The sequence below is a fragment of the Pseudomonas khavaziana genome (assembly GCF_036704165.1).
Taxonomy (GTDB): domain Bacteria; phylum Pseudomonadota; class Gammaproteobacteria; order Pseudomonadales; family Pseudomonadaceae; genus Aquipseudomonas; species Aquipseudomonas khavaziana.
This window is the reverse complement of record NZ_CP129946.1, coordinates 2,710,983-2,826,325: the sequence shown is the minus strand read 5'-3', so window position 1 is coordinate 2,826,325 and position 115,343 is coordinate 2,710,983. Positions and strand designations below refer to the sequence as shown.

Sequence of the window (115,343 nt, the reverse complement as noted above, 5' to 3'; positions counted from 1 at the left end):
GCCGCGCCGCCGAACGCCTGGTTGCGCTGGGCTACACCCAGGTCAGCCTGCTTGAAGGCGGGCTGGACGGTTGGCGCCGGGCCGGTGGTGAGCTGTTTATCGACGTCAACGTACCCAGCAAGGCCTTTGGCGAACTGGTCGAGAGCCAACGCCACACACCGTCCCTGGCCGCCGAAGACGTGCAGGCCCTGCTCGACAGCCAGGCCGACGTGGTGGTGCTCGACGCCCGCCGCTTCGACGAATACCAGACCATGAGCATCCCCACCGGCATCAGCGTGCCAGGCGCCGAACTGGTGCTGCGCGCACGTGAGCTGGCACCGGACCCGGCCACGCGCATTATCGTCAACTGCGCCGGGCGCACCCGCAGCATTATCGGCACCCAGTCGCTGATCAATGCCGGCGTCCCCAACCCGGTTTCGGCCCTGCGCAACGGCACTATCGGCTGGACCCTGGCCGGGCAGCCCCTCGCCCACGGCCAGGCCCGACGCTTCGCGCCAACCTCAGAGGAACACCGCCAGCTCGCCGCCGAGGCTGCGCGTCGTGTTGCCGACAAGGCCCGCGTTGGCCGCGCCTCCCTCGACGACCTGCACCGCTGGCAGCAGGAGGCGACGCGCACCACCTACCTGTTCGATGTGCGCACCCCGGAAGAATTCGAAATCGGCCATTTGCCCGGCGCACGCTCCACGCCCGGCGGGCAATTGGTGCAGGAAACCGATCACGTTGCCAGCGTGCGCGGGGCGCGCCTGGTGTTGGTGGACGACGACGGCGTACGCGCCAATATGTCCGCCTCCTGGCTGGCCCAGTTGGGTTGGCAGGTGCATGTACTGGATGACCTGCAAGCGGCGCATTTCAGCGAACGTGGCGCGTGGGTCGCACCGGTGCCTGCGCCGCCCCAGGCCGAACTGATCAGCGCGCCTACCCTCGCCGACTGGCTGGGCCATGGCGACACCCTGGTGCTGGACTTCACTGCCAGCGCCAACTATGTCAAACGCCATATTCCCGGGGCCTGGTGGGTCCTTCGCGGGCAACTGCCCCAGGCCCTGGCCAAGCTGCCGCCTGCGCAGCGCTACGTATTGACCTGCGGCAGCAGCCAGCTGGCGCGCCTGGCGGTGGCCGAAGTCGAGGCCCTGACCGGCAAGCAGGTGTTCCTGTTGCAGGATGGCACCGCCGGCTGGATCGCCGCACAACTGCCCCTGGAAGAAGGCGAAACCCACCTGACCTCGCCGCGTATCGACCGCTACCGCCGACCCTATGAAGGCACCGACAACCCACGGGAAGCCATGCAGGCTTACCTGGACTGGGAGTTCGGCCTGGTCGCGCAACTGGCCCGCGACGGCACCCATGGTTTCTATGTGATCTGAGCCACCGCTGCACTGTTTTTGCGGACATCCGACCCCTTCTCCAGGCGGAGGTATTTCCTTTTATCCAACGCCTGGAGTTTGCCCCATGCTGTACGCCACCCTATTCAAACGCCTGCTGCTGGGCGCCGCATTGACCCTCGGCCTGTTCTCCAGCGTCCAGGCCGCCGACCTGCAACCGCTGCGCGTGGCCAACCAGAAGTCCACGATCAAGGCACTGCTGGACGCTTCTGGCGAAAGCCAAAACGTTCCCTATGAAATCAAGTGGTCGGAATTCCCCTCGGCCTCGCCCCTGGGCGAAGCGCTGAATGCCGGCGCCGTGGATGTCGGCGCCCTGGGCGATGCTCCCTATGTGTTCGCCCTGGGCGCGGGCGCCTCGATCAAAGTGATCAGCATCATCCATGCCCAAGGGCGTAACACCACCGCACTGCTGGTGCCCAAGGACTCGCCGATCAAGACTGCGGCAGATCTCAAGGGCAAGAAAATCGTCACCGGCCGCGGCTCCATCGGGCACTACCTGGCAATCAGGGCCCTGAACGATGCCGGCCTGAGCACCCAGGATGTGCACTTCATCTTCCTGCTGCCCGCCGAATCGCGGCTGGTGCTGGACAACGGCACTGCAGATGCCTGGGCAACATGGGACCCCTACACCACCGTGGTCACCTCACAGAGCAACGCCCGCGTGCTGGTCAGCGGCAAGAATCTGTTGAGCAATCACCTCTATTTCGCCGCCACCAGCCAGGCAATCGCCGACAAACGCGTGCAACTGGACGACTTTGTCGCACGGGTTGACCGCGCCTACGCCTGGGCCAACACCCACCCCGATGAATATGCCGCCGCCCAGGCCAGGATCACCGGCTTGCCATTGGCCGTGCACATCGAAGTGGCCAAGGACACCCACCTGTCACCCGTCGCGATTGACGACAGCGTGGTCCGCGGCCTGCAAGCCACCGCCGACACCTATGTCAAAGAAGGCCTGCTGCCCAAGCACATCGACGTCTCCCAGGGCTTCGATCCAAGTTTCAACACCAAGCGTGCGTCCCAGTTATAGTGCCAGCTCCGCTCAAGACGCTGGCCTGGACACTCCCCCTCCCACATTGGTCCTGTGTTGGCCGCGAGAAGTCATTTGATGCGGTAGTGGAAGGTGTTGCGTACTGCCGGTACGGCTACAGCCTTGCCGTCAACGATCCTCGGCTGGTAGCGAAAGGTATTCGCCGCCGCCAGTGAAGGCCGGATAAACAGTGGGTGGCAGCCGTCCAGTACCTTGGGATTCTCCACGCGGCCCTGAATGTTGACGCTGTACTCCAAGGTGCAATCGCCTTCAATGTGCTTGTCCAGGGCGCGCTCGGGATAGTCCGGCGCTGCCTTGCTCAGGGGTTGATATTGGCGGCTGTCGAAGGCTGGCGCAGGAATGGCAGCCCGGGCTTTTTCAACGGCCATGCGTTGCTGATCGAGGCGTTGTTGTTCGAGCTCACGGTTGCGTTGTTCGGTGGCGAGGCGCTCCTGCTGTTGCTCGGCTTTCTTTTCCTCGACGCGTTTACGCGCCAGGGCGGCTTTCTCGAGTTTTTGCACCTGGACCTGCGGGTCAACCCTGGGCTTTGCTGGCACCGGCTCAGGCTCAGGCTCAGGGGGTGCGGAGGTAGCCGCCAGCGGTTCAGGCGCGGGCGCAGCGGGCAGCATGACCAACTGGGTGTGCATCACCCGCGGCGCATCCACCACAGGCGTTTGCGTCGACCAGGCCATCATCAACGCGGCCAGCACGCCCACATGCAGCGCCACCGCCAGGCCGGCGGCGAGGCTATTTCTCCAAACCCCCGAAGCATCCCTGGGCGCCATCGCCGGCGTGGGGTTGTGCATGATCATCGCCGTCATTGCGGGGCCTCGGTCACCAGTCCCAGGTTGCTGACACCGCCCTTCTGCAACACCGCCATGGCCGCGACCACCCGGCCATAACCGGCGTTGTCGTCAGCGCGGATATACACCTGGGTGTCGCTGCGCGCCGCCACTACCTGCATGACCTTGGCGCCCATTTCGTCCAGGCTTACGGCGCTGTCGGTCTGGTGCTGGGTATCGAGTTCGCCGCCGAGGTTCCAGTAGTAGCCACCGTCGGCCTTGACCGACAGCGTGAGGATCTGCTGGCGGGTGTCGGTGGCCAGTGCCTCGGCGGCGACCTTGGGCAGTTCGATCTTCACGCCCTGGGTCAGCATCGGCGCGGTGACCATGAAGATCACCAGCAGCACCAACATCACGTCGATATACGGCACTACGTTCATTTCGGCCTTGGGCCCGTGCTTGCGTTGCGGCCTGACTAACATGGGAATTGCTCCTTTCAGGCGGCCACGGCCAGGTTGCTCGACGTGCCGCGCAGGGAACGGTGCAGGCGCACTTGCAGTTCATTGCCAAACGCGTAGTAGCGGGTCAGCAGTGTCTGGCCGCGGGCCGCGAAGCGGTTATAGGCGATCACCGCGGGGATCGCCGCAAACAGGCCGATGGCCGTGGCGATCAAAGCTTCGGCGATGCCCGGCGCGACGGTGGACAACGTGGCCTGTTGCACCTGGGACAGGCCGATAAAGGAATTCATGATGCCCCATACCGTGCCGAACAAGCCGATGTACGGGCTGACCGATCCCACGGTGGCGAGAAATTGCAGGCCCTTTTCCAGCTCGATTTCCTGCTCGGTGATCGCTACCTGCAAGGCGCGCTCAACGCCTTCGAGCACAGCCGGGTCATGACTGTGCAAGTGCTGGTATTCCTGGACCCCGGCGATAAAGATCGGCGCAATGCCGCCCTCGCCCGCCTGTTGGATCTCACGGGACAGCGCCGGCAAATCCGGTGCGGCACGAAAACGCTGCACGAAACCGTTCAACTGTCGTTCCAGGCGGCGCAGCACACTGCCGCGCTGGATTATCAGGTACCAACTGAGCAAGGACGCCAACAGCAAGGTCAGCATGACCGCCTTGACCAACAGGCTGGCGTCGCTGATCAACCCCCAGATCGTCATATGTTCCATTGTCGCGTGCATGGTGAAGCTCCTATTCGATTGAAAATGGATGACTGCCTGATGACAGGCTCAAGGCAACTTCAAGGCGCGGGCTACCTCAGCCCAGGGTACGAACTTGAAGTTCTGGGTTTGCTCGGGCATGCGCTTGCGCCCGTCCTGCACTACCAGCATGCCCTGGCTCCATGGCCCGCCCAGGTTGACGGCCGTGACCTCGAGGCCGTCGGTTTCGGAGGCACCATCGATGCCGGCGGCGGCATTCAAGCCAACGCGCAGGGCACCGTGCACGGCAAACGGCGGTTCGGCGTCCACCACCAGGTAGCTGTCATTGCCCTGGCTGGAGATCACCAGGTAGTCACGTTGATCGCTCTGGTACAGCGCCAGTCCCTCGACATCCGCATGCAACTGCGGGCCGACCTTGATCACGCTGGTCAACGTTGCCGGCTGGTCGGCGCGTGCATCCACCGCCCATACACCGACGTCTTCCTCACCGATAAACAGGCGCTGGCGCTGATCGTCGGCCACGCAGCCTTCGGGTTGGCTGTCGACCTTGAACTGGCGCACCAGCTCGCCTTGCGCACGCCCGTGCGGCGCGCTGAGACGGTATTGCAGGAACGTGCCGTCCTTGCCGTTGGCGATCGCGTAGATCTCGCCGCTGGCGGGCTGGAACAGGCAAATGCCATAGATATCCTTGAGCGGCGTGGGCACTTCACCGGCTTCACGCAGCTCGCCGCTCTGACGGTCGATGCTGAACAGGCTCAGGCTGTTGCGGTCGCGGTTGCTCGCCACGGCCAGGTCGACCGTTTGCGCGCCCAGCTTGAAGTTGGGGCGTATATCGACGTTATTCAGACGGCCCACCGCCAGCTCCTGCAACAGCTTGCCGTCAAGGTCGTAGGCGAGCAGGCCCTGTTTTTTGTTGGTACCGAGCACGCGGCTGCTGGCCGGTGTCTGGGGGTGAATCCAGATCGCCGGGTCGTCCGCCGCATCGCCCTGGCGGCCAACCGGATCGCTCTGGCGCAAGGCCGCGACCTCCGGCAACACCGGGGCGGCTACAACGGGCTTGGCCTGCCAGTCGAGCCTGGCCTGGTAGAGCTTGCCGCTGTCGTCATCGCGCACCAGCAACTGGCGGCCATTGATCGCCAGTTGCTGCGGTTCTTTGAGCCCCGGCAGGCTCAGGCTCACTTCCTCCACCCAGCGCTCGCCGGCGTGCTGGAACAGGTGCAACTGGGCGCTCTTCGGGTCCAGCGCAACCATGCCACCCGGCACCAGCGCCATGGCCCCGGCTTGGCGCTTGGAGTCATCGAACAGCGCCACCGGTGTGCGTTGCACATCCGCTTCCGGGTGCGCAGGGTAGGCCCACCAGCCGACATTCTCTTCATTGACCACCAACTGCTGGGTGGCGTCGTCCACCTGGCAGAATTGCGCCGATGGCGGCAGCGGCAAACCGCGTACACGCTGGGGTTCGGCGAGCAGCGTCGCGCCGTTGCCCACCAGCCATTGCTCGCCCTTGCCTTCTTCGCCCACCAGGAATACGAACAGGTTGGCCACCGAGTCGCGATAAAGGCACAGGCCATTGACCGAGTAGTCACGGGTTGGCAGGTACAGGGGCTTGCCCCAATTTTTGCTGGCGGTGTCCAGGCTGATCAGCAACGCCTGTTGGCGGTCGTTGTCGAGGCTGGCGACCAGTACCTGGGCGCCTGTGACGCGGGTATCGAGGCTGGTGAAATTGCCTTTGAAGCGCGCCAGTTCGGCGCCCTGGCTGTCGAGCAGTTGTAGCCCGTCGCGGGTACCGGCGGCCAGGCGCTCGGTGGCGTTGGGCAAGAAGGCCACGACTTCGGCATTCAGGCTCGGCGCCCAAGGCGACAGGGCCAGGTCGGTGGCGAAGGCATTGGCGCTGGTGACCAGCGCGATCAACAGGTACAGCTTGGAAATTCTCATGAACAGGCAAATCCTTCGAATACGATAAAGATCCAATGTGGGAGGGGGCTTGCTCCCGATGGCAGTGGTTCAGTGAATACAATGGAGGCTGACACACCGCTATCGGGAGCAAGCCCCCTCCCACATTGGAATTCAGGTGTGGTTTTAGAAATGGGTGAAGGTCAGGCCCACTTTGTAGGTCGGGCCGTACTCTTCGTACTGGCCGTTGTAGCTGCGGTGGCCGGTGTAGACGAAGTACGACTCATCAGTGAGGTTCTGGGCCTCGAAGCTGACTTGCAGGTTCTTGGTCACCGAGTAGCGCGCACTGAAGTCGACGAAGGTCTGCGCGTCGACGTGCAGGTCATGGGCCTTGTCGTTGATCGAGGCCAGTTCATACAGGTAGGCCGATTTGTAGTTGGCCGACAAGCGCAAGCTGAGCTTGTCGTCTTCCCAGCCCAGCATCAGGTTGCCGACCGTGTCCGACTGGTTGGGCAGGCTGATACTGCGCTTGCGGTTGCGCCCGCTGGCGCCGTCGAAACCTTCGATATCTGCGCTGGAGCGGCTGAAGGTGCTGTTGGCGCCGACCAGCAAGCCGTTCCACGGCGCGGGCAGCCAGTCGAACTTCTGTGAGTAGGCCAGCTCCAGGCCGTAGAGTTTGGCGCTGTCGCCATTGGCATAGGTGTGGGCCTCGGAGAAATTGGTCCAGGCACCTGTGCCGGCCACGTCGGTGTTGTAGACGAAGTTCTGAATGTCCTTGTAGAACACGAATGCCGACACGGTGCCGGCGCGGCCCATGAAGTGCTCGATGCCCAGGTCCAGGTTGCTCGATTCCAGGGGTTTGAGGTCCGGGTTGCCGAAGGTGGCTTCGTCATCGTCGATCACAAAACCCGGCGCCAGCTGGCCGAATGTCGGGCGTACCACCGACTTGGTCCAGGCAGCGCGCACTTGGGTGTTCTTGTCGATCTGGTAGCGTGCGTGCAGGCCCGGCAACCAGTGGTGATAACGCCGCTTGGTCTCGGTGGCGCTGAACTGGCCGTCGGTGGCGCCGGTGCCCTTGGCTTCGAATTCGGTGCCCTCGTAGCGCATCCCAGCGATGAACCGCCAGTCGTCGATATCGACGGTGTTCATCAGGTAGCCGGCGTTGATATCTTCGCGGATGGTGAAGTCGTTGACCCTGGATTCGGTGGGGTCGTAGAAATCATCCCGATTGAGGCCGCCAATCAGCTGGCGGATATTGCCCGCGCTGATACCTGGGCCATATCGGCCGAGACGGTAGTCGACACTGCCCTTCTGGAACTGCGTGAGGTTGAGCTGTTCATCACTGAGACCTTGCTGATCCAGGTCCTTATAGACCCAGGCCTCCAAGTCGTTGTCCTTGTTGCGGCGGCTGGCCTTGCCACCGAACTTGAACTGGGAGGCATAGCCACTCAGGTCATAGTCACGGGCCAGGTCCAGGCGCAGGTTTTTCTCGGTGTCCTTTGTGTACTGTTTCTCCCAATCGACCTTGTCGAGGCTGAAATTGCTGGCGTCGTAGAAGCCGCTGCCGATGATCGGGCGAGGTTTGTCCTTGTCGTAGAAACCGCTGTTGGCGAAGTCGCCGCCATCGAAGGTGGCGCCCGCAATGTGCGCCGGGCTGTCTTCGCTGGACTGGCTGTAGCCGGCCTGGCCGCTGAGGGTCCACAGGCCCAGCATGCGTTCGCCGCCAAACACATAGGATTGGATCTGCTGGGTTTCCTCACGGTTTTTCAGCTTGCGCTTGCCCTCGGCATCGCCCAGTTCACCAGGCGCTTGCGGGTCGGCAAATTCGAGGCTGGCGGCGTTGCGGGTTTCGGTGTCCTTGTAGCGGCTGTAGAGGGTACGCAGGTAATAGCTGCTGAGGTCGTCGGGCTTGTAGTCGAAGTTCAAGCCGCCACCTGCGCGTTCGCGGCTGATATCGTAGTCGCGCTGTTCGAACTCGTTGAGCCTGGCGCCGTCGGTGAAATCCCAGGCGCCACCGGTCTCGACGTTATCCGAACCGAAGTCGCGCTTCTGCCAGCTCAGCGCTGCGGCCACGCCGAAATTATCGATGCCATCGCCGAGGCTGAAGCGGTTACTGGCGGCACCGGAGAATTTCGGGCTGGTCTGGCCGGTGTTCTTGTCGTAGCTGGCTTCGGTGCTACCGGTATAGAACAGGCCCTTGTGATCGAACGCCGACAGGCTCTTCACATCCACGGTGCCGCCGAGTGAGTTGGCGTCCATGTCCGGGGTCAGGGTCTTGATCACCGACAGCGATTGCACCAGCTCCGAGGGCAGTACATCGAGGGCCACGGCGCGGCGTTCGCTCTCCGGCGCGGGCACCAGGGTGCCGTTGATGGTGACGCTGTTGAGGTCCGGGCCCAGGCCGCGCACGCTGACAAAACGCCCTTCGCCCTGGTCGCGTTCCACACTGATGCCCGGTAGGCGCTGCACCGCTTCGGCGACGTTTTCATCCGGTAATTGGGCTACCCCGTCGGCATGTACCACGCTCCTGATGCTGTCGGAAGAACGTTGTTCCTTGAGGGCGCTGTCCATGGCAGCGGCCTGGCCGACCACTTCGACATGCTCGGTGGTGGCCGCCTCGGCCGCCTCGGCCGCCGTGAGCCGCTCGCTGGCCATCGCCAGGGCCAAGGCGGTAAGCGTGAAGCTGACGAGCCCGGTGCGCTTGTACATGCAATCCTCCCCAAGAATCCATTGGTGCCAGGCAAGAGGGCCCGGCAACTGGGAGGGCACGCTAGGGGTGGGGGATGACGGTTCTGTGACAGCATTGAGTGGTCATGTCCGTAAACCGCAGGTTTACACGGATTATTGGCTTGGAATGAGCTGATATGACCTCAGCAGTTCTCATGTGGGAGGGGGCTTGCCCCCGATAGCGGTGTGTCAGCTACAAATAAGCTGACTGATACACCGTCGTCGGGAGCAAGCCCCCTCCCACATGTTTAATCTTTGTTGCCTGTGAGATGAGCTGATTCGACCCTCGCCCACCGTCATCCAACGGTCACATCCATCTGCTGTGCTGGCGCCCATTGCTCATTTGCCCAAGGACTCGCGGCCATGTTTTGCGTGCTCAAGCCCCACCGCTGGAAACTTTCGTTGCTGCTGGTCGCCGCCAATCTCGGGCTGATCCTGCACCTGGCCTGTGGCGAATTGAAAAGCGTCAGTGAATGGGTGTGGCTGGATATTGTCGGCGAAGGCGGTTCCGCCCTGCTCGCCCTGGTATGGCTGGGACTGGTGCTCAAAAGCCGCCCCGCAGGGCGCGTCACCAACTACCTGGCGCTGGGCCTGTCGTGCATCTTTTTCTCCTGGTGGATCGACAGCCTCGACGAGTTTATCCGCCTGCCCGACAGCATCACCTGGGACCATTGGCTGGAGTCCGGGCCGATGCCGGTGGGCATGGTCCTGCTGACCATCGGCATCTACCACTGGCACCGCGAACAACTGGCGATCAGCGCGCAGATGGAAAAACGCGAGCGGCTGTTCCGTGAGCATCGGCTGTTCGACAAACTCACGCCGCTGGCCGGCGCTGACTATCTCAAGCGCCAGTTGGCCGGCAGCCTGCAAGACAGTCGCGACCAGCAACAACCGCTGTCGCTGCTCGCCCTGGATCTGGACAACTTTGCCGCCATCAACCAGGCCTACGGGCATGCCGAGGGTGACGCGGTGCTGCAGGCCCTCAGCCATTTGCTGCTGCTCAACCTGCGCCGCCAGGACCTGCTGTGCCGCCTGGCCGGTGACCGCTTTGTGGTACTGCTGCCCAATACCGGTGAACGCCAGGCCAGGGAGCTGGCGCTGGAGTTGCAGCAGGCAGTGCTCGGCCTGGCCCACAAGACCCGGCAACAAGGCGAACGTCTGCAACTGGCCGCGACCACCGCCGTGGTCATGGCCCTAGAAGAACCGCCCCAGGACTTGCTCAAGCGCCTGAACCTGGCGTTGGCCAGGGCCAAGCAACCGCTTGCGAAAAGTGCCTGAGATGACCGTGAAAACCAGCTGGTATGAAGCCGATAGCCGCTTCATCCCAGGGCATTACCAACCCGCCACGCTGATCGACCTGGCCTTGTCCCGCGACATCGACAGCCATCGCCTGCTACGCGGCACCGGGCTGTTTCACGAGGACATCCTGGCTGGCAATGCGCACCTGAGCCCACAACAGTTCTTCGGTCTGATCGGCAACAGCCGCAGATTATTGGACGCCGACGACAGCAGCTTCTTGTTTGGCCAGCGTCTGCTGCCGGGCTATTACGGCGCCGCCAGCCACGCCCTTGGCCATGCGCAAAACCTGCACCAGGCCCTGGAGATCCTGATCCAGCAACAGGTGTTGCTCAGCCCGTTGGCCACCCTGCAACTGGAGCTGGATGAGCATCACGCCTACCTGTACTGGCTGGACAGTTGCGGCGCCGGCGAGCACTGGCGTTTCCTGCTGGAAGCCAGCATGACCTCGCTGGTTGCCATGAGCCAATGGCTCAGCGGCGAGCGCCTGCCATGGGCATGCAGTTTCAGCCATGCCGAGCCGCGTTATATCGAGCAGTACTGGGTGCACCTGGGCGAAGACACGCGCTTCGAACGCCCGCTGGACATGATGAGCATCCCGCGTGAATACCTCACCCGCCCCTGGCCTGGCGCCTCGGTCACGGCCGGCCAGGTTGCGCGTCGACAGGCCCGCGAGCAGATCGAACAGCTGGGTTTTGCTGGCAGTTTTCTCGACTGTCTCTACGACTACCTGCGCGACCAGGTACGCCAGCCACCCAGCCTGGAACAGGCGGCCCAGGCCTTCGCCATGAGCCCGGCGACCCTCAAGCGCAAGTTGAGCAAGCATGACACCGGTTTTCAACAGCAAGTGGACCGGGTACGCAAACAGGTGGCGTTGCACCTATACCAGCTCAAGGGCTACAGCAATGATGAGGTGGCGACGTACCTGAACTTCAACGATGCGGCGAACTTCCGGCGTTCGTTCAAGCGCTGGACCGGCAGCACACCGAACCTGATCCGCCAGATGTTCAACAGCCGCTAGCCAGGCGTTCGCGCAAAAACTCCACCAGCGCCTGCACCGGCCGTGAACTTTGCCGGTGCTGGGGATATACCGCCGACAGGGTCAGTGCTTCGGGGGCGAAGTCGTCCAGCAGTGTCACCAGGCGCCCATCTTTCAACGCATCCGCGACGATAAAGGTCGGCAGATAGGTCACCCCCAGCCCGGCGATGGCGGTATCACGCAACAACTCGCCGTTATTCACGCGCATACGCCCACTGACATTCAACCCCTGCAACTTGCCTTTGAAGCGCCATTGCACCTGGCGACCATGGCCATAGGGCAGGCAGTCGTGCGCGGTCAGGTCCTCGGGTTTCAACGGCGTACCCCGCAGCGCCAGGTAATCGGGGCTGGCGCAGTACACCCGCTGCACGCTGGCGATCCGGCGGGCAATCAGGGTGGAATCTTCCAGGGTGCCGATGCGCAGCACCAGGTCGTAGCCCTCGCCGATCAAGTCTACCGGGCGGTCGCTCAGGTCGACTTCCACCGACACCTGCGGATGACGTTGCAGGAACAACGGCAGCAGGCAGCCCAGGTGAGCCATGGCGAATGACAACGGCGCGCTGAGGCGGATGGTGCCGCGCGGCTCGCTGTTCTGGCCGGCGATGCCCTGCTCCACTTGCTCGACTTCACCGAGCAGGCGCAGGGCGGATTCGTAGTAGCTCTGGCCCAGGGGCGTGACATCCAGGCGCCGGGTAGAGCGATTGAGCAGACGCACGCCAAGACGCTCTTCCAGCTGGATCAGGCGACGACTGACGAATTGCTTGGACAGGCCCAGTTGCTCGGCGGCAGCGGTGAAACTGCCGGACTCCATGACCTGGCAGAACAGGCGCATGTCTTCGAAAGGGTTCATTGTCGCTTCTCGGTGGACGATGGGCTGATTTATAGCCTTTCAGCGGCCACACCACAAACCTAATATGGGAACACAATCAAATGTGGGAGGGGGCTTGCTCCCGATGGCGGTGTATCAGTCAAAAATGCTGTGACTGACACACTGCCATCGGGAGCAAGCCCCCTCCCACAGGAGATTACCTACATCTGGCAGATCTGCTTACTTGGCGGTGAACGCCGAGTAGCTGTTCATCAGGTTGCGGTAGTTGGGAATGCGCGGCGACAACAGGTTGGCCAGGCCTTCCATGTCGTTGCGCCAGTCAACCTGCAGCTCGCAGGCCACCGAGAACCAGTTCACCAACTGTGCGCCGGCGGCAGTCATGCGCGCCCAGGCGGCCTGTTGCACGGTTTCGTTGAAGGTGCCGGAGGCATCGGTGACCACGAATACTTCGAAGCCTTCGTCGAGGGCGCACAGGGTCGGGAACGCTACGCACACATCCGTGACCACGCCGGCAATGATGATCTGCTTGCGACCGGTCGCCTTGACAGCCTTGACGAAATCTTCGTTGTCCCAGGCGTTGATCTGGCCAGGGCGGGCGATATACGGCGCATCCGGAAACAGTGCCTTGAGCTCTGGCACCAGTGGGCCGTTGGGGCCGCCTTCAAAACTGGTGGTCAGGATGGTGGGCAGGTTGAAGAACTTCGCCACGTCGGCCAGGGCCAGCACGTTGTTCTTGAATTCGTTGGGGGAGAAATCCTGCACCAGAGAAATCAGGCCGGTCTGGTGATCGACCAGCAGGACAACCGCGTCGTCTTTGTTCAAGCGCTTGTAAGTCATGGGGTAACTCCTTTGGTTTCTGGATTAAAAGGCAAAGCATGAACAGCCAAACGCACCCCAGAAGCCCTGGAAGTCGCTGACTGGGACGCTGGAAAGACGGGCTTTTTCATGGCTGTGGGCATGCACGCCGCACGGGCCGCTGCACTGGTGGACCTGGGCCTGCAAGGGCGAGGACGGACGCCAGTGCCCTGGTACCTTGACCACCGGCGACCAGTCAGGCAGCACCGGCACGCGAGGTGGGGCGAAATCTTCGAAGTCACCCGCGCCGTATACGACCTTGCCGCCGACCACGGTCAGTACCGATTCGATCCACTTGATGGCTTCCTCGTCGACACTGAAGAAGTCCGCCGACAACGCGGCCACGTCCGCCAGCTGGCCGACCTTGATCTGGCCCTTCTTGCCCTGCTCGGACGAGAACCAGGCGCTGCCGTGGGTAAACAACTCCAGCGCGGTAAGGCGTGGCAGACCCTCGGCGTGCAGCTCCAGGCCGCCAACGGTGCGGCCGCTGACCATCCAGTACAACGAGGTCCAGGGGTTATAGCTGGAGACCCGCGTGGCATCGGTGCCCGCTCCTACCGGCACGCCTTCGGCGAGCATGCGCTTGATCGGCGGCGTGGCTTCGGCGGCCTTGGCACCGTAGCGCTCAACAAAGTATTCACCCTGGAACGCCATGCGGTCCTGGATCGCAATGCCGCCGCCGAGGGCGCGCACGCGCTCGATGTTTTTCGGGGTAATGGTTTCAGCATGGTCGAAAAACCATGGCAAGCCATTGAAGGGAATGTCGCGGTTAACCTTCTCGAACACATCGAGCATGCGCGAGATGGATTCGTCGTAGGTGGCGTGCAGACGGAACGGCCAGCGCTGTTCCACCAAGTGGCGTACCACCGGCTCCAGCTCCTGTTCCATGGTCAGCGGCAGGTCCGGGCGCGGTTCGAGGAAGTCTTCGAAATCCGCCGCCGAAAACACCAGCATTTCGCCAGCGCCGTTATGACGCAGATAGTCATCGCCCTGATGCAGGGTGACGCTGCCGGTCCAGTTCTTGAAGTCGCTGAGTTCTTCCTTGGGCTTTTGGGTGAACAGGTTGTAGGCGATGCGCACCGTCAACTGTTGATCCTTGGCCAACTGTTCGATCACCGCATAGTCATCGGGATAGTTCTGGAAGCCGCCACCGGCATCGATGGCGCTGGTCAGGCCCAGGCGATTGAGTTCGCGCATGAACTGGCGGGTGGAGTTGACCTGGTATTCCAAGGGCAGTTTCGGGCCCTTGGCCAAGGTCGAATACAGGATCATCGCGTTAGGTCGCGCCACCAGCATGCCGGTGGGGTTGCCGTGGCTGTCGCGCACGATCTCGCCGCCTGGCGGGTTGGGCGTGTCCTTGGTGTAGCCGGCCACCCGCAACGCGGCGCGGTTGAGCAAGGCGCGGTCGTACAGGTGCAGCACAAACACCGGAGTGTCCGGCGCGGCCTGGTTGAGTTCTTCGAGGGTGGGCATGCGTTTTTCGGCGAACTGGAATTCGTTCCAGCCGCCGACCACGCGCACCCATTGCGGTGTAGGGGTACGGTCGGCCTGGTCCTTGAGCATGCGCAAGGCATCGGCCAGGGACGGCACGCCTTCCCAGCGCAGCTCGAGGTTGTAGTTCAGCCCGCCGCGGATCAGGTGCAGGTGCGAGTCATTGAGCCCAGGGATCACCGTGCGGCCCTTGAGGTCGATGACCTGGGTGCCGCTGCCGCGCAGGGCCATGGCTTCACCGTCGGTACCCACGGCGACAAAGCGCCCCTCATGAATGGCGACGGCGGTGGCCCGTGGATTTTCCCGGTCCACGGTGTGGAACTGGCCATTGAACAGAATCAGATCGGCGTTCATAGGGTTTCCTTTACAGAAGGTTGAAGCCAGGGGGCAAACAAGCGGGTGGCCGCCGGCATCAGCAGGTAGACCACCAACAGCACAATGGTCAGGGTGACCAGGAAAGTGGAGACCACGTAGTTGGACAGCAACGGGTGCAGGCGCAGGATTGGCCCCCAGATAAACGGCAGGAGCAAGGTTTGCGGCAAAATCACGCACAGGCTGACCACTGCCTGCTTCCAGCGCGGCGGCTGGGCAGCGCCGTCGGCCTGGGGCGCGAACCAGAACTCATTGACGGCGCCGATTTCGGTCTGGTCGCCGTCCGCCAGCATCGGCGCGGCTTCGTCGATCAGGGCCTGACGTTGGGGAGAGTCAAGCCACAATTCCAGGGCATCGGTGGAGCGATAGCGCAGCACACAGGTGAACAGCGCCATGCCGTTCTGCCGGCTGCGTACCACATCGACGCCCAGATGGCCGGGTCGCTCACCAGCGATGCGCACGATACGGCGCAGCCAGGCTTCGTATTCGGTTTCGCGCCCGGGCTTGACCCGGTGCTTGACCACCAGCGTGACGACTTCGTCCGGACTGGTCTTGGGTATTGGGTCCATGGTTGGGTGACTCCCCCGCAGGATTGAGCGATGGGAGGAGTCTGGTGGGAATTGGAAACGCAGAATTGGATGTATGTGCTGTCCGACTGGCAAAGACGAAAACAACGGAAGGCTTCATTTGCGACCTTCCGGCATTTCTGCTCCTACGCGAGAACCACTATGAACGCTCAGTTCTTTTTTTCGTGCCCCACTCCCTGAAACGAAAACTTCAGTTCCTTACCTACTCCGCCAACTTTTGTTGTTTCATGAGTCCCTGTTGTCGAGTTCCGGTACCTGCCGTATAACCCGTCGCCTTTGATTGAACCCACTTTGACATTGCCTTCAGCATCCGTGGTAAAGGGCGCAGAAAAACTACCACTGGTCGGCGCAATTTGTGAACTCCGGTTGATTCTCGCGCCGTAGTGTTCGACGAACCCTCTATTTCTATCGGATAACGCGGCATTCTGGTCAACCTCAAGGTCTTTGACATCCTGCTTGACCCCTGGGTTATCAGGATCCGTGACATCCTGGATATAGCCCTTCAACCTTTTAGGGTTGTCAGGCTCTCGCTCCACTGTAAGTTGATATTTATTGCCAAATTTAAAATCCACCAGGGTGCTATTGCTGCCACCTGCGCCTCCATCCGCATCAGGGCGGCCTTGCGGCGCAACGAAGTGCGAACCGAACCCCGAAAACGTAATCAGCGCCTTGCCATCCTGACGTGGCTGCATCCCGATATAGCCGGTGCCCAGGGATTGACCGCTCTCATTAATAACCCCGAACTGCATCGCGTAGTAAATCCCTGCATCCTTGGCATTTTTTCTTTGGGCCCCCTCGTCAATACTCATAGGAAAGGTGATATTGCTCAACCCTTTGCCTGATGTGGGCAGTGAGTAGCTCACGCCATACAGACCGTTCGGTGATGTAGCCTTTTCCTTAATTTCGTGTTTCGGATCGCTCACTCTGTCTAGCCTTGAGGTCTCGGTAGTAGGCGAGCGCGCACCAGGCGTTGTTACGGTACTTCTTGTTGATCGCGTGAGCGGTGTTTCCGAAGTACGGGAGCGATCGCCCGGTTGTTCATCGGCCACCCCGGGTGAGGTTAACGGTGGGGCATCAAAAGAAGGCTCGGGGTTTACGTGCGAAACAAACTGCGGCTTATTAATCTGCATGCTTGGCTACAACCCTTCTATGGAAAGGGGTCCATGGTAGAAGGCCCATATCAGCGCAGGCTGCCAGAATAAGCGCTAGGACGTCTGGAATTTTTCTGTACCTTGCCGCCTGTCAAAGGCGATTTTTTGGCTGAGGGGTATAGACCTATTCCCCTCTCGACATATGCTGCGCAATACGCCCCCGCAACCAGCGCTCCGCCGGGTCATTGTCATGCACCCCGCTCCACACCATCGACAGCTCCGCCGCATCGATCGCAAACGGCGGGTCTTCGGCGCGCAAGCGGGTGCCCTCAGTCAAAGCGCAGGCCGCGTAATCCGGTACGGTGGCGATAATCTGCGTGCCCGCCAGCAATGCACGCAACCCGCTGAACTGCGGTACAGCCAGCACCACACGGCGAGAACGGCCGATGCGTGCCAGGTCCAGGTCGATATTGCCGCTCAAGTCCCCTGAAAACGACACCATCGCATGGGGCCTGGCGCAGTAGTCATCCAGGGTCAGCGGCGCCACGCCGTCATCGCCGCGCAGTACCTTGCAGGGGATGTCCCGCAGTTTCTTGCGCTTGGCATTGGCCGGCAGTTCGGTGGTGTAGCTGACGCCCACCGAGATCTCACCGCTGGCCAGCAAAGCTGACATCAACAGGTAATTGGCCCGGCGCACCACCACGATGATGCCCGGTGCCTCTTCGCGCAGTTGGCTGAGCAATGACGGAAACAGCCCGAACTCGGCGTCATCGGACAGGCCGATGCGAAACACCGCGCTGCTGCTGGAAGGGTCGAAGTCCTTGGCGCGGCTGACGGCGCCCGAGATGGTGTCCATGGCCGGTTGCAGCTCCTTGAGTATAGCCACCGCACGGGGCGTGGGCTCCATGCCACGGCCGTTGCGCAGCAGCAATGGGTCGTCGAACAAGTCGCGCAAACGACCCAATGCGGCGCTCACCGCCGGTTGGCCCATAAAGAGTTTTTCGGCGACCCGGGTCAGGTTTTTTTCGAACATCAAGGCTTCGAAAATCACCAGCAGGTTCATGTCGACGCGGCGCAGATCGTTGCGGTTCATGGCGGTATCCAAACGTTTCCAGACGGTCAGGGAAGCATATCCGCACTCCCCGCGATTGCATGCCTGTGCTGTCTTTTCCACGCCTGCAGCTGGCGAAATTAACAACGATTAACTCGTCAGGCCGGTGCTCCTGCACCAAGAATGCAGGCGTCTACACTGCATCCATCCACCGGGAACGCTCCCATCGACTACGGATATCTGTCATGGCCCGACTCGAGCAATACGCCCCACGTTTGTCCGCCACCGGCGGCCTGTGCCCCCGGCGCGAACGAATCGCCAAGCAACTGATCCTCGCCAACCTCGGCGAAAGCCTGGCTATCGCCGACCTGGCCCAGGCCTGCGCCTTGTCGCGCAGCCATTTTTCCCGCGCATTCAAATGCACCACCGGGCTATCGCCCCAGGAATGGATCCGCCAGCAGCGCATCCAGCGCGCCAAGGAATTGATCACTGGTTCATCCTTGAGCCTCACGCAAATCAGCCTGGAATGTGGTTTTTGCGACCAGGCGCACTTCTGCCATATGTTCACGCGCAGCGAAGGCGTGAACCCGATGACCTGGCGAAACCACCAGTCGCGCCACAAGCCTTTGGTGATCGCCGCCTAGTGGTATTCACGCACCTGGAATATGCTGGCCCATCTTCGACTCCAGAACCTGGGCAGCCATGACTGACTTGAGCGACCAGGCCGTGCACTTCGGCCCCTACCGCGTCCACCCGCGCCAGCGCCTGGTGCTGGAAGCCGGCCGCCCGCTGCGCCTGGGGCGGCGGGCCGTGGATATTCTGCTGGTCCTGCTGGAGCAGGCCGGCAATGTGGTGAGCAAGCAGGAGCTGATCACGCGGGTGTGGCCCAAAACCGTGGTGGAAGACGGCAACCTGCGGGTGCACATGGCCGCGTTGCGCAAGGCACTGGGCGATGGCCAGGCCGGGCAGCGCTATATCGTCACGGTCGCTCAGCGCGGCTACAGTTTTGTTGCACCACTGAGCATCGAACCGATGACGCTACCCACAGGTGGCGTGCCACAGCGCCCGAGCCATAACCTGCCGTTGCGGCGCACCCGAATGATCGGCCGCCAAGCCCTGATCGATGCCCTGGTGCAGCAACTGCCGCAGCAGCGCTTCATCACCCTGACCGGCGCCGGTGGTATCGGCAAGACCACCGTGGCCCTGCGCGTCGCCGAGTTGTTGATCGGGCATTACCGTGACGGCATTCATCTGCTGGACCTGGCGCCACTCAGCGCAGCCTCGATGATCCTGCCCAACCTCGCCGCCCTCCTCGACCTGACACCCGCTGCGAATGCACCGCTGGCCAGCTTCGCCCGTAGCCTGCAGGCACGCCAGATGCTGCTGGTGATCGACAACTGCGAACACTTGCTCGACGACATCGCCCTGATCAGCGAAACCCTGTTGCGCCATGCGCCGCACCTGCACATCCTCACCACCAGCCGCGAAGCCCTGCGCGCCGACGGTGAATATGTGCAACGCCTCGAGCCGCTGGCCTGCCCGCCCGCCACCGGCAACCGTGCCCAGGCCCTGGGCTATCCGGCCATGCAATTACTGATCGAGCGGGCCATGTCCCATCAGGACAGCTTTGCCCTCAGCGAAGCTGAACTGCCCCTGGCGATTGATATCTGCCAGCGCCTGGACGGCATTCCCCTGGCAATTGAACTGGTGGCCGCGCAAATCGAGCGTTTTGGCTTGCAGGGGCTGCTGGTACAGATGGAAGACAATTTCCGCCTGCTGACCCGCGGGCGGCGCAGCGCCCTGCCCCGCCAGCAAACCCTGCGGGCCACCCTCGACTGGAGCTTTGACCTGCTCGGCGAGTGCGAAAAAACCTGCCTGCGCCGCCTCGCGGTTTTTCGCGCAGGCTTCAGCCTGGCCAGTGCCGCAGCGGTGATCGCTGGGGAAACGATCGCCCCCGCCGAGGTGCTGGGCTCCATCACGCAATTGGTGGCCAAGTCTTTGTTGAATGTGGAAGCCGGCGATGACGAGATGGTGTATCGCCTGCTGGATATCACCCGCACCTACGCTTTGGAAAAGCTCAGCCTCGCCGGCGAACTGCCAGCCACCCGAGAGCGCCATGCGGCCCGCTGCCTGGCGCTGATGGAGCAGGCCCGGACCGACTGGGAACTGCTTGCCACACAGCCTTGGCTCGACCGCTATGCACCGCTGCGCGAAGACGTGCGCGCCGCACTCGACTGGGGCTTTGCCGAGAACGTCGGGCACTTGCTGGCCATCCGCCTGACGGTCAGCGCAATGCCCCTGTGGCAGGAATTGTCGTTGTTGCGTGAGCACGGCGGCTATGTGGACAAGGCACTGGCGCTGATAGGCCAGGTCGATACGCCCTGCACGCAACTGATCCTTCAATTGCAATTGGCCCTGGGCAGCCTCTCCTACCATGCCATGGGCGCTGCGCCCCGCACCATTGCAGCCTTTGTCAGTGCCGAACGCCTGGCCCTGGCACGTCGCGACGTTGCAGGGCAACTGCGTGCGGTCTCCGGGCAAATGGCTGTAAACCTGTGTGCCGGGCGCTATGCCCAAGCGCTGCAACAAAGCCTGCAGTTTGATCGCCTCGACCCGCGTACCGAGCCGTTGCTGGAGTTGAGCGCCCAACGACTGCGCGCATTGGCCCAGCATTACACCGGGGACCAGGCGCTCGCCCGACACAATGCCGAGCAAGTGCTGCAGCGCATGAGCCACAGCGGCCATGTGAACCGGTTCGCCCATGGTGTCGGCGTGCAATACGATCAAAGCGTGGCGTCCTTGACCCTGCTGGCGCGGATCCTGTGGTTGCAGGGTTTTCCTGATCGCGCCTGGCGCACCGCCAGCCAGGCGCTGGAGCTGGCCCTGCAGATCAATCATGGCACGTCGATCTGTTACACCCTGGCCCTGGCCGGCGTGGTAATCGCCCGCTACAACGGCGACGAAGACGATGCTCAAGCCCTGCAAAGGCTGCTGCTGGAACAGTCGCACAAACATTCGGCGCAGCTGTTTCAGACCTGGGCCGGACATTACGCCGGCATCCTGGGCAACCAGGATCTGCAGGGCCTGGGACTGATCGAGGACACCCTGATCACATTTGGCGCCGACGAAGTCGATCAGGCAGCCTTTGAGCGCGCACATACAGGCTCTGCGGGCTGGTGCGCGCCTGAGATCCTGCGGGTCCGTGCCGAACAGTGGATGCAACGGGGCGACAACCGCGCCGCTGAAGCCCTGTTGCTCGAAACCCTGGGCCTGGCGCACCAGCAAGGCGCCTTGGCCTGGGAACTGCGCTGTGCGACTTCCCTGGCACAACTGTGGCAGCAGCAGGGGCGCTTGCAGGCCGCTCGGGACCTGCTGGGTTCAGTCTACGGGCGATTTACCGAAGGCTTCACCACCCGCGATTTAGTCCGCGCAGGCAGCCTGCTCGACGAGTTGCAGGACAAACGGCCGGCCTGAAAAAGTGCCCACACATGGCTCGTAGCCCTGCTGCAAACGCTCGACTTGACGCGGGTCGCGCAGTTGCGCCAGGGCATAGCTGCGCACGCAATTGAGCAGGCGGTAGCGGCGCTGGGGGCCTAGCCCAGGTTCGACGCTCAGCAGCGAGACATTGACCAGGCGCGCCAGCAGATAGGCCAGGTCGGCGTGCTCAAGCTCGGTCCCGCTCACCAGCTCGCTCAAGGCGGGCAAGGTCACTGCCATCTTGAACAACCCCAACTGCAGGAACAGCCAGCACTCCGGCAGGCTCAGGCGTTCGTAGCTCCAGTCCAGGGCAGCAGTCAGTGATCGATGGTGTTCCACCGCCGTGCGTCGCCCACCGGTCAACGTCTGCAGCCCCGTGCGCAACTGTCTCTGCACACCGCTGACGCCCAATGCGTCGACCTGGGCCGCCGCCAGTTCGAGGGCCAACGGGATACCGTCCAGGCGCCAGCAAATATCGCGCAGCGCTGCCAGATCCTGACGTCGTAATACAAACCCCTGCTGGCTGGCACTCACCCGAGCGATGAACAGCTGCACCGCGGGACAGACCATGGCCTGCTCGACACTGCTCAATGCCGACGGCGACGGCACGGCCAGACGCGGCACGCGCAGCACCCACTCGCCAGGGGCCAGCAGCGCTTCGCGGCTGCTGACCAGCACGCTGACGCCGGGCGCCCGTTCGCGCAATGCACGCACCAGCTTGCGAGACGCACCCAGCAACAGGTCGGCACCATCGAGTACCAACAGCAATTGGCGCGAGGCCAATTGGCGGCACAGCTCATCAAGGCACTCGCAATCCTGCAGTTGCAATACCGTGGCCAGACTGCCGAGCAGTTCGTGGGGTGCATGCATGCGGGTCAGGTCGACCCACCACACCCCGTCGCGGTAGCGGGGCAATACCCGCTCGGCCAAGGCCAGGGCCAATGTACTTTTGCCAATGCCGGCCATCCCGGTGAGCGTCAACAGCCGGTGCGCGGGCAAGCGCCGCGCCAGCACCCGCACAAGCTCATCGCGACCACATATCGGGCTGAGCCGCGCCGCCAGGTTGTGCTGTGGCAGTAACGTCGGCGCCGAACCCTGCACGGGGGCGACGAAACAGTAACCGCGCTGGGGGTGATTGAGGATCAGGCGTGGCCCGTCGAGCGCCCGGCGCAATGCGGCAATGTGCACGCGCAGGTTATTGTCCTCGACGACGCTGTTGGGCCAGACCCGCTGGATCAAGGTCGTCTTGCTGATGAATTGCCCAGGCGCCTCGAGCAGCACCGCGAGAATATCCAGGGCGCGTCCGCCCAGCGCCACCGGCAGGCCCGCCTTGCTGACCAGGCGCTGTTGCCGATGAAAAGTGTAAGGGCCGAAGCTGATCGCCGCAGAGTTGTGCATGTCCGCTAAAAGCGCTGGAACACCCGTGCTTGAGTGCCTGCGCGTCCTTTTCCATGGGCTCGGCGCTATCTTGCCAGCTGGCGATGACAGGGCAATGCTGGCACGGGGAGCGATACGGACAATCGAGTGCCCTGGACGGACATTGTGTCGTTAACTGAACTGTTGTCGGTATTGGGTAGGGTTCAGACCCAGCTTCTCACTGAACAGAAAGCGCATATGCCGCACGCTGCCGAAGCCTGCGTGGAACGCCACGGTCTTGAGTGGCAGGTCGGTGGTTTCCAACAAGTGCCGGGCACGGTCGATGCGTGCGCCCTGCAGGAACGCCATGGGTGTCATCTGCACGTCCTTGGCGAACAGCCGCGCAAAATGCCGTGCACTCATGCCGGCCAGTTCGGCCATGGATTCGATGGTAAAGGCTTGTTCCAGATGCGCCAGTACATGGTTCTGCACGCGGGTGATCGCGGTTTCCTGGGGCGCCACGGCAGCGGTCATCGGGCTGAACTGGGCCTGACCGCCCTGGCGCTTCATCACCACCAGCAGCACCTTGGCCACATCCACCGCCACTTGCTTGCCGTGGTCTTGGGCGACCACCGAGAGGGCCAGGTCGATACCGGCGGTGACGCCGCCCGAAGTGATCAGGCGCCCGTCCTGCAAGTAGATGCGGTCGGTCTCGACAATGGCATTGGGGAACGCCTTGATCAGCCGCTCGGTGTAATGCCAGTGGGTGGTCACGCGATGCCCGTCCAGCAAGCCTGCGTGCCCGAGCACGAAGGCGCCGGTGCAGATCGAGCCGAAACGCCGGGACCGTGGCGCCGCTGCTTTCAGCCAGGGCAGCAGCGCGGGATGGCATTCGTTATAGGCACCCGGGCCGCCCGGCACCAGCAGCAGGTCATAGGCGGCATGGTCCTGCTCCAGGAGCAGATCGGTCTGCACCATCACGCCGTTGGAGGCCCGCAACGGCCCGGGCTCAGTGCCAATGGTCAGGATCTGGTAGTGATCGGCTGCCGGCAGGTAGCGGTTGGCAATCGAAAACACTTCCAGCGGCCCGGCCATGTCGAGCAGCAGGAAGTCCGGAAACAGCGCCATGACCACGGTTTTCATAAGCGGGAGAGTCCATTGAACAGAAATGCGGCGGGCATTATGGCACGACTTCGAGTGTCAACCAGAGGGAGACAGTTATTCTAGTTTCAGCTCGTTAATGAATAATTCGATAACCATTAATCTTCTCCTCACCCCAGCGCCCTGCATCTCGCAGCCCGCGCTCACTTGAGGACTGGACCATGCTGACCCTTCGCAAAGCTTCCGAACGCGGCGCCGCCAATCACGGTTGGTTGAAGTCGTTCCACACCTTCTCTTTCGCCAACTACTGGAACCCCAACGAACAGGGTTTTTCCGATCTGCTGGTCATCAACGATGACCGCGTCGCCGCCGGCAAAGGCTTTGGCCAGCACCCGCACCGCGACATGGAGATTTTCTCCTACGTGCTCGAAGGCGCCCTGGAACACAAGGACACCCTGGGCACCGGCTCGGTGATCCGCCCCGGCGATGTGCAGTTGATGAGCGCCGGCAGCGGCGTGGCCCACAGTGAGTTCAACCATAGCCAACGCCTGGGGGTGCACTTCCTGCAAATCTGGATCGTGCCCAACGAGGCCGGCGCCAAGCCGCGCTATCAGCAGGAACACTTCAGCGAAGCGCAGAAGCGCGGGCGCTTGCAGTTGATCATCTCCCCGGACGGCGCCAATGGCTCGCTGAACGTTCGCCAGGATGCACGGGTGTATGCCGGGTTGTTCAACGGCGACGAAAGCACACGCCTGGAGCTGGCGCCGGATCGCTACGCCTACGTTCATGTGGCGCGCGGCAGCGTTGAACTCAATGGCCAACGCTTGCAGGAAGGCGACGGTGTGCGGGTGCGTGACGAGCGCCAGATTCGCCTGAGCCATGGCGAGGACGCCGAGGTGCTGGTGTTCGACCTGCGCCCCAATGAACTGCCGCAGATGCCGTGAGGCTTGCAGTGATGGTTCGGCAAGGGCCATCGCTGGCATCGATAGTCACCATCAGCGCAATGAAGTTCTCTTAAAAAAACCAACGCGTAACATCAACCCCATGCCAAACGGCACCCAAACTAAGACACTCGGAGCACACCATCATGAAACGCCAACTCTTGCTTAGCCTCGCTTTCTCGGTACTCGCTGCAAACGCTTTTGCCCATCCGGTAGTCGCTGAAGGCGGCTCGGATCGCCTGATAGAAACCCGCGTTGCCGAAGGTGGCGCGGACCGCCTGATAGAAACCCGCGTTGCCGAAGGTGGCGCGGATCGTTTGCAGGAACGTGGCCTGGCCGAAGGTGGTGCTGACCGCCTGCAGGAACGTGGCCTGGCTGAAGGCGGCGCGGATCGCCTGCAGGAACGTGGCCTGGCTGAAGGCGGCGCGGATCGCCTGCAGGAACGTGGCCTGGCTGAAGGTGGTGCGGATCGCCTGCAGGAACGTGGCCTCGCCGAAGGTGGTGCGGATCGCCTGCAGGAACGTGGCCTCGCCGAAGGTGGTGCCGAACGCTTGCTGAGCACCCACGTATAACCCCGCTCAGTTGGCGGGACACCCCAAACCGGCCTGATCAGCCGGTTTTTTTTCGTCTGCGATTTGCATGAAAATCGCAAAATCCTGCACCGCTCAACGCCAACCACGATGCGCAGCGAGCCGCTCTTGATCTTGATCTGCTTTTGATCTCAGGCGCCCCGTTAAACCACGCTGGCCGGCATTCCGGCTTTTCAAAAGTGAGCCGCTGTAAAAGCCAGCCCTTTTAAGGTCTTTGCCTAAATCGCGTCCTACGCCAATTCCAGGCTGAAATTAAGAAATAAACGAGTTGAATTTGGCTCAGCCAGCATCTCTTTTGGTCAAAAAACGATCATGTTTTGGGGCTTTTTCCAAAGACCTTGAAAGGGCTGGCTGTAAAAGCGGAACCATAAGTGGCCGTTACTGCAGCAATGGATATGTACTCGATCTGATCCAATATGCTGGTCGGCTGTCAGGCCGCCATCGGGAGCAAGCCCCCTCCCACATTTGGACCGAGACCATCAGTTAGATACTGGTCGGCTGTGAGGCCGTCATCGGGGGCAAGCCCCCTCCACATTTGGACCGAGACCGTCAGTCAGGTACTGGTCGGCTGTGGGCAACCGTCGGCAAGGCCCCTTGAGAGTAAAAAGAAACCGCAGCAGAGCAATGTGCAGATTAGAACCCGATTTGCGCTTTTCCCATGTAATAAGTCATTTGCGGACCTACCTTAGCCGATCCCGCACCTTTACAGTGCTGCCATTGATCAATTGTCGAGTAGGTTCATGAATCTCTGGTTTCGATTACTGCACATGCTGTTGCGCCGCCCCTGGCGCAAACCGGTACATGGCCTGGACACCACGGTGGTGCGCATGCGCGTCTGGCCCCTGGACCTGGACCTCAACCGGCATGTCACCAATGGCCGGTACTTCACCCTGGCGGATGTGGCGCGCATGGATTTTGTCTTGCGCACCGGCGCCTTCCGCGTGGCGCTGCGTCACAAGGCCGTGCCGATCGTGGGCGATACCTGGGGCAAGTTCCGTCGAGAGTTGAAGCTGTTCGAGGCCTTCGAAGTACATACCCGCATGCTCGGCTGGGACCACAAGTGGAGCCTGATGGAGCACCGTTTCGTCAGTAACGGCCGAGTGATTGGCGTGGTGGTGATACGCGGGGTGTTTCGCTCCGCAAAGGGCACCCTGCCCCCGGCGGAATTCGTGCGTGAACTGGGTTTGAACGAAACCTCGCCGCCGATGCCGCAATGGCTAAGCAACTGGGCGCGCAGTTGCGATGAGATGAGTGTGCATCTGAGGGAAGAAGAGCAGGTTTGAAAACACCTGTTGGGCTACATCTTATGTCTGGCGCTTGACCTTCAAATACCGCGCATACCACGGCCGTTTTGGTACGCGCTTGAACAAACCTTCGAGCAGTTCCTCATCGGCGCCAAAGGTGATGCGCAGGGCCAGCTTCATGATTTCCGGGTCCATCTCCATCGAGCGCCCCTGTTGCAGCCCCGGTGTGGTGCTGCAGCCGTGGGTGTCCGGGCCCAGCCATGGGTCGCCCACCTCCACCCATCGGCCCGGTGCAAACCAGGCCACGTCGTTGACCTTCATCCGCGTCACCTCGCCAGGGTTGAACCGTTCGTGGGCACGGAACCAGTCTTCGATACGGTCGTCGATCCAGCCATGAAAATGCCAGAACACCGGGTTTACATGGGATGAAAACGGATCGCCGAGAAAGTCGTTTTCCGGCGCGTACCAACGTGGGGCAAAGTCCGCAGGGTCACGGGCGAACGGCACCGGCGCACCATTGGACGGGTCGCGAGGCACTGAGGCCCAGCGCATGTGCAGCCAGTCGTGCAGGCCCAGCTCCATCTCCGAGCCCAGCTGCCCCAGAGTCAGTTGGGCCAGGTACCGCGGATCGCGGTATTGGGACTCCCAGACCTGGAAGTTGCTGTGGTAGGTCTCGGCCGCCTTGATGTCGCTGACCCACTGGGTGTAGTCGGCGTCATCCGGTGCCGACCAACAGGGCGGCAGCGCGAAGCCGTCGTGATTGTCGAAGTACCGCACAAAACCCAGGCGATCACGCTCCAGCGCCGGTTGCGGTTCGGGGAATTGCGGCCATGAGGGCAATTCCTGCATGGAGCGTGCGGTGCCGAGCATATGGCGGTGCATGAAGAAAAAGTCGATGCCCGAGCCGTTGCGATCCTTGCGTTTGCCTCGGGCGTCGCGCTCCTGGCCCCGGGGCCCGGGTTGCCAGCCGATGCCGCGCAGGGCCTCGCGTTGCTCTTCGGAGAGCTTGTGCCACCGATCACGGCTGGCATGCCAGAGTTGGTGAAACAGCCGATGTTCGGGAGACACCAGCCAGGCCAGCAAGGTCGGATTCAGGCCTATGCGCTGGCGGGCTTCGGGAAACAGCTGTTTGTGGGCGATGAAACGATTGTCGCGCTCGGTCAAGGCCAGGGGGCGCGCAAGGTCGAGAATCTGCCCGCTCAGGGTGCCGCTGCCGGCATTGCCGAAGTCGGCCCAGACTTCATCGAGGGTCATCTTGAATTCATAGGCGGGCACACCGGCCTGCGCATCGCGGTCGATCAACCGCCAATAGAGCACGGCGCCATCGCCGGTGAGCAGATCGCCCAATACGCGGTAGCGCGGCTCGCCGTCGGCGCGCAGGTTCTCGGCGGTGTCCAGGTAACCACGCAGGCCGCGGCCACGGGGGGCGATGTCGAGCAGCAGTTCCAAGCCTTGTAATGGCAAGCCCTTGAGCCCGGCATCGCGGCCTTCCAGGCGCAGGCTCCACACACCGCGCAGGGTGTCCGCCAGGTGCTGGCCCGGAGTATCGGCAAGGTCGACCGTGGCTTCGTCGGGGGTGATGGGGAACTCTTCCCGCGTCAGCTCGCGATGGGCGTAGAAGGCCGCCGGCACGGCCGCGCCGGTCAGCGCCAGGCCTGCGATGAACCCTCGTCGAGAGATTGTCATTGTCTACCTTAGGAAACGGCTTAATCAGAGCTAGAACGTTTGCGGCCCGCTGAAATTTACCGCCGCGCCCCTTCACCTAAATTTCCCCCGTCATCGCTCGTTCTTTCCTGATAGCAAAGGCCTCAACTGACTGAGATGGCAATGACAAAATCACGTTCGAAAAAGGCGCTGTACATCGGCCTGCCGTTGGCCCTGGCTATCAGCGCCGGGGCCGGTTTTCTGGTCTGGGACCAGTGGTTCAAGGGCAACGCCGGCTACTCGCTGGAGGTGATCAAGCAAGCCAATGAAATGCAGGATCGCCTGTTGTCATTCGACAGCCACATCACCGTGCCCCTGGATTTCGGCACGGCGGGTAATGAGGCCGACAAGGATGGCAGCGGCCAGTTCGACCTGGCCAAGGCAGCGCGTGGCCGATTGTCCGGCGCCGCGCTGACGATCTTTGGCTGGCCGGAAATCTGGAGCGGCCCCAACGCCCCGCACAAGCCCACCGACGGGTTTGTCGAAGAGGCCCGCCATGAGCAGGAGGTGCGCTACAAGATCATTTCCGGCATGGTCCGCGACTTTCCCAACCAGGTGGGCATCGCCTACACCCCGGACGATATGCGGCGCCTGCACGGTGAAGGCAAGTTCGCAATTTTCATCAGCATGCTCAACGCCTATCCGCTGGGTAATGATCTGAACCAGCTCGACCTGTGGGCTGCACGCGGCATGCGCATGTTCGGTTTCAGCTACATCGGCAATAACGCCTGGTCCGACTCGTCGCGCCCGTTGCCGTTTTTCAATGATTCGACCGACGCCCTCGAGGGCCTGTCACCCATCGGCCAACAAGCGGTGCACCGCCTCAATGACCTGGGAGTGATCATCGACGTGTCGCAGATGTCGACCAAGGCCCTGGAGCAGGTCGCGCAATTGAGCCGCACGCCGATGGTGGCGTCCCATTCGGCGCCACGGGCGTCGGTGGATATCCCACGCAACCTCAGCGACAAGGAACTGCAACTGATCAAGAACAGCGGCGGCGTGGTGCAGGTGGTGGGCTTCCCCGCGTACCTGCGCCCCTTGAGCCAACCGACCCAGAACAAGCTCAACGCCCTGCGCGCGCGCTTCGACCTGCCGCCGTTGCCCAACCTGGCCATGGCCTTGATGCCCGGCGACGCAATCATTGCCGCCTGGCCCGAGCAACGCTTCGGCCAATACGCCAGCGCGCTGTACGCCATCCTCGAGGAAGAACCCAAGGCCACCCTCAAGGACCTGGGAGACGCCATCGACTACACCGTGCGCAAGATCGGCATCGATCACGTCGGCATCGCCTCGGACTTCAACGACGGCGGCGGCCTCAAGGGCTGGGAGAACGTCGGCGAAGTGCGCAATGTCACCGCCGAACTGATCCAGCGCGGCTACTCCGAAGCCGATATCGCCAAGCTGTGGGGAGGCAACTTCCTGCGGGTTTGGGACCAGGTACAAAAAGCCGCCAAGCCATTGGCCAACCGCTAATCACCACGAAGTAAGTCCATGACCGACCGCCGTACATTTCTCAAGCAGGCCGGCGTCTTTGCCGCGAGCCTGCCACTGGGCACCGCACTGCTACCCCAGGCAGTGGCAGCCACTACGAACGACCCATGGACGGGACTAAAACAGCTGTTCAACCAGGACCCGGATTACCTGCACCTTTCCAACTTCCTGGTGGCCTCGCACCCCAAGCCGGTGCGCGAGGCCATTGAACGCTATCGCATGCAAATCGACCGCAACCCAGGGCTGGCGATGGACTGGGACTTGCAGGAAACCTGGAAGCGTGAAGGCCAAGTGCGTGAATGGGCCGGCCGCTACCTGAATGCAACCCCTGCACAGATCGCTCTCACCGGCAGCACGTCCGAAGGGCTGGCGATGATTTATGGCGGGATCAACGTGCGGCCGGACCAGGAAATCCTCACCACGGTGCATGAGCACTACGCCACGCAGAACAGCCTGGATTTTCGTGCGCTCAAGCAGGGCACCCGGGTGCGTCGTATCCACCTGTTCGAGAACGCCGCCCAGGTATCCGTCGACGAAGTGATGGGCAATATCAAGCACAACATTCGCCCCAACACCCGCGTGCTGGGCATGACCTGGGTGCAGTCCGGCAGCGGCGTGAAACTGCCCATCGGCGAGATCGGCCAACTGGTGAACGAACATAACCGCAACCGTGACGACAACGACCGCATCCTCTATGTGGTCGACGGCGTACACGGCTTCGGCGTCGAGAACCTGGATTTCCCGGACATGCACTGCGACTTCTTTATCGCCGGCACCCACAAGTGGATGTTCGGCCCGCGCGGCACCGGCCTGGTGTGCGCCCGCGATACCGAAAACAAATACGTCACGCCGATGGTGCCGACTTTCTCCGAGGACAAGGACTTCGCCACCACCATGACGCCAGGTGGTTACCACGCCTTCGAACATCGCTGGGCCGCCGACGAAGCCTTCAAGCTGCACCTGCAGTTGGGCAAGGCGCCGGTGCAGGCGCGTATCCATGCCCTCAACACCGAGCTCAAGAACCAGTTGCTGGCCCACGCGCAGGTCGAACTGGTCACGCCGCGCAGCCCTGAGCTGTCGGCGGGTTTCACCTTCTTTCGAGTCAAGGGCCAGGACAGCGACGAGGTGGCGGCCTACCTGATGAAAAATCGCGTGGTGGTGGACGCAGTCGACCGTGACGTCGGCCCGGTGATTCGTACCGCGCCCGGCCTGCTCAACAGCTCGGATGAGCTCCAGCGTTTCGTGACCTTGCTGAGCCAACGGCTATGACCCTTTTTCCCTTTGGACGAGATGCCCACATGACTCCATTCCGACTCAAACCCCTGACCGCCCTGGCGCTCACCGCCCTGTGCGGCGCGCTGCTACCCAACCTGGCCCAGGCCGCCGCGCCGCAACCGGGCAAGGTCTTCAAAGACTGCAAGGATTGCCCGGAAATGGTGGTATTGCCTGCCGGCACCTTCACCATGGGCACGCCGGAAGGTGAAGTCGGCCGCGAGCCCGACGAAGGCCCGATGCATGCCGTGACCTTCGCCAAGCCTTTCGCCATGAGCCGTTTCCATATCACCGCCGCTGAATGGGACAGCTACGTGCGCCAGACCGGCGTGAAGATCGCCAATGGCGACGACCGCCCCGGACGCGAATGCATCGCCAGCAAGCCGCGCTATCCTCAAGGTCCGCGCCAGCCGGCGGTGTGCATGGACATGGACGACATCAAGCAGTACGTGAGCTGGCTGTCGAAGAAAACCGGCCAGCAGTACCACATGGTCAGCGAAGCCCAGCGCGAATACGCCGCTCGCGCCGGCACTACCGGCCCGTTCCCCTTCCCGTTCGACGAGGGCAAGGGCTACAGCATCGCCAAGCACGCCAACACCTACGGCCCGGCAGATGGCTATAGCTATTCGTCGCCGGTCGGCAGCTACCCGCCGAATGCGTTTGGCATGTATGACATGCACGGCAATGTGTATGAGCGGGTGGCTGACTGCGAACATCCGAACTACATCGGCGCACCGACCGATGGCAGTGCGTGGGTGGAGCCCAACTGTGAGGGCTATCAGATTCGTGGCAATGACTGGGGCGAGGCACCGGTGTTTTCGCGCTCGGGCAACCGCAACACCATCTACCCGGATACCCGCGGGGACTGGCTCGGTTTCAGGGTCGTTCGCGACCTCTGATCCAGGCCGCCTTAACCCACCAACACAGAACGAAAGCGGGAGGGATTCAACTCCCTCCCGCCTCTTCAACCCCAGCGCCTCAACGAATCAGAAGGTCCACTTGGCGTTGACCATGGCATTGCGCGGCTCGCCATAGGAGCCCGAGTTGAATGTACCCATGCCATCGTAGTACTTCTGGTCAAACAGGTTGTTGACGTTCAAACCTACGGTCAGGTGCTCATCGACCTTGTACTTGGCCAACAAGCCGACCACCGCAAACGGATCCTGGGTCGCCTTGTAATAAGGGCCCGTCCAGTTGATTTGCGAAGACGCGTACATCTCGCTTTGCCAAGTCACGTTACCGCCGACGGTCAACTTGCTCCACGCACCCGGCAAACGATAAGTCGTGCCGAACTTGAACAGGTTGATCGGCTGATTGGACTCGACCCGACCGCCATCCTTGTCATGGGACTCACGGTAGGTATAGCCACCAAACACATTCCAGCCGCTGGCCACTTCACCGGAGATCTCGGTCTCGACGCCACGGGTATTGGTGCCACTGATGGCCTTGTACACCGCGCGGCCGGCAGAATCCACGCCCGCCTGCTCAGGTGTGTTCTTCTGCTCAATGTCGAACACCGCGATGCTGGCATTCAGCGCGCCGTTGAAGAACTCACCCTTGAGACCGATCTCATAGTTGTCGCCCTCAAGCGGAGCCAGTGAGCCGCCCGAAGCGGTTTTGTAGAAGGTCTGCGGCAGGAAGATGCTGGTGTAACTGGCGTACGCCGAATAGGTGTCGTTCAGCTCATAGACAACGCCGACATAGGGTGTGACCACCCCGGTTTTCTTGGTCTTGTCGGTGGCCTTGGTGCCCTTGAGGTAATCACTGACCTCGTCTTCCTGGTTCCACCAACTGAGGCGGGTGCCCAGGATGATGGTCAGTGGATCGAACGGTTTCAAACGCAAGGCGCCATACAGGCCGGTCTGCTGCAAGGTGGTGACGGTGCCGCCATCCTTGAAATACTGACGACGCCCGTACTCATTGCCATTCCAGTTGAAGATATTCGCCGACCCATAATCGCCGTCATCATTGTGACTGGCGTACTTGGGGAAGTTAAGGTGCGTACGCGAGGCACTGGCACCGACCACCAGCTCATGTTCGCGCCCACCCAGGCTGAACGGGCCGGAGGCATAGGTATCGAGGGTGTCCTGGGTCTGGTAGCTGTCCAGGCGATAAATGAACACGCCTGTGCCCTCCCCTGTCGCCGGATCAGGGTAGCCGCCGCTGGCCGATGCGCCCTGGCCTTTACGGTAAGAATACTGATGACTGTAAGCCGTTTTCAGGCTCCAGTCATTGTCCAGCCTGTGATCCAGCATGGTGGTGAAGTTGTAGCTGGTGTTGTCCATGTAACTGGAGCGCGAGGCCGGGTTGAATGAACGGGAGAAATTGGTTTGCTTGCCGTTACTGAAGAACAGCGGGATATGCCCATAACTGCTGCCATTGGCATCGTTGTTCTGATAGTCGAGGCTGGTGCGCAGCGTCGTGCTGTCGTTCAGGTCGATATCCAACGCGCCGTACATCACGCGTTTTTCCTGGCCGTACCAGTCGATAAACGAATTCTGTTTCTGATAGGCCGCGACAAAGCGCCCACGTACATTGCCCGTTTCAGTCAGCGGCCCGGAAACATCGACTTCGGAGCGGTAGCGATCCCATGCCCCCGCCTCCCCGGACACGTAGCCCTGGAAGTCCTTGGTCGGACGCTTGCGCACCAGGTTGATAGTGGCCGACGGCGTCCCCGCGCCACTCATCAGGCCAGTAGCGCCGCGAATCACTTCGACGCGGTCATAGATAGCCATGTCCGAAATGGCGCCGACGTATTGCTGGGACTCGTTGGCCACTTGCGACGGAATGCCGTCGTACTGGAAATTCTGGATGGTAAAGCCACGGGATTTGAAATCGTACCGTTCGCTGTCGCGATGGTTGATGCTGATACCCGGCGTGAAGGCCATCACTTCGTTGAGCGTAGACAGGTGCTGGTCATCCATCAGTTGCCGAGTGACCACACTCACCGACTGCGGGGTTTCACGCAAGGACAACGGCAGTTTGGTTGCGGTATTGGTGGAGCCCGTGGTGTAGGAACCGCTGTTTTCGGTCGTCGCCCCAAGGCCCTCGGCACTGATATTGGTCGCCCCCAGCGTCATCACCGACGAACCACTGGCAGGCGGCATCACGACATAGCTGCCGCTGGCTTCGCGGCTGGCCTGCAAGCCACTGCCCGACAACAACCGGGACAGCCCTTCATCCACGCTGAATTGCCCCCTCAGCCCGCGGGTGGTTTGCTGGCTGGCCAGCGCCGGGTCGTAGGAGATCGAGACGCCGGCCGTCGAGCCGAACGCCATCAGCGCTTGCGATAATTTCCCGACAGGAATTGCGAAGGCGACCTTGCCCGCCTCGCCCTGGGCGAACGCGGCGCTCGGCATCAACGTAGCAGCCGCCGGAACGACCAGCACAGCTCCGAGCATCATCAGGCGCACGACCTGGGGTAATTTCTTCAACGTATAACGCTTGGGCGTAGACAACCAAAGGGGATAAGACATCGACAGCAATCCTTGAACAATGAGGCCTGTGATTGGCAGAAATAGTGGCGTCTTTGAGCACCTCTGGTAATAAGACGGATCCACTAATGAAAACCAGACTCATTTACCGGTTTTTTTATCGCCTCCACCGGACATAAAACCCGGCCCTATCAGGACTAATACGTTGTCCGGCAGGAAAAATTTAGGCGCCTCGCCAGAATATTGCTTCGATACAGCGCCAGCCTTGCTTGATCAGCGCCCATAAGTGCGCACCGCCTCCAGGCCTGGCGCAATAAAGCTAAATCGCGCCAGACTCGAAACGTCTCCTACAAAAGCCCGCCGGCGATCAGCTCGATCGACGCAGCCCCCACTCGCCCATAGCACGTAGCCACGTCGCGACCGAGGTAGTTTCATGACTGCAAAACCGCGTAGCGCCCTTCGCGAACTCTTGAGCCTGCTCAAGCCCTATCGCTACACCGTCATCCTGTCGATTCTGTTCGGCATCCTGGGAGGCCTGAGCGTCACCGCGCTGCTGGCCACGGTTAACCAGGGCCTGCACAGCGAGTCCGGCCTTACCACTGCGGTTGTGCTGGCCTTTGCCGGCCTGTGCGTACTCGCCCTGCTCAGCAGCATTGCCGCCGACATCGGCAGCAACTTTGTCGGGCAAAAAGTCATTGCCCGGCTACGCAAGGATCTGGGTGCGAAGGTATTGTCGGCACCGATCGAACAGATCGAACGCTATCGCAGCCACCGGCTTATTCCGGTACTGACCCACGATGTCGACACCATCAGCGATTTCGCCTTCGCCTTCGCCCCGCTGGCCATTTCGATCACGGTGATCCTTGGTTGCCTGGGCTACCTGGCGAGCCTGTCGCTGCCGATTTTCCTTATGACATTGCTGGCCATCGGCATCGGCTCGGCCATCCAGTTCATCGCGCAAGGCAAGGGCATCAAAGGCTTCTATGAGGCACGCGATGCGGAAGACAGCCTGCAAAAGCACTACTCGGCCATCGCCGAAGGTGCCAAGGAGCTGAGGATTCACCGCAAGCGCCGCCATGCCATGTTGACCCGCAACATCCAGGCCACCGCCGACCACATCTGCGACACGCACGTACGCTCGATTAACATTTTCGTGATCGCCAAAAGCCTGGGTTCGATGCTGTTCTTTGTGGTCATCGGCCTGGCGCTGACCCTGCAATCGTTCTGGCCCAGCAGCAACCCGGCGATGATGAGCGGCTTTGTACTGGTGCTGCTCTATATGAAAGGCCCACTGGAAAACCTGATCGCCAACCTGCCGATCATCAGCCGTGCGCAGATCGCCTTCCGCCGCATCGCCGACCTGTCCGAGCGCTTTTCATCGCCCGAGCCCCACCTGCTGCTGGACGCCGATGAGCGTGGCACCCCACCCATGAAGCACCTGGAATTGCGCGACGTGCAATACGCCTTCCCGCCCGTGGCAGGCAGCGAGCCTTTCACCCTGGGCCCGGTCAACCTGAGCATCGCGCCTGGGGAGATCCTGTTCATCGTCGGTGAAAACGGCTGCGGCAAGACCACCCTGATCAAACTGCTGCTGGGGCTGTACACCCCACAGAGTGGAGAGATCCGTCTTAATGGCATGGCCGTCGACGCGCGTGGCCTGGATGATTACCGGCAGATGTTCACCACCATTTTTGCCGACTATTACCTGTTCGACGAACTGGTGCAGAGCGATAAAGCCCTACCAGAGGATGCCAACCAGTACCTGGAGCGTATGGAGATCGCCCACAAGGTCAGTATTCGTGACGGTGCGTTCACCACCACCGACCTCTCCACCGGGCAGCGCAAGCGCCTGGCCTTGATCAACGCCTGGCTCGACGAACGGCCGGTGCTGGTATTCGACGAGTGGGCCGCCGACCAAGACCCGACCTTCCGCCGCGTGTTCTATACCGATCTGCTGCCGGACCTCAAGCGCCTGGGCAAGACCATCATCGTCATCTCCCACGATGACCGTTACTTCGACGTCGCCGACCAGTTGGTGCGCATGCAGGCCGGGCGCGTCATCAGCGAAAAAGCCGTCGCCTGAACCTACCCTGCGGCGAGCGCCCTGCCGTTCGCCGCCGGCCATTGAAGTCCCGTGTCATGCCTAAATCTCGTCGGCCACGCTTCGTCTTTCTGACAACGCATATTTACGCAGCCGATGGCGACGAGACCCGACATGAACTCACTGAATCAACTCCCCGACGACGACTTGCTGGCCCTGTTGATGGCCGACGACGTCGGCTCAGAGCATTCCATCAAGGCTCAACCCCATCGCAGCCCCACGCCCCTGTCTTTCGCCCAGCAACGCCTGTGGTTCCTGCAACAGCTGTCTCCCGGCAGCAGCGCCTACAACCTGCCCAACGCACTGCGCCTGCGCGGCCCCTTGAATACCGCAGCGCTGGACGCGGCCCTGCAGCAGGTTGTCGACCGACACGATGTGCTGAGAACTGCATTCCAGACCCTGGACGACCAACCCCGGCAAGTATTTGACCCGCAAGCCCGAATCCATCTGCACGAAGACGACCTGTCGGGTCTCGCGCCCGACGCCCGGGCCGCTGCCGTCGCCCAGCGTATTGCGGCCGAGGCCGGCGCGCCGTTTGACTTGAGCCTGGCCCCGCTGATTCGCGCAACGTTGATCACGCTCGAGCACGATGACCACATCCTGCTGCTGAACATGCACCATATCGTCTCGGACGCCTGGTCCAATCCGATCCTGATGCACGACCTCACCCAGGCTTACCGGCGCGCCTGCCAGGGCGATACCACGCCGTTGGCGCGACCTTCCATTCAGTACGCCGACTACGCCCGCTGGCAGCGCGAGGAATACCCCGGCACGCCCGCACAACTGCGTGCCGCCGAGTATTGGGCCGACTACCTGGGTCAGGAGATTCCCACCCTGGACCTGCCGGCCGACTATCCTCGCAGCGCCGAACAACAGCACCGCGCCGGCAATCTGCACCTGTCATTGCCTGCGACCCTGAGCCAACAGTTGCAGGATTTCTGCCACCAACAGGACTTGACGCCATTTATCGTGCTGCTTGGCGCCTGGCAGCTGCTGCTCAGCCGCTACAGCGGTCAGCAGGATTTCACGGTCGGCGTACCGAATGCCGGTCGCAACCAGAGCGAGACCCAGGACTTGGTGGGGTTCTTTGTCAGCAGTCAGATCTATCGTGCGCAACTCACTGACGACCTGACCACTGAAGCTTTTCTCCAGGCGCTACGCCAGCAATCCCGGGCGGCCATGGAACATGCCGACTACCCGATCGAACTGCTCATCGAGCGCTTGCAACTGCAACGCAGCACCCAGGCCAACCCGCTGTTCCAGACCCTGTTCAACTGGCGTGTCAGCCAGGATCAAACGGACACACTGACGCTGGGCGAATTGTCCTTGGCGTTCCTGCCGGTGGCGCAGCATGAAGCCAAATTCGAGCTGTCGATGCACGTGGACTACGCGCCGCAACAGATCACGGCGGACATCGAGTACAGCACGGCATTGTTCAGCCCGGCCACGATTGAGCGCCTGGGCCGGCATTGGCTGCGCTTGCTGCAAAGTCTCATTGAGGCGCCGCAACAGCGTTTGGCAGCACTGGCCATGCTGGATTTCGCCGAACACCAGCAAATGGTCAGCACATGGAACACTACCCATACCGCCTACCCGCTCGAATACAGCGTGCAGCAGTTGATCGAGGCCCAGGTGGCCGCCACGCCCGAGGCACCGGCGCTGGTGTTCGGTGAGCAACAGCTGAGCTACGACCAGCTCAACCGCCGCGCCAACCAGCTTGCGCATAAGCTGATCGAACTCGGCGTCGGCCCGGATGCGCTGGTAGGCATCGCGGCCGAACGCAGCCTGGACATGGTGATAGGCCTGCTCGCCGTGCTCAAGGCCGGTGGTGCCTATGTGCCGCTTGACCCCGAATACCCACAGGACCGCCTGGCCTACATGATCGAGGACAGCGGCATTGGCCTGCTGTTGACCCAGCAGCAGTTGCTCTCGCAACTGCCGATTCCGGCGGCGCTGCCCGTACTGGCGCTGGATCAACTGGATGTGAGCGGTTATGCCGAGGTCAATCCTGAGATTGCCGTTGACGGCGAAAACCTCGCCTATGTCATCTATACCTCCGGCTCCACCGGCCAACCGAAAGGCGCAGGCAACCGGCACTCGGCCCTGACCAACCGCCTGTGCTGGATGCAGCAGGCCTATGGCTTGAATGCCAACGACACCGTGCTGCAAAAAACCCCGTTCAGCTTCGACGTGTCGGTGTGGGAGTTCTTCTGGCCGCTGATGACCGGCGCACGCCTGGCCGTTGCCGGCCCGGGCGACCATCGCGACCCGGCTACCCTGGTGAGCTTGATCCAGCGCTACCAGGTCAGCACCCTGCACTTCGTGCCGTCGATGCTGCAGGTGTTCTTGCTCGATGAACATGTCGCCCGTTGCACCAGCCTCAAACGCATTGTGTGCAGCGGCGAAGCCTTGCCCGTGGACGCGCAGCAACAGGTCTTCGCCAAGCTGCCGAACGCCGCGCTGTTCAACCTCTACGGCCCTACCGAAGCCGCCATCGACGTGACCCACTGGACCTGCCGCGAAGAAGGCAAGGCCAGCGTGCCCATCGGTCAGCCGATTGCCAACCTCAGCACCTACATCCTCGACGCCGAGCTGCAACCGGTGCCGCCTGGGGTGATCGGCGAGCTGTACCTGGGCGGTGCAGGCCTGGCCCGCGGTTACCACCGCCGCCCGGCCCTGACCGCCGAGCGCTTCATGACCAGCCCGTTCGGCGACGGCCAGCGCCTGTACCGCACCGGCGACCTGGCCAGTTATCGCACCGACGGCGTGATCGAATACCGGGGGCGCATCGACCACCAGGTGAAAATCCGCGGCCTGCGTATCGAGCTGGGGGAAATCGAAACCCGCCTGATGGAACTGGACTGCGTGCGCGAAGCCGTGGTGATCGCCGCCGATGGTCAATTGGTCGCCTATGCCGTACCGACCGAAACCCGCGAAGCCGATGAACTGCGCAGCGAGATCAAACAGCGCCTGGGCGAACACTTGCCCGACTACATGGTGCCGGCGCAATTGATCTTCCTCGATCAACTGCCCCTGAGCCCCAACGGCAAGCTGGACCGCAAGGCCCTGCCGAAACCCGATGCGAGCCTGTTGCAAAAAGCCTATGTGGCACCGCAAAGCCCGCTGGAACAGCAGGTCGCGGCCATCTGGCAAGACGTGCTCAAGCGCCAGACGGTAGGCCTGCACGATGATTTCTTTGAGCTGGGCGGCCATTCCCTGCTGGCCACCCAGGTCGTCTCCCGAGTGCGCCATGCCCTGAACACCGATGTGCCCCTGCGCAGCCTGTTCGAGTGCAGCACCCTGCACGCGTTCGTCGTCAGCCTGGCGCAGGAACCGGCCCGCCACGAGCCGCCGTTGGTACGGGTCGACCGCGATCAGCCGCTGCCCCTGTCTTACGCCCAGGAACGCCAGTGGTTCCTCTGGCAACTCGATCCCGGCAGCACGGCCTACCACATCCCGGCGGCCCTGCGCCTGCGCGGCCACCTGGACACCCAGGCCCTGCAACGCAGCTTTGACGGCCTGATTGCCCGCCATGAGAGCCTGCGCACGTCGTTCTCCCAGGAGGGTGAGCGCATCGTGCAACGCATCGCCCCCCACGCCCGCCTGGCAATGAGTATCGAATCGCGGCCGGAAGCCGACGCGCAGACGATCCGTGCGTGTGTCGAAGACGAAACCCAGCAGCTGTTCGATTTGCAGCACGGCCCGCTGCTGCGGGTCAAACTGCTGACACTGGCACCTGACGATCACGTGCTGATCATCACCCAACACCATATCGTCTCCGACGGTTGGTCGATCAATGTGATGATCCAGGAGCTGATCGCCCTGTACGCGGGTTTAAGTCGGCAACAGGACGTCAGCCTGCCCGACCTGCCCATCCAGTATGCCGACTATGCCGCCTGGCAACGCCAATGGATGCACGCCGGCGAGCGTGAGCGCCAACTGGCCTACTGGACAGCTCAGTTGGCCGGAGAAAACAGCGTACTGGAGTTGCCGACGGATCGCCCACGCCCGGCGGAACAAAGCTACCGTGGCGCCCACCTGTCGCTCACCCTGGCGCCTGGCCTGGGCGACGCGGTGCAGCAGCTGGCCCCTCGCCTCGGCGTCACGCCGTTCATGCTGTTGCTGGCATCGTTCCAGGCTCTTTTGCACCGCTACAGCGGCCAGCACGATATCCGTGTCGGCGTGCCCATCGCCAACCGCAACCGCGTCGAGACCGAGGGGCTGATCGGCTTCTTCGTCAACACGCAGATCATGAAAGCCGAGTTCAGCGCGCAATTGCGGGTCGAAGAGTTGCTGCAACAGGTCAAGCAACATGCACTGGATGCCCAGGCCCATCAGGACCTGCCGTTCGAACAACTGGTGGAGGCGTTGCAACCAGAGCGCAGCCTCAGCCATAACCCATTGTTCCAGGTGATGTTCAACCACCAGAGTGCCGACCAGCGCAGCACCACCAAAGACCAGTCATTGCCTGCGACGCTGCAGGTCGAGGGCTTGGACTGGGAAGGCAGTACTTCGCAATTTGACCTGACCCTCAGCACCAGTGAGTCGGCCGAAGGCCTGAGCGCGAGCCTGACCTACGCCACCGACCTGTTCGACGCCGCCACCATCGAGCGCCTCGGACGGCATTGGCAACAGCTGTTGCGCAGCCTGCTTGAAGATCCACAGCAGCGGGTTGCAGACCTGCCGATGCTGGATCGCGGCGAGCAACAACAGATCGTGAGCGAGTGGAATAGCACCGACACCCAGTACCCGCTGGACCATAGCGTGCAGCAGTTGATCGAGGCCCAGGTGGCCGCAACGCCGAACGCGCCAGCCCTGGTATTTGGCGAACTACAACTCAGCTACGCCCAGCTCAACCGGCGCGCCAACCAGCTTGCGCACAAGCTGATCGAGCTGGGTGTCGGCCCGGATGCGCTGGTAGGCATCGCCGCTGAACGCAGCCTGGACATGGTTATCGGCCTGCTGGCGGTGCTCAAGGCCGGTGGCGCTTATGTGCCGCTGGATCCGGAATATCCGCAGGACCGCCTGAGCTATATGATCGAGGACAGCGGCATTGGCCTGCTGTTGACCCAGCAGCATTTGCTTGAATCATTACCGATTCCGGCGGCACTGCCGGTGCTGGCGCTGGACCACCTGGATGTGAGCGCCTATGCCGAGGTCAATCCTGAGATTGCCGTTGACGGCGAAAACCTCGCCTATGTCATCTATACCTCCGGCTCCACCGGCCAACCAAAAGGCGCCGGCAACCGGCACTCGGCCTTGACCAACCGCCTGTGCTGGATGCAACAGGCGTACGCATTGACCGACGCCGATACGGTGCTGCAAAAAACCCCGTTCAGCTTCGACGTGTCGGTGTGGGAGTTCTTTTGGCCGCTGATGACCGGTGCACGCCTGGCTGTTGCCGGCCCGGGCGACCACCGCGACCCCGCCGCCCTGGTAAACCTGATCCAGCGCTACCAGGTCAGCACCCTGCACTTCGTGCCGTCGATGCTGCAGGTGTTTTTGCTCGATGAAAACGTCGCCCGCTGCACCAGCCTCACCCGCATCCTGTGCAGCGGCGAAGCCTTGCCCGTGGACGCGCAACAGCAGGTCTTCGCCAAGCTGCCGAACGCCGGGCTGTTCAACCTCTACGGCCCCACCGAAGCCGCCATCGACGTGACCCACTGGACCTGCCGCGAAGAAGGCAAAACCAGCGTGCCCATCGGCCAGCCGATCGCCAACCTCAGCACCTACATCCTCGACGCCGAGCTGCAGCCGGTGCCGCCTGGGGTGATCGGCGAGCTGTACCTGGGCGGCGCTGGCCTGGCTCGTGGCTACCACCGCCGTCCCGCCCTGACCGCCGAGCGCTTCATGACCAGCCCGTTCGGCGACGGCCAACGCTTGTACCGCACCGGCGACCTGGCCAGTTATCGCACCGACGGCGTGATCGAATACCGGGGGCGCATCGACCACCAGGTGAAAATCCGCGGCCTGCGTATCGAGCTGGGGGAAATCGAAACCCGCCTGATGGAACTGGACTGCGTGCGCGAAGCCGTGGTGATCGCTGCCGACGGCCAACTGGTCGCCTATGCCGTACCGACCGAAACCCGCGAAGCCGATGAACTGCGCAGCGAGATCAAGCAGCGCCTGGGCGAACACTTGCCCGACTACATGGTGCCGGCGCAACTGATCTTCCTCGATCAACTGCCCCTGAGCCCCAACGGCAAACTGGATCGCAAGGCTCTGCCGAAACCGGATGCGAGCCTGTTGCAAAAAGCTTATGTGGCACCGCGAACGGCGCTGGAAATTCAGGTCGCCGGGATCTGGCAAAGCGTGCTGGGCCTTGAGCAGGTGGGGCTCACGGACGACTTTTTCGCTCTGGGTGGCCACTCGTTGCTGGCGACCCGGATCATCTCCAGGGTACGCCACGCCCTGAATATTGACGTGGCCCTGCGCAGCCTGTTCGAACGCAGCGTGCTTGGGGATTTCGTCGCCGGCCTGCACGGCCGCTCCCGTCAGGATGAGCTGCCCCTGACGCCCGTCGCACGCGATCAGGCGCTGCCCCTGTCCTACGCCCAGGAACGCCAGTGGTTCCTCTGGCAACTGGACCCGCACAGCGCCGCCTACCACCTGCCGGCCGCCTTGCGTCTCAAGGGCGCGCTGGATGTCGCGGCGCTGGAGCAAGCCTTCAACCAACTCATCGCCCGCCATGAAACCCTGCGCACCACCTTTGTGATGGACAACGAACAACCCCGGCAAGTCATCGCCGCAAAGGCACAGCTGGCCCTCGTGGTCGAAACGTTGCACGGCACGCCGGACGACGCCACGCTCAAAGCCTTTGTAGAGCACGAAAGCCGACAACTGTTCGACCTGCAACGCGGCCCGCTGCTGCGGGTCAGGCTGCTGCGCCTGGCGGACGATGACCATGTATTGGTACTTACCCAGCACCACATCGTTTCCGATGGCTGGTCGGTGCAGTTGATGGTTGAAGAGCTGATCAGCCTGTACGGCGCGGCCCAGGCCGGGCAACCCGCCCCACTGGCCCCCCTGCCCGTCCAATACTCCGACTATGCCGCCTGGCAACGCCAATGGATGGACGCCGGCGAGCGTGAACGCCAACTGGCCTACTGGACCGCCCAGTTGGCCGGAGAAAACAGCGTACTGGAGTTGCCGACGGATCGCCCGCGCCCGGCGGAACAAAGCTACCGTGGCGCCCACCTGTCACTCACCCTGGCGCCTGGCCTGAGCGACGCGGTGCAGCACATGGCCCCACGCCTCGGTGTCACGCCGTTCATGCTGTTGCTGGCTTCGTTCCAGGTTCTGTTGCACCGCTACAGCGGCCAGCACGATATCCGCGTCGGCGTACCCATCGCCAACCGCAACCGCGTCGAGACCGAAGGGCTGATCGGCTTCTTCGTCAACACGCAAATCATGAAAGCCGAGTTCAGCGCGCAATTGCGCGTCGAGGAGTTGCTGCAACAGGTCAAGCAACATGCACTGGATGCCCAGGCGCATCAGGACCTGCCCTTCGAACAACTGGTGGAGGCGTTGCAACCGGAGCGCAGCCTCAGCCATAACCCGTTGTTCCAGGTGATGTTCAATCACCAGAGTGCCGACAAGCGCAGCAGCACCAATGGCCAGTCACTGCATTCGGCGCTGCAGGTCGAGGGGTTGGACTGGGAAGGCAGTACTGCGCAATTTGACCTGACCCTCAGCACCAGTGAGTCGGCCGAAGGCCTGAGCGCGAGCCTGACCTACGCCACCGACCTGTTCGACGCCGCCAGCATCGAGCGCCTCGGTCGGCATTGGCAACAGCTGTTGCGCAGTCTCCTTGAAGATCCACAACAACGGGTTGCAGACCTGCCGATGCTGGATAGAGGCGAGCAACAACAGATCGTCGACGAGTGGAACAACACCGGTATCCAGTACCCGCTCGACCACAGCGTACAGCAGTTGATCGAGGCCCAGGTGGCCGCCACGCCCGAGGCACCGGCGCTGGTGTTCGGTGAGCAACAGCTGAGCTACGACCAGCTCAACCGCCGCGCCAACCAGCTTGCGCATAAGCTGATCGAACTCGGCGTCGGCCCGGATGCGCTGGTAGGCATCGCGGCCGAACGCAGCCTGGACATGGTGATAGGCCTGCTCGCCGTGCTCAAGGCCGGTGGTGCCTATGTGCCGCTGGACCCCGAATATCCACAGGACCGCCTGGCCTACATGATCGAGGACAGCGGCATTGGCCTGCTGTTGACCCAGCAGCAGTTGCTCTCGCAATTGCCGATTCCGGCGGCGCTGCCCGTACTGGCGCTGGATCAACTGGATGTGAGCGGTTATGCCGAGGTCAATCCTGAGATTGCCGTTGACGGCGAAAACCTCGCCTATGTCATCTATACCTCCGGCTCCACCGGCCAACCGAAAGGCGCCGGCAACCGGCACTCGGCCTTGACCAACCGCCTGTGCTGGATGCAACAGGCCTATGGCTTGAATGCCAACGACACCGTGCTGCAAAAAACCCCGTTCAGCTTCGACGTGTCGGTGTGGGAGTTCTTCTGGCCGCTGATGACCGGCGCACGCCTGGCCGTTGCCGGCCCGGGCGACCATCGCGACCCGGCTACCCTGATGAGCCTGATACAGCGCTACCAGGTCAGCACCCTGCACTTCGTGCCGTCGATGCTGCAGGTGTTCTTGCTCGATGAACATGTCGCCCGTTGCACCAGCCTCAAACGCATTGTGTGCAGCGGCGAAGCCTTGCCCGTGGACGCGCAGCAACAGGTCTTCGCCAAGCTGCCGAACGCCGCGCTGTTCAACCTCTACGGCCCTACCGAAGCCGCCATCGACGTGACCCACTGGACCTGCCGCGAAGAAGGCAAGGCCAGCGTGCCCATCGGTCAGCCGATTGCCAACCTCAGCACCTACATCCTCGACGCCGAGCTGCAACCGGTGCCGCCTGGGGTGATCGGCGAGCTGTACCTGGGCGGTGCAGGCCTGGCCCGCGGTTACCACCGCCGCCCGGCCCTGACCGCCGAGCGCTTCATGACCAGCCCTTTTGGAGACGGCCAGCGCCTGTACCGTACTGGCGACCTGGCCAGCTATCGCATTGACGGCGTGATCGAATACCGTGGACGTATCGACCACCAGGTAAAAATCCGCGGCCTGCGTATCGAGCTGGGGGAAATCGAAACCCGCCTGATGGAACTGGACTGCGTGCGCGAAGCGGTGGTGATCGCCGCCGACGGCCAATTGGTCGCCTACGCGGTGCCGACCCAAATCCGCGAGGCCGATGAACTGCGCAGCGAGATCAAGCAGCGCCTAAGCGAACACTTGCCCGACTACATGGTACCGGCGCAATTGATCTTCCTCGATCAACTGCCCCTGAGCCCCAACGGCAAGCTGGACCGCAAGGCCCTGCCGAAACCGGATGCCAGCCTGTTGCAAAAAGCCTATGTGGCGCCGCAAAGCCCGCTGGAGCAGCAGATCGCAGCTATCTGGCAAGACGTGCTCAAACTGGAACGCGTCGGCCTGAACGACAACTTCTTCGAGCTGGGCGGTGACTCGATCATCTCCATCCAGGTGGTCAGCCGCGCTCGTCAGCAAGGCATCGCCTTTACCCCCAAGGAGCTGTTCCAGCACCAGACCGTGCAGGGCCTGGCCAGCGTCGCCCGTAGCGGCGCGACGGCTCAGGTGATCGACCAGGGCCCCGCCACCGGCACCCTGCCGCTGCTGCCGATTCATCAGCTGTTTTTTGCAACAACGATCCCTGAGCGTCATCACTGGAACCAGTCGGTGCTGCTCAAACCTGCGCAACCGCTAGTGGCCGAGGCGCTGCAACGGGCGCTGTACGCCGTGATCGAGCACCACGATGCCCTGCGTTTGAGTTTTCAACAACAGCCCGCCGGCTGGAGCGCACATTACCGACCAATGGGCGACTGGCAGCTGCAACAAGTGGACGCCACCGCCGAGCAGTTGTCGCAGCTGTGCGATCAGGTCCAGGGCAGCCTCGACCTGCAACACGGCCCGCTGATCCGCGCCCTGTTGATCCACCTGGCCGATGGCACTCAACGCCTGTTGCTGGTGATTCACCACCTGGCAATGGATGGCGTGTCCTGGCGGATTCTTTTCGAAGATCTGCAAAACGCCTATCAACAGCTGAGCAGCGGCCAACCGCTGCAGCTGCCGACCCGCACCAGCTCGGTCAAGGCCTGGGCCGAGCGCCTGCAACAGCGTGCCGACCGCGATCAAGACGAACTCAGCTATTGGCAGGCGCAACTGCGCGACGCTGTGGTCGACCTGCCGTGCGAACGTCCGAACGCCAGCCTGGACAATCGCCATAGCCACACGCTGCATACCCACCTCGACGCCGGGCAGACACGCCAACTGCTGCAGCAGGCGCCCAAAGCCTACCGCACGCAGATCAACGATTTACTGCTGACCGCACTGGCGCGCGTCATCAGCCGCTGGACCGGCACCGGACATTGCCTGATCGAGCTGGAAGGTCATGGTCGCGAAGACCTGTTCGATGACATCGACCTGACCCGTACGGTGGGTTGGTTCACCAGCCTGTTCCCGGTCAAGCTGGTACCGGCTGCGAACCTTGGCGATTCGATCAAGCAAATCAAGGAACAGTTGCGCGCGATCCCCGACAAAGGCCTGGGCTATGGCGCCCTGCGCTACCTGGGCACGCCGCAGGCACAGGCCAGCCTCGCTGCCCTGCCGACGCCACGCATCACGTTCAACTACCTTGGCCAATTCGACGCCAGCTTCGATGCAGCCCAGGGCTCGTGGCTGGCGCCCGCTGCCGAAGGCAGTGGCCGCGAGCAGGCGCTGGGTGCACCGCTGGGCAACTGGCTGAGCCTCAACGGCCAGGTGTACGGCGAGGAGCTGACCCTGGGCTGGCAGTTCAGTCGCGAGATGTTCGACGAGGCCACCATTGCCCACCTGGCCGACGACCTCAAGCAAGAGCTGCTGGCCCTGATCGAGCATTGCTGCGACAGCGCTAACAGGGGTGTGACACCCTCTGACTTCCCGCTGGCGCGCATCAGCCAGGCGCAACTGGACCGGCTGCCGGTGCCATTGCCCCAGGTGGAAGACCTCTACCCCTTGTCGGCGATGCAACAGGGCATGCTGTTTCACACTCTGGAAGCACCGGAAAGTGCGCTGTATGTGAACCAGATGGCCGTCTCGGTCAACGGCCTGGACGTCGCACGGTTCACTGCGGCCTGGACCGCCGTGATCGAGCGCCATGAAATCCTGCGTACCGGGTTCTGGGCCGATAACCAGCTGGCCGAGCCGCTGCAAGTGGTATATCGCGCTGCGAGCATGCCCGTGGAAGTTCTCGACTGGCAGCAGCGCGAGGTCAGCGCGCAAGACCTGCAAGCCCTCGCCAGCCAGGATTGCGCTCGAGGCTTCGAACTCCTGCGTGCACCCCTGACGCGCCTGACCCTGGTACAGCTCGATCCGCAGACCCACTACCTGATCTGGACCAGCCACCACATCCTCATGGACGGCTGGTCCAATTCGCGTTTACTCGGAGAAGTCTTCGCGATCTACAACGGCCAGGCCGCACCGGCCAAGCGTGGGCATTACCGCGACTACATCCGCTGGCTGCAAGCGCAGTCCCAGACCGTGCTGGAGCAATTCTGGAAAACCAGGCTGCAGGACTTGGGCGGCACCTCGTCGCTGGCCAACAGCGTTTCACCCAAACCGAGCGCCGAGCTGGACGGCCACGCGGCGCTATATCTGGATTGGGATGCCGTGCAAACCGCTCGACTGCGCGAACAGGCCCAACGCCTGCGCGTCACCCCCAACACCCTTATCCAGGCCACCTGGCTGCTGCTGTTGCAGCGCTACACGGGCCAGGACACCGTGTGCTTCGGCGCTACCGTCGCCGGGCGCCCGGCCAGCCTGCCCGGCTCGGAAGACATGCTCGGGTTGTTTATCAACACCCTGCCCATCATCCAGACGCCGCAGCCGCACATGCCCGTCGCCCAGTGGCTGCAAGACTTGCAGGCCTACAACCTGGAGGTGCGCGACCACGAGCATGCGTCCCTGGCGGACGTACAACGTTGGTCGGGCCAGGGCGGCCAGCCACTGTTTGACAGCATCCTGGTGTTTGAAAACTACCCGGTGGATGAACGCCTGCAGCAAGCCGGGCAAGAGCACCTGAGCTTCGGCGAAGTCAGCAGCCGCGATGTCACCAACTTTGCCATGGACCTGGCAATCAACCTTGGCGACACCCTGAAGATCGAGTTCCTGTACCTGCGCAACCGCTTCACCGAGGCCGCCACCGCGCAAATCCGCCGCAGCTTTGAAACCCTGCTGCTGGAGCTGCTGAGCAACAGTCAGGCCAATCTCGGCAGCCTCACGATGCTGGCCGACACCGAGCAGCACTGGTTGCGCCAACGTAACCTGCTGAACCCCGGCACGGCGCCGCGCGCCCACTTGGCCCAGGTAATCGGCCAGCACGCGCAGGAGCATCCCGACGCGGTGGCGGTGGTCTGCGACGGGATCGAATTGAGCTATGGCGAGCTGGACGCCCGCGCCAACCGCCTGGCGCATTACCTCATCGCCCAGGGTATCGGAGCGGAAATGTTTGTCGGCGTCGCGCTCGAACGCTCGGTGGATGTCATCGTCGCCTTCTATGGCGTGATGAAAACCGGTGCCGCCTACGTGCCGCTGGACATCGATTACCCGCAAGACCGCGTGCAGTGGATCGTCGAAGACTCGGGCATGCGGGTGCTGCTCAGCCAGCACGCGCTGCGCTCGCGTTTCGCTGGCCTCGGTGGTGCCAACCTGATCGAACTCGATCGCCTGCCACTGGCAGACTGGCCGGCGATTTGCCCGATACACACGGCACACGACGACAACCTGGCCTACCTGATCTACACCTCGGGCTCCACCGGCAAGCCCAAGGGCGTGGCCGTGGCGCATGGGCAGATCCGCATGCACTGTCAGGCGATTGCCGAGCGTTACGAGATGGGCGCCAGCACCCGTGAGTTGCTGTTCATGTCGTTCGCTTTCGATGGTGCCCAGGAGCGCTGGCTGTCTACCCTGCAAAGTGGCGGGTGCCTGGTGGTGCGTGGCAATCAACTGTGGACCCCGGAAGAAACCTGGCAGGCCCTGCACGCCCACCACATCAGCATTGCATGCTTCCCACCGGCGTATCTGCAGCAGTTGGCCGAGTATGGCGACAGCCAGAACGGCGCGCCGCCGCCCGTGCGCATCTACTGCTTCGGTGGCGATGCGGTGGCCGAGGCCAACTTCGAGCTGGTCAAGCGCGTGCTCAAGCCGCAGTTCCTGACCAACGGTTACGGGCCTACCGAAACCGTGGTCACCCCACTGCTGTGGAAAGTGAGTGCCGATCAAACTTGCGCGGCGGTGTACGCGCCGATCGGCACACGCATCGGTGAACGTACCCTGTATGTGCTCGATGAACACCTCAACCCGGTGCCCGACGGCGTGGCGGGCGAGTTGTACATTGGCGGCGAAGGCGTTGCCCGTGGCTACCACCGGCGCCCCGGCCTGAGCGCCGAGCGTTTTGTGGTCGACCCGTTCGCTGCAGACGGCACCCGCCTGTATCGCACCGGCGACCTGGTGCGCCAACGCCCCGACGGCGTGATCGACTACCTCGGTCGCCTGGACAACCAGGTGAAAATCCGCGGTTTCCGGATCGAGCTGGGAGAAATCGAATCACGCTTGCGCGAGTGTCCCGAAGTACAGGACGCCGTGGTCATCGCCCGCGACACCGGCGGCGGCAAGCAACTGATCGGTTACGTGGTGGCCAACGCCTCGACCGGCCTGGGTGAACGCTTGCGTGCAGACTTGCAAGGGGAACTGCCTGACTACATGGTGCCGGCACAAATCCTCGCGCTTGCGGCCTTCCCGCTCAACCCCAACGGCAAACTGGACCGCCAGGCCCTGCCCGACCCGGACTTCAAGGGCCGTACCTTCGTAGCACCCCGTAATCAGTTGGAAGCACAACTGGCGGCGATCTGGCAGGAAGTGCTGGAACTGGAGAGTGTGGGCGTCACCGACAACTTCTTCGAATTGGGCGGCGACTCGCTGCGCATTCTCAAGGTCCTGTCGAAGGTGCGCAGCCAGCCGGATATCGGCATCGAACTGAAGCTGCGGGACATGATCGGCAAGCCGACCATCGCCGAGCTGTCCGGCTTTGCCGAGGAGGATGCGAGCCTGAACCCGCTGCTGTTGCTCAACAGTGAAACGCCTCAGAGCCCAACGCTGTTCTGCCTGCATGCCGGTTTTGGCACGGTGTTCGACTATGAACCCCTGGCTCGCCGGCTGGATGGGCAGCGCAGCGTCTATGGCCTGCAATGCCGGATGTTGCTGGATCGCCAGTGGGAGGATGAATCCCTTGAGTCCATGGCCATCGATTACAGCCAATACATCCGCCAGCAACAAGCCAGTGGCCCGTATCACCTGATGGGCTGGTCGCTGGGTGGCACGCTGGCGGTGCTGGTGGCCCAGGAGCTGGAAAGCCAGGGTCAACGGGTGGCGTTCCTGGGCCTGGTCGACAGCTTCATTCCCACGGGCGAAGACGTCGTCAGCGACGATTGGAGCGAAGACTTGCGCGGTTTCCTGGCGGTGCTGTTCGGTCTGCCGGCGCAAAGCCTGCCGACCTTTGAGGTCAGCGCAACCACCGACAGCGCGGATCTTGAGCACCTGATCGCGCAGGTCCAGGCGGGCGCCGCTGCGCAATCGGTGTATGCCGGAATCAGTGCCGAGGAACTGGCCCACACCTTCCAGGTGGCGATGAAACTCAAGGCATTGTCCCAGCGCCTGCAAGGTCTGCCGGCCACCAGGGCCCAGGCCGATTGCTGGTGGGCCAGTGCGACGCCCGGCCAGCCCGCCTCGAACCTGCCCGGTGCCCGCAGCAACGAGCAGATCCAGGCCGGCCACTACGACATCCTCAATCACCCGGCCCTGCTTCACGGGCTGTTGCAGCACCTGGCGCTGCAAACCGTAGCCAGTTGAAACCGTTGCCGCCCCGCGCTGTTGAGGGGCGGCACTTCACCCTACTTCGCAAGGAACACGCAATGCCCCTGGACCCTGACCTCGAAGGTTTTCTGGAACTGGCACAAATGGGTCGCCTGACCGGCAAAAGCCAACCCATGCACACACTCAGTGTTGAACAGGCTCGGCGGGAGTTCGAACAGACCTCCGCCATTCTCGACCCCAGCCCGCCGGGCTCGGTGGAGGTCACTGAGCTGACGGTCACCGCACGCGATGGCCATGTATTGCCCGCCCGCCTCTATCGCGCACCGGGCACGGCGCAGCTGCCGGCGATTGTGTATATCCACGGTGGCGGTTACGTGGTGGGCAGCCTGGACTCCCACGATTCCATCTGCCGCAGGCTGGCAGCCAGTGGCCAATACGCGGTTTTCGCGCCCGCCTACCGCCTGGCGCCAGAAGCGGGCTTCCCCACCGCCGTCAATGACACCCTTGACGCCGCCAACTGGCTGGCCGAACAGGCCGGCCACCTGCAACTGGACAGCCGCCGGATAACCCTCGCGGGGGACAGTGTCGGGGCGACGCTGGCGACGGTCTTGGCGATCACCGCAGTGAAGACGCCGCAACAACTGGCGTTCAAACCCTGGGCCCAACTGCTGTTTTACCCGGTCACCGACACCTCGCGGCAACGCAATTCCCACCGGCAATATGCCGAGGATTACCTGCTGGAAACCGCCACGCTGGAATGGTTCTACCAGCACTATTGCCCGCAGGCCCAACAGCGCCTCGACTGGAGGGTCTCGCCGCTGTTGGCCGAAGGGCTGGCCGCGCTGGCCCCGGCCTATATCAGTCTGGCCCAGTACGATCCGCTGTATGACGAAGGCCAGGCCTATGCCCAGTTGTTGGAAGCGAGCGGCACTGCCGTCACCCTGCAGGTGCAGTCGGGGCTGACCCATGACTTCCTGCGCATGAACGGGATCACCAGCGCCGTTGCCGGTATTTATGCGGAGGTGTTGAGCTGGTTGGGGGAACAGCGCTGAGCAGCGCCTGAGCGTCCCATGATTTGAACCGGGGCTGATTGCCAGCCCCGGGCATTGCAACTAGCCCTGCTGCATATGGCGGGCCTTTTCCATCAGCGCCGCCTTCTCTTCAGGGCTCATTGCATCCAGGCGCAAACGTGCCTGGGCGATCTTCTCCAGTTGCCCCGCGACACTTTCACGCTCGCGCAGTACCCGCGCCAGTTCTGCCACGCTGGGGTGATCAAACACCACACCGGGGTGAATCTCGCATTGCAGCAGCTTGCGAATACCCGCGACCAGCTTGATCACCAGCAAGGAATGCCCGCCTGCGCTGAAAAAGTCCTGGTCGATGCTCAACCGCTCCAGTCCGACCAACTGGGCCATGCGCGTGGACAACAGTTGCTCAAGGGCGTCACGCGGTGCCACATAGACATGTTGGGACACCACGGGCTGGGTGTGCTGCAATGCCTTGCGGTCAACCTTGCCGTTGGGCAGGCGCGGCATGCGCCCCAGGCTCAGTATCTGGCGCGGCACCATGGCCGCCGGCAGGCGTTCAGCGAGCTGGGTTTTGAGCTGGGTCAATACCGCCTCATCCACCGCCACACGCAGCACCACAAACGCCTGCGGCTCGTCTTGAACCACAACCACCACGGCCTCACTGACCTGGGGCAAGCGCAGCAGTTGCGCCTCTATCTCCGCCAGTTCAATGCGAAAACCCCGCACCTTGACCTGCTGATCCCGACGGCCATACAGCTGCACGCCGCCGTCTACCCGATAACGGGCCAGGTCGCCGCTGCGGTAGAGACGCTCGCCTGCCACCAGCGGGCTGCGGATAAACGCGTCGGCGTCAGCCTCGGCATTCAAGTAGCCCCGGCACAACTGGTGGCCACCGATATACAACTCGCCGAGTTCGCCCGGAGCCAGCAACTGTGCGTCAGCGCCGAGTACAAATACTTGGTTGCCCGGCAGCACCTCGGTCAGCGGGACGCCCTGGGTCAGGTCGTCACCGGGCAGCACCGGATGCACCATCACCCCCACCGTCGCTTCGGTGGGACCGTAATGGTTGAACAGGCGGCAATCGGGGCGCAGTTGCTGAATCCGCTGGACCAGGCCGGCACCGATGGCTTCACCGCCCAGCACCAGGGTCGCGGGTAATACGGCGTTTTCGGCTTCCAGCAAGGCGGCCAGGTGCGAGGGCACGATTTTCAGGCAGTCGATGCGCTGGTCTCGCAAGAACCTGGCGAAGACCTGTGGGTCTTGCAGGGTCGCATCGTCAGCGATATGCAGGGTCGCACCGTTGTACAACGCACCGAACAAGGCGGTATTGCCCAGGTCCGCCGCGACTGTGGAGCTGAACGCAAAGTGACGGCAGCCAGACAGACCCAATTGCTGGCTGCTGCCCGCTGTGTAGTTGAGCAACGCGCCATGCTCGACCACCACGCCTTTGGGCTGCCCGGTGGAGCCGGAGGTAAACAGCACATAGGCGGCGTCCCGAGCTTGCACGGAGACTGCCGGTGCCAATGGAGCGTCAGCAGTCGACGCGCCAGGGTTGAGGACCTTGAACGAGGCCATCGGCTCGTCCTGGCTCGGCGCGTGCGCCATCAGCACCAGGCTCGCGGCGGCATGCCGGGCGATTTCCGCCTGGCGCGCCGCTGGCCATTGCGGGTCCAGGGGCAGGTAGGTTGCGCCGGCACGCCAGGTGGCGAGCATGGCGACGACCAGCTCGACAGAACGCGGCAACGCCAGGCCGACGATCGACCCAGGCCCCACGCCCTGGCGCAGCAACTGGCCACTCAACTGCGCGGCGCGGGCGTCCAGTTCGGCATAGCTGAGGGTTTGGCCCGCATGCGCCAGGGCGATGGCCTGCGGCGTTTGCTGCGCCCAAGCGGCAATGCGCTGGGGCAACAACGGCGCCTCCAGTGCATGCGCTGGCGGGTTGAGTGCCAACAGCCGGTCTTTTTCGCTAGCATCCAACAGGTTCAAACGCCCGATGATTGCTTGCGGATTGTCGGCAATGCCATGGAGCAACTGACGGTACTGGGCCAACAGGCTTTCGGTGGCTTGCGCGGTGTAGCAGGTGGGATTGAAGTCCAGCGACACACCTTGTGGCTCGCCAACTGCGTCGATGTCCAGGTGCAGTGCCAACTCGAATGGCGGTAGGCCGGCTGGCAGGTCGCTGCCAGCCCAGACCAGCCCGGCCACTTCACGCGGTGCCGACACTCGTCGGCAGCCAAAACCGATGGCTGGCCTGGCCTGCTGCGGGAACGCCCCGGGCGCCCAGTATTCCTGCCAGGTTCGGTGCTGATCCAACTGTGCCGCCAAGCTCGCAGCCAGGTCGCCGAAGGTGCTGGCCAGGTCGATACGAATCGCCAGGGGCAAGGTTTTCTCGAACAGGCCCAGGCTATGCTCAAAGAATTCATAATCCTGGCGTGCGTCATGCCGCCAGCCCGCCAGGAAGGTTTCGCGACCGCTGATGCGCGCCAACAGCACCCACCAGGCCGTTTGCATCACCACGTCCAGGGCCAGTCCCGACGCTTGCAGGCGAGTCAACAGGGCTTGGTCCAGTGGCACGCTCAAACGCTCCGTGGGTGCGGTGCCGCCGCCGGTCAGCCGATAAGGCAAGTCCGGGCCGCCGAGCACCGGCTCGGGGGCTTGCACATGCTGCTGCCAGTACGCCTTGGCCACGTCGGCGTCTTCGTCGAAGATCACCTCGCTGCGCCATTCCAGGTACTGCGAAAACTGCCCCGGCTCCTCCTCTTCAAATTCTTGCTGCCCATAGGCCGCCAGCAGCTCCTGCTGGATCAGGGCCAAGGTCGCGGCATCGGCCGCGTAACGTGCGACGCCCACCAGCAGTTGCCAGTGGTCCGCTTCCAGGCGCTGCAGCAGCGCGCCGATCAGCGGCAGCGGTTGCTGCAACCATTGTTGCCGGCGCTCACTCACCTGTTGGGGCGACGCCACGTCGGACCACTGGGTAAAGTTCACCGCCTCAGCCGCCGCTACTCGCTGGCGCAGCCCGTGGTAGCCGCTGACCGGGGTAAATTGCGCCGCCAAGGCCTCATGGCGCGACACCAGGCTGTCCAGGGCGTGTTGCAGGCGCAGCGGGTCCAGTTCGCCACGAATGTCCAGTTTAAGGCAATGAGCCAGGTCGCCCCAGGTCGCCCCTTGCTCCCGGGCGTCCAGGTACTGTTGCTGCTCGGTCAGCAACGCCAGTCCCGGGTCCATCATTCCCTGTTGTGCAGTACTCATGCTCCGGCCTCTTCCTTTGCGGTCTCACTGTGCGCGGCTTGCAGCGCGCTTCGTTCAATCATTTCACCCATCGCCACGACAATCTTGCGCGGCCCTTCGAAGGGGTCACGAGCGTGGGCAGCCAACATGTTGTCCAGCAGGATCACGTCGCCCTTTTGCCAGTCGAAACGCACCGCGCAGGCCTCGTACAACTCGCCCACCAGCGCCATGACTTCGTCCTCAATCGGCGAACCATCGCCGTAGTACACGTGACGAGGCATGCGCTGCTCACCGAACAATGCGAGCAAGTCCTCGCGGACATCCGGGTCCAGGCAGAAGATGTGATGCAGCTGTACCTGATTGAAGAAGGTTTTTTCCCCCGTCACCGGGTGCCGGATGATCGCCGGGCACGGTGTGCGGATTTGCAGTTCATCATTGTCCAGCCAGGTCCATTCAATGCCCGCAGCCCGGCAACGCACCTCTACATCGGCACGTACATCGGTCTTGAAGAAGTGCTGCCAGGAAACGTCCAGCTTGTCGGCAAAGGTGCGTACGTACAGCAAGCCCTTGTCTTCGAAGCGCTCGCGAATCGCCACCGGCAGCTTGAGGTACATCTGCCGGCAATCCACCACCGGGGTTGCGCCGCCCACAGGCGAGGGTTGCTCGCAGAAGAACAACTGCTTGCGCGGCCAGCGGTCCTGGTGGGAGCTTTCGTTATGGAACAGGATCATTTTCTTTTCAGGGTACGGCGTTGAACGGTAGGTGTTCTTGCCGCCCTCTTTTTTCGGCAAGTCACCGTACTGGCCGTACAACCCAGGTTGTACGGCTTCGGCAAACGCTTCGAAGTCATGAATGTCACGCAAGGCAAAGCCGCGAAACAGAATCCCCGCATGGCGAGCCAGCTTGGCCTCCACCAACGCCCGGTTTTGCTTGATCCAGGCCACCAGGTCCAGGCCCGGATCGGTAGGTTCCATCAGCAAGGGGAAGTCCTGCTCCGGGACCAGCAGCGTCTCACGCATCAGCGCGCCGGCAGGCTTGTCGGTGCGGCTTTGCGACTTTTTCAGGAACTTGCCCAGCTTGTCGGCCTTGATGGCTGGCGGTACGGGCGTGGTGGGTTGCTCCAGGGTATTGGTAGGCATGGTGATGTCCCCTAATTGAATGTTCGGATCACACACAATCTGCTCAAGAATTCCCGTCCAGGCGTTGACGAATGACTCAATGCGTTGTTGATCAAACAGGTCACTGGCGTACTGCCAGGTCCCGTGCAGGTGGCCGGCATCTTCATCGATGAACAGGGCCATATCGAACTTGGAATAACCGCCACGGCTCGGCAGCACCTGCACGTCTATGCCGTCGATCTGGCCGCCCTGCACGGGCAGGTTGTTCATGACGAACAGCACCTGTACCAGTGGGTTGAAACCCCGCTGGCGCGGACGCGACGAGGCTTCGACGATCATGTCGAACGGCAGGTCTTGATGTTCGAAGGCATCCAGCGCAGTGCCCTGGGTGTTGGCCAGGAAGGTGTTGAACGGTTGTTGCGCCGCAAAGCTGGAACGCAACGGCAGAATGTTCACGAAGAAACCGATCAGGCCTTCCAGCTCGGGCTGCTGGCGCCCGGCAACGTCGGCACCGACCAGCACGTCGTCGCAACCGCTGAGCCGGTGCAGCATGACCTGGAACGCTGCCAGCATGGTGCTGTAGAGGGTGACGCCGGCTTTGGCCGAGAGTGCCTTCAAGCCGTCATGCAGGGCGGTGGGCAGCGTAAAGGCCAGGTCCCGGCCTTCGTAGGTGGGTGCCTGGGGTCGAACTTTATCGGTGGGCAGTTGCAACACACCGCTGTGTCCGGCCAGCGCCTGCTCCCAGTAGCGCGCCTGGGCGGCCAGTACGCCGGTTTCTTGCAGCTGCTGTTGCCACAGGGCGTAATCGGAATACTGGATCGGCAAGGGCGGCAGCGGCTCAAGTACACCAGCCTTGGTGCGCGCGTAAATGCCCACCAGTTCATTGACCAGCACAGCCATCGACCAGCCATCGGAGATGATGTGGTGCATCGAATACAGCAATACGTGTTCAGTGGGGCCCAGCTTGAGCACTTGCCCACGCAACAACGGCGCCTGCAACAGGCTGATGGGCTGGCGGGTATTGGCTTCAACGGCAACCGCGATCCGGCGCTCTTGTTCGGCCGGGTCCAGGGACGACAGATCCACCATCGGCAAGTCGACATCCACGTGTTCGGCGATGATTGCCAGCGGGTCACCCTCCTCGTCGCTGATGTAGGCCGTGCGCAGGGTTTCGTGACGGGCAACCACGTGCGCCAGGCTTTCAATCAACAGCGGTAATGACAGTTCGCCGCGCAAGCGCACGGCCAGCGGCATGCCATAGGCGCCACTGGCGTGCGAAAGCTGCTCGACCACCCATAGACGGCGTTGCGCCAGTGACAGGATCACACTGGATTTATCACCCTGGGCCAGCAACGGGATGTTCCCCGCCGATGCGTCACGCCCGCTCCGGCCAGCCACTGTGGCCACGAAGTCGGCCAGGCGCGGTGCGCCGAACAGATCGCGCAGGGTCAGGTTGCAGGCCATCAACGTCTTCAGGCGTGCAACCACTTGAGTGGCCAGCAATGAATGCCCACCCAACTCGAAAAAGTGATCGTCCAGCCCGACCTGTTCCAGCTCCAGCACGCTTTGCCAGACACCCGCGACCTGAACCTCCAACGCCGTGCGCGGTGCCACGTAGTGGTTTTGCTGTTGGCTGGCATCCGGTTTTGGCAGGGCCTTGCGGTCCAGCTTGCCGTTGGGGCTCAAAGGCAGCGCGTCGAGGAACATCAGCAAGCCCGGCACCATGTAGTCCGGCAGTACCGCCGCCAAGGCCGCCTTGATCGACTGGCGCAACTCCGCTTGCGATAGCGCGGTGGCGTGAGGCACCACATAACCTACCAACTGCAAGCCACTGGCCGCCGGCTGCGCGAGAACGATGGCGTCTCGCACCTGCTCCTGCTCCAGCAACCGGGCCTCGATTTCCCCCAGTTCGATACGGAAACCGCGGATCTTCACCTGATGGTCAATGCGCCCGACATATTCGATCACACCCGAGGCGTTGTAACGCGCCAGGTCACCGGTGCGGTACAGGCGGCCGCCATTCTGACTGAACGGATCGGGCATGAAGCGTTCGGCGGTCAGGTCCGGGCGGTTGAAGTAACCACGGGCCAACAACTCGCCGCCGATCACCAGTTCACCCACCACGCCGATGGGTGCCGGGGCGCCGCTGTCATCCAGCAGGTAGATGCTGCGCCCGGCCAGGACCTTGCCGATGGGCATGGTCAAGGGTGTGGGGCGTACGCCGGTCACGTAATCGGTGCAGTCGAGGGCGGTGACCGTCACTGTGGCTTCGGTGGGGCCATAGGTATTGAGCAACTTGACATGCCCCAGGCCGGCCTCGGCCCACGCGGCAAGGCCTTCGGGCGGCATGGCTTCACCGCCGGCATGCACCTGCTTGAGGCGCCCATAATCGCGCGGACCGGCCGTGGCGAAATCCTTGGCCAGCAGGTTCCAATAGGCGGTAGTAAGGTCGACCACACTGATCTGGTGCTTGATCAGTTCGCGGTAGAAGGTCTCGGTGTCCCAGATCTCGGTGCCGCGCAGCACCACCGAGGCGCCGCAGATCAGCGCCGGGTACAACTGCTCGACGAAGCCGTCGAAGTTGAAGGTGGAAAACTGCAGGATGCGGTCATCGCCCTTGAGGTTGAAAAACTCCAGCGACACATAGGCATGGCGAGTCAGCGACAGCTGGTTGATACCCACGCCTTTGGGCCGGCCGGTGGAGCCCGAGGTGAACATCACATACGCCAGGTTCTGGGCATGGGCGCGGTTGCTCAGGTTGCTGGCGTCCAGGTCGACCCAGGCCTGGTCCTGGTCCAGACACAGGTGCTCGACATAGGCGGGTATCGCCAGGCGTTCACGTAGGTGACTCTGGGTCAGCATCAGTCGGGTGCCGCTGTCTTCGATCATGCACAGCAGGCGGTCCTGGGGATATTCCGGGTCCAGGGGCACGTAGGCGCCGCCGGCCTTGAGCACCGCCAGCAGGCCGATGATCATGTCCAGGCCGCGCTCCACGGCGATGCCCACCAGCACGTCGGGGCCGACGCCCAGGCGCACCAGATGCCGGGCCAGGCGGTTGGCCCGGGCGTTGAGTTCGGCGTAGGTCAGTTGCCGGTCTTCGAAGAGCAAGGCCGGTGCTGAGGGTTGCTGCGCCACCTGGGCTTCGAACAGTTGATGAACCCGCTGCTCACTGGGGTAGTCGAGACTGGCGGTGCTCCAGTCATGCACCAGCGACTGGTGCTCCTGGGCGTCCAGCAGGCTGAGTTCCGCCAACGGTAGCTCGGCCGCATCGAGCATATGCTTGAGCAGGTTGCTCAAGTGCGTACCAAGACGCTGCACCGCCGCCGTTGAAAAGTGCCCATGGGCATAGCTGTAATGCAAGGTCAGGGTGTCGCCCAGATTGACCGTCAGGGTCAGCGGGTAACTGGTCTGCTCATGGGTGTGCAAGGCCTCGAAGTACAGGCCGTCGGGGGCCCCGCGTTGCAGCACTTCAGAGACCGGGTAGTTTTCGAAGACCAGAATAGTGTCGAACAGTGCCTCGCCACCGCGACCGGCCCAACGCTGGATCTCGTAAAGCGGTGCGTGTTCGTGTTCGCGCAGGCTCAGGTTCAACGCCTGTACGCTTTGCAGCCAACTGCCGAGGCTTTGTTCGGCCTGCGGGGTCGCTACCACCGGCAGGGTATTGATGAACAGGCCGATCTGTTGCTCGACCCCGGGCAAATGCGCCGGGCGCCCCGCTACCGTGGCACCAAACGCAACTGTGGCTTGTGCGCTGTAGCGTTGCAGCAGCAACAGCCAGGCGGCTTGTACCAGGGTATTGGGCGTGACTTTCTGCTGGCGCGCAAATTCATGCAGGCGCCGGGTCTGCGTGGCATCCACCACGCAATAGTGTTCGCCATAGGCCGGCCCCGATAGTGTCGGCACCTGCGCCTGGGCCAGACGGGTCGGCTGTTCCAGGGGCAATAGCCGGGCCTTCCAGAATGCTTCGCTGGCGGCACTGTCCTGCTCTTGCAGCCAGGCAATGTAATCGCGATAGCGGCCCACTGCGGCCGGCGGTTTCTGGCCGCTGTAGCGCTGCAACACTTCGCCGAGCAACTGTGAGTTGCTCCACCCGTCCATCAGGATGTGGTGATGGGTGTAAATCAGGTGCCAGTCGGTGTCCGTCAGTTGCACCAGGACCAGGCGCAACAGCGGTGGCCGGGCCAGGTCGAAAGGTTGCTGCGATTGCGCTTGGGCCAAGGCATCAAGGGATGCCGGCACCGCCTCATGGTTGCGCCAGTCGAGCACGCTGAACGGCAACTGCACCTGGCGATGCACCATTTGCTGCGCCTGCGGCCAGTCGCCAGGCCAGATGAAGCCGGTACGCAGGATGTCCTGGGCGTCGACCGTGGCCTGCCAGGCGGCACGAAAACGTGCGACGTCCAGCCCCTGCACATTGACGCGCATCTGGTTGATGTAATCGCCGGCGTCCTGCTCGTAAAGGCTGTGAAACAGCATGCCTTGCTGCATCGGCGACAAGGGGTACAGGTCTTCGGCCTCGGCGCCCACCTGCGCCAGCGCATCCAGCTGGGACTGGCTGATGCCGGCCAAGGGGAAATCCGACGGCGTCGCCTGCCCGGCTTCAAGCCCACAGCAATGGGCAATCAACGCCTTGAGCTCGCCAGCATAGTCGTCAGCCAGTTGCTGGATCGTCGCGCACGAAAACATCTCACGGCTGAAGCCCCATTGCAGGGACAGTTCGCCGCCGTATACCTGCCCCTCGACCGTCAGCCAGTTGGCCAGCGGCGCAAGCGGGTCCTGGGCCAGACCGTTGCCTTCGGCGGAAGGCACGAACAGCGCGCCTTCGTCGAACTGGCGGTCGAACTGCCCAAGGTAGTTGAACGTGATGCGCGGCTGGGGCAGCGCCGCCAGGGCCGCGACCACAGGTGACGGGGCCAGATAGCGCAACACGCCGTAGCCAATGCCTTTGTCCGGCACCGCACGCAGTTGCTCCTTGACCGCCTTGATCGAGTCCGACAGCGCGTGTGCCGGGGTGAGATTGACGGGAAACATACTGGTGAACCAACCGACGCTACGGGTCAGGTCCACGTCGTCAAACAGGTCCTCACGTCCATGGCCTTCCAATTGAACCAACGCGCTGGCCTGCCCGCTCCAGCGGCACACCACACGTGCCAGTGCGGTAAGCAGCAGGTCGTTGACCTGGGTGCGATAGGCGGCCGGCGCGAGGGTCAAGAGCTGGCGGGTGGTGTCGGCATCCAGGGTGCAACTGACCTTTTCCTCCAGGTATTGATGCAGGGCACCCTGGGGATTATCGCAAGGCAAATCCGCAGTCGGCGCCTGCCCATGCCGTGCCTGCCAACCTTCAAGCTGGGGCAGAAAGCGTGGAACAGCGCCTTGCAGCCGGGCCGTCCAGGCTTGATAGGAGGTGGTCTTGCCCGCCAGCGCTGGCGCTGCCCCCTCGCGCAAGCCGGCGTACAACTGCTGCAAATCGTCCAACAGGATGCGCCAGGAAACACCGTCCACCACCAGGTGATGGATCACCAACAGCAAACGCTGGCTGTGGTCGGGCATCTGCACCAACAGCGCGCGCAACAACGGGCCGTCTTGCAGGTTGAGGCTACGCTGAGCTTCGTTACACAGCTGCGCCAGGGCCTGGTGGCTGTCGGCCTGGCGTTGCCAAAGCACGGATTCACCCACAGGCTCGCTGTAGTGCTGCTGCCACCCCTCAGCGCTCGACTGATAGCGCAGGCGCAAGCCGTCATGGTGGTTGACCAGTTGCTGCAACGCGGCGTCCAGGCGCGCCGCCATGATCGGCTCGCGCGGTATCAGCAACAACGACTGGTTCCAGTGCTGGCGCTGGGGAATATCCTGGGCGAAGAACCACTGCTGCACCGGGCTGAGGGCCGCCTGGCCCTGGGCAGCCCCCTGGTCGATCATGGTGTGCAGGCGCAGGCTGGCGACTTGCGCCAGGCTGCGCAGGGTCTGGTGCTGGAACACGTCCTTGGGGCTGAGGCTGATGTCGGCCTGGCGCGCCCGGCTGACCAACTGCATGGAGACGATGGAGTCGCCGCCCAGTTCGAAAAAGTTGTCATCCTGGCCGACTTGCTCAACGCCGAGCACATCGCTCCAGATCGCCGCCAAGGCTTTTTGCAAGGCATTTTCCGGCGCGACAAATGCCTGTTGCAGCGTCGCGTCCGGCACGGGCAATGCCTTGCGGTCGAGCTTGCCATTGGCGGTCACCGGTAGTTTGGCCAGTGTGATGAAATGCGTCGGCACCATGTATTCCGGCAAGCTGCTGAGCAGCCAGGCCTTGAGGTCGGTCGGTTCTTCGTCTTCCAGCACCAGATACGCGACCAACTGCTTGCCGCCCTGCACCAACACCACCGCTTCACGCACCTGCGGGTGCTGCATCAGGCGCGTTTCGATTTCGCCCAGCTCGATACGCAAGCCGCGCAGCTTGACCTGATGATCGAGGCGGCCCAGGTATTCGATCACGCCATCGGCGCGCTGGCGCACGCGGTCACCGGTGCGATACAGGCGCTCGCCGGTCACGAACGGGCTGGGCACAAAGCGCTCGGCGGTCAACGCCGGGCGCTGGTGGTAACTACGCGCCAGGCCGGTGCCGCCCAGGTACAGCTCGCCGGCAACACCGGCCGGTACCGGGTTGAGTTGCGCGTCCAGCACATAGGTGCCGAGGTTGGCGATCGGGCGGCCGATGGGCACGCTGTCTGCGCCTTCGTCGATGCAGGTCCAGTGGGTGACGTCGATGGCCGCTTCGGTCGGGCCATAGAGGTTGTACAGCGCCGCACCCGGCAACTTGGCGAACACCTGCAGTTGCGCATCCAGGGGCAAGGCTTCGCCGCTGCACACAATGCGTTTGAGGCGGGTGCACGCCTGCACGCCCGGCTCGTGGATAAACGCCTGCAGCATCGACGGCACGAAGTGCAAGGTGGTGATGGCGTGCCGGCCGATGGTTTCGATCAGGCGCGCCGGTTCGCGGTGTTCGCCAGGCGCGGCAACCACCAGGCGCGCACCGGTCATCAGCGGCCAGAAGAATTCCCATACCGAGACGTCGAAGCTGAACGGGGTTTTCTGCAACACCGCGTCACCGGCATCCAGACCATAGGCCTGTTGCATCCAACTCAAACGGTTGACCAACGCACGGTGGCTGTTGCCGGCGCCCTTGGGCTTGCCGGTGGAGCCGGAGGTGTAGATCACATAGGCGAGGTTGAGGGCATGGACAGCCACGGCGGGCGCTTCGCGGCTGTAACCGTCGAGCCACAGCGCCGGCTGATCCAAGGCAATTACCTGGATACCGGCAGCGGGCAGCAAGGCCAACAGGCTTTGCTGGCTGAGCAGCAATTGAACGCCGCTGTCTTCGATCATGTAGGCCAGGCGTTCCTGGGGATACTCGGGATCGAGGGGCACATAGGCGCCACCGGCCTTGAGAATCGCCAGCAGGCCGATGACCATTTCGACGGAACGCTCGACACAGATTCCCACCAGCACGTCGGGACCTACGCCCTGCTCGCCCAGGGCATGGGCCAACTGGTTGGCGCGGGCGTCGAGCTGGGCGTAGGTCAAGGTGGTCGTACCGAACACCAGTGCCGGCGCATTCGGGGTGCGTTGCACCTGGTCTTCGATGAGGTGATGTATCCCACGCTCGGTCGGATACGACTCGGCAGTCTGGTTCCAGGTGTGCACCAGCCGTTGCTGCTCGCTGGCATCGAGCATCGGCAATTCGCCGATACGCTGTGCGCCATCCACCACCATCGCCTGCAACAGGCTGATCCAGTGTTGGGCCATGCGCTCGACGGTCGGCGCGTCAAACAGGTCGCTGGCGTAGGTCAGGGCCGCATGCAGGGTGCCGGACTTTTCATAGGTGTCCAGGGTCAGGTCAAACTGGGTGGTGCGGCCTTGCCACTCCACCAGGGCCAATTCCAGGCCGGACGCGGTGCTCACCGCAGCAATGTCAGCGACCACCGGCTGGTGGTTGTACATCACCTGGAACAGCGGCGTGTGGCTCAGGCTGCGCTCGAGTTTCAGCGCTTCCACGAGGCGTTCGAAGGGCAACTCCTGATGGGCCTGGGCCCCCAGGGCGTGCTCCTTGATGCCTTGCAACAGCTCGGCAACGCGAGTTTGCCCGCTCAGTTCGGTGCGCAGCACCTGGGTGTTGACGAAGAAACCGATCAGCCCTTCGACTTCGGTGCGGTTGCGATTGGCAATTGGCACGCCGACGCGGATATCACCCTGGCCGCTGTAGCGATGCAGCAGCACATTGAAGGCACCGAGCAGCAGCATGAACAGGGTGACGTTGTGTTTTTGCGCGCAGCTGCGCAGTTGCGCGGCCAGCGCCGGATCAATCGCGAAGTTATGCCGCGTGCCTCGGTAGCTGGGCATCGCCGGGCGCGGATGGTCGGTGGGCAGTTCCAGTACCGGATGCTCGTCGCCCAGGCGTGCCTGCCAGTATTGCAACTGGCGCGCCTGCTCCCCTGCTTCCAGCCAACGCCGTTGCCAAAGGGCATAGTCGCTGTATTGGATCGGCAGCGCCGGCAGCTGTGGCGTTTCGTTGCGCTCATGGGCGTCATAGCAACGGATGAACTCGTCGATCAGCACGTTCATCGACCAACCGTCGGAGACGATGTGGTGCAGCGTCAGCAGCAGCACGTGTTCCTGATCGGCGAGCTTGAGTAATTGCACGCGCAGCAGCGGGCCGTGTTCCAAGTCGAATGGCAACAAGGATTGGCGGGTAGCGGCGTCGTTGACGGCCTGCTCGCGCTCGGCGGCGGGCAAGGCGCTGACGTCCAATTGCTCGACCGCAAGCGACGGTTCTATCGCCACCTGCACCAGATGCTCATCGGCCTGGCGTTGGAACACGGTGCGCAGGGTTTCGTGACGCGCCACCAGGCTGGCGAATGCTTGTTCCATCGCTGACAGGTTCAGCGCGCCGATCAAGCGCACCGCGCCGGGCAGATTATAGGCGCCGCTGGCCGGGTCCAATTGCCAGAGAAACCACATGCGCTGCTGTGCGTAGGACAGCGCCTGGCGGTCCTGCGCCTCTACCCCTGCCGGAATCGGAAACCGGGAAAACTCCACGCCTTCTTTCTGCAAGGCTTGCAGGAACAGCTGGCGTTTTTCCAGAGGCAGCCCGATAAACCGGCGAGCAAGTTTCAAGGAGTCTTCAGCATTCATTTCTTCGAATCCGGGGCAATAGGCGGGAAGCACAAAGGCACGTCGTCCCTATAAAACGAACCGGAAGGGGAAAAATTAGCGCGGGGATGGGGGCTGCTGCCAGCGGGGAGCGTGGGCTTGCGGGAAGCGTTCTACGGCAAACCAGTACGCTGCCGATATTTTCAGCGATGCGTGCGTTCCAGGCTTGCCGACGTCAGATTATCCAGCCGTTGACGTGAGGAAATCCGCACAATGAATCACCAGCTGCAATACAGAGGCTATACCGGCTCAATTGAACACAGTGCTGAAGACAATTGCCTGTTTGGTCGGCTTTTGTACATCAGCGCACTGGTGAGTTATGAAGGGCAAACCGAAAATGCATTGGAAGCAGCCTTTCGCGAGGCCGTGAATGATTTTCTTGACCTGGAACGCAATGCACGCCCTTCATCCTAACCGTCGGTAACCCAACACCGCCGAGCCCAACACCACTGCCCCCGCCGCCAATGCCACCCAGAACCCGCTGGCGGCGCCGAAGTGGTCGATCATCCAACCCGAGCTGGCGGCGCCAATGGCCACACCGATGCTCAGGCCAGTGATCAGCCAGGTCATGCCTTCGGTGAGGCGGCTGGGCGCAACGATCTGCTCGACCATGGCCATGGACACGATCAAGGTGGGCGCGAAGAACAGCCCGGAGATAAAAATCGCCGCGGCCAGGCCCGGAATATTGCTTACCAGTAACAAGGGCAAGGTCGTCACCGCCGTGGCCACGCCGCAGTACAGGAACTGCCGGGGCAACGGTGCCTTGAGCTTGAGGGCACCAAAGGCCAGCCCGGCCAGGCATGAACCGATGGCATACACCGACAGCACGATACTCGCCGCCGCCGGCTGGCCTTGATGCTGGGCGAACGCCACGCTGACCACATCCACGACGCCGACGATCACGCCCATCGCCAGCAGCAGGATCATCAGGATCAGTACCGAGGGCGAAGCGATCAGCCAGCGACCGTGTGCGTCGTGGTGCGTATGGACCGGTGGCTCGGTCTGCCGCTGCAATACAAAGGTGGTAACGCCGACGGCCAGCAGCAACGCTGCGACCAAGGGCCCGGCTTCAGGAAACAGCACCACGCTCAGGCCCACGGAAATGGGCGGCCCGATAATGAAGCACACCTCATCGAGCACCGACTCCAGGGCAAACGCGGTTTGCAGCCTGGGCTGGCCGCGGTACAGCTCGGTCCAGCGTGCCCGCACCATGGCGGACATGTTCGGCATGCAACCGGCCAACGCAGCAAACAGGAACAGCGTCCAATTCGGCGCCTGCAAGCGCGTACACAGCAGCACCATCAACAACGCCCCGCCGCCGATCGACGCGGCAATCGGCAACACCTTGCCCTGGCCGTAGCGGTCCACCCACCGTGAGACTTGCGGCGCACAAAACGCCGTAGCCAGGGCAAACACCGCCGCCACCGAACCGGCCAGGCCATAGCCGCCATGCACCTGTGACAGCATGGTGATCAGGCCGATGCCCGTCATTGATATCGGCATTCGCGCCAGCATGCCGGCGAGCACGAAGGCCCGGGCGCCGCGGACCTGGAATAATTCGGCGTAGGGGTTTGCCATACTGCTTGACCTCTTGCTTGAAGCCCCGGGCTTGTTATCTGAAGCGATCAGGGCAAAATACATACGGTGCGTATGTAACGAATCATGCTTCGCATACGCAGCGTATGTCAATCACTCAACCAAGAGATTCTCATGAGTCGAGCCCGTGCCGAAATGATCGAAGCCACCCGCGCCCGCCTGATAGCCAGCGCGCGCCGAGCCTTCGCGACCCAAGGCTATGCCAATACATCGATGGATGACTTCACCGCCCAGGCCGGGCTCACACGCGGCGCGTTGTACCATCACTTCGGTGACAAAAAAGGGTTGCTGGCGGCCGTGGTCGCGCAGCTCGACAGCGAGATGGACGAGCGTTTGCAGCGCATCTCGGAGCAGGCCGCAGAACCCTGGAGTGGTTTTTGCGAACGCTGCCGCGCTTATCTGCGCATGGCCCAGGACCCTGAAATCCAGCGCATCGTATTGCAGGATGCGCCAGCGGTGCTAGGCGACACAGGCGGCCAACAACATTGCGTGGAATCATTGCGCCAATTGCTGGAGGCTTTGATGCAGGCCGAGCTGACCCCTCAGGCGCCCAGCCAGGCACTGGCCCAAATGATCAACGGCAGCCTGGTCAATACCGCGCTGTGGATTGCCCGGGATGACCACCCAGGCACACGGCTGGAGGAAGGTTTGCAGAGCCTGGAGCTACTCTTGCGCGGGCTGAGCCTCAAACCAAGCGCTTGATCTGCTTATGCCGCCACACCAGCCGGTAGTACAGAGTCTGCAACACCAGCATCGCCAGGTAGGTCACCGGGAAGGCCATCCACACCCCTTCCAGCCCGAAGTGGGCGTTGAACAGGTAAGCCATCGGCAGTTCCACGCAGAGCACGCAGAAAATCGAGATCGCCACCGGCATCAGTACCACGCCACTGGCGCGCATGATGCCGCCGATCACCGCCTGGAATCCGAACACCAGGATGCTCCAGAGCATGATGTGCAGCAGGTGTTCGGCCCTGACCCGTGCGCTGTCGTCGGTGATAAACAACCCCAGCAGCCAGTGCGACAAACCGTAGCCGAGCACGATCAGCGCACCGGTCAGGCACAGGTTGATCACCAACCCGGTGCGCAGGATCGGCCCGATGCGCTCCAGGCGCCCGGCGCCAATCGCCTGGGCACCAAGGATCGAGGCGGTGATGGCAATCGACAGCGCCGGGAACTGCACATAGTTGACGATCTGCGTGACCGCGCCATAGGCCGCCGTGGCCTGTGAGCCGTGGCCGTTGACCAGGGCCAGGATGACCAACTCCGACAACGACAACACCACCATCTGCAGGCCCGTCGGCAGGCCGATACGCAGGACTTTGCCGAGGATGACGCGGTCCAGGCGCAAGGCCGCGAGCAATTCGCGATCCGGCGCCATCACATGGTTTTTATGCCGCAGCCGCAGGACCAGAAACAGCATCGCCAAGGCGTTCCCCACCAGACCCGCGTACACCGCACTCTGGATGCCCATGGGCGGCAGGCCGATCCAGCCGCGGATCAGCGCCGGGGTCAGCAGCAGACCCACCAGGGTCGAGAGCATCAACGCCAGCAGCGGCGAAATAGTGTCGCTCACCCCGCGCAGCAATTGGGTATAGAGGATGAACACCAGCAACAACGGCATGATCAACATCATCATCTGGGCGTAACCCACCGCATCGTCGAGCACATCCAGCGGCGTACCCAATGCCTGCAAGGCCGGACGCGCGAACAGGCTGCCCAGTACTGCGGCAATCAGGCCCACCAGCGCGCCCAACGTCAGGGTGGCGCCGGTAATCACTTTGACCAGCCCCGTCTCCTGGGCGCCCCACGCCTGGCCGATCAATACCGAAGCGCCCGCCCCCAGGCCGATCACCAGGGCGATAAAGAAAAACACGATGGGGAACATGCCCGACACCGCCGCCAGCGCCTGGGTGCCGAGCATTTGCCCGACATAGATACCGTTGAGGGTGCCGGAAAAGCTCTGCAGAAAATTGGAAAGCACCATGGGTGCCAGAAAGATCAGGTAGATCTGCCACAACGGCCGTTGCTGGGTAACTTCCATGCTGGTTCGAGTCCCGAAGTGATTAGGCTGGGAAGGCATTGCGCGATAACCAGCCCAGGTACGTCTGCACGTCCGCCGGCCAGTGCGCGATGCTGTTGGAAAAGCCGGCCCTGTCCTCGGCAAACAGCGCGCGCGCGGCGTCTTCAAAGCCCGGCAGGTTGCCGCCAATCGCGCTCATGAAGCGATAGCTGGCCTCCTTGGCCTGGCGCAGTTGATCAACGCTGGCATGGGCCGTGCGTGCTTCATCCACCAACCGGCGCAGGGCCGCCGACGCGCCGCCGCGCTGCTGGCCGAGCCACTCCCAATGACGTGGCAGCAAGGTGACTTCACGGGCGACCACGCCCAATTTCGGGCGGCCCACCGAGGGCGCTGCAGGTGGCTCGTCGTCGTTTTCGGCTGGGGCCGGGGGCTGCGACGCGTAACCCGCTGGCCACGGATAATCGACCTGGGTGCCCGTGGTGTCATCGAAGACCAGGAAGCTACCGGCGGGCAATGATTGCGCGGCAAGAACCTCGGCCACATCGGCATAGGTGCCGGCGGCAACGCGTTGATGGCCTGTGAAGGCGGTGCATAGGGAAAGGTTGTGCGCAGCCATGATTTATTACCCGGATGTTATTTGTTTTACCCGGGTTATATTAGACTGAAATGGCCGACTTGCAAGAATCTTTTGCGGGCGCAATCGCCTACCCGCCAAAAGCCTGCGAGGGCCGACGCAACGTGGGGTCGAATGGGTTGACGCGCGGCCCGATTGCCGTGGCTTCGCGTTTGAGCAACTCTACGACCATCGGCAAGCGGCTCGGCCCCAGGCGGTCACTGATGGTCGCCACACTCAATGCTGCCACCGCATGCCCGTCGCGATTGAGGATCGGCACCGCCAACCCCGCCATGCCCTCCAGCACCCCGGTATTGCGTGCCGCATACCCCAGGCTACGAACATTCTCCACTTCCGAACGCAGCAGCACTTCGTCGTACAGATGGAAGTCCCTGAGCCGTGGCAGGTTGTAGCGAATCACTGTCTCGCGCTCCTCCTCCGGCAGGAACGCCAGGATCGCCAGGCTGCCCTGCCCCACGCCCAAGGCCACGCGCCCGCCGATATCGCCGGTAAAGGTGCGGATCGGGTACGGGCCTTCGCTGCGGTCCAGGCAAATCGCATCGAAGCCGCTGCGCGCCAACAGGAACAACGAATCGCCCAACGAAGCGCTCAAGCGCAGCATGCTCGGGCGCACCAGCTCGCGCAGGTTGCCGGTCTTGCCGGCATTGGCCGCCAAGGCAAAGAATTCCAGGCTCAGGCGATAACGCTTGCTGCGCGCATCCTGCTCGACCATGCCCTCCTCCACCAGGCTACGCAGCAGGCGGTGGGTAGTAGGTTGGGACAAGCCAACCTGTTGGGCGAGCTGGGTAACACGCTCGCCGCCGTCGGGCACCTCGCCCAGGGTACGCAACAATGCGAACAACCGAGACACGCCGCCCGCGCCAACTTCCTTGCTGCCGTCATTCCGAGCAGTGGAATTCAAAGCAAGTATCTCCATATAAAATTCTGCTGAATGAATAAATATTAAAATAGTAGTCCATTGGGTGAAATTCCATCTTCCGCCCATCCTAGTCTTCGTCCTAATCTGCGTCCACAGGGGCGAAATGAACAACAAACGGCAGCCGACTCGATCGAGCGCCAACGCACCGGCAACACTTCATTCGCATCTGCCCAAAACAAAAAAGCGCGTTTCGACGCGACTGAAAAAAGGTGGAACGCAGACATGGCATTTCTCCAACTCAACGCCTTGAGCAAACGCTACGGCGCCGTCGACGCAGTGGTCGCCACTGACCTGGCGGTGGAAAAAGGCGAGTTCGTTTCCCTGCTCGGCCCTTCGGGCTGTGGCAAGACCACCACCCTGCAAATGATCGCCGGCTTTGTCGATGTGAGCGGCGGGCAGATCCTGCTCGACGGTCGCGACATCACCCACGCCAAGCCTGCCAGCCGTGGCTTGGGCGTGGTGTTCCAGAGCTACGCGCTGTTCCCTCACATGAGCGTGCGCGACAACGTCGCCTTTGGCCTGAAAATGCGCAAGGTGCCGGCCGTGGAAATTGCCAGCAAGGTCAAGCAAGTACTCGATCTGGTACGCCTGGCTCCCCACGCCGAACGCTACCCCCGGGAGTTGTCCGGCGGCCAGCGCCAGCGCGTGGCCCTGGCCCGTGCGCTGGTGATCGAACCGCCGGTGCTGCTGCTGGATGAGCCGCTGTCCAACCTCGACGCCAACCTGCGCGAAGAAATGCAATTTGAAATCCGCCGCATCCAATGCGCTGTCGGTATCACCACCTTGATGGTCACCCACGACCAGGCCGAAGCCCTTTCCATCAGTGACCGTGTGGTGGTGATGCAGGCCGGGCGCGTGACCCAGATCGACATGCCATACAAGCTCTATGAACACCCACGCACGCGCTTTATTTCGGATTTCGTCGGCAAGGCCAACCTGCTGGCCGGCGACTACGACGCCCTCGGCACGCCCCAGGTGCGTCACGAGGGTGGCGATGGCGAACTGACCCTGAGCCTGCGCCCGGAAAAGATCCAGCTGGTGGATGCAGGCACCGGCCGCGTGCAAGGCAAGGTGCTCGACCGCTATTTTTTCGGCAGCCAATGGCTGTACCGCATTCACACACCGCTCGGCGAAATCACCGTGGTGCGCGGCAATGACGGCAGCCCACCGCTGAGCTCTGGCGTGGCGGTGGGCCTGCAATGGCACGCGGATCTGCTGCGCGTGCTGGCGGCGGATGAGGTGCACCCATGAGTCGCGGTTACCTGCTCTCGCTGCCGGCGTTGGTGCTGTTTGCCGGGCTGCTGATCCTGCCGCTGGGCCTGACGTTGGTGCTGTCTTTCAACGTGTTTGACTACCAGGTGGGCGTAAAGGCCGATGAGTGGACCCTGGCCCATTACCTGGCGTTGTTCGGCGATGCCTACTTCTACGAGATTTTCTGGCGCACGTTCTGGATCAGCGCCTTGGTGACCCTGCTGTGTGTGGTAATAGGCGTGCCGCAAGCCTACATCCTCAGCCGCATGGGTACGCCGTGGCGCTCGATCTTCCTGATCCTGATCCTCACACCGCTGCTGATTTCGGTGGTGGTTCGCGCGTTTGGCTGGAGTTTGCTGCTCGGCGCCGACGGCCTGGTCAACCAGGTAATCCAGGCTCTCGGCGGGCGTCCGCTGAAGCTGCTGTACACGCCGTTCGCGGTGATCATCGCGTTGGTGCACGTGATGCTGCCGTTCATGATCATCCCGGTGTGGACCTCGCTGCAAAAGCTCGACCCCTCGGCTGAGCAGGCTGCGCTGTCCCTCGGTGCGAGCCAGGCCACGGTGATGCGCAAGATCGTGCTGCCCCAGGTAATGCCCGGGGTGTTGTCCGGCACCCTGATCGTGTTCGGCCTGGCCGCCAGCTCGTTTGCAATCCCCGGGCTGCTGGGTGGACGCCGCCTGAAAATGGTCGCCACCGTGGTGTACGACCAATACCTGTCGGAACTCAATTGGCCTATGGGCGCGACCATTGCCGTGGTGCTGCTGTTGGTCAATCTGCTGATCATGCTGAGCTGGAACCGCATGGTCGAAGGCCGCTACAAAAAGTCCCTGGGGGTTTAAGCGCATGTCTAGAAACGGTCCTTTGGCCCTAGGTTTTCATACGGTGGTGGTGGTGTTCATGATGGCGCCGCTGGTGGTGGTGTGCCTGGTGGCGTTCACCCCGGAAAATACCTTGAGCCTGCCCACTTCGGGCTTCTCCCTGCGTTGGTTTCGCGCGGTGTTCGAGCGCGCCGACTTTATCCAGGCGTTCTATAACAGTTTGATCCTGGCCTTTACCGCCGCGTCCCTGGCGACCCTGATTGCGGTGCCGGCGGCCCTGGCGATCAGTCGTTATGCGTTCCCTGGGCGCAATTTTTTCAGTGCGTTATTTCTATCGCCGATCATCATCCCACACCTGGTGCTGGGGGTGGCGATGCTGCGCCTGTTTGCGCTCATGGGCGTCAACGGCAGCTTCACCTGGCTGATGCTGGCACACGTGGTAATTATCACGCCCTATGTGTTGCGCCTGGTACTGGCCGCGGCCATCGGTATCGATCGCAGTGCCGAACAGGCTGCCGAGTCCCTCGGCGCCGGGCGCTTCACGCTGTTTCGGCTGGTTACCCTGCCGATGATCCTGCCCGGCGTGGCGGGCGGCTGGTTGCTGGCCTTCATCAACAGTTTCGATGAAGTGACCCTGTCGATCTTCGTCAGCTCGCCGGCGACTCAAACCCTGCCGGTGCGTATGTACGTGTACGCCACCGAGTCCATCGACCCGATGATGGCCGCCGTATCGGCACTGGTGATCGCGCTCACCGCAGCCACCATGATTGTGCTCGACCGGGTCTACGGCCTGGATCGCGTGCTGGTGGGGAAACACTGATGGCCTTGTTCAAGCGCTTGACCGAAACCCAGCGCCCTGCCCTGGCGTTCACCCTGGATGGCCAGCCCGCCACGGGTTTGCTTGGCGATACGCTGCTGACCGCCGTGCTGACCTGCGCCGAGCATGTGCGCGGCAGCGATTTCAGCGCCGAACGCCGCGCCGGTTTTTGCCTGATGGGCGCCTGCCAGGATTGCTGGGTACGGCTTGGGGACGGGCGCCGGGTGCGGGCCTGTTCGACCTTGCTCGAAGCCGGCCAGGCGATCAGCCGTGACCCGGGGCGCCAGCCATGAAGCCGGTGGTGATTGTCGGTGCAGGCCCGGCGGGCATCCGCGCCGCCCGCACACTGCTTGACCACGGCATCCGGCCCTGCCTGATCGACGAGAACCTGCGCGCAGGTGGGCAGATCTATCGGCGCCAACCGGAAAATTTCCAGCGCTCTGCCAGGCAGCTTTACGGTTTTGAAGCAGGTAAGGCTCAGGCTGTGCACCACACCATGGATGAACTCGCAGGGTTGATCGACTACCGACCTCACACCCTGGTGTGGAACGCTGAGGACGGCCGCCTCGACCTGCTCGACAATGGTCGCGCCCAGAGCATCGAGTACTCCAGGCTCATCGTCGCCACCGGCGCCACCGACCGCATCCTGCCGGTACCGGGCTGGACCTTGCCAGGTGTCTATAGCCTGGGCGCGGCACAGATCGCGTTGAAATATCAGGGCTGCGCGATTGGCGGGCGCGTGGCGTTTTGTGGTTCCGGGCCACTGCTCTATCTGGTCGCTTACCAATACGCCCAGGCCGGCGCCAAGGTGGTGGCGGTGCTCGACAGCGCACCGTTCAGCGCCCAGTGTCGCGCATTGCCGGCGCTGCTCAGGCAGCCGCTGACCCTGGCCAAAGGCATGTATTACCGCGCCTGGCTGAGCGCCCACGGGATCCCCGTGCATCAGGGCGCAACCCTCAGGCAGATCGACGGCGACCAGCGGGTTCGCGGGATTCGCTGGGGCGAACAGAGCCTGGAATGCGACGCGGTGGCCTTCGCCCATGCCCTGCGCAGCGAGACACAATTGGCGGATTTGCTCGGCTGTGAATTTGCCTGGGACAGTCTCAACCGTGCCTGGTTGCCCCAACGGGACAGCGCCGGGCGCAGCAGTGTCGAAGCGGTGTACCTGGCCGGCGACGGCGCCGGGGTCATGGGCGCGGATGCGGCGCAAATGGCCGGCGAATGTGCGGCGTTGGCGCTGCTGGAGGATGCCGGCACCACGGTCGATCAGCGCCGCCGGGAGGCACTGCAGAAACAGTTGGCAAGTATCCGACGCTTTCGACAGGGCCTGGAAACCGCGTTCCCCTTCCCTGAACACTGGGCCGCGCAAGCGCCGGACGAATTGATGCTGTGCCGTTGCGAAGAGGTCAGCGCCGGCGCGGTGCGGGCGGTGGTAGATGAAGGCCACTGGGAAATCAACAGGGTCAAGGCCCATTGCCGCGTCGGTATGGGCCGCTGCCAGGGACGCATGTGCGGGTCGGCGGCGGCGGAAATTGTCGCTGAGCGCAGTGGGCGTCGCATCGATCAGGTGGGACGCCTGCGTGGCCAGGCGCCGATCAAGCCATTGCCGTTTGGCGTGGAGGTACAGCCGTGATCGACGTCATCGTCTTGGGCGGCGGCATCGTCGGCGCTTCGGCGGCCTTGATGCTGGCGCAGAGAGGTCAGCGGGTGGCGCTGGTGGAGCGGGATTTTTGCGGCTCGCATTCCAGCGGCGTCAATTATGGCGGCGTGCGCCGTCAGGGGCGGCCTTTGCATCAGTTGCCATTGTCCCAGCGCGCCCATCAGCTGTGGGCCGACTTGCCGGGGCTGATCGGTATAGACGGCGAATACGTGCGCTGCGGGCATTTGAAGCTGGCCCGCAGCCCTGCGGACTTCGCCACGCTGCAAGCGTACGCCACACAAACCGGTGGCTTTGGCCTGGACTTGCAGTTGTTGGATCAACGCCAATTGCGCGCGCACTTCCCTTGGGTGGGTGACGTGGCCGTGGGCGCCTCGCTGTGCCCTGAAGACGGGCATGCCAACCCACGTCTGGTCTCCCCGGCCTTCGCCCGCGCCGCGCAACGCCTCGGTGCTTCGGTGCATGAGCAAGCCGAGGTGACCCGCATCGAACATGACAGCCGCCAGTTCCAGGTGCATTGCGCCAATGGCTTGCACTTGCAGGCGCCCTGGCTGCTCAACTGCGCCGGCGCCTGGGCTGGCAGTGTCGCCGCGCAATTTGGCGAGCCGGTGCCGATCACTTCGGCGCACCCGGCGATGCTGGTGACCGAGCCGTTGCCGGTGGTGATGACAGTCAGCACCGGCGTCGAGGGCGGCGGCATCTATGCGCGCCAGGTCGCCAGAGGCAATTGCATCCTCGGCGGTGGTCGTGGCTTTGCCGTCGGTCCACGCAAGGCCAGGCCAGGCCAGGTGGCGGTGCTGGAGATTTTGCGCAATGCCGGCGAGCTGTATCCGTTTCTCAAGGGCGCCCAGGCCATTCGGACCTGGAGCGGCACCGAAGGTTACTTGCCCGATCACGAACCGGTGATCGGCCCCAGCAGCACCCAACCAGGGCTGCTCCACGGTTTTGGCTTCGCCGGCGCCGGGTTCCAGCTGGGGCCCGCGGTCGGTGAGGCCCTGGCAGAAATCGTCTGCACAGGCGCCAGTCGCCAACCTATCGAAGCGTTTTCCATCCGTCGTTTCCAAGCCTGAGAGGAAAAACCCCATGCACTTACGTCTTGCGTTGTCCTGCTTGTCCCTTGCCTTGCTCACCGGCACCGCCCACGCCGCACCGACGCTGTACCTGGGCATGAACGGCGGCACCATGGAACGGGTGTACGCCGACAAGGTACTGCCCGCCTTCGAGAAGGCCAATAACGTCAAGGTGGTGATCGTGCCCGGCACTTCATCGGACATCCTTGCCAAGGTCCAGGCCAACCAGGCCAACCCGCAGATGCATGTGATGTTCCTCGACGACGGCATCATGTACCGCGCCATCGCCATGGGCCTGTGCGATAAGCTCGCGCCGAGCCCGACCCTGGCGCAAATCCCGGCCAAGGCCAGGATCAAGGAGCAGGCGGTGGCCGTGACCCTGGGCGTCACCGGCCTGGGCTACAACGCCAGGCTGTTCAAGGAAAAAGGCTGGGCAGCGCCCACCTCGTGGATGGACCTGGCCGACCCGCGCTTCAAGGAAAAAGTGGTGTTCCAGTCCCTGGCCTCCTCCACCTTCGGTCTGCACGGGTTCTTGATGTTCAACCGTCTCCAGGGTGGCGATGAAACCAACGTGGAACCAGGCTTCAAGGCCTGGCCAAGCACCGTCGGCCCCAATGTGCTGGAATATATCGCCAGCTCGGCAAAAATCTCCGAGATGGTGCAAACCGATGAAGCCGCAATCTTCCCCCTGACTCCGACCCAGGTCGCCACGCAAAAGCTGCTCGGTGTGCCCATGGAGTACGCACAACCCAAGGAAGGCGCAGTGGTGCTCAACGTCGCCGAATGCGTGATCGCCCGCAACGACCAGCCGGAACTGGCGCAGAAGCTCGCCGCCTTCCTGCTGACCGCCGAAGCCCAGGCGCCAGCGTTGGAAGAAGGCGACCAGATTCCATCGAACCCGACCACGCCCACCACCGACAAGACCCGTGAACGTGTGGAGGCCATGCAGAGTTATCTGCAGACGGCGATTTCGATTGATTGGGACCAGGTGAATCAGGCACGGCCGCAGTGGAATGCGCGGTGGAGTCGGTCGATTGAGCGGTAGGCTTCTGGGCCTGTGGGAGCAAGCTACCTCGGCCAGGTCACCGATTGCCTGGGCCATCTCTTGACTGACCAGCCGCTCCCATAGGTCCAGCGGCGTAACAAAGTTGTAAGGGCAACTTTGCCTAAAGGGGCACGATGGGCAGCGCACGCTTGTGCGCGGTCTTGCTGTAGGCGCTCTCTACAATCGTTCTTACGTGCTCACTCACAGGCTCACCCATCAGGTACGCATCGATGTCGTCATAGGTACAGCCGTAGGCGACTTCGTCCAGCTTGCCTGGCGCCAATTCCTCGAGGTCGGCGGTCGGGGCTTTTTTGACCAGGTTGTCGGGGGCGCCCAGTGCAGTGCCGAGCAGGCGTACCTGGGTTTTGGTCAGACCGGACAGCGGTGCCAGGTCGCAGGCGCCGTCGCCGAATTTGGTGAAGAAACCCATCAGCGCTTCAGCGCCTTGGTCGGTACCGACCACCAGACCGTTTTGCAGGTTGGCGACGGCATATTGCGCAATCATCCGCGTGCGCGCCTTGACGTTGCCTTTGATGAAGTCCACGCGTTCAGCATCGACCTCGCCGGCAGGCAGGCTGCTCATCAGGCCATCGACACTGGCGGCGATGTTTAGGGTATCGATCTGGTCCGGGCGTATAAAGTCCAAGGACGCGGTAGCATCGTGCTCGTCAGCCTGGCTCTTGTACGGCAGGCGCATGGCGATGAACCGCGCGGCGTAATCCTGCGCGCGCAGCTGCTCGACCGCCAGCTGGCACAGGCGGCCGGCGACCAGCGAGTCGACGCCGCCACTGATGCCCAGCACCAGGGCTTTGCAGCCCGAACTGCGCAAGGTGCGCTTGATGAAGTCGATGCGCCGTTGGATTTCCTTGGCTTCGCCCCCCTTCACCAGCTGCCGATTGATATTCAGTTCCTGTGCGATACGGTCCTGCATGTCAAACCTCCACATTGCCGACATTGAATACCTGCGCCGCGTACTGCAAAAACGAGGCGTCTTCGCAAACGTTCTTGACCGGGTCATCGGAGAACTTCACCACCGGCTCGCCGTGCACCCGTACCAGTTTCATCACGATGCTCAGCGGCTCCACACCTTGCACATCACACGCCAGGCTGGTGCCCATGCCAAAGCCGAACTTGGCCTTGCCACGGATGTGGCGCAGGATCGGCAGACATTTTTCGAAGTTCAAGCCATCGGAGAACATAAGGTCTTTGGTCATGGGGTCGATGCCAAGTTCCTTGTATCTGGCCAGCACCTTGTCGGCCCAGGCGATGGGGTCACCGGAATCCTGGCGTAGGCCGTCGTAGAGCTTGGCGAAGTACAGGTCGAAGTCCTTGAGGAAAAAATCCGTGCTGATGCAGTCGGTCAGGGCAATGCCCAGGCGGCCACGGTACTCGCGCACCCAGTTTTCCAGCGCGGCATTCTGGCTTTCACGCAGGCGTCCCAGTTGCTGGTGCACCATCAGCCATTGGTGGGCCATGGTGCCGATCAGCGGCAGGTCGAACTCGTAGGCCAGGTGCGCGTTGCTGGTGCCGACAAACTGGCCGGGAAAGTCGCGACGCATGATGTCTACCACTTCGCGCTGGGCCTTGAACGACAGGCGCCGGCGGGTAGAGAAGTCAGACACGCGCAGGTCGGCCAATTCATCGCGGCTGAGGTTTTTTTCCAGCCAGTCGAATTTCTGGTACAGCTTGCGGGTGACGTCCTCCAGGGTGACGTCGGGGTATTTGTCACGGTTGCGCAATTCGCTGACCAGGGCCAGGACCGGTTGTTCGAACATGATGCAATGCAACATCGGGCCGATTACGCGGATGTTGAGCTGGCCGTCGACTTCACTGACGTGGATATAGCGCAGGTTGAAGCGGAACAGGCCAAGGAAGCGCTCGTAGTCCGGGGTGAGGTATTCGCGAAAACGCGGGTTGAACAAAAAGCGCAGCTCACCTTCGCGCATGTGCAGGCCGGCGAGTTTTTCCAGCTCGTCCCGCAGCTGCGGGATCAGGTGCCCGAGTTTTTCCCTGGAGCGCACGATAAAGTTGTATTCCACATCGACATTGGGGTGCTGGTGCAATACCGCCTGCATCATGGTGAAGGTGTAGTAGTCGGTATCGAGCAGGCCCTGGATCACTGGGGATTGCTTGTCGTAGGCACTTTCCATGGTGGGTCTCCTTAACGCGCGGCCATCGCGGCCAGTTCTTCGCGGGTACTGCTGATGACAGCACCGGCCTTGAGCAACTCATTCACGGCCTGTACACCGCCCTCCTCACTGATGCTGCGACAGGCCGGCAGGTGCAGGACGACTTGCAGGCCAGCCTTGAGCAGTTGCAGTGCGGTGGTCTTGACGCAGTAGTCCAGGGCCAGCCCGCCGACGATCACGCGGGCGATGCCCTGGGCCTTGAGGTACTCGATCACCCCGGTGGACAGCTTGTCGTGCAGGTCGTGGTAGCAGGCGCCATAGGGGTGCAGGTCGGGTTCGACGCCTTTCCAGATGAAGTAGTCGTAGTCATAGGGGCTGGGCAACTCGTCGAGCAAGGTGAAGCCCTCGGTGCCCGGCACACAGTGGCTGACCCAGGTGACATCGGCGTGGACCAGGCCGGTGGGTTGCAGCATCTCGCTGTGCTGCGCAACCACCCAGGGCGCGTGGGGCGTGTGGGCGTCCTTGCTGCCGATGCGATGGCCGGCAAGGCTGGCCATGTAGTTGAGCTCGGCGCCGATGCGGTCGCCACCGGCCACCGGCAATTCATTGGGGCACAGCGGCGTGAAGCTTTTCTGGGCGTCGACGTCGAATGAAGCGACAGCGGTTTTAGCGAGGGTCATGGCGATTCTCCGGTGGCCTGGAAACAAAAGTACACGTCATGTACTTTCATGGCAAGAAACATTTGTTTATTTAGGCGGACGTCAGTTCATGACATATCTGTTCGATCCGTTAGACTATGCCGGCCACTGTTGATAAGGACCTGTCATGCCACTTAGCGCTTACCTGCATACCGTCGATCTCTGCGTGCTGTGTTATTGCCGCGCCGCTGCAGAATTGAAGCTGCTGCTGACTAAACGCGAAGCTGAGCCGTTCGCCGGGCATTGGGCACTGCCGGGTGTGGTAGTGAATGGCGACGTGCAAGACCTGAGCCTCAAGGATGCGGTGGAACGCTTGCGCGCCAGTGACAAGGTCGGCCTGGACCTGGCCTGGAGCGAACAGGTGGGCACGGTGGGCGACGCGTTTCGCGACCCGCGCTGCTGGTCGTCGTCGACTTACTACCTGGCAATCGTGGCGGATGAAATGGAGCTGGGCGAGCACCAGGGCTGGTTTTCACTGAATGCGGTGGCCGATGGCAGTATCAAGCTGCCATTCGATCACAACAGCATCGTGGCGGCCGTGCATGAGCGGCTGTTGTCAAAGTCGCTGTACAGCAGCTTGCCGCTGATGTTCCTGGGCCATGAATTCAGCGCGCCGGAAGCGACCACGATCTTCTCCTTGGTGCTGGCGCGGCCGGTGTTGAAGACCAGTATTCGCCAGCGCCTGTTGAAACTCGTGGAGGCGGGGTATCTGCGCGAGACGGGGCGCAAGAAGAACGGCGAAGGCGGCCGTCCCCAGGCGACGATGGAAAACTTGAAGCCTGGGGCGGTTTACTTCTTTGATCGAAGCTTTGCTGACTGACGCTCTTGCAAGAACAGCGATGGGTAAATCCGCGGGGCTTTAGTTCATCCAGTTACCGCCATCGACGTTGTAGGTCTGGGCCACCACATAGTCGGCTTCCTTTGATGCCAGGAAGATCGCCATGCCGGTCAGGTCTTCGGCCGTACCCATCCGCCCAAACGGCACCTCGTCCCCTACCCGCTTTTTCTTCTCGCCCGACGCCAAACCTTCATGCCTGGCGAACAGCGCATCCACGCCATCCCAGTGCTCGCCGTCCACCACGCCCGGGGCGATGGCGTTGACGTTGATGCCCTGCTTGATGAGGTTCAGCCCCGCCGATTGCGTCAGGCTGATCACCGCTGCCTTGGTCGCACAATAAACCGCCACCAACGGCTCGCCACGCCGCCCCGCCTGGCTGGCCATGTTGATGATCTTGCCGCCATGCCCCTGGCGGATCATCTGCCGGGCTGCGGCCTGCAAGGTGAACAGGGTGCCGGCAACGTTGATCGAAAACAGCCGCTCAAAGCTGTCGCGGGTGATGTCGACGATGGGCGCCAGGTCGAACAGCGCCGCATTGTTGATCAGGATATCCAGCTTGCCGGCATGGGCCACCACCGTGGCGATGGCAGTGTCGATGGATGCTTGGTCGGTGACGTCCATCGCCACCGCGTAGGCCTGGGGCCCCAGTTCGGCAGCAGTGGCCTGGGCCCGTTGCAGGTTGATGTCGGCAATGGCAACGGTGGCGCCTTCGGCGATGTAGGCCTGGGCAAACGCGCGGCCAATGCCCCGCGCCGATCCGGTGATCAGCGCGCTTTTACCTTCGAGTCGTTTCATCGGGATGTCCTGTCAAAGTTATTTCGGGTAGCCGGCGCGTTTCATCTCGCGTTCGGTACTGGCCTGCGCCTGCTGCAATGCCTGCTCAACCGACATACCACCGGTTAGCGCCGCCGAGAACAGCTTGCCAACGGAGGTGCCGATGGCCTGGAACTCGGGGATGGTCACGTACTGGATGCCCACGTATGGCACAGGTTTGGCCGAAGGATGTGCGGGGTCGGCGTGCTTCATCATCTCCAGGGTCACCTGGGCAAACGGTGCGGCCTGCAGGTACGCCGCGCTGTAGGTGGACTGGCGGGTGCCCGGCGGTACGTTGGTGACACCTTCTTTCTCGGCGACCAGCTGGATGTAGGCCTTGGATGTCGCCCAACTGATAAACGCCTTGGCGGCGTCCTTGTGCTTGGAGGTGGCCGGGATCGCCAGGGACCAGGCATAGAGCCAGGACGAGCCCTTGTCGGTGACTTCGGTGGGGGCTGCGGCGAAACCTACGCGGTCGGCGACTTTGCTCTGGCTGGTGTCGGTGGTGAAGGAGCCGGCGACGCTGGCGTCCACCCAGATCGCACACTTGCCGCTGTTGAACAGCGCCAGGGTTTCATTGAAACCATTGCTGGACGCGCCTGGCGGGCCGTATTGCTTGAGGGTGTTGACGTAGAAGTTGGCGGCCGCAGCCCATTCAGGGCTGGTCAGCTCGGGCTGCCAATGCTCGTCGAACCAGCGCGCGCCGAACGCATTGGCCATGGTGCTCAGCAAGGCGATGTTCTCGCCCCAACCGGCCTTGCCACGCAGGCACAGGCCGTACTGGTCTTTGTCCTTGGCGGTGAGTCTGGCAGCGAATTCACCCAGTTCGGTCCAGGTCGGATGTGAGGGCATGCTCAGGCCGGCTTGCTTGAACAGGTCGGTGCGGTAGTAGGTGACGGTGCTTTCGCCGTAGAACGGCAAGGCATACAGGGTATTGTTGACGGACAGGCCCTGGCGAACCGAGGGGAAGATATCCTCGATGTCATAGTCGGCCGGCAGTTGGGTCAGCGGCTCCAGCCAGTGCTTGGCGCCCCATAACGGGGTTTCGTAGGTGCCGATCGTCAGCACGTCGAACTGCCCGCCCTGGGTGGCGATATCGGTGGTGAGGCGCTGGCGCAGCACATTTTCTTCCAGCACCACCCAGTTGAGCTGGATATCCGGGTGCTGCGCTTCGAAGACCTTGGACAGACGCTGCATACGGATCATGTCGCTGTTGTTGACCGTGGCGATGGTCACGGTGTCAGCGGCATGGCTGGGTATGGCCAGGGCCAGGCCGGTCAGCAGGAACAGTGCTTGCGGTAGCTTGAGCATGGCGGTTTCCACCTGTTGTTTTTGTTGTCGAGACCCGATTACAGCAGCTTGGCCTGGCCCTCACAAACGCCTGGCGAATCAGCAACTGATACTTTTTTAACCTCGGACCCAGGAGCAAAAAAGTATCAGTGCCAGGTGAAACCGGGAGTAGCGCACGGATTGCCAGTGCGCGTATTTTTAAGACCATTGCATACCTACAAGAGGCATCAGCATGCCCGTCAGTCGCACCCAACTGTTTGAGCACCGCCCTGCCGAACTCGAAGTGATCCTGCCCGAACCGCAGCATTGCTTTCGCTGGTTCGAACATGACTATCCGTATGAGCTGGCGCGCTGGAACCATCACCCCGAATTTGAAATCCACCTGATCCGCCAAGGCAGCGGCAAGCTGGTGGCGGGTGACTACATCGGGGCCTTCAGCGCCGGGCATGTCGCGCTGATCGGCCCTGACCTGCCCCACGACTGGATCGGCGACCTGGCCCCCGGCGAATACCTGAGTGGCCGCGATGTGGTGCTGCAATTCGACGGCGCAGCCCTCCTGGCCCTGCGCAAGGCCCTGCCTGAACTTGGCGATTTACAGCCGCTGTTTGAACAGGCGCGACGTGGTGTCGAATTCACCGGTGAGGCGGCGGTTAACGCCGCCAGGCTGATGGAAGCCATCGGCAGCGCCCATGGCCTGCAACGCCTGATCCTGTTCCTGCAACTGCTCGACATCCTCCAACATGCCCCGCCCTCACAGGCCAAGGCCCTGGCCAGCCCATGCTATGCGCCGACCCTGGATGCGCGCAGTGCCGAACGCGTCAACCAAGCCTTCGATTACCTGATGCGCGAACTGACGGGCGATGTGCGCCTGTCGGACATTGCCCGGCAATTGGAGATGAGCGAACCGGGCTTCTCACGCTTTTTCAAGCGCAATACCGGCCACGGCTTCATCGACCTGATGCGCAAGTTCCGCGTGCAGCGTGCCTGCCGGTTGTTGTTGCAAAGCCAGATGTCGGTGGCGGATATCTGCTTTGAGGTGGGCTACGCCAACCTGTCCAATTTCAACCGCCACTTTCGCATCGAAATGCACCAGACGCCGAGCGAATATCGGCGGCAGACCGCACTGCATCTATTCAACCCCATCGGCAAGGTCTGAGCCTGTTGGTTTTCTGACCAAACCGTCGGCTAATTCGCGTTTTTTCTAAACAGTTCAAGCCATTGAGCAAAGTTGGTACAGCCTGTGCAAACGTTTGCGGAACGAACTTGCGCACCAAGTTCACCCCTACCCGGCAAATCGGGCTCAAACCGCGTACGAATAAGGATTTTCAATGCACCCCACCTCAAGGCCCCGCGCTTGCTTTGGTGTTTCCTTGCTACTGGCTGCCGTTACGGGAGTACTCAGTGCACCCATTTTGGCGCAGGAAAAGCCCGTCGATGACTCAGCACAGGGCGAAGCCCTCAGCCCAGAAGCCAATCCCCCGGCAAAAAAAGGCGTTTATCTGTCGGAGTGGTTCAACCAGGACCTGACGCTGATCGGCAGCAAAGACATCAGCTTCGGACCCAAGCCCCAGGACGACGTCTACCTGGAGTACGAGTACTTCGGGCGCAAAGGGCCCTTTGAGTTGTACGGCTATATCGACGTACCGAAGATCCTCACCATCGGTAACAGCAATGACAAAGGCGTGTGGGACCATGGCTCGCCGGTGTTCATGGAGCATGAACCGCGGATCTCCATCGACTACCTCGCAGGCCGCAGCCTGGCGATTGGCCCGTTCAAGGAATGGTATGTGGCCTTTGACTGGATCTACGACCATGGCAGCAACAAGGAAAACCGCGCCAACACCCTTTACAGCGGCCTGGGCACCGATATCGAGACCCACTCGCGGGTCAACCTGTCGGCCAACTTCTATGGGCGCTACCAGTGGGAAAACTACGGCGCCAGCAATGAATATTCCTGGGACGGCTACCGTGCGCAAATGAAGTACATCGTGCCCATCGGCAAGTTCGACAATGGTGCTTCACTCACTTATATCGGTTTTACCAACTACGATTTCGGTTCCGACCTGCACAAGGACAACCCGGCGCGCACCGCCAATTCCCTGGTGGCCACCAACGTGCTGCTGTACTCATTCACTCACCTGCGTTTTACCTTGGTGGGACGTTACTTTCATAACGGCGGTAACTGGGAGGACGGCAGCGAGTTGAATTTCGGCGAAGGCAACTTCCGCGCCCGCTCCGACGGCTGGGGTTACTACGCCGGCGTGGGCTACCAATTCTGATCAAGGAGCTATAGATGAAAACACTTACCCGTGTCTCGCTGGCCGTCGGCCTGGCCCTGCTGCCCCACGTGGTGCTGGCGGATAACCCGGCGCCGATCAAACCCAAGGTGATGCTGATCACCATGTTCGCCCCCGAGGCGCAGACCTGGATCGACCGCCTGGAGCTCAAGCAAGAAGTGCGCGTGCCGGGTTTGTCTGCCGACTATCCGGTGATTCGCTGCAATACCCAGGACGTGTGCCTGCTGGTGACCGGCATGGGCCAGACCAATGCTGCCGCATCGACCCTGGCCCTGGCCCTGTCGCCCAAGTTCGACCTGCGCCAGAGTTACTTCCTGATCGCCGGGATTGCCGGCATCAGCCCCAAGCACGGCACCATCGGCACTGCTGCCTGGGCTCATTACCTGGTGGAGTTTGGCACCCAGTGGGAGCTTGATTCCCGGGATGCGCCCAAGGATTGGCCGACCGGTTATATCGGCATCAACACCAAGGGCCCCAACGAAAAACCACCACTGGACTACAAGACCGAAGTGTTCGAGCTCAACCCCAAGCTGCAAGCCAAGGCCTTTGCCTTGTCGCACCAGGTTGAGCTGACGGAAAGCAAGGAGTCGGCGGCCTGGCGCAAACACTACCCTGCCGCCCCGGCCAACCAGCCGCCGCAAGTCACGCGCTGCGACACCCTGGCGGGCAACACCTGGTTTTCCGGCACACGCTTGAGCGAACGCGCCGAAGTCTGGACCAAGTTGCTCACCGACAATAAAGGCGAGTACTGCACCACCCAACAGGAAGACAACTCCACCTATGAAGCGCTGCTGCGTGCCAGCCGCGAAGGCTTGGTGGACATCCAGCGCCTGGCCGTGGTGCGCGCGGGCTCGGACTTTGACCGGCCTTATCCGGGCTACAGCGAGGTAGACAACCTGCTCAAGTATGCGGACCAGGGCGGCTTTGTACCGGCGCTGGAAAACCTCTATCGCACGGGCAATCCGTTGGTCCAGGCGATTGTGAAGGATTGGTCGACGTGGGAAAAAGGCGTGCCCGAGGTCGAGTAAAGATCTAAATGTGGGAGGGGGCTTGCCCCCGATGGCAGTGTGTCAGTCAATGCATCTGACACTGACACACCGCCTTCGGGGGCAAGCCCCCTCCCACATTTGATACGGTTTACGGCAGGAAGATTATTTTGTCTGGGCTACCGCTGTTCACTTGCTCATAGCACTCAACTCCGTCAGCCAACGCTACTTCGCGCAGGCCGGTCGGCGCCAGCAACAAGCCTTCATCAAAGAACTGCCCGAACGCCTCCAGCATCACCGCACATTGCTCACAGCTATAGAGCAACGAATTGACCCCCACCACCGACCCACCCTTGCGGTACAGCGCCAAGGCAGGCAGTTGCACGTGACCGTCGACCGGTGCGGCAATAATCGCGATACGCCCGAACGGCGCCAACCCCGCCACCGCAGCGGGCAGCCAGAAGCCGGTGGTGTCGAAGATCACCTCGGCGCCGCCCTCGAACACTGCATGCACCTGGGCACCGAGTGCTTCCGGCTTGCCCAGGCCAATCGCGTCAACCCCTTGCGCCCGCAATGCCTCGACCTGATCAGCCTTGCGCACCGCCGCCAACACCTGGGCGCCGCGAATCCTGGCCAGCGCCAACGCCGCACTGCCGACGGCACCATTGGCGCCAATCACCAGCAAGCGCGTGCCCTTACCGACACCGCTGCGCTCCAGGGCATCCCAGGCGGTGGTATACGGCACACCCAGGCTGGCGGCCTGGGCAAAGCTCAGGCGACTGGGTTTATGCGCCACGCCTGTGGCTGACACCCGAAGGTATTGGGCATGGGAGCCGCCAGCGAAAAAGCCCAGGTCACGACCGGTACCCCAGACCTCCTGGCCGAGCAGCGCTTGCGGGCCTTCCACCACCACGCCGGCAAAGTCACGCCCGGGAATGCGTGGCAACGTGGTGTAGGGAAAACGGCCGAGTACATTTTTTACGTCGCTGGGGTTCAGGCCCGCGGCTTTTACCTGGACCAGTACTTCATCGGCGCCCGGCACGGGCATGGCGACATCGACCAGGTGCAGGTTGGCGAGGTCGCCAGTGGCGCTAAATTGCAGTGCTTTCATCAAAGACATCCTTCGAGGGGAAACGGCGTCAGGACAACCAATCGCTGAACAGCTGCTGCCCCATGGGCCAGAGTTTTTCGCCGAGCAATATGCCCATCAGGCCCACCAGGGCAATGGCTGGCGGCGCGGGCGAGCGGAAGTCCAGCGCGCCATAGATAACGCCGACAAACAGGCCGATGGCCAGGGAAATCAGATAGTTCATGGAGGCTAGGCCCAGTTGATTGATGGGCTCAGCTTAAGGCGCGCCTGGGGTCGGCATCGGCCAAGTGCTTCAGGATTTCGGCCAACCCGCGTACTGCGAAGGCGATACCCCCAGTTCCCTGCGGAACATGTCGCTGAAACTGCTGGGCGAATAACCCAGGCCGCGGGCAATGCCGCTCACCGACTGGCCCTGGACCAACTCCGCGGCTGCCGTCGCCAACTGCACCTGGCGCCGCCACTCGGCAAAGCCCATGCCCAGATGGTTCTGGAACAGTCGCGCCAGGGTGCGCACGCTGGCGCCCGCGGCCTCGGCGTGCTGCTCGAAGGGGATTTCCAGGGAGGGCGCAGCCATGACCGCCTGGCAGGCCTTGATCAGCCGCCGATCAGCCGCCACCGGCATGGCGATGCGGATTGGTGAGCGGCGTGCGCGTTGCAGCTCCAGCAGGGCCAGGCCGACGACCGCCTCGTAGTAGCCGGCATCGCCATGATCGCCTTGTTCGACCAACGTCACGATCAATTCACGCAACAACCGGCCTACTTCGATGACCTGCACCTGGCTGTCCAGCGTCGCTGCCAATGCCGGACGCAGGTAGATATTGCGCATTTGCAAATCGGAAACCACACGGATTCCGTGCTCCACCCCCGGCGGCAACCACACGGCGCGCTGGGGCGGCACCACCAGGGCTTCGCGGGGCGTCTCGACCCACATCACACCGCTCATGGCATAGAGCAACTGGCCCCAATCGTGGCTATGGGGCTCCACGTATAACCCACGCGGATAGGTGCGCGCCAACGGCTGCACAGGGACGGCGTGATTACTGAGGTCGGGAGGCGCGGCCAGGGCCATGGCGGGTACACATTAATCGAAGACAGGTGAGCATGGTAAAGACTCACCGCCGACAAGCGAACTGTTTTAACGCACCCTGCAGGCACCGGTTTGCCCGGGCCTGCAGGTCGAACACCTCAGGTGTGGGCCGACTTGGCGCATTCGCAGCCCGTCGCGGCGGCGCAAGGCTCACCGTGGGCATGGTGCTCGGCACAGCCCTGGCAGCAATAACCCTTACCGTCCTTCATGATCGCATCGCTGCCCAGTACGCATTTGCAGTGTGGGCAAGCACAGGTTTGATCTGGCATGGTCAGACTCCTTTTTCATGGTCGTCGCGATGCGGCGAACACCGCACCTTAAGCAGTGACTGCGCATACGACGCCAAGGTTCAGCGCCATCAGTCGGCCGCCCGGGTATTGCTGCGATACATGAACACCAGCGCCAGGGCCAGGCAGAGCATCGCCACGATGCGGCTCCCTGATAATTCGATGGCCGGGTTGCCCAGCCAGCCGAAGTTGTCGATCAGCATGCCCATGCCCAACTGCCCGACAATCACCGCCACCGTGGCGACAGCCGTGCCGACCACCGGCACCGCGCCGACCATCACCAGCATGTACACCACACCGAACAAGGCGCCGGTCAATTGCCATTTCGGCACGTCCAGCAGGCTGACGGCCTGGGCCGGCTCGAAGAAAAATATCAACAACGCCGTAATGAGCGCGCCAACGGCAAAGGTCAGCAGGCTGCTGCGCAACACCCCAACCGTCTGGCCCAGGCGCCCATTGATCGCGGCCTGCACGCTCAACACCGCCCCCGCCGCAATCACCACCACCAACAACAGAATCAGATTCATCGTCTTACCCTCGTGCAATCAGGACCAGTGCAGCCACAATCAACGCCAGCGCGATCCAGCGCTCGCCATTGACGCGCTTGCGCGCCGTGCCGAACCAGCCGAAATGGTCGATCAACACACTCTTGCCCACCTGGCCCGACAGGATCGCAATCATGGTCATGGCGATACCGATGTGGGGCGTGGCGAGTGTCAGCACCACCACATACATCGGCCCCAAAAACCCGCCGATCAACTGCCAGCGTGGCAGCTGGGTGAATGCCGGGCCCTGCTGCGGGCCGCTGAACAGCAACAGCAGAAGCAGGATCGCCGTGCCGACGCCGAAGATGCTCAAGGTCGCCCACAAATGTCCGACCTGCGCGCCCAACGGCCCAAGCAATCCGGCCTCCACTGACAGCCCCATGCCCGCCAGGATCACCAACGGCAACAGCAGCAACCGTAGGAGGTTTTTATTTGGCCTGGCCTGCGCCAAGCCCTCGATTGTGCGTGCCTGCATACATCACCTGCGTATCAATAAAGGAAACATGGCGCGCATTATCCGGTGGCCGCCCTGTGCGATAAATGGGAGTATACGGACAACACCTTTGCGCAATACGCACAGCCTGGAGGCATGATGCAGGGCTTGAATGAACTGAGCTTCAAGGCGCTGCGCCTGTTCGTGGCCGTGCTAGACCATGGCAGCTTTTCCGAAGTGGCCCGCCGCGAGGGCCTGGCGCCCTCCTCCATTTCACGGCAGATCCAACTGATGGAACAGGCCCTCGGCCAACAATTACTGTATCGCCATACCCGCGCCGTGAGCGCCACCGAAGCCGGACGCCTGCTCGGGCGGCACGCACGCCTGGTATTGGAACAGTTGGAAATGGCGAACCAGGCCCTGCAGGAACAGGACAGCGAGCCCAGCGGGCTGGTGCGGATCAACGCGCCGATGGTATTCGGCCAGCGCCACCTGTCTCCCTGGCTGGGCGCGTTGTGCCGGCGCTACCCAAAGCTGCAACTGGATATCCAGCAGACCGACACTTTCGTCGACCCGCTGCAAGATGGCACCGACCTGTTGTTCCGTATTGGCGTGCTCAATGACTCCGGCATGCAGGCACGCATCTTTGCGCCCCAGCGCTTTCGCATCGCCGCCAGCCCCGCCTACCTGGCGCAACACGGCACGCCGCGCCACCCCGACGAACTGGCCCACCACCAATGCCTGGCGTACAAAGGCATCACCGGCCAGCAACGCTGGTTCTTCCGCCACGGCCAGGGCGACTGGACACCCTACAGCGTCAAGGGCCCGATTACCGGCAACCACGCCGACACCCTGACCCACGCCGCCGAACAGGGTCTGGGGCTGGTGGTGTTTCCTTCCTGGCTGATTGGCGAAAGCCTGCGCGCCGGCACTTTGCGGGCCGTGCTGACCGACTATGAAGTCGCGACAACCCTGGAGCCTCAGCAGATTGCTGCTTTGTGGCCGGGCAGCCGGAGGCTGTCGTTGAAGGTACGTACGGTGATTGATTATTTCGTGGAGTGTTTTGGGGTGGTGCCGTATTGGGATCGGTGACCCCTGGTACGCTCCAGACACGCCACTGGTGAGGGAAATTTCCTCGTAGGAAAAGTAGGCACGTTCTGATTTTGCGGGCCAGTATTTTTGGGCACGGTGCGTTGGGGCAGACTTTGGCGAATTCTTTTTTGGAGAGACGCCATGGATGTCGTGTATTACAAGCCATCACGTGCCGAACGAGCGGCTTTGACCAGTGGTCGAGCCGTCTTTGATAGCGCCCGTAGTTTTGGCTATATTTGGCCAAAACACGGGGAAGACCACATGATTACCGTTGCGTTGGGTGAGGCAAAAAACAATCTGTCCAAGCTGGTCGATGAAGCCGCCGCCGGCAAAGTCATCACCATTGCCAAGCATGGCCGTGCAATGGCACAGCTTGTGCCCATCGGTAAATCCAAGGGCCGGCGAATTGGCGCAATGAAGGGGAAGCTGGTCATCCCTGACGACTTCGACGCACCGCTGCCCAGCGATTTGTTGGATGCGTTTGAGGGCAGTCCTTCATGAGACTGCTGCTGGATACCCATATCCTGCTGTGGGCACTCAACGATGACCCCAGATTATCTGGCAAAACCCGCAAGCTGATTGAAAATGCCGCAGACGTCTACGTCAGTGCGGCAACATTCTGGGAAATGGCAATCAAAGTTGGCGTTGGAAAGCTTGCCGTAGACCTGGATGAAATACGTGAGTATTGCCTGGAAAGCGGTTTCGTCGAACTCCCCATCACCTCGGAGCACGCCATTGCAGTCAAGGATCTCGAACATCATCACAAGGACCCTTTCGATCGGCTGATTATTGCAACAGCGATGAGTGAACCAATGAAGCTACTAACAGCCGATCCGCAGGTTGCCCAATACACATCCTTAGCAATGTTGGTTTAGGTCATACCCCAGTAGCGCTATGTCCAATCAAAACAACCATTGCCCAATCAACCACGCATTCGCCCCACTGATCACCGCGAACAGAAACCACGCCAACAACCGCGTGGGCAGTCGGTTTACGAACGGCCCCATCAACTGTTTATCACCGGTCATGCGGATCAGCGGGTACAGCGCAAAGGGCAACTGCAGGCTCAGGACCACCTGGCTGAGGATCAGCAGCTTGCCGATGGCATCGTCACCCATCAGCCACACGCCGAGGAACGCCGGGATCAGCGCCAGCCCGCGGGTAATCAGGCGTCGTTGCCAGCAGGGTATGCGCAGGTTCAGGTAGCCCTCCATGATCACTTGCCCGGCAATCGTCCCGGTAAAGGTCGAGCTTTGCCCCGAGGCCAGCAAGGCGATACCGAACAGGATGCTGGCAAAGGCGCCGCCTACAAGCGGGTCGAGCAGGTGGTAGGCGTCCTGGATTTCCACCACATCGGTATGGCCGGTCTTGTAGAACGCCGCCGCAGCCAGCACCAGGATCGCCGCGTTGACCAGCAAGGCCAGGGCCAGGGAGCCGATGGTGTCGATACGCGCCAGCTTGACCGCATCCTGTTTGCTGGCCAGGTCCTTGCCGACCAGGCGGGTTTGCACGATGGAGGTGTGCAGGTAGAGGTTATGGGGCATCACCGTGGCACCGAGGATACCGATGGCCAGGTACAGCGGAGCAGCGTCGCTGATGGCCGACAATGACGGGGTGAAACCGCTGAGTACATCGGGCCAATAGGGTTTGATCAGCATCAGCTCGATAAAGAAACACACGCCAATGGTCGCCACCAGCGCCAGCATGATCGCTTCCAGGCGGCGAAAACCGCGGTTTTGCAGGGCCAGGATCAACAGCGTATCAAAGGCTGTGATGACGATACCGGTGGTCAGCGACACGCCAAGCAGCAGGTGAAACGCCAGGGCGCAACCGAGCACTTCGGCCAGGTCGGTGGCGATAATGGAAATTTCCGCCAACAGCCACTGGGTCCGTGAGGAGCGCTTGCTGTAGCGCTCACGGCACAGTTGCGCCAGGTCTTTGCCGGTGGCGATACCCAGGCGCGAGCACAGGCATTGCACCGCCATGCCTGCCAGGCTGGCCAGCAGCACCACAAACAACAGACTGTAGCCGTAACGAGACCCGGCTTCGATGGCGGTCGCCCAGTTGCCAGGGTCCATGTAGCCGATGGAGATCAACAGGCCGGGGCCGGCGAACATCAGCATCCGTTTGAAAAACGATGCCTTGGGGTCAACAATGACGGAGCCGGCCACTTCCGGCGGGCAGAACGGGGCGGTAGCGATTTTAGGCAGGCTGAATTTCACACGGTATTCCAGGCAAATACACAAGACTTGGGCAGCAGCTTATCAGTCGGAGGCGACCGTGCGCATCACTGTATCCCGCGGCAAGTCGAACGCCTCCACCACTTGCACCACCAGGTCCAGCTCCTGGTTCAGCGCTTCGCGCTCCATGCGCTGGCGAATCACGCCAATCACCAACACCGCCAAGGTGGTGATCGAATACGCCGGGCCGGAAAACGCCCGGACACCGCTGACCAGCAGCATCGCCGCGGCCAGCGCCTGGCCCACCAGCGGAATCGCGGTGACCGCACCCCGGCGCAGGATAAACCCGGTCAGCCCTGCCAGCGCGGTGCCGCTCAAGGCGGTGGTGGCCGAGCGGCCCACATCGAAGCGGGTGAACAGCCCCTGCTCTTTTTGCGCCGCAGCCTTGAGTTCGGCGTCGAACGCCTGGCGGTCGGCGCGGCTGAGTTTGTCCTTGTACTGCTCGATGAGCTTTTCTGCGACCTGCCCTTCGATATCCGCCAGCGCCACGCTTTCAAGCGCAGCGTCGAACTTGATGCCCAAGCGTTGCGCCACATCTTCGGCAATCTGCCGATAGCCCACGCCATGGCCACGGGCCAGGTTCATAAAGCTGTCGCCACCCATGCGCTGCAACTCGATGGCCAGCTTCAGCGGTTCGCGCACGCTGGCATCAATGGAGGCACTGCGTTTTTGCGCCATCAGCTCGGCAAGAAACTTCAACTCTTCCGGCCGCGCCTGCACCAGCGCCGGGTACAGGTCCCCATCCTCCTCGGCAAAACGCACTTCACTGCTGCGCAGGTCGGCGCGGATCAAACCGCGCCGCTCCTGCAGCAGGTCGGTGTATTGCACCACTGTCTTCAATTGCGGCCAGTAGGCGGCGTGATCGAAGCTGGCCAGGTGCACATTAGTGACCTTGGTCTTCAATGCGGGCGTTACGTCAATGGCATAACGGCCGATACAGCGCTCGGTATCCGGCTTCATCGCCAAGGCCCAGTCCTTGCTCGAATGACAATTGATCAGCCGGCCCTTGAGCGGCGCCGACACGTCATCCCAAGGGCTCGACGTACAGATCGCCCCGCCCATCAGCAATAGGTTATTCAACGGCAGTTCACGGGCGACTTCGGGGCTGGCCAGCAGGCTCTTGACCAGGATGCGCGCGCCCAGGGAATGGCCGATCAGGTTGATGCGCCGCACCGGCAGCGACTCGGCGTGCAGGTAGCCGGCCAGCTCGGGCAACAAGGTCTTGGCCACCTCGTCGACCCGCGCTTCGACACTTTTGTAATGGTCAAGAAAATAGGCAATCGCCTTGCCCACGCCTACCGTCGCCGCGCCCAGGCCACCGCCGCCGAGCATCGAGGTGATCACATCCTTGAACGGTGCAAACAGGTTTTCCAGGAAATGCCCCGCCGGCCAGAACAACATCAGGTTGGTCGAGCCCTCGATACCTGCCAGTTGTGCCTTGAAATTGCCCAACTGCTGGCGGTTGAAGAAGGCCGAGTAACCGTGGACATAGAGATTGAGCACCTCCCCCTGGGGCTCGCCACACAGAACGAACGTGGGCTTGCGGGTGCGGTGCATTTCATCCCACTGGTGTTGCATGGGCCGGTGACTCCTGGTGGCAAGGGATGGCGATAGTAACAAACCAAGCCGAGAAGGAAGGTGAATCCTGACCAGCGTTCGGCCCCATCAGAACGAGGGTGCCGCCTTGAACCTGCCCAGGCAGGGCGTTGGGGAGTCTTCTAGATTTCGCTGGAACACCGCGGTAAATGCGCTGCAAGCGTGATAGTGCATGACGATAGATAGTCATGTGAGGAATCTGGAATTTTGACTGTCCCACTATAAAGCAGACAGCAAAAAAGCCCGGCTTGGCCGTAATGCTGTTCAGTTAAGGCATTTTGTAGGAGCGAGCTTGCTCGCGAAAAACTCATAGGCGCCGCGTTCATTCAGGAAGCACGCGTTATCGTTGACGTTTTTCGCGAGCAAGCTCGCTCCTACAGAGGGCGGTATACGCTTAACTGAACGGCATTGCGGCTTGGCCGGGCATACGGTAGTTCTATCAGTATCAGCAAGCAAAATTGTCAATCTTGACCTGGCCATCTGGGAAGGTCGCGATGATTTCCAACTCACCGCCCATCGCACGGATATAGTCACGCAACGTACTGATGTACATGTCGGTGCGCCGTTCCATCTTCGAAACCGCCGCCTGATTGATGTTCAATGCCTTCGCCAGGCTTGCCTGGCTCAACTGCTGGGCCTTGCGCAACTCATGCAGCGGCATTTCTTTCAAATGTTGCTGAAGTATCTGCTCGGCATCGGCAAGCGACTCGGGCGTCATACGAGCTTTCAATTCCGCGAATTTCTTAGCCATGGTCACGGCCCTCTTTACGCAATGTTTCTAAATGTACGTCGTACAACTTCTCTGCCAAGGGTACGTACTCGTGGTACCAACGGTGCTGTGCAGTTTTATCGCCACCTATGAGCAGCACCGCACAACGCCGGAAGTCAAAGGCGTACAACACTCTGAAAGGTCGTCCTGCATGCTGTACCCGCAGCTCTCGCAGGTTGCCGTGTCGAGCGCCCTTGATATTGCTGCTATGGGGAAAGCGCAGCCCCGGCCCGAACAGCCCCAGCAAATCAACACTGGCAGCCACCGAAGATTGCTCCTTTGCATCCAAGCCACCCCACCAGTCCCCGAATTCATCCGTGTATTCAATGTCCCAGTTCATGCAAATATGCCACCCAAGGAATATAAACTCAAGGGCATAACTTTAGGTCGACGTTGGTTAGCCAGCCAACCGCGCTCCGGAACAAATTGTGTGTACATTCTTCAGCCTGGCGGATGAGCAATAAACTCTGTGCATTCAGGAACCGGTATTACTTCAAAAAAAAACCGCCCTTTCGGGCGGTTCAAAAAACTCGGCCTTGATCAAAAACCGAGGGAGAAACTGACCGTTACCGCATGGTCCTTGTCGTTGCGTGAGAGCTGACCCGAATAGCCCAGGCCCAGCTTGCCGTTCTGGCTGATCTGGTAATCCAGGCCCGCTTCCACCACCGCGCTGTCCTTGGCAATCGGCACGCCCTGGTTGCTGAACGAGCCACCGCCATTGATAAAGCTCAGGTCGGCGTCAGGCTTGGTATCGCCGAAGGCATGGCGCCAGCCAATGCTGCCCCGCGGGGTGATTTTCGAGCCGTTGCCCAAGGTGATGGTCTGGCCGATGCGTACGCCCAGGGTCGAGTAGGTGATGTCCTGGTCGGCATCGCCGCGCAGGGCTGCCGAACCGCCCTTCTCCTTGATCGTGTCGCTGTCGTAGTTGACGTAGGCCAGGCCGACGAAGGGTTCCAGGGCGACGCTGGCGGTCTGGATGGTGTAGCCGACTTCACCGAACACCTGTGCACTGCGTGCCTTGTAGTCGGCTTTCAGGCGTTGGCCCTCGCCGCCCACGGCCACGTTGCGCTTGCTTTCGATGTCATGCCAGCTGTACGCCACGCCCATGCGTGCGGCGAAGGCTTCCTGCTGGTAGGCGGTGTACGCCATCAGGTGGTAGCTGTCGACGTCGGCGCTGGAGTTGCGGCGTTTGGCATCCAGGTCACTGCGGGTGTAGCCGGCAGCCACGCCTACGCGCCAGGCGTCATCCACTTGTTTGTCGGTGCCGAGCAGGAAACCGCTGAGGTTGCGGTCCAGCTTGGCGGTGTTGCTGTCGCCGCCCAGGTGCCCCCAGGTGCCGAGTACACGCATCCAACCGACCATCTCACCGTGGCAACCGGCGCTGGTCAGGCGATTTTCGCTTGGCGCCAGGGCATTGCGTGGGTCGTCCTCGCGGTAGCAACCGGGTTGGCGCAGACGCTCGTTGACCGCGTCACGCACGTAACGCGAATCTTCGAGCATCGCGCTGGCGGTGCTGGCGTGGATCTCGCCGGACAAGCTATCAAAGGCTGCACGTGCGCCTGCCACGTCAGCGTTAAGCAGTGCGTTCTGCACCGCTGCGCCACCCACTGCCGCACCGCTGCCCAACGCCGCCGCCACGCCGCGCTGGTTCCCGGTGGCCGCCACGCTGGCATAGCTGACGTCGTTACGGCTGACCGCCAGGGCCACCTGGGTCGGGCTGTAGTTCAGTGCGGTATTGAGGAACGCCAGGTTCTCCAGGTTGGTGGTGGCGAAGGTGCCGTTGACCGCGCCTGCGGTCAGCAGCGTGTAGTTGGTCGCGCCGGCATAGGGGGCCAGGTTGATCACGTTCAAGGTGCCGCCCAGGTTGGCGGTGCCGCCAACCGCCAGAGAGCCGGTGGTGGATGGGGTGATCACCAGGTTCAGCGCCCCTGTGCTGGCGTTGGTGAAGTTGCCAGCCACACTCAACTTGCCGCCGTCAGGCGTTACCGAGCCGTTGTTGACCAGCGAACCGACACTGCCGTTACCGGTCAGGCCCGCACCGCTGGCCACGCTGACTTGGCCGCCAAGCACTGCGCCAGGATTGGCCGCGTTACCCACCTGCAGCACGCCTTCGTCCACCGCCACGGTGCCGCTGAAGGGCTGGTTGCCGGTCAACAACAACGCGCCTGCGCCTTGTTTGACCAGGGCACCGGTACCGCTCAAGATGCCGCTGAACTGCCCGTTGGTGCGCTGTACAAACAGCAGCCGCGCATTGTTGAGGATCCTGCCACGCAGGCTGGTGGTCGTGCCCGCCAGCGTACCGCCACTGACCGTGGTGCCGCCGGTGTAGGTATTGGCACCGGTCAGCAGCAAGGTGCCAGAGTCCAGCTTGTTGATCCCGCCGGTGCCTACCAGCGGGGCATCGATCTGGGTGGTCACGCCGGAGTTGACCCGTACCGCAGCAAGGCTGCCATCGGCCGCATTGGAGGGGCTCAAGCTGCCGCCTTCGCCGGCGGCCAGCGTGTAGCCGGCGTCGAGGAATTGCAGGCCGGTGAAACCTTGGTTGCCGACCACTGTCACGGTGCCACCCTGCCCGCCAAACACGGCGAACTGATTGGTGGAAGCCTGGCCCAGGGTGCCGGTCGGATCGGTCCAGTTGGTGCCCGGACCCCAGGTGCCACTGCCGCCGTCGATGCTGCCATCCGGGTTGGTGGTGCCGCCGTTCCAGAACTGGATCTGCCCAGGGGTGGTCTGCACCACCAGGTTGAGCTGGTTGGCCAGTGCGGTCTGCAGGCTCACGTTGCCCAAGGCGACTGGCAAGGTACCGAAGGTGACGCCGTTATCGGTCAAGTTGCCGCCGTAGCGGAACAGTTGGTACACGCCGAGCCCAAAGCCTCCCGCATCGCTGACGTTGAGCGTACCGTCCAGGGTCAGGTTGCCGGCGACATTTACCGCAGTGCTGGAGGCACCCGGCGCACCGAGGGCGAAGTCCAGGGTGGTGCCCGACGATAAGGCCAGCGCACCCACCGACAGTGGCGTCGCTGCACCGGCTTTGAGTACCGATCCGTCCGCCATGTTCACCGCACCGCCCAGCGTGCCGCTGCCACCGAGGGTCGCACCGCTGGCAACTTGCACCGCAGCGCTGTTGAGGGTGCCGTTGACCAACAGGCTGCCGGTGTTGACGTTGGTTGTGCCGGTAAAGGTGTTGTTGCCGGTCAGCAGCAATGCGCCGGTGCCGGTTTTGTTCAACACGCCAGTACCGGTGAGGTTGCCGGTGTAGGTGCCATCGGTGGCTTGCTCAAAGGTCAATACCGCATTGTTGACGATGGCGCCTTGCAGGCTGTTGGTGCTGCCGGTGGTGGTGCCGCCGCTGAGCGTAGTGCCGCCGCTGTAGGTGTTGGCAGCGGTCAGCAACAAGGCGCCGCTACCGTTTTTCACCAGGCTGCCGCTGCCGCTGACCACGCCGTTGAGGGCCAGGTCATGGCTACCGGCAAGGCTCAGCGGGCCGCCCAGATTGATGGCATTGGCCAGTTGCAGGTCAGTGCCGCCATCCAGTTGCGCGGCGCCGCCGACCGTCAGTGCGCCACTGCCCAGGGCGTCGTTATTGCCGAGCACCAATTGACCGGCATTCAGCCCGGTGCCGCCGCTGTAGCTGTTGGTGCCATTGAGGGCCAGCGTCGCAGCGCCGTTTTTCACCAGGCTGCCGCTGCCGCTGATGTCGCCATTGAGGGTCAGTGCATTGCTGCCGCCCACCGCCAGGGCGCCGTTGAGTACCGCCGCATTGGCCAGGGTGACCGCCGCGTTGCTGTCCAGCGTAGTACCAGCGGCCGCCGTCAATGCGCCAGAGCCCAGGGCGCTGTTGTTACCGACCACCAGCGTACCGCCATTCAGGGCGGTGCCACCGGTGTAGCCGTTGGCGCCGTTGAGCACCAGAGTGCCGCTGTCGAGCTTGGCCAGGGTGCCGGCGCCGTTGAGCGTCACGCCCAGGGTCGCGGTGACGTTCGGGTCGACGCGCACGGCGGTGTTGCCGGTGCCGCCATTGACCAGGTTGAGCACACCCGCCGCGCCGGAGGCCAAGTTGTAGCCATCGGTGACGAACTGCATGCCAGTGAGGTTTTGCGTGCCGTCTACCGTCACAGTGCCCGCCGCCCCTTGGAACACCGCGAAACTGTTGTTCCAGTTTTGGTTGAGCGTGCCGTCGACATTGGTCCAGTTGGTCGTGCCGGCGGTCCAGGTACCGTTACCACCGTCGATGGCACCGTTGCCGATCAGGCTGTTGCCATCCCAGAACTGCACGGTGGTGTTGGGTGCGGTGACCAGCAGGTTGACCTTGTTATTGATCGCGGTCTGCACTTGCAGGTCGCCCGGGATCACGCTGCCCGGCAGTGTGCCGAGGGTCAGGCCGTTATCGGTGAGTGCACCGCCGTAGTTGATGAGGTTGTAGACGCCGCTGCCAAAACCGCCGATATCGGTGACATTGAGGTTGCCGTCCAGGGTCAGGTCGCCGCCGACATTCAGCAGCCCGCTGCCGCCGCCCAGCACTGGGGTGCCGAGGCCGACATCCAGATTGGCGTCGCCGCCCAGTATCAATGAGCCCACCGACAGGGTGCTGCCGGCGTTCAGGCCGATATGGCCACCGTCTGCCACCGTCACGGCACCGGCCAGGGCACCGCTGCCGACCAGGGTCGCACCGTTGTTCACCGCAACCGTACCGCTGGCCAGCGAACCTGTGACATTCAAGGTGCCGCCGTTGACGTTCGCCACGCCGGTGATGCCGTTGGTGCCGGTCAGGTTGAGTACACCGCTGCCGTTTTTATCCAGGCTGCCGGCACCGCCCAGCGAGCCGCCGAAGGTGTTGTCCAGGTTGCTGCCACCCACTGCCAGCGTACTGCCGCCAGCCACTTGCACCACACCGTTGCCGGCCAGGCTGTTGAGGCTGGCATTGCCGCCCAGGTTGAGGCTCGCGCCTGTGCCGACGGTGACGCCGGAAGTAGTGCCCAGCGCGCCATTGCCCAGCGTGGTCACGCTGCCGGCCGCCACAGTGAGCGGGCCGCTGAAGCTGTTGTTGCCAGTCAGCAGCAGGTCTGCCGCGCCGTTCTTGATCAGCGCCGCATTGCCGGCGAGTACACCGGCCAGGGTCAGGTTGTTGTTGCCAGCGACGGTGAGGTCGCCGTTAAGGTTGACCGCATTGGCCAGCACCAGCGGCGCGCCATTGGCCAGGCTCGCCGCACCGCTAACGGTCAGGGCGCCAGAGCCCAGGGCCGCGGCGTTGCCGAGGGTCAGCGTACCGGCATTGAGTGCCGTTCCGCCGCTGTAGGTGTTGACGCCGTTGAGGGTGAGGTTGGCGCCACCGGTTTTGGTCAGCGAAGCCGCGCCATCCACTATGCCGTCAAGGCTCAGGTCGTTGCTTCCGCCGACCGTCAATGCCGCATTCAGGCTGGTGTTGTTGGCCAGGGCCAGCGCGGTGCTGGTGTCCAGGGTCGCCGCACCGTTGACCGCCAAGGCGCCGCTGCCGAGTGCCGACGCGTTGCCCAGGGTCAACAACCCCGCGTTCAGTTGGGTGCCGCCGAGATAGGCATTGGCGCCATTGAGGGTCAGGTTGCCCGCACCGCTTTTGGTCAGGCTGCCGGCGCCACTGACCAGGCCGTTCAGGCTCAGGTCGGCGCTGCCCAGAATGCCCAGGTTACCGGCCAGGTTCACCGTGTTGGCCAGGGTCACTGCGGTGCTGCTGTCCAGGGTAGTGCCGGCGGCTGCGTTCAAGGTGCCGCTGCCAAGTGCACTGTTGGATGCGAGGATCAGCCCGCCCGCGTTCAGTGCAGTGGCGCCCGCGTAGGTGTTGTTGCCGCTGAGGGTCAAGCTGGCGATGCCGTTCTTGATCAGGCTGCCGGTGCCTGCCACGCTGCCGGCCAGGGTCAAGGCATTGCTGCCACCGACGCTCAAGGTGCCGTTGACGTCCACAGCGTTGGCCAGGCTGACAGCGGCATTGCTGTCCAGGGTGGTGCCGTTGGCGGTGGTCAGCACGCCGCTGCCCAGGGCACTGTCATTGCCAACAATCAAGGTGCCGCCATTGAGCGCGGTGCCGCCGGTGTAGCTGTTCGCACCGTTGAGCACCAGGGTGCCGGTGTCCAGCTTGGCCAGGGTGCCGCCGCCGTTGAGCGTGACGCCCAGGGTGGCGGTGACGCCAGGATCGACTCGCACGGCGGTGTTGCCACCGACGCCATTGAACAGGGTCAGGGCACCCGCCGTGCCGCCGGCCAGGTTGTAGCCGTCGGTGACGAACTGCAAACCGGTGACGGCTTGCGCACCGTCAACGGTGACCGTGCCTGCAGTGCCTTGGAACACCGCAAAGCTGTTCGGCGTCCAGGCTGTATCGAACGCGCCATTGACGCCGGTCCAGTTGCTGGCGCCTGCGCTCCAGGTGCCGCTGCCGCCTTCGATGGCTCCGTTGCCGCTGGTTTGGCTGCCGTCCCAGAACTGCACGTTGGTACTGCCGTTGACCAGCAGGTTGATCTGGTTGCCGATGGCGGTTTGCAGGTCCAGGTCAGAGGCCGGGATGTTTACCGGCAGGCTACCCAGCAGCAGACCGTTGTTGGTCAGGCCGCCGGTGTAGTCGATCAGGCGGTAGATACCTGCACCGAAGCCACCGATATCACTGACATTCAGGGTGCCATCCAAGGTCAGGTTACCGTTGACCTGCACCAGTGCCGTACCGCCAGTGGATGGCGCGCCAAGGCCAGCATCCAGGTTGGAGTTGGCATTGAGCAGCAACGAGCCGGTGGTCAAAGTAGTGCCCGAGTTGACGGCCAGGTGGCCGCCATCGGCGATGGTCACATTACCCAGCAAGGTGCCGGTGCCGCCCAGGGTCGCGCCGCTGCCCACGCTCACATTGGCGCTGGCGAGCGAACCGTTGACGAGCAGGCTGCCGGCGTTGACCAGGGTATCCCCGGTCAACGCGCTGAGGCCGCCGAGGGTCAAGGCGCCCGAGCCGTCCTTGGCAAAGTTGCCGAGGCCTGCCAATACGCCATCGAACGCACTGTCGAGGTTGTTGGCCCCGACGCTCAACGTGTTGCCCGCACCTACTGTTGCCAGCCCTGTGCCGGTGAGTGCACCGAGGCTGGCGCTGCCGCCCAGGTTCAGGGATGTCCCGCTCGCCAGGTTGACGCCGGCGCCGACACCCAATGCCCCGTTGCCCAGGGTGGTGAGGCTGCCCGATTGCACATCGAACAAGCCCGAGAACGAGTTGTTGCCTGTCACGCTCAGGTCAGCAGTGCCGGATTTGATCAGGCTGCCGCTGCCTGCCAGCACGCCGGCCAGGGTCAGGTTGTTATTGCCACCGCCCACGCTCAGGTTGGCATTGAGGTTGACCGCATTGGCCAGCACCAGCGGTGTAGTGTTGCCCAAAGTGGCCGCGCCGCCGACCGTCAAGGCGCCGGTGCCCAGGGCTGCTGCCGTGCCCAGGGTCAAGGTGCCCGCATTGAGGCTGGTGCCGCCTTGATAGGTGTTGATGCCATTGAGCGTCAGGTTGGCCGCGCCGTCCTTGACCAGCAAGCCGGTGCCGCTAAGCAGGCCACCCAGGGTCAGGTCATTGCTGCCGGCCACTGTCAGCGCCGCGTTCAACACGGCATTATTGCCGACGGTCAACGCAGTGTTGTTATCCAGGGTCGCTGCACCGCCAACGGTGAGGTCGCCCAATCCCAAAGCCGTCGCATTGCCCAGGGTCAGCGTACCGGCATTCAGGGTGGTGCCGCCGAGAAAGGCATTGGCGCCCGCGAGGGTGAGGTTAGCCGCGCCTTCTTTGGTCAGGCTGCCGGCGCCGTTGATCGCGCCCGCCAAGGCCAGGTCGGCCGTGCCGCCGATGCCCAGGTTGCCGGCCAGGTTGATTGCATTGTTGACGGCCAGTGCAGTGCTCGCATCCAGGGTGGTACCGCCTGCCGCATTCAAGGTGCCGCTGCCCAACGCTGTATTCGCCGCCAGGACCAGCCCCCCTGCGTTCAAGGCCACCGGGCCAAGGAAGGTATTGCTGCCGCCGAGGGTTACGCTGGCCGCGCCATTTTTGATCAAGCCACCCGCGCCGCCAATCACGCCATTGAGCGTCAGAGCGTTGCTACCCGCCAGGTTCAGGTTGCCATTAAGGGTGATGGCATTGCCAAGCTTTGCCGCGGTGTTGCTGTCGAGTGTGGTGCCCGCCGCAGCAGTCAGGGTGCCTGTGCCCAACGCACTATTGCCACCGACCACCAATGTGCCGCCATTGAGCAAGGTGCCGCCGGTGTAGCTGTTGGCACCATTGAGCACCAGGGTCCCGGTGTCGAGTTTGTCCAGCACGCCCGCCCCGGTGATATCGACGCCGAGGGTCGCGGTCGCCAGCGGGTCGACGCGCACCGCGAAATTGCCACTGCCCGTACTCAGTTGCCCGCCGGTGCCATTGACGAGGTTGTAGCCATCGGTGACGAACTGCATACCGGTCATGGCTTGCGCGCCATCAACGCTGACAGTCCCCGCCGCGCCCTGGAACACCGCAAAACCGCCGCCCCAGGTCTGGTTGAGGATGCCGTCGGCCGAGGTCCAGTTAGTACCGCCCGCCGTCCAGGTGCCGCTGCCACCGTCAACACTGCCGTTGGCCACGTTGTTGCTGCCGTCCCAGAACCGAATGTTCGGCGCCGACACCACCAGGTTGATCTGATTGCTGATCGCGGTTTGTACCAACAGGTCGCCCAGGCCATAACCCAACGGCACGCTGTTGACATTCAACGCGCCGGACAGGCCGCCGGTGTAGTTGATCAGCCGATACACCCCGGCGCCGAAGCCACCGGCATCGCTGACATTGAGGTTGCCGGCCAGGTTCACATTGCCGCCAACGTTCAGCAGCGAGGTCAGCGAAGGTGCGCCGAGGGCCACATCCATATTCGCGCCGGCACTCATGTTCAAGCTGCCGGCCGACAAGGTGGTGCCACTGCTCAGCGCCAGTTGCCCACCGCTGTTGATATTCACCGCGCCCAACAGCGAGCCGCTGCCGGTGAGGGTGCCACCGCTATTGATGTCGACCACGGCGCTGCCCAGGGAGCCGCTGAGGTTCAGGGTGCCCGCGTTGATCGTGGTGTTACCGGTAATGCCGCTGATACCGGTGAGGTCCAGGGTGCCGGTACCGACCTTGATCAAGCCACCTGTGCCGCTGAGGCTACCGTCAAAGGTACTGCTGGTGCCCAGGCCACCCACGCTGAGGTTGAAACCGCCACCCACCGCCACGTCGCCCGTTCCACTGAGGCCGGCCAGGCTGGAATCGACATTCAGGTTCAGCGCGGCACCGGCTGCTACGTTGGCCCCGGTACTGCCGGCCAGGGCATCGGCGCTCAACAGCGTGACGCTGCCGGACAGAATATCCACGGCCCCGGTGAAGGTGTTGCTGCCCGACAACGCCAGGTCAGCCAGGCCATTCTTGATCAGCGCACCCGCGCCGCTGATCACACCGTTCAGGGCCAGGTCGTTGTTGCCGGCGATGCTCAAGTCGGCGTTCAACGCAATGGCGTTGCCGATGCCGAAGGCCGCGCTGTTATCCAGGGTGGCTGCACCGCCGACCGTCAACGCACCACTGCCCAGGCCATTGGCATCGCCCAGGGTCAGGGTGCCGGCATTCAGGGTAGTACCGCCGCTGAAGCTATTGTTGCCATTGAGGGTCAGGTTGGCCCCGCCCTCCTTGACCAGTGCACCGGTGCCGCTGACGACGCCGCCCAACGTCAGCCCATTGCTGCCGCCCACGCTCAGCCCCGCATTGAGGGCTATGTTGTTGCCCAGGCTGACGCTTGCATTGCTGTCCAGGGTCGCCGCACCGCCGACGGTCAGGTTGCCAAGGCCCAGGGCCGAGTTGCTGCCGGCGATCAGGCTACCGGCATTCAAGGTGGTGCCACCGAGGAAGCCATTGGCGCCGTTGAGAATCAGGTTGGCCGCGCCATCCTTGGTCAGGCTGCCGGCGCCATTGATCACCCCGCCCAGGGTCAGGTCGGCCGTGCCGCCAATGCCCAGGTTGCCCGCCAGGTTGACTGCATTGGCCAGGGTGACCGCAGTGCTGGCATCCAGGGTGGTGCCCGCCGCAGCATTCAATGCTCCGCTGCCCAGCGCAGTAGCGGAACCCAGCACCAGCCCACCGGCATTCAGCGCGGTAGTTCCGGTACGGGTGTTGTTGCCGGTCAGCGTCAACAGGCTTGCACCGGTTTTGATCAAGCTGCCGGCGCCGGACATCACGCCGCCCAGGGTCAGCGGGTTGGTGCCGGTCAGCGTCAGGTTGGCGCCCAGGTCCACATTATTGGTGAGTAACGACGCGCCGCCAGCGTCAAGGTTGGCGGCGCCGGTCACACTCAATCCACCGCTGCCCAGCGCAGTGTTACTGCCCAGCACCAAGGTGCCGGCGCCCAGGCTGGTGGTGCCGCTGTAGCCGCTGTTGTCGCCATTGAGGGTCAGGCTGCCCGTGCCGCTGTGGATGATGCCACTGGCGCCGGACACCGCACCGCCCAAGGTCAGTGCGCCAGCCACGTCGGTGGTCAGGTTGCCGTTCAGGGCCAGTGTGTTGCCCAGGTTGATGGTACCCGGGGCCTGCAAGGTGGTGGCCGCGCTGACGGTCACCGCGCCAGTGCTCAACGCCAGGTCATTGCCCAGTTGCACCGAGCCGCCACCCAGGGTCGTCGCGCCGGTGTAGGTATTGGCACCGCTGAGGATCAGTTGGCCGCTGCCGGCCTTGGTCAAGCCGCCGATGCCCGAGAGCACACCGCTCAAGGTCAGCCCGGTCGAGGCACCCTGCACTGTCAACCCGCCAGTGCCCAGGGTCAGCAAGTTGTTCAGGGTCAGGCCATTGCCGGTGGCCTCGATGGTCCCGCCGTTGACGGTCAGCACACCGCTGCCGAACGTGGCGTTGTTATTGAATTGCGAAAGGCCGCCATTGAGCGTGGTGCTGCCGCTGACCAGTGGCCCTTGCAAAGTCCAGGTACCGCTGTTGATGGTCAGGTTGTTGAAGTTGACATAATTGGCGCTCGACGCCGTGCCGGTGCCGGTAATACCACCGCCAGCGCCGAGGGTGTTTTGCAGGATCAAGGTGTTGCTGCCCAGGGCGCCGCCATCCACCTGGCCGGTGGGTGCGAATGTCAGGTTCACCCCGATCAACCCGCCGAGGCTCAGGCCGATACCACCGCCGGCCGTCAAGGTCGAACCGGTGACGGCGGTGAAGGTGTTGGTACTGGCGGCCCCCATCGACACACCGCCGGATAGGGTGCCAGCGTTGAGGAAGGTGTTGCCGGTGGCAGAACTTTCGAAGGCTACGCGCCCGGTCAGGGTGCCGTTGTTGATCATGTTGACTTGCCCGCCGCCTTGCACCGCCACCACCGGCGTGTCGGAGGTGAACAAGCTCAAGCCAAGCAAGGACGAAGAGCCGATGGTGCCGTTGTTGATGATCGTGGTAACGCCGCCTGCGCCGTTGGTGGCGTTCAGGGCCATGCCATCGAGCGAAGCCAGGTTAAGCCCGAGCAGCGCACCGGTGCCGCGCATGATTGCGCTGGCGGTGTTGGTGATGTTCAACGCACTGGCGGCCGTATTGCCGATCACCACGCCACCACTCAGCACTGAAACCAACCCGAGTAGTGCCGGGTCAATGGTGCCGGAGTTGTTCAACGTCGCGTTATTGCCAGTCAGGGTCAACGCTTTACCGCCCAGAGTCGCGTTGAGTTGCGCGCCGGCGTTGACGTTGAGCGTGAGGTTGTTGACTGCACTGCTGAAGGTGTTGAGGAACAGCGGCAATGACGGCACGCCGGTACAGGTAACCGTCGCGCCGGGCGTAGGGCTCGCTGGCGTACAGGCGGCAAGCACTTCAGGACTCGCCGAGCCCATCACCAGCCCCGCCACCCCCAGGCGGATGGCAAGAGCGAGCGCAGAAATACGAGGTGAAACGGCAGCCGCAAGTCTTCTATCCACGTTCTACTCCTTGTGGTCCAAGCGTTTCGTCCATGAATGCGTGAAAACCCTGGGTTAACGTTGCACACGCATCGAATTCGAAATACCTGACCGTGGTGACTACTGATCCAGTTTTTCGAAACGTTAGTAGAGCTACGCAAAAGTCATTGAATTAAATGGTATTAATACTTTCGTAAACCCCGGCGTAAGAACAGGATGACAGCCAGCATCCATTGACTGTCGCGACAGAAATACAAGTTTCAAAATGTGAAAAAGAGTTTTAATAGCGTCCTGCTTCCGTCCCCCGTAGGGGCAGTCAGCTGTTGATCCAAGTAAACAATGGAGTTCGCAATGCCCCATGAAGGCAACCTGTTACAAGCGGCCGTGGTGTTCCTGTTCGCCGCCGTACTGACCGTGCCCCTGGCCAAGCGCCTGCAACTGGGCGCGGTGCTTGGCTATCTGTTCGCCGGTTTGATCATCGGGCCCTCGGTGCTGGGCCTGATCGGCAACCCGCAAAGCGTGGCGCAGTTTTCGGAACTGGGCGTGGTGTTATTGCTGTTCATCATCGGCCTGGAGCTGTCGCCCAAGCGCCTGTGGGTGATGCGCAAGGCGGTATTCGGCGTCGGCCTCGCCCAGGTGCTGCTCACCGGGATGGTCATGGGCGCAGTGGCGTTGTGGCTGTTTGGCCAGTCGCTGAACAGCGCCATCGTGCTGGGCCTGGGTCTGGCGCTGTCGTCCACCGCCTTTGGCCTGCAAAGCCTGGCCGAGCGCAAGGAACTCAACCAACCCCACGGGCGTTTGGCCTTTGCCATTTTGCTGTTCCAGGACATTGCCGCCATCCCGCTGATCGCCCTGGTGCCGTTGCTGGCCGGCAGCGATCACCCGACTACCGAGGCCCAGGGCCTGCAACACGTGTTGCAAGTGCTGGGCAGTATCGCCGTGGTGATCATCGGCGGACGCTACCTGCTGCGCCCGGTGTTTCGCATCGTCGCCAAGACCGGCCTGCGCGAAGTATCCACCGCCACCGCGCTGCTGGTGGTGATCGGTACCGCGTGGCTGATGGAGTTGGTCGGCGTATCCATGGCCCTGGGTGCCTTCCTCGCCGGCCTGCTGCTGGCCGACTCGGAATACCGCCACGAACTGGAATCCCAGATCGAGCCATTCAAGGGCCTGCTGCTGGGACTGTTTTTTATCAGCGTGGGCATGGGTGCCAACCTCAGCCTGCTGTTCAGCACGCCACTGGTGGTGATCGGCCTGACCTTGCTGTTGATCGGTTTGAAACTGCCCCTGTTGTATGCCGTGGGGCGAATGGTGGGCGACCTCAACCGCGAAAGCGCCTTGCGCCTCGGTGTGGTGCTGGCGGCGGGCGGTGAGTTTGCCTTCGTGGTGTTCAAGATCGGCCGCGACCAGGGCTTGTTCGAACCGCACCTCTACGACGTGCTGGTGCTGACCATCACCTTGTCCATGGCGGTAACCCCGCTGTTGCTGCTGGTGTGCCCGAAGCTGTTCAAGCCCAAGGTCAAGCCGGTGGAAGTGCCGGAGGAATACCGCGCCATCGAGAGCGACGCCCCCCGCGTGGTCATCGCCGGCATGGGGCGGATGGGCCAGATCGTGGCGCGGATCCTGCGTGCGCAGAACATTTCGTTTATCGCCCTCGACACCTCGGTGGAAACCATCGAGCTGACCCGCAGCTTTGGTGGCATGCCGGTGTTCTACGGCGACCCGCAACGCCCGGAAATCCTGCATGCGGCCAAGGTCGACCAGGCGGAATTTTTCGTCATCGCCATGGACGATCCGGAGATCAACATCAAGACCGCCGAACTGGTGCGCAGCCTCTACCCGCACATGAAAATCATCGCCCGCGCCCGTAACCGCCAGCACGTACACCGGCTGGTAGACCTGGACGCTTCACCGGTGCGCGAAACCTTCTATTCCAGCCTGGAAATGAGCCGCCGCACCTTGGTGGGCCTGGGCTTGACCCAGGCGCAGGCTGATGCGCGCATCAACCGCTTCAAAAATCACGACCAGCAAGTGCTCGCCGCCCAACACGCGGTGTATGACGATGCGGCGAAAGTCATGCAAACCGCCCAGGAAGCCAGGGCAGAGCTGGCACGTCTGTTCGAGATGGACAGGCTTGAGGAAGAGTCTGGCAAGGTCTGAGGCTGGAGATGAACGAAGTTGCGAATTTTCTGACAGAATACGTCGCAATTTCGTTCATCCCTGGAGTGCTTCATGGCCACGTTCACCAAGACCGCACTGCTGCTGAGCCTGGTGCTGAGCGCCAGCAGCGTATTCGCGGCCCCCAAGTCAGACACGCAGACGATTTCCACCCTGGGTGGCAAGTTCACCTTCAACCTGCCCAAGGCCTACAGTGCCGACGCCCTGCCCTCCGGCAAGGCCGATGACGGCACCGCCGATACCCAAGGCACCCTGTACGCCAACCCGACCACGAAAAGCGTGGTGATCGTTGCCGAAACCGTGCGTAAAGACGGTGCGACCATCAAGGATAACGACCCACAGTTCCTCGATGGCGCCGTGGCCGATTTCGTCAAGGACCAAAGTGCTGCCCTGCCTGACTTCAAGAAACAGGGCGAGAAGAAACTCACCTACAAGGGCCTCGGCCTGCGCCAAGTGGACAGCACTGCTACCCAGGGCGGCGGCAAGACCTTGAATACCACTTTGTTGAGTGGTTCCGGCAACCAGATGCTGGTGATCCAGGCGATCTCCAGGGCCGATGATGTGAAGGGCCATGCGCAGTTGGTGAAGCAGATTACTGGCGGTAAGTAATCCAACTTTCCCAGACAACACAAATCAAATGTGGGAGGCAGCTTGCTCCCGATGAGGGAGTGCCAGTTGATACATCTATAACTGACCCACCGCCATCGAGGGCAAGCCCCCGTCTTATCAAACTTCAAGTAAGCTACTGATTTTAAATAGTTAAAATTCAGTCTTAACGCCGGATCTTTTGGAGGCGGCCCAGGTTGCTGCGCGACGGCGCCACGTCGACGATGTGACCGGGTTGTTGGGTTGTTGGGGCGAGTACATATCCGTTGCTCAGGTAACGGCCACTATAGGTTCCGCCCTTACGGCGGCTCACTTTGCAAAAGCGGCAAAGTAAGCAAAACGCTCTTGCCCCACCACTCGGCACCTCGCCCGGGCTCGGTGTGCCCGTAATCCGCCATGGATTTGGGGGGCCGCCGCCACGCGCCCTCCATGGCGCGGGGCGGCTAAACCGGCATTCCTGCCGGTTTACCCCCCAAATCCCTGTCGAATTCCGGCCAGTGTGGTTTAACGGGGCGCCTTAGATCAAAAACACAGCGAGGCGGCCTTATAGCCGACCTGATCGTTGAAGCGTACGCGTACCCCTGTGGGAGCGGGCTTGCCCGCGAAGGTCGTTAACGATGACGCGGGAAACCAGAAAGAACGCGGCGTTCTCAGGTTTTTCGCGAGCAAGCTCGCTCCTACAGAAAAGCAGAAGCGCCGCCAGCGTATCTGCGATGCGCAGCGAGTCGCCTTTGATCTTGATCTCAGGCGCCCCGTTAAACCACGCTGGCCGAACGCAGGTTTGAAGCCGTGGGTAACCCGGCAGGACGCCGGGTTAGCCGTCCTGGGCCAAGGATGGCCCATGACGGCGGCCCACGGTTTCAAGCCGGAGAGAGGGCACACCGAGCCTGGGCGAGGTGCCGAGTGGTGGGGCAAGAGCGTTTTGCTTACTTTTGCCTGGGCCGGCATTCCGGCTTTTCAAAAGTGAGCCGCCGTAAGGGCGGAACCTATAGTGGCCGTTACCTAAACAACGGATATGTACCCAGGCCGAAAACCAACATCCTGCTCGGCTGTCAGGCCGCCACAGGAGCAAGCTCCCTCGTTTGCTGCGCGACAGCGTCACATCGAAGATGTGGTGGGGATTCCCACATTTTTAACCGCATTTCACTTCAAGTTTTTCTCTAGCCAGGCTTTCAGATCCTGCACTTCCGCCTCGCTGATCGTGTGATTCATCCCCGGATACCCATGAAACTCCGGCTTCAAGCCCAGCCCCATCAGCACCTCATTAGCCCGCGTGCCAGATGCGTACGCCAGCGCCTGGTCCAACGTGCCATGGCCGATAAAAATCGCCAGCTTGCCCAATGATTCCCTGGGCTTGAGCTCAGCCTTGAGGACCGGCAATACACTGCCGCTCAACGCCGCAATCCCACGTATCAGTTCAGGCTGACGCAAACCCACCTCATAAGACATGATCGCGCCCTGGCTGAACCCCACCAGGAACACACGGTCATTTTGGGTGTGGTACTTGGCGGTGGCCTTGACCACAAAGTCCTCGATCAGCCTGGCGCTGCTGTGCAGGTCCGCAGTCTCGCCGTTGTAATCGGGCTCATCGGTCTTGGTAAACCAGCGATAACCCCGGGGTTCCACTGGCATCGGCGCCCGCACAGACAAGTAGGTCCAGGTGGAAGGCAATGCGTCCTTGATGCCAAACAGATCTTCCTCATTGCTGCCAAAACCATGGAGAAAAATCACCAGCGGCTGGTTGCGCGCATCGCCCTGGGTCTGTTCCAGGTACGCCAGCGGCAAGTCGGTGTGCAAGGTGGAATCGGCGTGGACGGCACTTGCGACCAAGGTCAGCGCCAGGGCAAACAGTTTGAGCATGGGGAAGGGTCCTCAGGGTTTGCGCAACAGATAAGTGTCCATGATCCAGCCATTGGCCAGGCGCGCGGCCTTGCGTACCCGTTCGATCTCTTGCGCCACTTCAGCGACTTTGCCGCTGATCAGGATCTCGTCCGGCGTGCCCAGGTAGGCGCCCCAATAGATATCCAGGTCCTGGTCGACGACGCTGCGGTAGGAGTCTTCGGCGTCGAGCATCACCACCAGGGTATCGGCATCACTCGCCTGCCCCGCCGCCAGGCGACGCCCGGTGGTGATCTCGATGGACTTGCCGATGCGGTTCAACGGCACCTTATGCTGGGCCGCCAGGGCTTGCACGCTGGTGATACCGGGGATCACTTCGAATTCGAACACGCAACGGCCACTGGCAAGGATCGCCTGCAGAATGCGGATGGTGCTGTCGTACAGTGCAGGATCGCCCCAGGCCAGGAATGCGCCCACTTCACCGTCGGCCATTTCCTCGTTGATCATGCGTTCGAAAGTTTGCTGCTTATCGCGGTTAAGGTCCTGCACGGCAGTGGTGTAGTCGACCTCGCCACGCACACGCTCAGGGCAGTCGGCCTCGACAAATCGGTAGCCGGGCTCGGTGATGTAGGTCTCGCAGATTTCACGGCGCAGGTCGATCAGTTTGTCCTTGCTCTGGCCCTTGTCCATCAGGAAAAACACGTCGGTACGGTTCAGCGCCTTCACCGCTTGCATCGTGATGTAGTCAGGGTTGCCGGCGCCAATGCCGATGATCAGGATGCGTTTCATGGGGTGCTCTCAGTGCCGGGCGTGAAAATGCTGCCATGTTACTGGGTTGCCCTGCTGGGTCAAATCACCTTGAACTGCCGGGCGATGTCAAGTTTGAGCTTACCCGCGATCACGTTCTTATAACTGTCGTCCGCTTCATTAAAGCCCAGGGGGTGTTTGTCAGAGAAATTCAGTTTGGTCAGTATCTTGGTCAACATCCTGTATCTGCCCCCTAGCCTGGAGAGTTTCGCCACAAATAGCGCATCGGGTACGCAGACCTGATAACGAGGGACTAAGCGAAAGGTCGCGATTGAATTGTCCACCTTCTGGCAGGTGCCATGGGTTGCCATCACCTCAATTTCATAGGACGTACTGTCGGCCTGAAGTCTTAATTTATTCAAGTCCAACTTCCCGCCCTTATGGGCAAGCCTGAAAGATATGTTCTCCGGATCCACCAAGGGGTGCAGGTGAGGTGTCAAGTCAAACCGGGTAGTGCCTTTCATTTGCGGCCCGTTACACTTTTCGCAGCAGGGAATAAAATTCCCCATGGTTAATGCCAGCAAAGGAAATTCGGCGTGCGGGTAATAGTGATCAATATTTGGCCTGTACGCTTTCAACCCATCAGGACTGACATAAGTATCAATGGGTGATATATGACAGTAAGGACAAATTCTCGATCGGTTGGTTATAAGCAACGCGTAGGCATCCCATCTTTTTAACAAGACAACCTTCTCTTTGGCTGAAAACTCCTTGTAGCACAGATATTTTTTGAAAAACCCATTTACGTAGTCAATATCAACCCTACGAGTAAAAGTCTGGTTGAAGGCAACAATCACACCCGGCAGCGGCACGGGGTCACACCCACATATGGCGCCCCGGTGTTTATCCAAGAACTCGACAAGACGATGCTGAATCATGCCCGGCCCAACGAATTCCCTTAAGACATCAGTCAGCCGTTGCAGCTTCCATTGCATGAACAACCTGTGCCTGACCGCGATATCCTCCCATACCCGCGCAATATTAATAATCATAAATATCGCCTCTCCGGAGCACGATATAACGCGTCCTTGATGCCAATATCGCCAATGCTCTCAAGCAATAGTTTATCCAATGCCGAAGAAACGCCCTGTTCAAGACGCTCATTGAGTGCATTTATCTTTTCCGCCGCAAACTCACCAATGGCGGCAGTACCAAAAGAGTTCAGGATGATGTCTTCCAATGGAGCCGCGAATGTATTCTGAGGCGTGACCTTCTGATCCAGGTTAGTGACCATACACGCTGGAAAATCACCTGTTATCACCGGGGAATGCGTAGCAACCACTACCTGCACAATTTCCAAGCCAAACTCCGATTTCACCCCCGCCAGGAATTTATTCAGCAAATAAATATAACGGCGCTGCCATTCGAGATGAAGATAGGCGTCGCCCTCATCGATAAGCACCATGACGTGGTTTAATTTTTTACCGGCCATGATTACAAAACCTTGGCGGAGCAAAAAAAACTGGTCAACCAAAGCTCTTACACCCGAGCTCTGATCTGTCCAACGCACTTCCACCGCAGCGGTCGACATTTTTATTTGCTTGATTTCTTCTGCCGAATTTATAGCGAAAGAATAGGAGCGCGGGTGTTTGCGAACATCATCCTTGGCTCCATCCTTTATAGACTTAAACGTGGCGCGACAAGTCGCCATCAGCAAATCGAACACTTCCTCATCTTGTTCGTACCGCACATCGCTGGCGAGCTCTAAATAATTAAAGAAAAATCGCCCAATACGAATATGATCAGGAATTCTCTTTGCGACTGACGTTAAGGCAGCGAGCATGACTAATTTTTTGCTTCTGGCGCGGGGAAGTTTCGACAGAACAAACCGCTCCAACCTAAGCACACAAGTATCAAGCAAACGCTCAATCTGGATGTTCAAGCGTTCATTTTCATAGTAATCCGAGCCGAAAAACTGGCGCTTTTTTAGAATCTTTGCGTAATCAGATAAAAATGTCGTCACCGGCTCATGCGCTGTATGAAAACCGGCAAGCTTACTCATGGCGATAAGCGCAGGGGCCAACACGGTCTTGAACAGCTCAAACTCATAACATACTTCTGCCCTCAAGCTTGTGTTCAGTTCCAGATCACTGGCCACTTGGTAGAACTGCTCGACTCGCGCAGAGTCTTCTACCTTTTCAAACCGAGGCGAAGCATCGAAGAATCGGTTACGAAACGGTAGCCTGCGGCG

The 115,343-nt window shown here is 62.2% G+C and carries 74 protein-coding genes and 1 pseudogene (2 of these 75 cut by a window edge); 34 read left to right on the top strand and 41 right to left on the bottom strand.

The genetic code is table 11. The features are described 5' to 3' along the window. Both QYQ93_RS12495 and QYQ93_RS12490 read left to right on the top strand, forming a co-directional pair. Positions 1–1,361 carry the 3' portion of a rhodanese homology domain-containing protein gene (locus QYQ93_RS12495; RefSeq protein ID WP_338477082.1) on the top strand. 223 nt of this gene lie to the left of the window's left edge, so only the last 1,361 of its 1,584 coding nucleotides appear in the window; its start codon lies off the left edge, out of view; it ends in the stop codon at positions 1,359–1,361. An 85-nt stretch (positions 1,362–1,446) separates the two neighbouring features. Next, a complete protein-coding gene (locus QYQ93_RS12490) occupies positions 1,447–2,409 on the top strand; it encodes an ABC transporter substrate-binding protein (protein ID WP_338477081.1) in 963 nt (320 codons plus the stop codon). A gap of 71 nt (positions 2,410–2,480) precedes the next feature. On the opposite strand, the gene QYQ93_RS12485 is transcribed toward QYQ93_RS12490, so the two are convergent. The 5 genes from QYQ93_RS12485 to QYQ93_RS12465 all read right to left on the bottom strand — a co-directional run bounded on the left by QYQ93_RS12485 (position 2,481) and on the right by QYQ93_RS12465 (position 8,961). Then, positions 2,481–3,230 carry an energy transducer TonB gene (locus QYQ93_RS12485; RefSeq protein ID WP_338477080.1) on the bottom strand — a complete coding sequence of 250 codons (750 nt, stop codon included), beginning with the start codon at positions 3,228–3,230 and terminating at the stop codon, positions 2,481–2,483. Next, positions 3,227–3,673 carry a protein TolR gene (gene tolR / locus QYQ93_RS12480; RefSeq protein ID WP_032889397.1) on the bottom strand — a complete coding sequence of 149 codons (447 nt, stop codon included), beginning with the start codon at positions 3,671–3,673 and terminating at the stop codon, positions 3,227–3,229. Before tolR ends, QYQ93_RS12485 begins: the two co-directional genes overlap by 4 nt. A 14-nt stretch (positions 3,674–3,687) precedes the next feature. After that, complete coding sequence (gene tolQ, locus QYQ93_RS12475; RefSeq protein WP_043051366.1) at positions 3,688–4,380, bottom strand: protein TolQ; 693 nt, start codon at positions 4,378–4,380, stop codon at positions 3,688–3,690. 48 nt (positions 4,381–4,428) lie between these two features. Then, positions 4,429–6,294 (bottom strand): phytase, encoded by a 1,866-nt coding sequence (locus QYQ93_RS12470; RefSeq protein ID WP_338477079.1) that lies wholly within the window; start codon positions 6,292–6,294, stop codon positions 4,429–4,431. A 144-nt stretch (positions 6,295–6,438) separates the two neighbouring features. Beyond that, complete coding sequence (locus QYQ93_RS12465; RefSeq protein ID WP_338477078.1) at positions 6,439–8,961, bottom strand: TonB-dependent receptor; 2,523 nt, start codon at positions 8,959–8,961, stop codon at positions 6,439–6,441. Between the two features lie 381 nt (positions 8,962–9,342). Here QYQ93_RS12465 and QYQ93_RS12460 point away from each other — a divergent pair, with 381 nt between their 5' ends. Both QYQ93_RS12460 and QYQ93_RS12455 read left to right on the top strand, forming a co-directional pair. Beyond that, entirely contained in the window at positions 9,343–10,257 is a 915-nt protein-coding gene (locus QYQ93_RS12460) for a GGDEF domain-containing protein (protein ID WP_043051363.1), read from the top strand. A gap of 1 nt (position 10,258) precedes the next feature. Then, a complete protein-coding gene (locus tag QYQ93_RS12455; protein ID WP_338477077.1) occupies positions 10,259–11,296 on the top strand; it encodes an AraC family transcriptional regulator ligand-binding domain-containing protein in 1,038 nt (345 codons plus the stop codon). Here the strand turns inward: QYQ93_RS12455 and QYQ93_RS12450 are convergent. The 6 genes from QYQ93_RS12450 to QYQ93_RS12425 form a co-directional block, all read right to left on the bottom strand. Next, a complete protein-coding gene (locus QYQ93_RS12450) occupies positions 11,283–12,164 on the bottom strand; it encodes a LysR family transcriptional regulator (RefSeq protein WP_046072243.1) in 882 nt (293 codons plus the stop codon). The genes QYQ93_RS12455 and QYQ93_RS12450 overlap by 14 nt on opposite strands. 198 nt (positions 12,165–12,362) lie before the next feature. After that, positions 12,363–12,980, bottom strand: a complete 618-nt coding sequence (gene ycaC / locus QYQ93_RS12445) for an isochorismate family cysteine hydrolase YcaC (protein ID WP_043051487.1) — start codon at positions 12,978–12,980, stop codon at positions 12,363–12,365. Positions 12,981–13,004: 24 nt separating this feature from the next. After that, the gene (locus QYQ93_RS12440) at positions 13,005–14,843 is read right to left on the bottom strand and encodes an amidohydrolase (protein ID WP_043051488.1); all 1,839 of its coding nucleotides are present in this window, start codon (positions 14,841–14,843) and stop codon (positions 13,005–13,007) included. Then, positions 14,840–15,430 carry an antibiotic biosynthesis monooxygenase gene (locus tag QYQ93_RS12435; RefSeq protein ID WP_338477076.1) on the bottom strand — a complete coding sequence of 197 codons (591 nt, stop codon included), beginning with the start codon at positions 15,428–15,430 and terminating at the stop codon, positions 14,840–14,842. Before QYQ93_RS12435 ends, QYQ93_RS12440 begins: the two co-directional genes overlap by 4 nt. 167 nt (positions 15,431–15,597) lie before the next feature. After that, entirely contained in the window at positions 15,598–16,371 is a 774-nt protein-coding gene (locus QYQ93_RS12430; RefSeq protein ID WP_235387870.1) for a hypothetical protein, read from the bottom strand. Positions 16,372–16,723: 352 nt separating this feature from the next. Then, complete coding sequence (locus QYQ93_RS12425; protein ID WP_043051490.1) at positions 16,724–17,632, bottom strand: LysR family transcriptional regulator; 909 nt, start codon at positions 17,630–17,632, stop codon at positions 16,724–16,726. 203 nt (positions 17,633–17,835) lie between these two features. Between QYQ93_RS12425 and QYQ93_RS12420 the strand changes: the two genes are divergently transcribed. Then, positions 17,836–18,234, top strand: coding sequence for a helix-turn-helix domain-containing protein (locus tag QYQ93_RS12420; protein ID WP_043051491.1), 399 nt, complete (start codon positions 17,836–17,838; stop codon positions 18,232–18,234). Positions 18,235–18,292: 58 nt separating this feature from the next. After that, a complete protein-coding gene (locus tag QYQ93_RS12415; RefSeq protein ID WP_338477075.1) occupies positions 18,293–21,064 on the top strand; it encodes an ATP-binding protein in 2,772 nt (923 codons plus the stop codon). Here the strand turns inward: QYQ93_RS12415 and QYQ93_RS12410 are convergent. Together QYQ93_RS12410 and QYQ93_RS12405 are read right to left on the bottom strand one after the other, a co-directional pair. Continuing rightward, positions 21,011–22,465: a winged helix-turn-helix domain-containing protein gene (locus QYQ93_RS12410; protein ID WP_043051493.1), complete on the bottom strand. Its 1,455-nt coding sequence runs from the start codon at positions 22,463–22,465 to the stop codon at positions 21,011–21,013. The genes QYQ93_RS12415 and QYQ93_RS12410 overlap by 54 nt on opposite strands. Before the next feature lie 150 nt (positions 22,466–22,615). Continuing rightward, the gene (locus tag QYQ93_RS12405; RefSeq protein ID WP_338477074.1) at positions 22,616–23,566 is read right to left on the bottom strand and encodes a GlxA family transcriptional regulator; all 951 of its coding nucleotides are present in this window, start codon (positions 23,564–23,566) and stop codon (positions 22,616–22,618) included. 179 nt (positions 23,567–23,745) lie between these two features. Between QYQ93_RS12405 and QYQ93_RS12400 the strand changes: the two genes are divergently transcribed. The 3 genes from QYQ93_RS12400 (at position 23,746) to QYQ93_RS12390 (ending at position 26,338) form a co-directional block, all read left to right on the top strand. Continuing rightward, complete coding sequence (locus QYQ93_RS12400) at positions 23,746–24,468, top strand: pirin family protein (protein WP_217883028.1); 723 nt, start codon at positions 23,746–23,748, stop codon at positions 24,466–24,468. Between the two features lie 143 nt (positions 24,469–24,611). Then, positions 24,612–25,037: a hypothetical protein gene (locus QYQ93_RS12395; RefSeq protein WP_338477073.1), complete on the top strand. Its 426-nt coding sequence runs from the start codon at positions 24,612–24,614 to the stop codon at positions 25,035–25,037. 758 nt (positions 25,038–25,795) lie between these two features. Continuing rightward, positions 25,796–26,338: a thioesterase family protein gene (locus tag QYQ93_RS12390; RefSeq protein ID WP_338477072.1), complete on the top strand. Its 543-nt coding sequence runs from the start codon at positions 25,796–25,798 to the stop codon at positions 26,336–26,338. Positions 26,339–26,359: 21 nt separating this feature from the next. On the opposite strand, the gene QYQ93_RS12385 is transcribed toward QYQ93_RS12390, so the two are convergent. Next, positions 26,360–27,985: a PvdJ/PvdD/PvdP-like protein gene (locus QYQ93_RS12385; RefSeq protein ID WP_338477071.1), complete on the bottom strand. Its 1,626-nt coding sequence runs from the start codon at positions 27,983–27,985 to the stop codon at positions 26,360–26,362. A 141-nt stretch (positions 27,986–28,126) separates the two neighbouring features. Here QYQ93_RS12385 and pvdM point away from each other — a divergent pair, with 141 nt between their 5' ends. The 3 genes from pvdM to QYQ93_RS12370 are packed head-to-tail and all read left to right on the top strand — an operon-like array spanning position 28,127 to position 31,665. Next, entirely contained in the window at positions 28,127–29,476 is a 1,350-nt protein-coding gene (gene pvdM, locus QYQ93_RS12380; RefSeq protein WP_043051544.1) for a pyoverdine-tailoring dipeptidase-like protein PvdM, read from the top strand. 18 nt (positions 29,477–29,494) lie between these two features. Continuing rightward, complete coding sequence (locus QYQ93_RS12375; RefSeq protein ID WP_043051545.1) at positions 29,495–30,763, top strand: aminotransferase class V-fold PLP-dependent enzyme; 1,269 nt, start codon at positions 29,495–29,497, stop codon at positions 30,761–30,763. A gap of 29 nt (positions 30,764–30,792) precedes the next feature. After that, positions 30,793–31,665, top strand: a complete 873-nt coding sequence (locus QYQ93_RS12370; protein WP_338477070.1) for a formylglycine-generating enzyme family protein — start codon at positions 30,793–30,795, stop codon at positions 31,663–31,665. 87 nt (positions 31,666–31,752) lie between these two features. Here QYQ93_RS12370 and QYQ93_RS12365 read toward each other — a convergent pair whose 3' ends face one another. After that, the gene (locus tag QYQ93_RS12365; protein ID WP_338477069.1) at positions 31,753–34,242 is read right to left on the bottom strand and encodes a TonB-dependent siderophore receptor; all 2,490 of its coding nucleotides are present in this window, start codon (positions 34,240–34,242) and stop codon (positions 31,753–31,755) included. A 391-nt stretch (positions 34,243–34,633) separates the two neighbouring features. On the opposite strand from QYQ93_RS12365, the gene QYQ93_RS12360 reads away from it, so the two are divergent. The 3 genes from QYQ93_RS12360 to QYQ93_RS12350 all read left to right on the top strand — a co-directional run bounded on the left by QYQ93_RS12360 (position 34,634) and on the right by QYQ93_RS12350 (position 52,281). Further along, positions 34,634–36,283, top strand: a complete 1,650-nt coding sequence (locus QYQ93_RS12360) for a cyclic peptide export ABC transporter (protein ID WP_338477068.1) — start codon at positions 34,634–34,636, stop codon at positions 36,281–36,283. A gap of 132 nt (positions 36,284–36,415) precedes the next feature. Beyond that, complete coding sequence (locus QYQ93_RS12355; protein WP_338477067.1) at positions 36,416–51,265, top strand: non-ribosomal peptide synthase/polyketide synthase; 14,850 nt, start codon at positions 36,416–36,418, stop codon at positions 51,263–51,265. Between the two features lie 62 nt (positions 51,266–51,327). Beyond that, the gene (locus QYQ93_RS12350; RefSeq protein WP_338477066.1) at positions 51,328–52,281 is read left to right on the top strand and encodes an alpha/beta hydrolase; all 954 of its coding nucleotides are present in this window, start codon (positions 51,328–51,330) and stop codon (positions 52,279–52,281) included. Positions 52,282–52,341: 60 nt separating this feature from the next. Here QYQ93_RS12350 and QYQ93_RS12345 read toward each other — a convergent pair whose 3' ends face one another. Together QYQ93_RS12345 and QYQ93_RS12340 are read right to left on the bottom strand one after the other, a co-directional pair. After that, positions 52,342–55,506: an amino acid adenylation domain-containing protein gene (locus tag QYQ93_RS12345; protein WP_338477065.1), complete on the bottom strand. Its 3,165-nt coding sequence runs from the start codon at positions 55,504–55,506 to the stop codon at positions 52,342–52,344. Continuing rightward, a complete protein-coding gene (locus QYQ93_RS12340; RefSeq protein WP_338477064.1) occupies positions 55,503–65,774 on the bottom strand; it encodes an amino acid adenylation domain-containing protein in 10,272 nt (3,423 codons plus the stop codon). Before QYQ93_RS12340 ends, QYQ93_RS12345 begins: the two co-directional genes overlap by 4 nt. Before the next feature lie 231 nt (positions 65,775–66,005). Here QYQ93_RS12340 and QYQ93_RS12335 point away from each other — a divergent pair. Next, a pseudogene (locus tag QYQ93_RS12335) lies at positions 66,006–66,173 on the top strand (type II toxin-antitoxin system HicB family antitoxin); the annotation flags it as partial. 24 nt (positions 66,174–66,197) lie between these two features. Here the strand turns inward: QYQ93_RS12335 and QYQ93_RS12330 are convergent. Continuing rightward, positions 66,198–67,370: an MFS transporter gene (locus QYQ93_RS12330; RefSeq protein WP_043049541.1), complete on the bottom strand. Its 1,173-nt coding sequence runs from the start codon at positions 67,368–67,370 to the stop codon at positions 66,198–66,200. Positions 67,371–67,502: 132 nt separating this feature from the next. Here QYQ93_RS12330 and QYQ93_RS12325 point away from each other — a divergent pair, with 132 nt between their 5' ends. Continuing rightward, positions 67,503–68,090, top strand: coding sequence for a TetR/AcrR family transcriptional regulator (locus tag QYQ93_RS12325; protein WP_338477063.1), 588 nt, complete (start codon positions 67,503–67,505; stop codon positions 68,088–68,090). On the opposite strand, the gene QYQ93_RS12320 is transcribed toward QYQ93_RS12325, so the two are convergent. The 3 genes from QYQ93_RS12320 to QYQ93_RS12310 form a co-directional block, all read right to left on the bottom strand. Further along, a complete protein-coding gene (locus QYQ93_RS12320) occupies positions 68,074–69,429 on the bottom strand; it encodes an MATE family efflux transporter (protein ID WP_338477062.1) in 1,356 nt (451 codons plus the stop codon). The genes QYQ93_RS12325 and QYQ93_RS12320 overlap by 17 nt on opposite strands. Before the next feature lie 22 nt (positions 69,430–69,451). Next, the gene (locus tag QYQ93_RS12315; RefSeq protein ID WP_043049538.1) at positions 69,452–70,024 is read right to left on the bottom strand and encodes a DUF2239 family protein; all 573 of its coding nucleotides are present in this window, start codon (positions 70,022–70,024) and stop codon (positions 69,452–69,454) included. 88 nt (positions 70,025–70,112) lie between these two features. Next, entirely contained in the window at positions 70,113–70,943 is an 831-nt protein-coding gene (locus QYQ93_RS12310; protein ID WP_338477061.1) for an IclR family transcriptional regulator, read from the bottom strand. Between the two features lie 240 nt (positions 70,944–71,183). On the opposite strand from QYQ93_RS12310, the gene QYQ93_RS12305 reads away from it, so the two are divergent. The 7 genes from QYQ93_RS12305 to QYQ93_RS12275 are packed head-to-tail and all read left to right on the top strand — an operon-like array spanning position 71,184 to position 77,622. Beyond that, entirely contained in the window at positions 71,184–72,212 is a 1,029-nt protein-coding gene (locus tag QYQ93_RS12305) for an ABC transporter ATP-binding protein (protein WP_338477060.1), read from the top strand. Further along, positions 72,209–73,054: an ABC transporter permease gene (locus QYQ93_RS12300; RefSeq protein ID WP_043049535.1), complete on the top strand. Its 846-nt coding sequence runs from the start codon at positions 72,209–72,211 to the stop codon at positions 73,052–73,054. The genes QYQ93_RS12305 and QYQ93_RS12300 overlap by 4 nt, the downstream gene beginning before the upstream one ends. A gap of 4 nt (positions 73,055–73,058) precedes the next feature. After that, positions 73,059–73,853: an ABC transporter permease gene (locus tag QYQ93_RS12295; RefSeq protein WP_043049534.1), complete on the top strand. Its 795-nt coding sequence runs from the start codon at positions 73,059–73,061 to the stop codon at positions 73,851–73,853. Next, complete coding sequence (locus QYQ93_RS12290; protein ID WP_043049533.1) at positions 73,853–74,143, top strand: (2Fe-2S)-binding protein; 291 nt, start codon at positions 73,853–73,855, stop codon at positions 74,141–74,143. Before QYQ93_RS12295 ends, QYQ93_RS12290 begins: the two co-directional genes overlap by 1 nt. Continuing rightward, the gene (locus tag QYQ93_RS12285) at positions 74,140–75,483 is read left to right on the top strand and encodes an NAD(P)/FAD-dependent oxidoreductase (protein WP_338477059.1); all 1,344 of its coding nucleotides are present in this window, start codon (positions 74,140–74,142) and stop codon (positions 75,481–75,483) included. The genes QYQ93_RS12290 and QYQ93_RS12285 overlap by 4 nt, the downstream gene beginning before the upstream one ends. Next, positions 75,480–76,577, top strand: a complete 1,098-nt coding sequence (locus QYQ93_RS12280; RefSeq protein ID WP_338477058.1) for an FAD-dependent oxidoreductase — start codon at positions 75,480–75,482, stop codon at positions 76,575–76,577. The genes QYQ93_RS12285 and QYQ93_RS12280 overlap by 4 nt, the downstream gene beginning before the upstream one ends. A 13-nt stretch (positions 76,578–76,590) precedes the next feature. Then, positions 76,591–77,622, top strand: coding sequence for an ABC transporter substrate-binding protein (locus tag QYQ93_RS12275; RefSeq protein WP_338477057.1), 1,032 nt, complete (start codon positions 76,591–76,593; stop codon positions 77,620–77,622). A gap of 121 nt (positions 77,623–77,743) precedes the next feature. Here QYQ93_RS12275 and nadE read toward each other — a convergent pair whose 3' ends face one another. From nadE to QYQ93_RS12260, 3 genes are read right to left on the bottom strand one after another with little or no spacing between them, the layout of a single operon-like run. After that, positions 77,744–78,553 carry an ammonia-dependent NAD(+) synthetase gene (nadE, locus tag QYQ93_RS12270; RefSeq protein WP_043049529.1) on the bottom strand — a complete coding sequence of 270 codons (810 nt, stop codon included), beginning with the start codon at positions 78,551–78,553 and terminating at the stop codon, positions 77,744–77,746. A gap of 1 nt (position 78,554) precedes the next feature. After that, positions 78,555–79,772 carry a nicotinate phosphoribosyltransferase gene (gene pncB / locus QYQ93_RS12265; protein ID WP_338477056.1) on the bottom strand — a complete coding sequence of 406 codons (1,218 nt, stop codon included), beginning with the start codon at positions 79,770–79,772 and terminating at the stop codon, positions 78,555–78,557. Positions 79,773–79,783: 11 nt separating this feature from the next. Beyond that, entirely contained in the window at positions 79,784–80,431 is a 648-nt protein-coding gene (locus tag QYQ93_RS12260; protein ID WP_043049527.1) for a nicotinamidase, read from the bottom strand. A 145-nt stretch (positions 80,432–80,576) separates the two neighbouring features. Here QYQ93_RS12260 and QYQ93_RS12255 point away from each other — a divergent pair, with 145 nt between their 5' ends. Beyond that, positions 80,577–81,269, top strand: a complete 693-nt coding sequence (locus QYQ93_RS12255; RefSeq protein WP_043049526.1) for an NUDIX hydrolase — start codon at positions 80,577–80,579, stop codon at positions 81,267–81,269. A 39-nt stretch (positions 81,270–81,308) separates the two neighbouring features. Here the strand turns inward: QYQ93_RS12255 and QYQ93_RS12250 are convergent, their stop codons facing one another. Together QYQ93_RS12250 and QYQ93_RS12245 are read right to left on the bottom strand one after the other, a co-directional pair. Next, positions 81,309–82,082 (bottom strand): L-iditol 2-dehydrogenase, encoded by a 774-nt coding sequence (locus QYQ93_RS12250; RefSeq protein ID WP_043049525.1) that lies wholly within the window; start codon positions 82,080–82,082, stop codon positions 81,309–81,311. A gap of 18 nt (positions 82,083–82,100) precedes the next feature. Then, positions 82,101–83,411: a sugar ABC transporter substrate-binding protein gene (locus QYQ93_RS12245; RefSeq protein ID WP_338477055.1), complete on the bottom strand. Its 1,311-nt coding sequence runs from the start codon at positions 83,409–83,411 to the stop codon at positions 82,101–82,103. Positions 83,412–83,622: 211 nt separating this feature from the next. On the opposite strand from QYQ93_RS12245, the gene QYQ93_RS12240 reads away from it, so the two are divergent. The 3 genes from QYQ93_RS12240 to QYQ93_RS12230 all read left to right on the top strand — a co-directional run bounded on the left by QYQ93_RS12240 (position 83,623) and on the right by QYQ93_RS12230 (position 86,715). Beyond that, positions 83,623–84,546: an AraC family transcriptional regulator gene (locus QYQ93_RS12240; protein ID WP_338477054.1), complete on the top strand. Its 924-nt coding sequence runs from the start codon at positions 83,623–83,625 to the stop codon at positions 84,544–84,546. Between the two features lie 172 nt (positions 84,547–84,718). Further along, positions 84,719–85,669, top strand: a complete 951-nt coding sequence (locus QYQ93_RS12235) for a nucleoside-specific channel-forming protein Tsx (RefSeq protein WP_057011267.1) — start codon at positions 84,719–84,721, stop codon at positions 85,667–85,669. Positions 85,670–85,683: 14 nt separating this feature from the next. Beyond that, positions 85,684–86,715, top strand: a complete 1,032-nt coding sequence (locus QYQ93_RS12230) for a purine nucleoside permease (RefSeq protein ID WP_338477053.1) — start codon at positions 85,684–85,686, stop codon at positions 86,713–86,715. Positions 86,716–86,824: 109 nt separating this feature from the next. Here QYQ93_RS12230 and QYQ93_RS12225 read toward each other — a convergent pair whose 3' ends face one another. The 6 genes from QYQ93_RS12225 to QYQ93_RS12200 form a co-directional block, all read right to left on the bottom strand. After that, positions 86,825–87,784 carry a zinc-binding alcohol dehydrogenase family protein gene (locus QYQ93_RS12225; protein WP_338477052.1) on the bottom strand — a complete coding sequence of 320 codons (960 nt, stop codon included), beginning with the start codon at positions 87,782–87,784 and terminating at the stop codon, positions 86,825–86,827. Positions 87,785–87,812: 28 nt separating this feature from the next. Then, the gene (locus QYQ93_RS12220; protein ID WP_080889084.1) at positions 87,813–87,986 is read right to left on the bottom strand and encodes a DUF1427 family protein; all 174 of its coding nucleotides are present in this window, start codon (positions 87,984–87,986) and stop codon (positions 87,813–87,815) included. A 69-nt stretch (positions 87,987–88,055) separates the two neighbouring features. Further along, on the bottom strand, positions 88,056–88,832 hold the full coding sequence (locus tag QYQ93_RS12215; RefSeq protein WP_338477051.1) for a helix-turn-helix transcriptional regulator: 777 nt from the start codon (positions 88,830–88,832) through the stop codon (positions 88,056–88,058). A gap of 116 nt (positions 88,833–88,948) precedes the next feature. After that, positions 88,949–89,119: a metallothionein gene (locus QYQ93_RS12210; protein WP_043049518.1), complete on the bottom strand. Its 171-nt coding sequence runs from the start codon at positions 89,117–89,119 to the stop codon at positions 88,949–88,951. Between the two features lie 89 nt (positions 89,120–89,208). After that, positions 89,209–89,664 (bottom strand): DMT family transporter, encoded by a 456-nt coding sequence (locus QYQ93_RS12205; RefSeq protein WP_043049517.1) that lies wholly within the window; start codon positions 89,662–89,664, stop codon positions 89,209–89,211. 4 nt (positions 89,665–89,668) lie between these two features. Beyond that, a complete protein-coding gene (locus tag QYQ93_RS12200; protein ID WP_043049516.1) occupies positions 89,669–90,157 on the bottom strand; it encodes a DMT family transporter in 489 nt (162 codons plus the stop codon). Between the two features lie 117 nt (positions 90,158–90,274). Here QYQ93_RS12200 and QYQ93_RS12195 point away from each other — a divergent pair, with 117 nt between their 5' ends. The 3 genes from QYQ93_RS12195 (at position 90,275) to QYQ93_RS12185 (ending at position 92,082) form a co-directional block, all read left to right on the top strand. Next, on the top strand, positions 90,275–91,207 hold the full coding sequence (locus QYQ93_RS12195) for a LysR family transcriptional regulator (protein WP_338477049.1): 933 nt from the start codon (positions 90,275–90,277) through the stop codon (positions 91,205–91,207). A 141-nt stretch (positions 91,208–91,348) separates the two neighbouring features. Then, positions 91,349–91,708 (top strand): type II toxin-antitoxin system Phd/YefM family antitoxin, encoded by a 360-nt coding sequence (locus tag QYQ93_RS12190; RefSeq protein WP_225924326.1) that lies wholly within the window; start codon positions 91,349–91,351, stop codon positions 91,706–91,708. Continuing rightward, complete coding sequence (locus QYQ93_RS12185; protein ID WP_043049514.1) at positions 91,705–92,082, top strand: type II toxin-antitoxin system VapC family toxin; 378 nt, start codon at positions 91,705–91,707, stop codon at positions 92,080–92,082. The genes QYQ93_RS12190 and QYQ93_RS12185 overlap by 4 nt, the downstream gene beginning before the upstream one ends. 27 nt (positions 92,083–92,109) lie before the next feature. Here QYQ93_RS12185 and QYQ93_RS12180 read toward each other — a convergent pair whose 3' ends face one another. The 5 genes from QYQ93_RS12180 to QYQ93_RS12160 form a co-directional block, all read right to left on the bottom strand. Further along, positions 92,110–93,429, bottom strand: coding sequence for an Nramp family divalent metal transporter (locus QYQ93_RS12180; protein WP_043049513.1), 1,320 nt, complete (start codon positions 93,427–93,429; stop codon positions 92,110–92,112). Positions 93,430–93,471: 42 nt separating this feature from the next. Further along, positions 93,472–95,025, bottom strand: coding sequence for a DUF726 domain-containing protein (locus QYQ93_RS12175; protein ID WP_338477048.1), 1,554 nt, complete (start codon positions 95,023–95,025; stop codon positions 93,472–93,474). A gap of 463 nt (positions 95,026–95,488) precedes the next feature. Continuing rightward, complete coding sequence (locus QYQ93_RS12170) at positions 95,489–95,794, bottom strand: XRE family transcriptional regulator (protein WP_043049511.1); 306 nt, start codon at positions 95,792–95,794, stop codon at positions 95,489–95,491. Further along, positions 95,787–96,152, bottom strand: a complete 366-nt coding sequence (locus tag QYQ93_RS12165; RefSeq protein ID WP_338477047.1) for a type II toxin-antitoxin system RelE/ParE family toxin — start codon at positions 96,150–96,152, stop codon at positions 95,787–95,789. Before QYQ93_RS12165 ends, QYQ93_RS12170 begins: the two co-directional genes overlap by 8 nt. 200 nt (positions 96,153–96,352) lie before the next feature. Beyond that, positions 96,353–107,743, bottom strand: a complete 11,391-nt coding sequence (locus tag QYQ93_RS12160) for an autotransporter-associated beta strand repeat-containing protein (RefSeq protein WP_338477046.1) — start codon at positions 107,741–107,743, stop codon at positions 96,353–96,355. A 330-nt stretch (positions 107,744–108,073) separates the two neighbouring features. Between QYQ93_RS12160 and QYQ93_RS12155 the strand changes: the two genes are divergently transcribed. From QYQ93_RS12155 to QYQ93_RS28575, 3 genes are all read left to right on the top strand, one after another. Further along, positions 108,074–109,882 (top strand): monovalent cation:proton antiporter-2 (CPA2) family protein, encoded by a 1,809-nt coding sequence (locus QYQ93_RS12155; RefSeq protein WP_338477045.1) that lies wholly within the window; start codon positions 108,074–108,076, stop codon positions 109,880–109,882. A 72-nt stretch (positions 109,883–109,954) separates the two neighbouring features. Beyond that, a complete protein-coding gene (locus QYQ93_RS12150) occupies positions 109,955–110,509 on the top strand; it encodes a hypothetical protein (protein WP_043049507.1) in 555 nt (184 codons plus the stop codon). A gap of 592 nt (positions 110,510–111,101) precedes the next feature. Beyond that, on the top strand, positions 111,102–111,473 hold the full coding sequence (locus QYQ93_RS28575) for a hypothetical protein (protein WP_422394046.1): 372 nt from the start codon (positions 111,102–111,104) through the stop codon (positions 111,471–111,473). Positions 111,474–111,649: 176 nt separating this feature from the next. Here QYQ93_RS28575 and QYQ93_RS12140 read toward each other — a convergent pair whose 3' ends face one another. The 4 genes in view from QYQ93_RS12140 to QYQ93_RS12125 are tightly spaced (at most 59 nt apart) and all read right to left on the bottom strand, a layout consistent with a single transcriptional unit that may run on beyond the window. Further along, positions 111,650–112,366 (bottom strand): alpha/beta hydrolase, encoded by a 717-nt coding sequence (locus tag QYQ93_RS12140; protein ID WP_043051723.1) that lies wholly within the window; start codon positions 112,364–112,366, stop codon positions 111,650–111,652. A gap of 12 nt (positions 112,367–112,378) precedes the next feature. Further along, positions 112,379–113,134 carry a precorrin-6A synthase (deacetylating) gene (gene cobF / locus QYQ93_RS12135; protein ID WP_043051722.1) on the bottom strand — a complete coding sequence of 252 codons (756 nt, stop codon included), beginning with the start codon at positions 113,132–113,134 and terminating at the stop codon, positions 112,379–112,381. Between the two features lie 59 nt (positions 113,135–113,193). Next, the gene (locus tag QYQ93_RS12130) at positions 113,194–114,144 is read right to left on the bottom strand and encodes a hypothetical protein (RefSeq protein WP_043051721.1); all 951 of its coding nucleotides are present in this window, start codon (positions 114,142–114,144) and stop codon (positions 113,194–113,196) included. After that, positions 114,141–115,343, bottom strand: partial view of a hypothetical protein gene (locus tag QYQ93_RS12125; protein ID WP_338477044.1) — the 3' portion only. Its footprint extends 285 nt past the window's final position; only the last 1,203 of its 1,488 coding nucleotides appear in the window; the start codon falls outside the window, past its right edge — the gene reads right to left on this strand; it ends in the stop codon at positions 114,141–114,143. The genes QYQ93_RS12130 and QYQ93_RS12125 overlap by 4 nt, the downstream gene beginning before the upstream one ends.

Bases quoted from the DNA above. Each gene is read 5' to 3' on its own strand.
- QYQ93_RS12220 (WP_080889084.1), bottom strand. From the start codon at position 87,986: ATGAACTATCTGATTTCCCTGGCCATCGGCCTGTTTGTCGGCGTTATC.
- QYQ93_RS12255 (WP_043049526.1), top strand. From the start codon at position 80,577: ATGCCACTTAGCGCTTACCTGCATACCGTCGATCTCTGCGTGCTGTGT.
- QYQ93_RS12420 (WP_043051491.1), top strand. From the start codon at position 17,836: ATGGCCCGACTCGAGCAATACGCCCCACGTTTGTCCGCCACCGGCGGC.
- QYQ93_RS12235 (WP_057011267.1), top strand. From the start codon at position 84,719: ATGCACCCCACCTCAAGGCCCCGCGCTTGCTTTGGTGTTTCCTTGCTA.
- QYQ93_RS12230 (WP_338477053.1), top strand. From the start codon at position 85,684: ATGAAAACACTTACCCGTGTCTCGCTGGCCGTCGGCCTGGCCCTGCTG.
- QYQ93_RS12225 (WP_338477052.1), bottom strand. From the start codon at position 87,784: ATGAAAGCACTGCAATTTAGCGCCACTGGCGACCTCGCCAACCTGCAC.
- QYQ93_RS12395 (WP_338477073.1), top strand. From the start codon at position 24,612: ATGAAACGCCAACTCTTGCTTAGCCTCGCTTTCTCGGTACTCGCTGCA.
- QYQ93_RS12410 (WP_043051493.1), bottom strand. From the start codon at position 22,465: ATGCACAACTCTGCGGCGATCAGCTTCGGCCCTTACACTTTTCATCGG.
- QYQ93_RS12360 (WP_338477068.1), top strand. From the start codon at position 34,634: ATGACTGCAAAACCGCGTAGCGCCCTTCGCGAACTCTTGAGCCTGCTC.
- QYQ93_RS12290 (WP_043049533.1), top strand. From the start codon at position 73,853: ATGGCCTTGTTCAAGCGCTTGACCGAAACCCAGCGCCCTGCCCTGGCG.
- QYQ93_RS12305 (WP_338477060.1), top strand. From the start codon at position 71,184: ATGGCATTTCTCCAACTCAACGCCTTGAGCAAACGCTACGGCGCCGTC.
- QYQ93_RS12195 (WP_338477049.1), top strand. From the start codon at position 90,275: ATGCAGGGCTTGAATGAACTGAGCTTCAAGGCGCTGCGCCTGTTCGTG.
- QYQ93_RS12300 (WP_043049535.1), top strand. From the start codon at position 72,209: ATGAGTCGCGGTTACCTGCTCTCGCTGCCGGCGTTGGTGCTGTTTGCC.
- QYQ93_RS12315 (WP_043049538.1), bottom strand. From the start codon at position 70,024: ATGGCTGCGCACAACCTTTCCCTATGCACCGCCTTCACAGGCCATCAA.
- QYQ93_RS12425 (WP_043051490.1), bottom strand. From the start codon at position 17,632: ATGAACCGCAACGATCTGCGCCGCGTCGACATGAACCTGCTGGTGATT.
- QYQ93_RS12405 (WP_338477074.1), bottom strand. From the start codon at position 23,566: ATGAAAACCGTGGTCATGGCGCTGTTTCCGGACTTCCTGCTGCTCGAC.
- QYQ93_RS12130 (WP_043051721.1), bottom strand. From the start codon at position 114,144: ATGATTATTAATATTGCGCGGGTATGGGAGGATATCGCGGTCAGGCAC.
- QYQ93_RS12200 (WP_043049516.1), bottom strand. From the start codon at position 90,157: ATGCAGGCACGCACAATCGAGGGCTTGGCGCAGGCCAGGCCAAATAAA.
- QYQ93_RS12190 (WP_225924326.1), top strand. From the start codon at position 91,349: ATGGATGTCGTGTATTACAAGCCATCACGTGCCGAACGAGCGGCTTTG.
- QYQ93_RS12415 (WP_338477075.1), top strand. From the start codon at position 18,293: ATGACTGACTTGAGCGACCAGGCCGTGCACTTCGGCCCCTACCGCGTC.
- QYQ93_RS12370 (WP_338477070.1), top strand. From the start codon at position 30,793: ATGACTCCATTCCGACTCAAACCCCTGACCGCCCTGGCGCTCACCGCC.
- QYQ93_RS12215 (WP_338477051.1), bottom strand. From the start codon at position 88,832: ATGGCCCTGGCCGCGCCTCCCGACCTCAGTAATCACGCCGTCCCTGTG.
- tolQ (WP_043051366.1), bottom strand. From the start codon at position 4,380: ATGCACGCGACAATGGAACATATGACGATCTGGGGGTTGATCAGCGAC.
- QYQ93_RS12245 (WP_338477055.1), bottom strand. From the start codon at position 83,411: ATGCTCAAGCTACCGCAAGCACTGTTCCTGCTGACCGGCCTGGCCCTG.
- QYQ93_RS12390 (WP_338477072.1), top strand. From the start codon at position 25,796: ATGAATCTCTGGTTTCGATTACTGCACATGCTGTTGCGCCGCCCCTGG.
- QYQ93_RS12320 (WP_338477062.1), bottom strand. From the start codon at position 69,429: ATGGAAGTTACCCAGCAACGGCCGTTGTGGCAGATCTACCTGATCTTT.
- QYQ93_RS12365 (WP_338477069.1), bottom strand. From the start codon at position 34,242: ATGTCTTATCCCCTTTGGTTGTCTACGCCCAAGCGTTATACGTTGAAG.
- QYQ93_RS12455 (WP_338477077.1), top strand. From the start codon at position 10,259: ATGACCGTGAAAACCAGCTGGTATGAAGCCGATAGCCGCTTCATCCCA.
- QYQ93_RS12470 (WP_338477079.1), bottom strand. From the start codon at position 6,294: ATGAGAATTTCCAAGCTGTACCTGTTGATCGCGCTGGTCACCAGCGCC.
- QYQ93_RS12260 (WP_043049527.1), bottom strand. From the start codon at position 80,431: ATGACCCTCGCTAAAACCGCTGTCGCTTCATTCGACGTCGACGCCCAG.
- QYQ93_RS12355 (WP_338477067.1), top strand. From the start codon at position 36,416: ATGAACTCACTGAATCAACTCCCCGACGACGACTTGCTGGCCCTGTTG.
- tolR (WP_032889397.1), bottom strand. From the start codon at position 3,673: ATGTTAGTCAGGCCGCAACGCAAGCACGGGCCCAAGGCCGAAATGAAC.
- QYQ93_RS12210 (WP_043049518.1), bottom strand. From the start codon at position 89,119: ATGCCAGATCAAACCTGTGCTTGCCCACACTGCAAATGCGTACTGGGC.
- QYQ93_RS12400 (WP_217883028.1), top strand. From the start codon at position 23,746: ATGCTGACCCTTCGCAAAGCTTCCGAACGCGGCGCCGCCAATCACGGT.
- QYQ93_RS12165 (WP_338477047.1), bottom strand. From the start codon at position 96,152: ATGAACTGGGACATTGAATACACGGATGAATTCGGGGACTGGTGGGGT.
- QYQ93_RS12375 (WP_043051545.1), top strand. From the start codon at position 29,495: ATGACCGACCGCCGTACATTTCTCAAGCAGGCCGGCGTCTTTGCCGCG.
- QYQ93_RS12240 (WP_338477054.1), top strand. From the start codon at position 83,623: ATGCCCGTCAGTCGCACCCAACTGTTTGAGCACCGCCCTGCCGAACTC.
- QYQ93_RS12205 (WP_043049517.1), bottom strand. From the start codon at position 89,664: ATGAATCTGATTCTGTTGTTGGTGGTGGTGATTGCGGCGGGGGCGGTG.
- QYQ93_RS12450 (WP_046072243.1), bottom strand. From the start codon at position 12,164: ATGAACCCTTTCGAAGACATGCGCCTGTTCTGCCAGGTCATGGAGTCC.
- QYQ93_RS12185 (WP_043049514.1), top strand. From the start codon at position 91,705: ATGAGACTGCTGCTGGATACCCATATCCTGCTGTGGGCACTCAACGAT.
- QYQ93_RS12465 (WP_338477078.1), bottom strand. From the start codon at position 8,961: ATGTACAAGCGCACCGGGCTCGTCAGCTTCACGCTTACCGCCTTGGCC.
- QYQ93_RS12340 (WP_338477064.1), bottom strand. From the start codon at position 65,774: ATGAATGCTGAAGACTCCTTGAAACTTGCTCGCCGGTTTATCGGGCTG.
- QYQ93_RS12490 (WP_338477081.1), top strand. From the start codon at position 1,447: ATGCTGTACGCCACCCTATTCAAACGCCTGCTGCTGGGCGCCGCATTG.
- ycaC (WP_043051487.1), bottom strand. From the start codon at position 12,980: ATGACTTACAAGCGCTTGAACAAAGACGACGCGGTTGTCCTGCTGGTC.
- QYQ93_RS12330 (WP_043049541.1), bottom strand. From the start codon at position 67,370: ATGGCAAACCCCTACGCCGAATTATTCCAGGTCCGCGGCGCCCGGGCC.
- QYQ93_RS12350 (WP_338477066.1), top strand. From the start codon at position 51,328: ATGCCCCTGGACCCTGACCTCGAAGGTTTTCTGGAACTGGCACAAATG.
- QYQ93_RS12345 (WP_338477065.1), bottom strand. From the start codon at position 55,506: ATGAGTACTGCACAACAGGGAATGATGGACCCGGGACTGGCGTTGCTG.
- QYQ93_RS12275 (WP_338477057.1), top strand. From the start codon at position 76,591: ATGCACTTACGTCTTGCGTTGTCCTGCTTGTCCCTTGCCTTGCTCACC.
- nadE (WP_043049529.1), bottom strand. From the start codon at position 78,553: ATGCAGGACCGTATCGCACAGGAACTGAATATCAATCGGCAGCTGGTG.
- QYQ93_RS12435 (WP_338477076.1), bottom strand. From the start codon at position 15,430: ATGGACCCAATACCCAAGACCAGTCCGGACGAAGTCGTCACGCTGGTG.
- pncB (WP_338477056.1), bottom strand. From the start codon at position 79,772: ATGGAAAGTGCCTACGACAAGCAATCCCCAGTGATCCAGGGCCTGCTC.
- QYQ93_RS12385 (WP_338477071.1), bottom strand. From the start codon at position 27,985: ATGACAATCTCTCGACGAGGGTTCATCGCAGGCCTGGCGCTGACCGGC.
- QYQ93_RS12155 (WP_338477045.1), top strand. From the start codon at position 108,074: ATGCCCCATGAAGGCAACCTGTTACAAGCGGCCGTGGTGTTCCTGTTC.
- pvdM (WP_043051544.1), top strand. From the start codon at position 28,127: ATGACAAAATCACGTTCGAAAAAGGCGCTGTACATCGGCCTGCCGTTG.
- QYQ93_RS12440 (WP_043051488.1), bottom strand. From the start codon at position 14,843: ATGAACGCCGATCTGATTCTGTTCAATGGCCAGTTCCACACCGTGGAC.
- QYQ93_RS12250 (WP_043049525.1), bottom strand. From the start codon at position 82,082: ATGAAACGACTCGAAGGTAAAAGCGCGCTGATCACCGGATCGGCGCGG.
- QYQ93_RS12175 (WP_338477048.1), bottom strand. From the start codon at position 95,025: ATGCAACACCAGTGGGATGAAATGCACCGCACCCGCAAGCCCACGTTC.
- cobF (WP_043051722.1), bottom strand. From the start codon at position 113,134: ATGAAACGCATCCTGATCATCGGCATTGGCGCCGGCAACCCTGACTAC.
- QYQ93_RS12150 (WP_043049507.1), top strand. From the start codon at position 109,955: ATGGCCACGTTCACCAAGACCGCACTGCTGCTGAGCCTGGTGCTGAGC.
- QYQ93_RS12285 (WP_338477059.1), top strand. From the start codon at position 74,140: ATGAAGCCGGTGGTGATTGTCGGTGCAGGCCCGGCGGGCATCCGCGCC.
- QYQ93_RS12485 (WP_338477080.1), bottom strand. From the start codon at position 3,230: ATGACGGCGATGATCATGCACAACCCCACGCCGGCGATGGCGCCCAGG.
- QYQ93_RS12170 (WP_043049511.1), bottom strand. From the start codon at position 95,794: ATGGCTAAGAAATTCGCGGAATTGAAAGCTCGTATGACGCCCGAGTCG.
- QYQ93_RS12325 (WP_338477063.1), top strand. From the start codon at position 67,503: ATGAGTCGAGCCCGTGCCGAAATGATCGAAGCCACCCGCGCCCGCCTG.
- QYQ93_RS12295 (WP_043049534.1), top strand. From the start codon at position 73,059: ATGTCTAGAAACGGTCCTTTGGCCCTAGGTTTTCATACGGTGGTGGTG.
- QYQ93_RS12460 (WP_043051363.1), top strand. From the start codon at position 9,343: ATGTTTTGCGTGCTCAAGCCCCACCGCTGGAAACTTTCGTTGCTGCTG.
- QYQ93_RS12140 (WP_043051723.1), bottom strand. From the start codon at position 112,366: ATGCTCAAACTGTTTGCCCTGGCGCTGACCTTGGTCGCAAGTGCCGTC.